The organism is Legionella israelensis, assembly GCF_004571175.1.
In the GTDB taxonomy this organism is placed as follows: Bacteria; Pseudomonadota; Gammaproteobacteria; order Legionellales; family Legionellaceae; genus Legionella_D; species Legionella_D israelensis.
The window spans coordinates 346028-461370 of the sequence record NZ_CP038273.1 but is presented as its reverse complement, the minus strand read 5'-3'; the positions used below and the strand labels follow the sequence as shown (position 1 = coordinate 461370).

Sequence of the window (115343 nt, the reverse complement as noted above, 5' to 3'; positions counted from 1 at the left end):
TGCGAAGGCCCAGTATTTCACGGTAGCCATCACTTCTGATACCCGAGATGGTCAAGGCTGCTCGAGACACGACTCTGTCACCATCACGACACTTGATAAACATCGCATCAACCATGATAAATGGGTAGTTGTCACCATCAAACCGACGCTCGTTGAAGGCTCTGACTCTTGCATCAAGACCAGAACACAGTTGACTGACGGTTGACTTTGAAAAACTAGCACCGCAAAGTTCTTCAGTAATGTTATTAACTTTTCTGGTTGATACGCCATTAACAACCATTTCCATCAGAGCCAATACAAAAGCCTGCTCACTGCGTTGATAGCGCTTAAAAATATCGGTAGAAAAAGAGCCATCACGTGTCTGCGGCACTTGAAGAGTGACTGGTCCCACACGAGTGTATAGTTGTCTTGGACGGTAACCGTTACGATAGCCTATACGTTCACCTGAACGTTCATGCTTGTCTGCTCCCAGACTTTCTGACACCTGTGCCTCCAATACCTGATTCAATACACCTTCAACAAGCTTTGCGAGCCCATCCTGGCTTGATAAAAGTTCTGGAAGCAATTCCTTTCCAACTGTAATATTGTAATCCGTCATCGCTAATCTCCTTCGATAGTTATTGTTTTTCACAACTCAATAGTACCGAATTTTAGCGATGACTCCACTCCTAAAAAGTCAACCTGAATTTACAGCAGTTTACGGACATAACCAGATTCAGCCCATGCCTCAAGTTCTTTTCTCAAATACATAGGACGTTTCCCAAGAGGGGATCTAGGTTTAGGAAATCCTGGAGTTTGCAGGAGCTCATAAAATTTCGTGGCTTTTACACCTAAAAATTTTTGAGCTTGGTTTGGATAAAGCAATATTGGTAATTCACTCATATAAATCTCCTAAAAATAGTGATTTCTTCTTAAAATCATTCTCGTGAGTGATTATGAGTGCGTATGAAATGTATGAGAATGCCTGACGAGACAAAATACCGCCCTCGTCAAGCAGGATAGTATTAATTTTGTTCAGATGGTTAAGTTGATAATTTCAGAAAGGATCTCAATATCAAAGAGACCCATTGTTATTTTATGGTCTGGTATGTTTCTTCTATATATAAAATTCAATAGCCTGACTACTCCCTCGTGTGTTTCACATGGTACAAAATATTCTCGTTTTTCATTTCCATTTTGTATTTGAACTAGCCAGCCATCTTGGTAGGTCGTAATAGAATAATTTGTATTTAACCGTTTTCCTGATACAAAAGGCGTTTCTAGACACACCCTAAGTTCCGCTCTGTAATTTTTATAGTATTTTGATAGTTTATCCTCCCCCAATATTCCCGTGTTTGAGTTATCGTGAATATTTAGCAATATTTTAATAAAAGAAAATAGAGGGCTGGGCTTGCCTATTTTTTTCAGGTTAAGTAACTCTTCACCAATATAAAACATCGTAAATATAGCAAGTTCTTGGATCTTGTCTTTACCAGTTGAGCACGTTCCTCGGCCAAAATATTGTCTTAAAGACAATTCAAGATAATCAATGTATTCTTGGTTGGCTTTGGTTAGAGCATCATAATCAAATGAAATATTTAAATCCAAATTAAGCATATAAGGTATTGCGCATGTTTGTTTTGTTTTATTAATTTGTTCTATAAGTTGTTTTGTTCTATTAATGTTGCTTTCTAACTTTCTCCTTTCTTTCTTAAATTCAGGACTCTCAATCATGTCTACAGCTAGCTTATGTCGTGTCCAAAGAGTAATAATGAGTTGAGCTAGCTTTTCTGGGTTGGATGTTTTTATGTTTTTCTTCTTAATAAATACTATTAGTTCATCCTTGGCTTTGGCAGGGGTTTTACCTAATTTTTGAATAGTTCTGTTATTTAAATCTTCGAGCCATTTATGAGTAAAAGAATTTGATATTTCATCTTCTGAAAGATGGTATTTGATCATAGAATTCATTGGTGTTCTCTGTCTTATTGAACTTTTTCTAATTTGGCTTTGGCATTAATATTTAACCAGCTGCTGTACCAAAGCATTAATTCTTTTCGTTCCTGTTTAAAATCTGCACGTAAATAAACGCCACGAACACCCTGTACCTTATGTGCAAGCTGGGCTTCTATAGCATCTGTTCTAAAATGGCTTTGCTCATGCAATACCGTTGAAGCTAAAGCACGAAAACCGTGTAATGTATGACGATCTTTATAACCAGTATGGTGTAATAATTTGCGTGCACTGGTTTCACTTATTGGTTGTGACTTTTTTGCAGTGGGGGAGTTAAAAAGATAAGGCGTGAAGCCCGTCAATAGTCTTAATTCTTTTAAAAGCTTTATGACGTGTGGAGAAAGGGGAACCCAATGGGCTGCTGCCATTTTCATGCGATCAGCAGGGATATGCCATTCCGCTTGTTGTAAATTAAATTCAGACCATTGAGCCAGCCTTAACTCTGATGGTCTAGTGAATAGGTGAGCGAGCAATTCGATATAAATTTTATTTATTTTTGTTGCATGGCTATTTTTGATAACTTCAAGCATTTCATGGGCTTCATTCGGTCTTATAGCTGGTTGGTTTGTTACCCTGGGTTTAGGTGATAAAGCTTTCTTTAAGCCAATGAAAGGGTAGTTTTCTGTTAAAGACGCACCAACAGCAAACTCGAAAATACTTTGTAATCGATCATGTAAGCGGTGCGCTATTTCATGGTGTCCTTTTAATTCATGAGGCTGAATGATTTGCAGTAGATCATTTTTGGTGATGTCATCAATTGATTTTTCTCCAATAAAGGGATAAACATCACGCGCCAGACTTTTATAATGGCGGTTACGGGTGACTTCTTTCCAACGGTGATTGTTCTTTTGATGCCATTGTTCTGCTATGACTCTAAATGTCATTTTGCTATCGTTCTCAGCTTCATCAGATTGTCTGGGATCAATTCCTTTATCAATTGACTCTCTATATACCAGAACTTGGTTTCGTGCTTCTGCGAGACTTAGAGATGGATAATTACCCAAGGTGATAGTCTGTGGTTTTTTGTTCCATTGAAAGCGAAAGATAAATACTTTTTTGCCGCTTGCTCTGACTTCCAAGCTTAAGCCATCACGATCTTTGTGGCGTTTGGTTTTACCTTGTTCGACTTTAAGCCGCTGAATCTTCAAATCAGTTAACATGACTAATTACCTCAACTAACGGCAACCTTGAGAAGGGTAAAAAACCAAAAAACCTTACCCAAAATCTTACCCAAAGTATGCACGGTTAAATACGAAAATTAACGAGTAGTTGAGAATAATTTGAGAAGAAGAAGTCACTATTTTTTCAATAACAATCAATGTATTACGTACTTTTGCGAACCGTTGAGGATTGTTATAAAATCGCTCAATGGTACCGAGGGTGGGAGTCGAACCCACACGGTGTCACCACCACCGGATTTTGAATCCGGCGCGTCTACCAGTTCCGCCACCCCGGCACAGGCGGACATTATACCAAAGAAATACGAGCTCACAATAACTTATGGTAATTATTTTTTCTTAGATTTCTTTCTGAAACACACTGCATGAAGAATTGTATCCGGCAGCTTAAGTCCTCATATACGGATGTCTATGCTGAAATTCCGTCCCCGTTTTCTCTTCAGGTATTTTCTCTCGGCAGCAATTTTTTGAACGATGTCTATTGAAATAAAAATGATTCTCATTTACATTTTTTATCGTTTTTATTCTCAGGGAGTAGATCTAATGAAAAATATTTTATCAATAATATTATATTGCGTGGTGGCAGATGTTTTTGCTTTAGGATGTAATGTTCATACTTGGCACAATGTTTCTGCAAAGGAGGGAACATGGAAGTTGAATTTACAGGTTATCAGTCAGCAAGGATATTTTGTCGATGAGACTTGTCATGAGATAAAGACAAAAGATATTACTAAAGAGCAACCCCTAAAATATGGCTTCGGTTTTGCAAAAGATGCCGATTTTAACATTGCCTATACGCTGACGGCTGTTAATGAGGATAAAGGTTTTCAATCCAAAGCCTGTGTCTTCGTTATCTCAGCTACAGGACCGGCTCAGCCTGAAATAAAGGTGTTAAATTATCATGGTGCAAATTGTCTCTGGAATCTGGTACCAGGAACAGGGGAAGATTTTATTATTCAGTGATTTTGTTTTTCCATGAACTGTTGATAAGATTAAATCTTATATTGTCTCTGACATTTTGCATCTTTATCTTTTGCTGAAAATATTTATGGTACGGATTGTCGGTCGTCTAAAAAGGAAAAAGAAACATGAGAAGCTTATTTCTATTGCTGCTGTTTGGTTTATGGAGCAGCCTGTCTCTGGCAAAAATTTGCCCTGACCCACAAACAAGCTCATTGCAATGGGGTGAGCCTCCTGCTCCTTGGGTGGAAAATCCCTTTTCTCCAAATCATCCACAAGGAGAAGAAAACACCCGCTTTGTAAGGTCCAATATTCTGGTAGCCGGTGTTATTGGGCGGGGAGTATCCTGCACTTACCAGAATTCTGTGGGGCAATATTCCATTTGGTGGCCGGTAAGGGTAAAAATCCCTTCACAAATGGATAATCACTGGATTAGAACGGCTGCAGGCTATGTTTGCAGTGAGAGTCTTTCTTCTTGTGTGTTTTATGTGGCCGAGGAATAATATCCTTTATAGAAGAAAAAAACTTTTTTTGCGTCCGAAAAGCTGATAAAAATTTCAATACTGCTCCTGACAAGCATAGGGATTCTTTGGTTTTATATGATTTAAAAATCGCTGGTTGCTTGTGCAAAATATAATTGTCTTGCTTTTTAGATCTCATGAGCTAGATGTGATTTTCTGTAATATCAATCATCATCTGCAATGCCTTTTTGGCATTGTCAATTACCCATTGCTGTTCATGAGCGGACAGTCGATGTCTTTTGCCGGTAAACTCATTGACCACATCTCCCGCTTTAACTTCATTGTATGACATGGTTTTCCCCTGACGTAACAAGTCAAGCAATCCGACCAGATGGGGTGGGTCATTTCTTGACATGGTTGCACAACCACAACCCATGCCTTTTTCGTCAGGGGATTTTGGGGCTTCTGCCAGATTAACCACTTCAATGCCAAGAGGTTTACAGTATTGTTTTACGTTTTCCACCATATGGTTTTCAGTGCCGATGGCATAACGTTTACTACCAGCCCGGTCATGGACAACAAAATCCCAGATAAAAGCCGTTGAACCCGAGTGTTGGGCAACACGAATGACCTCATTACGACATTCGGGGTGAACTACGGTTGTGTAACCCTGGGTATGCCAATAATCACACATTTCAGGCTGGTAATGAGTGTGTACGGCACATTCACTGGCAAACAGGATTAAATCGGCCTTATCAAAGGTATTTAGTGTTTTTTTATCCTGAGCATTAAGAGAATAATGTGCACCTTCCGTGCCTCCAGGCCAGTATGCCAGATGTTTAATGCCCATCCAGTAGGCCACATTTTCTCCCATATGTCGGTCAGGTATAAAAAGAATTTTTTTATTTTGCTTTAAAGCCCATTGGAAAATTTTATTCACGTTCGAGCTGGTGCAAACTGCTCCTCCTTGTGCACCTGTCATCGCTTTCACTCGTCCTGAGGTATTCATATAACAAACAGGCAAAATATTTTCTGAGCCATAACGTTCATTTAAATCAAGAAAGGCTGGTTCCACCATGAAATCTTTAGCCAGCATCTCCATGGTGCAACCTGATTTGGGATTGGTAATGTAGACCTTTTGATTGGAATGAGCCAGAATACTGATAGATTCCGCCATAAAATGAACAGCCGATTCAATGATGACTGATTTTTCCGGATGATTGGCTGCCATAAGGGCCAGTTGATAAGAATCGCCAATCTGGCCACCAAATTGTTCAATAAGGCGAACAATATCTCCACCCATGTAATAATGTGCCAGGAGCAGCAATTGATCGCCAAAATGATCTTGAGCTTTTTTGATGTAAGGTTTCATCCAATTTAAAACTGTGGTGAGCTTGCGATCGGGTAAGGCTTGATATTCCTCGGCATAAGGAATGAATTCTTTTTGATACCAATCTAGAGGATAATCACTCTGGCAAATGCTCATGTCATTTCGGATGGGCATTAAGGTTTTTTCAGGTTGATAAGCTGATGATTTTTTAAACATTCTTTTGTCTCTAAATAAACGAATTTAATGGTGAAGTCAGACACGCAATACTTTCCTGAGCTTCGGTATTCTTTTGCGGGAAATCCTCACGATAATGGCCACCCCGAGATTCCCTTCTGGATAAGGCCGCTCTGACAATCAGTTCCGCATTGAGCACAATATTTCTTAATTCGACAAAATCAAGGGTGATTGAATGCTTCCAATAATACTCTTCAATGATTTTCTTACGCTTCATAATTAATTGTAGCAGATCCTCAAGTCCAGCTTCGGTACGGATAATACCGGCATAAGACGTCATTTCACCTCGAAGACCGCGCCAGTGAGCATTAATTTGGCTGGCACGGCGAGCATTAACTTCTCCAGGCGAGTTCCATCCAGGAACATCGCCGCTGACTTTTGAGGGAGATGAGATGTCTTTCAGAGTGCATCGAGCTGCATTATTGGCCATCACCAAAGTCTCCAGGAGAGAATTGCTGGCAAGTCGATTAGCCCCATGCAATCCAGTGAAAGCAACTTCTCCGATGGCATAAAGTCTTTGTAAGTCGGTCCGTCCATCAATATCAGTCAAAATACCGCCGCATTGATAATGTGCAGCAGGAATAACCGGTATCATGTCCTGACTCATGTCAATTCCAATCGATAACAGAGTATTGAAAATATGAGGGAAGCGTTTTTTTAAAAAAGATTTTGGCTTATGTCGAATGTCCAGATAAACATATCCTGTCTGGCTTCGCTCAACCTCATTGAAAATTGAACGAGCAACGATATCACGCGTGGCCAGCTCCAGGTGCTCAGGTGCATAACGCTGCATAAAGCGTTCGCCGCTGTCTGGATTGATAAGCAATGCACCTTCACCACGAACAGCTTCAGAAACGAGAAAATTATTCAGGCTATGATGATGCAGTAAGGTCGGGTGAAATTGATAAAATTCCATATTTCCGACCCTGGCGCCCGCACGATAAGCCATGGCTACACCGTCACCGGTGGCAACCATCGGATTGCTGGTATATCGAAAGGTTTTGCCAGCGCCACCTGTCGCTAAAACAGTACAGCGAGATAGAAAGGTATGAATTTTATTGCCTTTGCAATCCAGTATGTAGGCACCTAAAACCTCGCCTTGATTATCCGTACGGTGGGGGTGGTAGTGAGTAATGAGATTAATAGCAATATGATATTCAAAAAGCTCAATCTGAGGGTATTGGCTGGCTATTTGCTGTAAATTACGGATAACGATCAGCCCAGTCTGATCGCCGCAGTTAAAAATACGCCGATGGGAATGTCCTCCTTCCCTTGCCAGAATATAATCGCCTCCTTTTTGCTGATTAAATTGGATGTGATAACGGCAAAGTTGTTCGATGGCTTCAGGACCTTGTCGGACAATAAACTCTACTGCCGGGCGATAACATAAACCGTCGCCAGCTAATAAGGTGTCAGCGATATGAGACTCTACAGAGTCTTCGGGCGAAAAAACAGCGGCAATTCCACCTTGAGCATAGCGGCTGTTACATTCATTGCTTTCCGCCTTGCTGATAAGAGCTATACGCAGCTTTGGCTGGAAATTTAACAATTGCAAACAATAATAAAGTCCTGCGAGTCCGGTTCCTATGACCAGCACATCAAACTCATAATATTTTCCCTGCTGTGTTGAAGGCATGCTCATAAAAACGCCTTGACCAGAAGAGGGGCCAGACCTGTATAGGTTTCGGGAGTTAAATTTTTAAGACGTGTTTTGGCGTCGTTGGGAATATCAAGATTTTCAATGAACTTTTTAAGATTTTCTTTATCAATGCCTTGCCCGCGAGTTAACGCTTTTAATTGTTCATAAGCATCGGGAATGTTGTAACGGCGCATGATGGTTTGAATGGCCTCGGCAAGTACCTCCCAATTTTCATCCAGATCCTCTTTTAAGGCTTTCTTGTTAACCTGTAATTTATCATTGCCTTTGGCAATGGATTGATAGGCAATCAGTGAATAGGAAAAAGCAGTACCTAAATTACGTAATACTGTTGAGTCGGAAAGATCACGCTGTAAGCGCGATTGAGTCAATTTATTGGCAAAATGCTCAAATAAGGCATTTGCCAGCCCGAGATTGCCTTCAGCATTTTCAAAGTCAATCGGATTGACTTTATGAGGCATGGTGGAGGATCCGACTTCCTCGGCTATGGTCTTTTGTTTGAAATAATTCAGCGATATATAGCTCCAGATGTCTCGCGTGTAATCGAGTAAAATATTATTTATCCGGATCATGATTTGCGAAATTTCTGCAATACCATCATGCGGTTCTATCTGCGTAGTGTAAGGATTGAAGGACAAACCAAGCGAGGTGATGAAATGATGACAGTGATGACGCCAATCCACCTCCGGATAGGCAATAAGATGAGCATTGTAATTGCCGACTGCGCCATTGCACTTTGCTGATATTAAGACTTCGGCTAATTGTTGTTGAGGTCGTTTGAGGCGCGCTACAAAATTAATCAGTTCTTTGCCCAGAGTCGTTGGGGTTGCCGGTTGTCCATGAGTTCGGCTTAACATGGGAATGTTTCCATATTGTTTACCTAATAAGGTAATACTGCCTGCCAACTCCGCCAGGGTGGGTTGAATGACTTGTGCCATCGCTTCTTTAACCATCAATGCATAGGCTAAATTATTAATGTCTTCTGAGGTGCAGGCGAAATGGATAAATCCGCTGACTTTACTCAGTGTCGAAGATTGGGCAAATTTCTCCTTGAGGTAATATTCAACTGCCTTTACGTCGTGATTGGTGCGTTGTTCAAATGTTTTAATCTTTTCAGCTTCTTCTTCGTTAAACTGACTTAATATTTGCTCGAGAAAAGCTTTTGATGGTGTATCGACTTCAGGCACTTCAGAAATCGATACATTGGCCGCCAAAGACTCAAACCAGCGTATTTCCACCATCACCCGGTAGTAAATAAGAGCAAATTCGCTGAAATATTTATTTAAAGAACGGGTTTTTTTTAAGTAACGTCCATCAATGGGGGAGATAGCATTTAATGCAGATAAGGTCATGGCTGTAGTCGTCAGTAAAAAGAAAGTGCTTATGATATTAAAAGTTGGAGAAGATGTGAATTCTTATGGCATAGATAAATCCGACATTTCAAGCCAAAGCAATTTTCAGCAAAGAGGAAAGTGCAGTTTCTTTACATTTTTATTGGGCACATCTGGCACGTGGGTTCGCAATTATTCGATGCAAATATTGGATAACTTTTGTTAAAAGGTAAATATTACATTCACAAAAATGAACAATTTCAGTAGAATGTCGGTTATTTTTAAGGAAATGACCGGGGTAGAAAACAGTGAGCGCGCATACAATTGATTTGGCTAAGCTAGGTATGGGGGACATAGAACAGGTGGGTGGTAAAAACGCCTCGTTAGGTGAGATGATTCATCATCTGACAGAAGCTGGTGTTTGTGTTCCTAGTGGGTTTGCGACAACGGCTGATGCCTATCGGTCCTTTTTATCTTCCAATGGCTTGGATGAAAAAATCTATCAGCTACTCACAACACTTAATATTGAAGATGTCCGTTCTCTGGCGGATACGGGGCGTCAAATTCGGGCAATGATACTTAATACTCCCTTTTCAAAAGAATTTGAGAGTAATATTCGAAAGGCATATGACCAACTTATCAAAACCATTGGGCATGATGATTTCAGCGTAGCTGTTCGTTCTTCTGCAACAGCGGAAGATCTGCCTGATGCCTCTTTTGCCGGACAGCAGGAAACCCTTTTGAATGTGAGGGGAATAGACGCGATATTGTTGGCCATTAAACAAGTGTTTGCTTCTTTGTTTAATGATCGCGCCATTACCTACCGGGCACATCATGGTTTTGCCCATCATGATGTTGCCTTATCTGCCGGTATACAACAAATGGTTCGCAGTGATCTGGCTGTAAGTGGTGTGATGTTTACAATGGATACAGAATCCGGTTTCGATGGAGTGGTTTTCATTAATTCATCCTATGGGTTGGGTGAAATGGTGGTACAGGGTGCTGTTAATCCAGATGAATTTTATGTCTATAAAAAAGCATTAAAAACGGGTAAGTCCTCGGTGATTCGCCGCAATCTTGGCAGTAAAGCTTTAAAAATGGTGTATTGTGAGGACTTGTCACTTGAGCGAACAGTTAAAACGGTAGAGGTCAATGAGAGTGCACAACGATTGTTTTCTCTCAACACTTCAGAAATAGAAGAGTTGGCCAGACAGGCTATCATCATTGAAGAGCATTATGGTCGCCCTATGGATATTGAGTGGGCTAAAGATGGAAAGGATGGCAAATTATATATTTTGCAGGCGCGGCCGGAAACCGTTAAAAGCCGGGACAGCAAGCAGTTTATTGAACGCTATACACTCCAGGAAAAAGCCGATGTTCTGACGGAAGGGCGAAGTATTGGCCAGCGTATTGGTCAAGGACGCGCGCGGATTATCAAGGACATTGATGAAATGCATCGTGTTGAGCCAGGAGATGTTTTGGTTTCTGACATGACTGATCCCGACTGGGAGCCTGTGATGAAACGTGCAGCAGCCATTGTAACCAACCGTGGAGGACGGACCTGTCATGCGGCCATTATTGCCCGTGAGCTGGGCATACCGGCGGTAGTAGGCTGTGGTGATGCAACAAAGACTATTCGTGATGGCGATGATGTAACGGTAAGTTGTGCAGAGGGAGATATTGGTTTTGTTTATGAAGGTCGTCTTGCTTTTGAACGAACCAGTCTTGATGTGGAAAATATGCCTGAGTTACCCATTAAGGTTATGTTGAATGTGGGTAATCCCGAACGGGCTTTTGCCTTTCAAGCCATTCCCAATGCGGGTGTGGGACTTGCTCGACTGGAGTTTTTAATTTCCAATACCATCGGCATCCATCCTAAGGCACTGCTGGAATTTGATCACTTAAAAGACAAGGAGCTGAAAGCCTTTATTGCTGATAAAACCGCTGCTTATGCTTCTCCTGTGGAATATTACATTGAGCGTTTAAAAGAGGGCATTGCCACTATTGCCGCTGCTTTTGATCCCAAACCCGTTATTGTCCGGTTATCTGATTTTAAATCGAATGAGTATGCCAATCTGGCCGGTGGTAAATATTATGAGCCACATGAGGAAAATCCGATGCTGGGATATCGAGGTGCTTCGCGCTATGTTTCTCCCGAGTTTACTGACTGCTTTGCTCTTGAATGTCAGGCTGTTAGACGTGTAAGAGAAGACATGGGATTAAGAAACGTTGAAGTGATGATACCTTTTGTGCGTACCGTGACAGAAGCAGAGCAGGTTATTGAAGTATTAAAACAACAGGGGCTGGAGCGCGGAAAGGAAGATTTACGTATCATTATGATGTGTGAGCTGCCATCAAATGCTTTGCTGGCAGACGCTTTTCTGGATTGTTTTGATGGCTTTTCCATTGGATCAAACGATTTGACCCAGCTGACTTTAGGATTGGATAGAGATTCAGGACTTGTGGCTGCGCAGTTTGACGAGCGTAATGACGCTGTAAAATCACTGCTTCATATGGCTATATCGGCCTGTCAAAAAGCCGGGAAATATATTGGTATTTGTGGCCAGGGCCCTTCTGATCATCAGGATTTTGCTGAATGGTTAATGGCGGAAGGTATTGACAGTGTGTCTTTGAATCCAGATTCTGTGCTTGAAACCTGTATGTTTCTGGCAAAAAAACTATAAGTGAGCAAATGTTTCATTATTTTGAATTTGGCTCTCGTTTGAGCCATTTGTTTCCCTCTTTTATATCGGCGAAGCTTGTTCCTCTACAAAATGACATGAGAGGTACAAATAAGCCGAAAATGCCTCACACCTTGACTTCAGGGTGGTTTTTTATAATTTGTGCTTTTTTGCCGCAAATCGCTCACGCAGCTAATGAAGCAAATCATAATGATCCCATTGCGTCTGTTATCATCAGCATCACATTAATCTTTTTTTTCGCGGTCATTGGAAGACTTATTGCCAGACAATTTAATCAACCCGCTGTTTTAGGTGAATTACTAATGGGGGTTCTCATTGGTAATCTGGGATATTATGCCAATATAGATTTAATAATTATCTTGCGGGAAGGCTCTGCCATTTTTAATATTGTCGGTGATATGTTGCGTGGAGTTCCACTCGATGTTGCAGTTAATTCAACCATTCCTGATGTTCATTATGCTCAGCAGGTCACTTTAGCTCTGGGTGGAGAGAATGGTACAGAAATTCTAAAGGTAGCCTACGTTGCTGATGTGTTTTCTCGTTATGGTGTGATTTTTCTACTATTTATGGTCGGACTTGAAACTTCCGTGGAGGAATTGAAACATACCGGCAAGGAATCTTTTATTGTTGCCGTCATCGGTGTTATTGCCCCCATTATTTTAGGTTATACAATTGCCCGCATTTTGATGCCGGAAAGCTCTTTTAAATCTGATTTGTTCATTGCGGCTACTTTATGTGCTACCAGTATCGGTATAACAGCTCGTGTTTTAAAGGAAATGAAAAAGCTTCAAACCAGAGAAGCAAAAACCATACTGGGTGCTGCCATGATTGATGATATTCTTGGTCTGGTTATTCTTGCCATTGTGAGTTCCATCGTGATAAGTGGCGTGGTAAATGTATTTATGGTCAGCCGTATTATTGTGTTGGCATTGGTCTTTTTCACTCTGGCATTAATGATTGGTCCCTGGGTGCTCAGGAAAGCGGTTAAATTTTTCAGTTTTCTTGAACTTTGGGAAGCCAAGCTGTTTATTTCCTTTATTTTTTTAATGTCCCTGGCCTGGTTGGCGACACTCGTGCAATTGGCAACAATTATCGGTGCCTTTGCAGCAGGGGTTATTCTGCACGATGGTTATTTTCCTTCGCAAAAATATTCAAAAGAAATGTGGAGCATTAAGCATTTGGTAGGCCCGCTGGAATCTATACTTGCCCCATTATTTTTTGTTTTGATCGGTATTCAGGTAAAAATTGAATCTTTTATGGATTGGGACGTGATTCTGTTAGCCAGTGGGTTAATTATCGCAGCCATTGTAGGAAAGTTAGTCAGTGGCTTAGGAGCAAGCCGAAAAAGTGATCGATGGTTAATCGGTATAGGCATGATGCCCCGTGGTGAAGTTGGTCTGGTCTTTGCGTCCATCGGAAGAACTCTTGGTGTCATGTCGGATCAATTGTTCTCAGCCATTATTCTTATGGTTATTACAACAACTATCCTTGCCCCTCCTTTACTTAAGGCTCGATATACTTATAATCACCGGAGACAACATCGATGAAACTCGATGATCGACAGGTTGCTCTTGATGTTAAACGTGCTTTGGAGGAAGACATCGGAAACGGTGATATCACCGCCGCACTAATACCTGAACAGCAAATGACCCATGCTGAAATTATATCACGAGAAGCCATGGTTGTTGCTGGCCGCCCATGGGTGGAGGCCACGTTTAAAAGCCTGGATACTTCAATTCGTCTGGAGTGGCTTGTGCAGGAAGGACAAAAGCTTAATCAGGCAGAAACGCTTTGTCGTTTGCAAGGTAATGCAAGAGCTATATTGACGGCTGAACGCACCGCATTAAATTTTTTACAGACACTCTCTGCAACGGCCAGTCGAACTTATGACTTTGTTCAACAATTAGAAGGAACTACAGCTCAATTGCTGGATACACGTAAAACGCTTCCTGGTTTGCGCTATGCCCAAAAATATGCGGTGGTTTGCGGAGGTGGTAAAAACCATCGATTTGGTTTATACGATGCTTTTCTCATCAAAGAAAATCATATTAAGGCTTGTGGTTCCATAGCTGAAGCCATTCGTTTTGCCAGGCTAACTCGCAAAGAGGTTTTGCTTGAAATTGAAGTTGAAAATCTAAATGAATTGCAAGAAGCTTTACAGGCAAAACCTGATAGAATTTTGCTGGATAATTTCGACGAAGACATGTTAAAAGAAGCCGTTAAAATGAATCAGCCAAAACACTGCGCCTTAGAGGCTTCTGGTGGTATAGATATAACAAATATCCGTTTAATGGCCCAAACTGGAGTTGACTTTATTTCTGTGGGAACAATAACTAAATCGGTAAATGCCATTGATTTAAGTTTAAACTTCAGGGATTCTCTTTAAAAAGGTATATGTTCGCCACAACCTTGGAATCTTTGGGAAAGCCAGATTTTTTATAAGTCGGTTTAGTGCAAATCTTTACGGCTTCAGAAAATTTAATCATTATCGTTCAAAGGCCAGATTATGAAGCGATCCATTGTTTTTACCGGAGGGGGAACGGCCGGCCATGTCACACCTAATTTGTCTTTAATAGAAGTATTTAAAGCTGAAAATTGGCAGGTTCATTATATTGGCTCGGCGAATAGTGTTGAGCAAGCCATGGTCGATATTCCATTTCATTCAGTAAGGAGCGGTAAATTAAGACGATACATGAGCTGGCAGAATGTCATTGATCCTTTTAAAATTTTTTGGGGAATGATTCAGGCTTGGTTTTTGTTGCATCGACTAAAACCGGATGTTGTTTTTTCAAAAGGGGGGTTTGTCGCTGTACCAGTTGTTATTGCGGCTTGGTTAAGCCGTATTCCCGTGGTTGCCCATGAGTCCGATATGAGTCCTGGACTGGCAAACAAATTATGTTTTCCCTTTGTCAAAAAAATCTGTCTCACCTTTCCTGCAGCCGCCGAATATTTTAAAAACGAGAAAAAAACAGTCGTTACTGGAACACCAATTCGCCAGCAGCTTTTTAAAGGTAATCGGGAAGCGGGCTTAAGGCTGTGCCAATTTCATGAAAAAAAACCTTGTCTCTTGGTAATGGGAGGCAGTATGGGAGCGCAATCCATCAACCTGTGCATTAGAAAGGCCCTGCCTGAGCTTACTCAAGAATTTCAGATTATCCATTTATGCGGAAAAGATAAACTGGATGCTTCTCTGAGGCAATTTGCGGGTTATTGTCAATTCGAATATGTTCACCAGGAATTGCCCGATTTGTTGGCTGCCAGTGATGTAGTCATCTCCAGGGCTGGCGCTAATGCATTATACGAGCTCCTTGCATTGAATAAGCCCCACATTCTCATCCCGTTGACCAAAAAGGCAAGTCGTGGTGATCAGATTCAAAATGCGGAATATTTTCAACAGCAACAGATCAGCTATGTCATCAAGGAGGAGTCGTTGACTCCTGAATATTTAATGTTCATGCTGAGTGAATTGATGGCTGATAAAGAAAGGATTATTGATAAGATAAAAGAATTAAAGATAGAGTCAGCAACTACGACCATTGCAGGGATTATTAAGGAGCAAGCACATGTTCAATAGTGAAAAACTGTATGATTTTGTGGATCGACAATGGATGGAAGTCATACTACCCAGTTTGTTTGAATATATAAAAATACCTAATAAATCACCTCATTTTGATACTCAATGGCAAGAACACGGTTATATGGAGCAGGCTGTCCAGCATATCACAGCCTGGTGCCAGCAACATGCCCCAGAAGGAATGAATATTGAGATCATACGTCTTCCCGGACGAACGCCTTTGATTTTTATAGAGATTGAAGGACGGAAAGAAGAGACAGTATTATTGTACGGTCATTTAGACAAACAACCAGAGATGACGGGATGGTATGATGACTTTGGTCCGTGGAAACCCGTATTAAGGGACGGCAAATTATACGGTCGTGGAGGAGCTGATGATGGTTACGCCGCTTATGCTTCGCTGACGGCGATCAAAGCACTCCAGCAGCAAGGTTTGCCCCATGCTCGTTGTGTGTTAATCATTGAAGCCTGTGAAGAAAGCGGCAGTTATGATTTACCTTTTTATATTGATGAGTTAAAGACGCGTATAGGTGAACCCACGTTAGTCATCTGTCTTGATTCTGGCGCAGGAAATTATGAACAACTCTGGATGACAACCTCCTTACGTGGAAATCTGGTAGGAGAGCTTAGCGTATCCACTATATATGAAGGTGTTCACTCAGGAAATGCCAGTGGTATTGTAGCTGACAGCTTTAGAATTGCCCGACAACTTATCAGTCGTATAGAAGATGAAGTTACTGGCGAAATTAAGCTTCCAGAACTTTATTGTGAGATACCGGAAGAAAGACGTCAGCAGGCCAGGCAGGCGGCAGAGATATTGGCGGATGACGTTTATCATTGTTTTCCCTGGCAAAAAGGGGTGCAGCCCATTAGTTTGGATAAAGAACAATTAATATTAAATCGTACCTGGAAACCGGCGCTTACCGTCACTGGAGCAGACGGGTTGCCAGCGATTGTCGATGCGGGAAACGTTTTACGGCCCATAACCTCGTTGAAATTATCAATGAGGCTTCCTCCTTTGGTTTCACCACAACGAGCAGCCATAGCGATGCAAAACGCCTTACTTACTGATCCGCCTTATCAGGCAAAGGTGGATTTTACTCTGGATGAGGGGGCTATGGGATGGCATGCACCTTTATTTGCTGACTGGCTGGTCGAGGCTGTAAATGAAGCTTCAAAAATGTATTATCATAAAGCAGCAGCTTACATGGGAGAAGGGGGAACCATTCCTTTCATGGGGATGTTGGGAGAAAAATTCCCCAATGCTCAATTTGTGATCACGGGTGTTTTGGGGCCTCAATCCAATGCACATGGCCCAAATGAGTTTTTGCATTTAGATATGGTTAAAAAATTAACGGCATGTATTTCCTACGTGCTTTATCAGCAATCTATTCATAAATAAAGAAAAATTTCTCGACTTCACTCGGAAACACTGTCATAATTCTGCCGCTATGTACTGTCATGGTTTGTGGTGTTTGAGACATATCTGACAGAATGTAGGCTGGTTTTTAAACTTGGAAAAGAAACTCCAGCAGACAAGTCCAATCAAAAATAAGGAGAATATATGAAAGCAAAAATTATTGCTGTTTTACTATCGATCAGTTTTTCTTTGATTTGTTCTTTTTCACTATCCTCTCATGCGGCAAGTTCGTCTTTAAAATCGCCATCTGCAGGAAAGCTGCAATCGACAGCAGAAAAAATCAACCTGAATAAGGCAGATTTGCAGAGCTTAATACATTCCTACAAGGGCATCGGTAAAAAACGTGCCGAGGCAATCCTTGCTTATCGTGAGAAGCATGATGGTTTTAAAAGCATTGAAGAACTGGCTAAGGTTAAAGGCTTCAGTAAGAAGTTTGTGCAAACCCATTTAAAACAACGTGAATTCGATATAACTGGTCAAACGACAGCCATGAATGTTTTTTCAATATTCAAGGAAGGTTTCTTTGGCTTAAGTGCATAAGCTGCCAAACCAGCCAAGATATTGACCATAAAATTAAAGACAGAACGATGCCTTGAGTGTTCGATATTTGAAATATTTTTTAATTGGTCAATAACAGATTCAACAATGGCTCTTTTTCTCAACAGGACTTTGTCAAAGGCATCGAGCACTTTTTGCTTCATATTTTTTCTGACTTTGGTCAGTAGTTGCAAGCCTCTTTCAGCAAGTTTCTCGGTCAGATTTTGGGAAATATATCCCTTATCTCCAATCATTTTACCCAACAGATTTTTACTTAAATCGGGCACAACCGTTCGGTCATCTGTTCGGCTTGAGGTTATTTTAAAAGCCATTAGCTCACCTTTATCATTGGCCACCAAATGAAGTTTAAAACCAAAATACCATCCCATAGTTGATTTGGACTTCTCCGCTAACCCCTTAAATGTTTTATTCTGTTGCGCTCTTTTAACGTGGCAGACCTCAATAGGGGTTGAGTCTACGAAATAAATGCCAGTTAGAGTCTTTGATTGATTGTGGCAAAATGCCGTTAATGGCACTATACAAGATGGCATCAGCTCAGTCATTCTGCTATAGCTGACCAGTTTTGGGAAATAGGGACGTAAATCTTTCTGCAAAACATAAGAATAATAGCTTTTGAAGTTTCGATAATTGGATTGGTGGTAGTGTATCACTATCGTCATTATTTCGGACATAGACAGGCTACAGGGTTTCTTCCTGACTTTGCCTGAAATATTTATAAGTTGCTGCTCAAAGATTGGTAAAAACTTTTGACAAAAATCATCGACAATACAGAATAATTCGACTAACTTATCCATTCCAGGCCTCTTGTATCCTATTACTGTTCTTAGAAAAAACAAATAAGATCACAAAAGGTCTGGGTTTTCAATATATTTTCTCTTTGCAGGATAATCCTTAAACAGTTACATCGAATTCACGTTAAAACAGCTTAATGACGTTTTTTGTTTGCAGTAGCTGTGTTTTTTGACAAGCAGAGCTACATGCTTTGCTTGCCTAAATTTACCTATATCCGAATTTTTTCGACCGCCTGCCCATGAATGGCACAAGAGTTCCACAGCTTGTCCAGCAGGTTAATAACTCATGAGTTATTAATATAATTATATAAAGATATCTGCGTTGACTGTCGATTTATCTTTAAATTTAAGATAAAGTATGAGCCAAAAAATGCAATGAGGAAGTAGCGCAGATGTTGAGAAAATTGAGGGGTGTTTTTTCTAACGATTTGTCCATCGATCTTGGTACGGCAAATACATTGATTTATGTTCGTGATAAAGGCATTGTTCTGAATGAGCCATCTGTTGTAGCGTTAAGAAATGAATCAGGACAAAAGCGGGTGGCGGCTGTTGGTCTTGAAGCTAAACGCATGTTAGGACGCACACCTGGTAATATCACCGCCATCAGACCAATGAAAGACGGAGTTATTGCTGATTTCTTTGTTACGGAAAAAATGTTGCAACATTTTATCCATAAAGTCCATGAAAATCGTTTTCTGCGGCCGAGTCCGCGCGTGTTGGTTTGCGTACCTTGTGGATCCACTCAGGTTGAACGCCGTGCTATTCGTGAATCGGCTATGGGTGCTGGTGCACGGGAAGTATTCCTGATTGAAGAACCTATGGCCGCAGCTCTTGGCTCAGGGATGCCTGTGGAGGAAGCCAGCGGCTCTATGGTCGTGGACATTGGAGGAGGAACTACGGAAGTAGCTATTATTTCTTTAAGCGGCATCGTTTATCATCAATCAGTGCGTATTGGTGGTGATAAATTTGATGATGCTATTGTTGCTTATGTGCGCCGTAACTATGGAACACTTATTGGCGAAACCACTGCCGAACGCATCAAACATGAGATCGGCTCTGCTTTCCCCAGCCGTGATTTGTATGAAATTGAAGTTCGAGGTAGAAATCTTGCTGAAGGGGTGCCACGCAGTTTCACATTGACCAGTGCTGAAATCCTTGAAGCTTTACAGGAACCTCTTTCAGGTATTGTGGGGGCTGTAAGGGCTGCACTGGAGCTTGCTCCGCCCGAACTGGCGGCAGATATTGCCGAGCGCGGTATGGTGGTCACAGGCGGTGGTGCATTGTTAAAAAATATGGATACCATGCTGATGGAAGAAACTGGACTTCCGGTATTGGTTGCAGAAGATCCTTTGACCTGTGTCGCACGTGGTGGCGGTAAGGCTTTAGAAACCATGGATATACGCGGCGGTGATTTCCTCTCAACAGAATAAATTAAAAAACAGTTTATTTGCCAGAAGTAAACGCAGCTCCATTGAGTTTGCTTTTTTTCTGGTGTTATCCATTGTTTTAATGTTTACTGATTATCATTACCGCTATTTGCTTCATGTGCGCAGTGTTTTTTCCGTTGTGGTTTCTCCACTGCAGTATGCGGTAGATTATCCTGTACGAATCATTGGTTTGTTGCAATCTCTTGTTAGTTCCAAAAAAGCGTTAATTAATGAGAACATGCAACTGAGACATCAGCAAACCATGCTTGAGGCACAAATGCAGAAGCTTCTGGTCATTAAAGAGGAAAATTCTCAATTAAAGGAACTTTTGCTGACTGCATCAAAAGGAAAAATGCAGGCTATGGCTGCCCAGATTCTTGCAGTCGATACCGGCAGTTCCCGCCAAATACTGGTATTGAATAAGGGTAAAAGAGACAAAGTCTACAATGGTCAACCAGTACTTGACGCCAAAGGTGTCATGGGACAGGTGATTGATGTCGGTTACATGACCAGCACGGTTCTTCTCATCTCTGATTCAAAATGTGCTGTGCCTGTACGTAATAATCGAACAGGAGAACGCGCTATATTAATGGGAACAAATAAGATTGATCAACTCTCATTAATTAACCTGCCAAAAACATCTTCTGTTTTTCCTGGCGATTTACTTGTGACCTCGGGGCTGGGAGGCCGTTATCCTGAAGGTTATCCTGTAGGATTAGTCGATAAAATTAATAACATACCTGGGGAATCTTTTGTGAAGGTAGAGGTAAAACCCATTGCTTTACTCAATAGAAACAGGCTGGTTCTTTTGATCTGGCCTGATAAAGAAGAAGCAAAGCTGGCTCAGCAAATTAATGAACGCCTGTCTCGTAGGGAGATGGCCGGATGAATTCATTAAATATGAGATTAATTATTGCCATTATCATCACATTGATTTTTTCTATTTTTCCCTTGCCGGCAACCATCAGCGGATGTCGCCCGCCTTTTACCTTAATGTTACTTTTATATATTCAATGTTTTTTACCGAATCATTTTAATCTCTTGTTAATATTCATTGTTGGTCTTTGTATGGATGCCTTGATGTCCACAGTCATGGGCGAACATGTTTTTGCTTTATCTTTAACCACCTGGATCTTTAATGGTAAATCAAGACGATTTCATTTTTTTACCATGGGCCAACAGATGCTGTTAATAGGGGCATTTGGTTTTATCTATGAATTTTCTTTATTTTTAGTGAGTTATTTTTCAGGTTTTTATTACAGCTGGATCATGGTTTTGGCAAGTAGTGTGTTTGGAATGTTTTTCTGGCCTTGGATAAAAATTCTTGCCGATGATACCTTATTGCTTATAAAGTTTGCAGAGTAAGTGCTCGGCCCTATTCGGGAAACGTCATAGGGTTTGAGCGAAGCAACTCTCCTTTGCAGAAGAGTTTCGTAATATCTAATAATGAGTTCAATCCAGAGAAATTTTATATTCTGCAGCAAGATCAAGCAAATCATCTGCATGCTCTTCTTCAACCGCAAGGATACCTTCAAGCAAATGGCGAGTGGTTGGATCGGCATTGCCAATTTTATGCACCATCTCTCGATAAATATCAATGGCAATACGTTCTGCAATCAGATTTTCCTTAACCATGCACTCAATATCAGGGCAATCCACATAATCAGAATGAGAGCGCTCAGATAGGCCGTTCGGGGAAAAATCAGGCTCACCACCTAATTGCACAATACGCTGAGCAATCTGATTGGCATGATCAGTTTCCTGGTTGGCATGTTCTAAAAACTCACCAGCAGCCACACTTGCGCCCAAGGCCGCAGCCTGATAATAATGTTTTCTATAACGCAAACTGCAAATAAGTTCTGTAGCCAGCGCACTGTTTAATAAATCATGGACATATTTAAGGTCTAAACCATAATTTTCAGTGACGGGTCCACGTTTTAAATGCTGTCTTGCGTCCTCACGGATTTTTTTGATGTGTTTGATAAAGTCCTTATCTTTCATAACATACCTGCCTTATTTGTCCTTAACTACAGCAAGATGACATGCTCTCCTTTTATAAGCATAGAATAAAAAAACATTTTGAAAATGTTCTATGCGGACATTCATCTTCTTTTATTAAGTTTAACTGTTTTTTCTTGATTATCGGACAATGGGTTTTATTCGCCGGTAATTGCATAAATATTCTATATTTTCATTTTTAATGAATAATTAATTAAATATATTGACAAAATATTCATCGAGCCGTATTATGCATATTTATGCGTATTTGGTGTTAATTTTTGACTTTTTATATGAATAAACGAATAAACATTGCGATTTGTGGTTTTCAGGGTTACGTGGGTAAAACGCTTGTTTCTTTGCTTTTAGGTCATCCTCATTTGAAAATTGTCGCTTTTCTTGCTGGAAAATCTGATGAACAGTTCCAGACACATGTAGAAATTGCAGTCAAACAAATTGTTCCCGTATATTCTTTACCGGAGATGCTTGAGAAGCAAAACGAGGTGGATTTATTGTTACTGGCGACACCTCCTGACGTCTCAATAGCCTTGGTGCAGAAATTGAAAAATACCTCTATGAAGATTATTGATTTAAGTGGTGCTTTTCGTTTGCCACAGCAGGAGATGTTTCTATGGTATGGCTTACAGCATCATATTCCTGAATATCTGAATGGGGCGGCATATGCTTTATCGCCTTGGTCAAATCAAATCATTGGCCAAAAATTATTAGCCAATCCAGGTTGTTATGCAACATGTGCTTTAATGGCACTGATCCCTTTGTTAAAAGAGAACATCATTAAAAAAAATACAATTATTATCGATGCAAAATCAGGAACTTCCGGTGCTGGGAAAAAAGCGAATCTTGATTTAATGTTTTCTGAAATGGCTGATAATTTTTTTCCATATAAAGTCGGAAAACATCAACATAAGCCAGAAATCAACTATATGCTGGAGCAGTATACCGGCAAACCATGCAAAGTTATTTTTACAACGCAAATGCTGCCTTTATTACGCGGTATTTCCATGACCATCTATGCTGATGTCATTTCTGATATCCAGTCTGACGAGGAAAGCATAGCAACAATAACCAAAGTGTACCAGACAGCCTATGCCGGGTATCCCTTAGTCAAATTTGCCGCCATTAACCAGGGAAACGCGGAAAATGACAAATTTCTTTTGTCATTGAAATCGGTTAGCGGTACTCCCAATACTCATATTGCGTACTATGTGGAAGAGGGTAAGCTCTATCTGTTTGCCAGTATTGATAATTTATTAAAAGGCGCAGCGAGTCAGGCTATAGAAAATATCAATCGACTTTATCAATTACCCCCTGAAACAAGCTTGTTGGCAAAGGAGGTTGTATGACAATACCGGGCGCTGGCATCTTTAGAACACGATTGCCAAATGGTTTTCGTGCTGGTGGTATTAATTGCGGAGTGCGTCGTTATCGTCCGGATCTTGGTATTATTGTTTCTGATAAGCCCTGCACTGTGACAGGTGTTTTTACCCAAAATGCCTGTAAGGCCGCGCCAGTAAATTATTGTCAATCATTATTGCCAGCAACTGATATTAAAGCCATTATCACAAATAGCGGCCAGGCTAATGCTGCAACAGGTCTCTCTGGTGTTATGCACAATCAAAAAATGGCTGATGCCGTCGCCGAGACATTATCGTGCAATAGCAAGCAGGTTTTAACAGCATCCACAGGCGTTATTGGCGAGCCTTTAGCCATTATTAAAATTGTTCAGGGCATCCCTGAATTATTAAGATCTCTAACAACGATTGCAGAAAAATTTGCCTTATCTATCTTAACAACGGATTTAGTTCCTAAGACTGTTCATAAAGAACTTATGCTATCAGGCGGTAAAATAACCATTACCGGCATTTGCAAAGGCTCAGGCATGATTCATCCGAACATGGCGACTATGCTCGGTTATCTATTGACCGATGTACAACTGACGGTCAAACAATCAGAGGCCACGCTTAAAAAGGCCTGCGCTAAAAGCTTTAATATGATCAGTGTTGATGGAGAAACCTCCACCAATGATTGTGTTTTTCTGATGTCCAATGGCATGAATGGCATTCAACTTATAAATGAAGAAGATGAGCAACAGTTTTATCAGGCTGTTGAAGAAATTGCTGTCATACTGGCAAAAAGTATTGCCAGAGATGGTGAAGGTGCATCAAAACTGATTGAAGTCAAAGTTAGCGGTTTGGAAGATGAAACATTGGCAAAAAAGATTGCTCGAAATCTCACAACCAGTCCCTTAATTAAAACAGCGATTTACGGTCATTCACCTAATTGGGGACGAATACTTGCCAGGCTGGGCAATGAAGGACTTTCTGCAGAACTTCTTCAGTATTGTGATATCTCAATGCAAGGGGTGAAGCTGTTTTCCCAGGGAGAAATGGTAAGTCATTTAAACCTGCATGAACTGGAAAGTAACATGAAAGAAGACACGATATTTATACACATTGAATGTTCTGTTGGCTCACACTCCGCAACAGCTTGGGGCTGCGATCTGAGCGAAAAATACATCAAAATTAATGCAGAATACTTGTCATGATAGAAAAAAGAGATACAGCGCCTATTATCGAGGTGCTTCATTATGCCAACGACTTTGCCGGTAAAACTTTTTTGCTGAAGCTTGGCGGTTCAATTTTACAAGATGAAATGCTCATCGACTCTGTATGTCAAGATATAAAACGGTTGCATCAGGCAGGTATCCGTTTAGTGATTGTGCATGGTGGCAGTAAAGCGATTAATCAATGCCTCGCTGAGCATAAAATTAAGGCAGATTTCATTGATGGTCTGCGTATTACATCACGCGAAGCAATGCAGCTAATAGAGAAAGTCTTGTGCACACAGGTTAATAAGATTTTAGTTGATAAATTAAAGCAGATAGGTCTTCAGGCAATGGGAATATCGGCCGCTACTATACAACTGTTACCTTGTCGCTATTATAGCAGGCAACATGGCTTCGTTGGTGTGATTCAATCTGTTAATTTGAGTAAGTTTAAGCCATCATCTGATTCAATTTCAGTGATTGCACCTATTGGTGTAGATGCTGCAGACAATTCTCTGAATGTCAATGCTGATTATGCTGCAAGCAAGTTAGCTGTTGCCTTGAACGTCGATAAATTGATCTTTATGACGGATCAAAATGGTATTTATGCCAAAGACGGGAGTGTTTATTCAGAACTAGATAGCAATGAACTGATTAAACTGATAAATGATCAAACCGTAGTAGGTGGGATGTTAATAAAAACAAAAGCTATCCTGTCAGCTTTAAATGAACATTTAAACCATGTTCATATTCTTAATGGCAATATTCCACAGGTGCTGCTGAAAGAAATTTTCACAACACAAGGTGTTGGCACGCTTTGTAAAGCATCCAGTAAATAAAAGAGGGGTTTCTATGGGCAGTGAAATAAAACATCTGATTAAAGGTGATGAGTTCAATCAAGAAGAAATTCATTCACTTTTGACATTGGCAATGGCAATGAAAAAAGATAAAAATTTACATGCAAAAGCACTTGCCGGACAACATATTGCTCTGATTTTTGAAAAACCTTCCCTGCGCACTCGTTTCAGCTTTGGTGCAGCAATAAACCATCTAGGTGCTCACGTCATTGAAAGTGTGTCTCAGACGCGAAAGTCAGAATCACCGAAAGATATGATCAGGGTCATACAGGGGTATTGTTCTGCCATGATGATTCGAACGTTTGATAATTGTGTTCTTGAGGAGATGAAATCCTATGCCAGGATTCCTATTATTAATGGCTTGACGGATTTATTCCATCCTTGCCAATCTCTTGCAGATTTGATGACCTTAAAAGAAGTTTATGGTGGTTTTAAAAATCTTAATATTGCCTATATTGGCGACGGTAATAATGTTTTGCATAGTTTAATGATCATAGCTACCAAAGTAGGTATAAATGTTCATTATTGTTGCCCAAAATCGCACGGTCCGAAAAAAGAGGTTTTGGCCTTAGTGGAAAATAAGCATTTACTTAAGGAATTTACACAGCCTGCTGCAGCAGTTAAAAACTGTCAGGCGGTTTATACCGATGTTTGGACAAGCATGGGATTTGCAACAAGAGATGAAAATATTTTTAAAGACTTTCAAGTGAATGAAGACTTGATGGCTTACGCTTCAGAAAATGCCGTATTCATGCATTGCATGCCAATGGAGCGAGGTAAGGAAGTCAGTGTTGATCTTCCCGATGCACTCTGTTCTGTTATTTTCCAACAGAGTGAAAACAGGATGCATGTACAAAAAGCGTTGTTGTTAACTTTATTGGCTCACGATAGGGTAAACATATGAGCAAATTAGGCTACCAAAAGTTGTAAATGAGAAAAGGGCTTCACACTTCAGCTTTCCATATGGTTTTAATCCTTAAAAACCACGGAGTTTAAGCCCATCGATACTCACCAGGTTGCAGATTGGCTAATGTCCATTGCCCAATACGATGTCTTATCAGGCGGAGGGTTGGGAAGCCAATGGCAGCGGTCATTTTACGAATCTGATGATTTTTTCCTTCAGTAAGAATGATTTCCAGCCAGCTTGTTGGAATAGAAGCTCTGTATCGGATTGGAGGTGTGCGTGGCCAGATCTTTGGTTCTTCAATAATACGACACTGCGCGGGTAAAAATAACAGTTCTTTATAACTCAGCCCTGAGCGTAATGGCTCTAATGCCTGATTATGGAGTTGTCCTTCCACTTGCACCCAGTAATATTTTCGTTTGTGGAACTTAGGGTGGCTTAGCTGATGCTGCAGACGTCCGTCATTGGTTAGGAGTAACAGACCCTCACTGTTTTTATCCAGACGGCCGGCAGGATAAAAGTCTGGCAGATCGATATAGCCTGCCAGCGTTTTATCGCTTTCCATTCCACTAAACTGACTGAGAACGCCGTAAGGTTTGTTAAAAAGCAACAGTTTGTTCATATTTTCCGTATCATATTTGTTTCTGGTTATGTGAAATGATTCCTGGATTTATTTGGGGTATGCTCTTTCACATGCTATATTATGACTTTTCACGAAACGGAGTTGTCAATGTCTTTTGAAAAAATTAATCTGCCTTCGCAGGGCGAAGCCATTAAAGTCTCACCTGATTATTCATTATCGGTTCCTGATCATCCAATTATCCCATATATTGAAGGCGACGGAATAGGCGTTGATGTAACACCGGCAATGCTGGATGTTGTTGATGCTGCAGTAGAAAAAGCCTATAGCGGCAAACGTAAAATTGCCTGGATGGAAATTTATGCAGGAGAAAAAGCCACTGAGGTTTACGGAAAAGATCAATGGTTACCTAAAGAAACACTGGAGGCCATTAAAAAGTATGCAGTATCGATTAAAGGGCCTTTAACAACACCGGTTGGTGGCGGTATTCGTTCTTTGAATGTGGCAATTCGTCAGGAGATGGATCTGTATACTTGTTTGCGCCCAGTGCGTTATTTTATCGGCGTGCCAAGTCCTGTAAAAGAACCATGGAAAGTAGACATGGTTATATTTCGTGAAAACTCGGAAGATATTTATGCCGGTATTGAATGGAAGGCAGATTCCGATGGAGCTAAGAAAATTATCCGTTATTTAACGGAAGAAATGGACGTTAAAAAAATTCGTTTCACTGAGCATTGCGGTATTGGAATTAAACCTGTGTCAAAGGAAGGCACCCAGCGTCTGGTTAAATCTGCAATTCAGTATGCCATTGATAACAATAGAGATTCAGTAACTTTGGTGCATAAAGGAAACATCATGAAGTTTACTGAAGGTGCTTTTAAGGATTGGGGCTATGAAATAGCTAAAGAGGCTTTCGGCGCTAAAGAATATGAGGGTGGGCCATGGCTTGAGCTCAAACACCCCAAGACTGGCGCACAGATTATTATTAAGGATGTTATTGCTGATGCATTTTTACAGCAAATTTTATTAAGACCTGAAGATTACAGTGTAATAGCGACTTTAAACTTGAATGGTGACTATATTTCTGACGCCTTGGCGGCTCAGGTTGGCGGTATAGGCATTGCTCCGGGGGCTAATATAGGTGATGGTATTGCTGTATTTGAAGCAACACATGGAACGGCTCCCAAATATGCAGGACAGGACAAGGTCAATCCTGGTTCTTTGATTCTTTCTGCTGAAATGATGTTGCGCCATCTTGGTTGGACTGAGGCGGCTGATCTTATCCTCACGGGAATGGAAGCAGCTATTAAAGCTAAGACAGTCACCTATGATTTTGAACGTCAATTACAAGGGGCGACATTGGTAAGCTGTTCAGGATTTGCAAAAGAGTTAATCAAACAGATGTAGTCATTAGGAGTATATACTTCGCTAAAAAGTGCAGCACAGCAACTTATAGGAGCACTTTTTAGCAACTATTTCTGGCAAGATGGACTAAAAAATAGCCGTTTCCAGAGCAGGACTGAACACTTACTCAGTCAGGAGTTAGCTGAATGCAAGATGGTCCGGCCTATACTTAAAGGCCGGCTTTTAAATTTAATGTAGATAATTATCCAAGATGCTTGTTTTGAGAAATTTTAACGCGAATTTACTGGCCAAATGCTCGTAGTCAGTCTATAAAATTAGTAAAGGGTATATGAAATGAGTGGGCAGTATTTAGAATATACCGTTGAGCGAAAAACGGCTGAGGCTAAAAGTCAATCTGAGGTCAGGCAGCCTAGAAAATTTAAAGTTGTGTTGCTTAACGATGATTATACACCTATGGATTTTGTTGTAAAAGTATTGAGGCGTTTTTTTTATTTAGACGAAGAAAGAGCGACTCAGATTATGTTGCAGGTTCATATTCAAGGGAAAGGTGTGTGTGGGGTATTTACAAGAGATATTGCTGAAACAAAAGTTGTATTGGTCAATGAATACGCAAGAAATAATGAACATCCGCTGCTTTGTAGCATGGAACCTGAATAATGGTGGTGGCTAGAGGAGTAAAAGACAATGTTAAATAAAGAACTTGAATTCACCTTGAATCTGGCCTTTAAGGAAGCAAAAGAAAAACGTCATGAATTCATGACCGTTGAACATTTGCTTTTGTCTTTACTTGATAATCCAGCTGCAGGTAATGTTTTACAAGCTTGTGATGCGAATATTGAAACTTTGCGTCATGATTTAATTGAATTTATTGATGAAACCACACCTCGAATTCCTGAAGATGAAATTGACCGAGAAACACAGCCTACCTTAGGTTTTCAACGCGTTCTTCAACGAGCTGTTTTTCATGTCCAATCTGCTGGAAAAACGGAAGTGACCGGCGCTAATGTTTTGGCGGCCATTTTCAGCGAGCAGGAAAGTCAAGCAGTTTATTTTTTACGTAGAGAAAACATCACACGCCTTGATGTTATCAATTACATTTCTCATGGAGTTTCCAAATATCAAAATAATGACATGCATGACAGCATGAGTCCTTCCATGGAGGAAGACATGCTGGACTCTGAGGGTAACGAGTCTCCTTTGGAAAGCTATTGCATGAATCTTAATCGCCGTGCCAAACAAGGTAAAATTGATCCTTTAATCGGCAGAAATGAGGAAATTCAACGAACCATTCAGGTTTTATGTCGACGAAGAAAAAATAATCCTCTGCTTGTCGGTGAAGCCGGTGTGGGTAAGACGGCCATAGCAGAAGGATTGGCAAGGCGCATTGTGGATGGTCAGGTTCCTGAGGCAATCGATGGGTGTGTGGTTTATTCTCTTGATCTTGGTGCACTTTTAGCCGGGACGAAATATCGTGGTGATTTTGAGAAACGATTAAAGGCAGTTTTAAGACAGTTAAGCCAGCATGAGGGTGCTGTGTTATTTATTGATGAGATCCATACCATAATAGGAGCAGGGGCTGCTTCTGGTGGAGTCATGGATGCTTCTAACCTGATTAAGCCGCTTTTGGCAAATGGAGAATTAAAATGCATCGGTTCCACTACCTATCAGGAATACCGAGGTATTTTTGAAAAAGACAGAGCGTTGGCTAGGCGCTTTCAGAAAATTGATATTTCTGAACCCACTGTGGATGAAACGTTTGAAATTCTTAAAGGTCTTAAAGGAAAATTGGAAGAACATCATGGGGTTAAATTTACCATCCCTTCCTTAAGGGCGGCCGCAGAATTATCGTCAAAATACATTAATGACCGTTTCTTACCCGATAAGGCAATTGATGTTGTTGATGAGGCGGGAGCTTATCAGAATTTATTGACCGCCAATAAACGAAAGAAAATTATCAGTGTGTCTGAAATTGAATCTGTGGTTGCAAAAATCGCCCGTATACCTATTAAAAAAGTGTCTGCCAGAGATAAAGATACACTACGCAACCTGGATCGTGACTTGAAATTGCTGGTTTATGGTCAGGATGAAGCCATTATTTCATTATCATCTGCCATTAAACTGGCGCGTTCAGGATTGAGAGATCCACAAAAACCTGTAGGTTGCTTTCTGTTTGCCGGGCCAACAGGCGTTGGTAAAACTGAAGTGACTCGGCAGTTGGCTAATGTATTGGGCATTGAATTGCTGCGATTTGATATGTCTGAATACATGGAAAAACATACAGTTTCCCGCCTCATCGGCGCGCCTCCAGGTTATGTGGGCTTTGATCAGGGGGGGCTATTGACTGAAGCTGTGACGAAAACACCCCATGCGGTATTGCTTTTGGATGAAATCGAGAAAGCACATCCAGATGTATTTAATTTACTTTTACAAATTATGGATCATGGAACCTTGACCGATACGAATGGTCGCCAGGCTGATTTTCGCCATGTCATTTTAGTCATGACCTCAAATGCTGGTGCAAGTGAAATCAGCCGAAATTCGATAGGCTTTTCTGTGCAGGATAACAGCGGCGACGGTATGGATGCCATTAAACGTCATTTTAGTCCCGAATTCAGGAATCGTCTCGACGCAATTATTAACTTTGCACCATTGAAACCTGAAACCATTGCCTTGGTGGTTGATAAATTTATCATGGAACTGGATGAACAGCTGAGCAATAAGGGAGTCACGTTTACTGTTGAGAAAGCGGCCAGAGAATGGCTGGCAGAACATGGTTATGATAAAACCATGGGTGCGCGTCCAATGGCTCGGCTTATCCAGGAAAATGTGAAAAAACCTTTAGCGGATGAGCTGCTGTTTGGTAAGTTAGCCAATGGTGGTCATGTGACCTTGAAAGTTAAAGATGGCAAGCTCTTTTTTGAAAGTCATGATCATCGCGAGGGTGTATGCTGACCTTTTTTTCATCACAGGGTTATCTACGAAATTTGTAGATAACCCTGTGATGAGTCCTTAATATCGTATATTTTTAAGCCAATGGAATATTTTCAAATCTCGCAAAATCACATCCATTAGGTATATAATACCTTTTTTATTTTTTATGTTATTCCATGCTTAGTGTCATTGTTATTGCAAAAAATGAACAAGAAAATATACGTAATTGCCTGAGCTCGGTGCATTTTGCGGATGAAATTATTGTGCTTGACTCAGGAAGCACGGATAATACGGTTCAAATAGCGCGGGAATATACCGATAAAGTTTTCGAGACCGATTGGCAAGGTTATGGTGTGCAAAAACAACGTGCTTTGAGTCATGCTACAGGCGATTGGGTATTGAATCTGGATGCTGATGAATATGTTGATGATAAATTAAAAAAAGAAATACAAAAAGCGATTGGGGCAGATGAGGCAGATGGATATCGTATCCCCATCCGCATGAATTTTTATGGAAAGCCACTTCGTTTTTCTTCAAGTCCTAAACGACATATTCGACTTTTTAAACGAAAAAATGCCTGCTATAGCGAGGATATCGTGCACGAAAAAATAGTATTGCCCGCCACAGCCCGCATTAGACAAATTCATGCGCCCATTATGCATCACTCATTTCATGATGTCAGTCATGCATTGTATAAAATCAATCGATATTCTTCATACAGCGCTAAAATTCGAATTGCAAAGAACCAGAATCCCAGCTTAATAAAGACCCTGCTCAGCACTTTATGGATGTTTTGCCGCTGTTATTTTTTACAACGTGGCATTCTTGATGGAAAGCCGGGTTTTTTATTTGCTGTGTTGAATGCTCAAGGCACATTCTATCGTGGTATCAAACAAATTTATAAAGACAGCGATCTGGATAATTTACCCCCAATTGAGAGAGTCTGAAGGAGAAAAACATTGAATATGGCAAGACCTAAGGCGAAGATGGATGCCGTATTATCGGTTTTTATGATGGCATTGATTTTTTTTATTCCTGTTAGTTCCAGTTTAAAAACCGTATTTACTGTTTTGATTTTAACAACGGTATTGTCCTTCAAAAATTATCGTCAAGCTTTTATTTCTCTTTTGAAATCTCCATGGATATGGCCATCGTTAGCCTTGTTTATTTTCATTTTAATTGCCTGCTCCTGGACTCCTGCCAGTTTCTCTCAACAACTGACTGCAATCAATAAATACAGCAAGTTGCTATTGTTTCCCATATTCATTGTAGGCTTTATGAATGCCAGAACTCGCCACTGGAGCATGTGGGCTTTTATTTTGGCAATGTTGCTAACAGGGACAATCGCGCTTCTTCAGAAATATCACTTTGTCAACTTGCACGGTGACGGTTTTATTGATCCGGGGCACGTCTTTCACTCACATATTATGACCGGGTTTTTAATGGCATTTGCCAGTTATTATTGTGCAGCCATGTTTTTTAAATTAGAAAAAAAACAAGTTCGCTGGGTTTATTTAATGCTGGCCCTGTTTTTTTCTTACCAAGTTCTTTTTGTAAACATTGGGAGAAGCGCTTACGTTATTTATTTTGTCCTGATGCTTTTATTATGTGTTCAATGTTTTTCAATGAAACAAGCCATTATCGGAGTGTTGGCCAGCATCAGCTTGTTTGCCTTTATTTATATGGCTAGCCCAGTGATGCGTGGCAGTGTAGAAAAACTGATTCATGATTACCAAAATTACCAGCAAAATAAACTAAACACATCCTTAGGCTTTCGAATTCAGTTTCATCAATATGCCAAGGCTCTTTTTCTTGCCAGTCCTCTACGTGGCCATGGTACGGCGAGTTTTACTTTTTTTTATGATCGTGATAATCCTGTACCTAACTGGTGGAAGAAGCTTTTAGAGCCGCATAGTGAATATCTGTTAATTGCCGCTCAGCAAGGCGTGATCGGCCTGACATTCCTGTTTTTATTTTTTTGCAGTTTATTATGGAATGCCAGAAAGCTTGTCGAAACCAAAATTATTTTATCAGGACTGGTCATTGCTTTTGCTATTGGCTGTTTATCCGATTCTTTATTGTTTTACGGCGGACCAGGGTATTTCCTGATAGCCTTGGGTGCATTGTGTTATGGAGAATTTTTTGAATCCCTTAAAAAGCAAGTTTCAGAAGTAGCCAATACTTGCTATAAAGCGCCAGCACATCCTCACCCACATCACGTTGAAAATAACCCTGTTTAAGAATTTCAGGTGGCGGATAAATCAAGGTATTGTTTTTCAAAGTGGCAGGCAATAATTCCTGGCCTGCGCGGTTCGCAATGGCATGTCCTTCTTTGAGTGCCACTTCTCTTGCAACATTTGCTTTGAGCATAAAATCAATAAATTGATAGGCCTCTTTCAGGTGAGGGGGATTTTTCGGAACCGCGAGACAATCCACCCAGATGACAAATCCATCTTTGGGGAAGATATAATCAATATTTGGATTTTCCTGTTTGGCTTTAAAAGCATCGCCATTCCAGGCAGAGCCACTGATGGCATCCTCATCAATCATAATGGCTTGGATACTGTCGCTGGCGAAAAGTTTTATATTTGGAACCAGTTTTAACAAGTGCTCATAAGCTGCCTTGATATGACTTGGATTCTCATCGTTTGGTTTGAAACCAAGGCTTAAAAGAGCGATGGCGAAAACTTCTCTTGAATCATCAAGCAACATCAATTGGTTTTTCCAGCGAGGTTGCCATAATTGCTGCCATTTAACAGGGGGAGATTTAACCCATTGTCTGTTATAAAAAATCCCGGTAACTCCCCAAATAAAGGGTATGCTGTACTGATTTCCTGGATCGTAATCATTATTCCGAAATTTATCATCAAGGTTCTTAATATGAGGGAGTAAACCTTGATTAAGTTTAGTCAGCATTCCTTGCTTTTTCATTCGTTCTACAAAATAACCTGAGGGCAAAATAACATCGTATATACTTTTTCGACTGGCCTTTAATTTTCCATACATGGTCTCATTAGAGTCATAAGTGGAAAAATTAACTTTTATTCCCGTTTCCTGTTCAAATTGATGAACTACTGATTTAGGTATCTCTCCTCCCCAAACATATACGTTAACCACTCTACTGGCGAATAGTGGCGATATGGAAAGAAAAGACAGTGTAAGGTATAGAAAAGCATGTACAACAGACGCTGATTGTTTCATGAATCTTTTCCTGACAGATAATGAGAAATAATGACCAGCAACATTGATATGGCAAAAGTAAAAGTACAAAGAGCATTCAATTCCGGAGTAACTCCGGTTCGCACCAGAGAGAAAATGGTAAGAGGTAAAATACTGAAATCAGGTCCAGCTACAAAATAGCTAATAATGACATCGTCAAAAGAAAGAGTAAAGCAAAGAAGAAAAGCACTAAGTATAGCTGGCCATAATAAGGGAAGAAGAATTTTTAAAAGAGCTGTGGATTTGCTTGCGCCTAAGTCAAGGGCACTAAAATAAACATTGGCATCCAATGTCTGTATTCGCGTACTGATGGTCAGAATAACAAAAGGAATACAGAAGGTAATATGGGCAATGAGCAGACTTAAGAAGCCAAGACTAATATCAGCGACATTAAAAAAGATGAGCAAGGCTACACCCAACACCAAATCAGGTATAATGATCAGCAAGAGCAGCATGATAAAAAGAGTTCGTTTTGCTGTGTTTTTATATAAAAATATACGGACACAAACCAGTAAACCAAATACAGTGGCTACAAGAGAAGCTGATAGCCCAAGAAAAACAGAATGAAAAAAAGCTTGCCAAAGCCCTGTGTCTTGAATTAACTCTTTATACCACTGCAAAGAAAAACCATGCCATTGAAGGGAAAATCTTGCTTTATTAAACGAATAAATAATGAGTATTAAAATGGGTAAATAAAGCAGTGCATATATCAGTAATAAATAACCTTTGGATAACAGAGATTTCAATGCATCACCTCCGAATTCTGGCGGCGAAAGATAGCAAGAAGTAATAAAAGTATCAAAGTAAGCAGCACACTGGTAGCTGAGCCCTGGGGCCAATCTTCAAGCACAAGAAATTGATCTTGAATCATGTTGCCTAAAAGAACAGATCTTGCTCCACCAAGAACGGCAGGAATATAGAATAATGTCATGGCAGGCAGCAAAACCATCAGACAACCAGAAACAATGCCATTGATGGTATTGGGAAGAAAAATTTTGGAAAATACCGTCCATTTGTTTGCGCCCAAGTCTCTGGCTGCTTCAATCAGCCTGAAATCAAATCGTTCCATATTGGTAATGATGGGCAATACCATAAAGGGAAACAGGTTATATACCAAGCCAATGAGCACAGCAAAGTTTGAATAAAGCAAGGACAATGGGGTATCAATAATATGAAATTTCAATAAAACAGCATTTAATAAGCCTCTGAATTTTAGAATGGCCATAAGTGAATAAGTTCTTATGAGTGAACTGGTCCAGAAAGGAATAATGATCAATAAAATAAGTATGGATTGGTGTTTTGAGCGGATCAATAAATAGCTGAAAGGGTAGGCAAGTAATAAACATAAAAAAGTGGTTATTATTGCCAAGGTAAGTGAACGAAAAAAAACATTGAGAAATAGTGGTGAAATCAATGCCTTATAGTTGTCCAGAGTGAATGGAAGAGATACCAGATATATAGAGTCTTTTGACAAAAAACTGGCAATAAACACGAGTCCAAGGGGTAAAAAACAGAAAAGCCCGAGCCAGATGTATATAATGTAAAGGGAAAAAGGTCTATTTTTCATGAGGTAAAAGAACTTCCCATCCAGGTAACCATTCGATCCACACAGATTCGTTTGCTGTGTATTCCAATTTATCATCATCTTCATCAAAAAATTCAGAGGCGTTGATGATTTTTCCGGAAGGTAATGCCACTTTCAGGTCAACGGTAGAACCTTTGTAAACGATATCTACGATTTTACCCGGAATCATGCCTTGCGTGTCATCGACTTCATTAAGACTCCATACTCGAATGTCTTCCGGTCGAATGATGAGGTTAATGCGCTCATCCGGTACAAAATTACCGGTATTTTTGCAAGTTAATTTCACGGTTTCAATGGTAGTATGAATCAAGCCGCTAGAAAGAGCCTCTACCCCGACTTCAAAAATATTAGCTTCGCCGATAAATTTGGCAACGTACAGATTCTCAGGCGTTTCATAGACTTCACGGGGAGTGCCGATTTGCTCAATATGTCCGTGGTTGAAAATTACGATACGATCAGACATGGACAAGGCTTCTTCCTGATCGTGAGTCACGAAAATAAACGTCATGTTTAATTTTTTTTGTAGCTGTTTTAATTCATACTGCATTGATTTTCTTAACCGGTAATCAAGTGAACTTAAAGGTTCATCAAGAAGAAGTACCTGGGGTTTATTGATAATGGCACGAGCTATGGCTACTCGTTGTTGCTGCCCACCACTTAACTGTCTTACATTTCGCTGGGAAAAATCCTTTAATTGAACTAACTGTAATGCTTCAGCGACTCGCTGTTTGATTGTATTTTCATCAGTACCACGACAGCGAAGGCCAAAAGCCACGTTTTCAAAGACATTTAAATGTGGAAACAGAGCGTATGTCTGAAAAATAGTATGGACATTACGTTTTTGTGGGGGTAATTCATTAATGCACTTCTCATTAATGATAATCTTACCTGATGAAGGCTGTTCAAAGCCCGATATAAGGCGAAGTAAAGTGGTTTTACCACAGCCAGAGGGGCCAAGGAGAGTTAGAAATTCACCATGGTTAACAGTAAAACTGATATTATCCAGAACCGTCAAGGCGCCATAATTTTTATGGATATTTTTTATTTCAATTAATGGTGAATTCATGACGGCTATCCATTTAAATCGTGCATTATCATCAGGACAGTGAGGTTTAATCAAAACCGGCAATTATGAATGTTGTCTTAAATGATGTCTAGTATTTCAACATTTTTTACATGCCTTTTTGAATATTAAATGCCGCTGCAGAATATGAGCTGCAATCAAAACAGAAAAGTTCAATCCTAAATCATTGCTGTCTCGAAGAAATGTGAGATACTTGTTTTACCAGGATGAGGTAGCGATACAAGCTGTCCCAGTGTGCAAAGAACAGGTTTCAGATATGGTTCCGTCGCGACAAATGACTACTCCGGCACCATCATCACTACGTAAAACACCGCCATGCCACAAACAGCAACCCATGATTTTTTGCAAGTCCATAACTGCATGGCGTGTACAGTAACAGGATGAGTAATATCCATTATTGCAAACAAAACGACCTGCAGAGGAATCACAGTAGCGTATGCCGCCCATACCATTGCAACATCCGCTGCAATTTCCACTGGCGAAAGCCGCAAGGGCGGTAATACTCAATACAGTAAACATCAGGAGTTGTTTGATGGATGACATATTTTAATATCCTGTAAAAAGATATATTTTTAGCATAGCATAGAGTTCATGGAATCGTGACAATGATTTTCATCATTTTCTGAAAAAAATCAATGATTAAATAAAATCAGGTTGTTTGACATTATGTAGCTTGTGAAAAAACCTGCCAGTAAACCAAAGAGATGTCCTTCCCAGGAGACGCCTTTTTTGCCTGGGAAAACACCAAGAAAGATGCCGGCAAAATAATAAAGACTAATAAGTCCAAGCATGATGGTTGTCAACGTTCCATGCTGAAAAATATTACTGACTAATAACCCCCAATATCCGGTAATCAGGCCGCTGGCGCCAACGTGCAGTCCTGGTTTGGCAAAACACCAGGTGGCCAGGCCGCTGATAAAAATGATAAGCACTGTGACTACCGAATAATATAAGATGCCATCGATTAATATAAAGTTACTTAAAACGATCAAAGGTATGGAGTTAAAAAAAATATGATTAAAATTCACATGCAGGAAAGGAGAGAAAAAAATACCAGCCAAACCGCGAAGTTTTCGAGGAATAATTCCCAATAACAAAAGACGATTATCGATGAAACGGGTGATAAAAAAAACAGACCATATTACGATTAAAATGATCCCCAGAAACTGAAAATTATGTTTGGTCTGTTCAATAATTAACTGCAGACTTTGGTTAAGCTGTTCAAGCATGATCAGGAATTATGGTCAGTGGGCGCTTTAGTCTTGTGTATCTTCTCAGGTTTATCTGGCATTGCAGTGACAGTGCGAACCGGTACAAACAATAAAGGATCAACCAATGTTTCATTCATTACCATGCTCCAGTGAAGATGGGGTCCTGTGACGCGACCTGTCTGGCCTACTTTGCCAATAATATCCCCTTGTTTTATCTTTTCTCCTTTTTTAACATTGATTTCACTCAGATGGGCATAAAGGGAAAATACGCCTTGACCATGATCGACAATAACCGTATTTCCTGTGAAGAAATAATTGTCGGCATCCACCACTTTTCCCTGGCTCGTCACTTTGACAGGTGTGCCTGCTGGAGCAGCGATATCCAACCCTGAATGGGGCGCGCGAGGCTTTTTGTTGTAAACACGCCTTAAGCCAAACAGGCTGCTTATCGGACCATGTACAGGAGCAATATATTTTTCTTTAAAAGGATTTCCATCCGTCCAGGTGGCAAAAAGTTTCGCCATCTTTTCGTTTTCCTGATCAATTCGTTTTCTATCTTTGGCAAAAGGATCCACTTTACGTTTATTAGATATGGTCAAGTACTGGGTTTTATAAAATTTTTCGCTAACATGGAAAGGCACGGTGGCTTTCAGTGGTTTTTTAATGGTTAACCGTTGAATTTCCTGATGGCTGTCCAATGGTATACCGACAATTAACAGCCATTGGTTTTCATTTGGGCTTGGGGTAACAATGATACGCTTATCATTAAAATAAGCCTCGGGTTTCTGTTTGATATCTATAGGAATGATCGTCAGCCCCCCATTTACAGCATGATTTTCCGGAAGTGACTGGGCAAAAATATAAGCTGTCAGGAAGAAAAAAACAAGACTGGTTTTGAACAGGGTTACCATAAGTCCTTTCATATTAGTCTCCGGTTTTTAATACGTTACAAGTCAGATGTCCTTGTGAAAGTTGTACATCAATAATGTTCCCAGGCACAATCTGCTTGCTTGAAAAAAGTACTTTTTTGTCGTGCAGGGCGATAGCATAACCTCTTTCTAGTGTAGCCAAGGGACTTACGGCATGCAATGTTGACAGATGTACTGACAAGTGCTGTTTTAATTGATTCAGTTTATTTTGCATGCATTGACCAAGCTTTATATTCAAGGCATTCAATCGAGCAAGTGCATGTTTAACAATAAACTTGGGATTTTGATTTTGCAGACGTGATAAATAAAGTTGAAGCTGGTGCTGTCGGTGATGAATACATTTTGAAAACGAATAGCGAAGCCGGCGCTCCAGAAAATCAATCGTTTGCCAATGACCAAAAATCAACCGTCCTGGAGATGCTATTTTTTGTCGTAAATGATTTAATTTCAACTCATGATGCTGCATTTGTTTGCTTATTGTTGAATAAAATTGCTGATGAAATTGATTAAAACATTTCATCAATTGCAGGGTATCCGGTGCAACTGATTCCGCAGCAGCCGTAGGCGTTGCTGCTCTTAAGTCAGAAACAAAATCTGCGATGGTAAAATCGGTCTCATGTCCTACCCCTGAGACAATGGGAATGGAGCAGGACGCTATTTTCCTTGCCAGCAACTCATGGTTAAAAGCCCATAAATCTTCCAGACTGCCACCACCGCGAGCCAGTATAAGCACATCAGAACGCTTATCCTTTTCAGCTCGTACAATGGCATTAATTAATTGTTTATATGCCTGATTTCCCTGAACTTCACTGGGAAAAATCAATATTTTTGCAAAAGGGTAGCGTCGGGTAAGCGTCGTCAATATATCGCGGACGGCAGCCCCTGTTAAAGAGGTGATAACTCCAATGTACTCAGGGAACAGAGGCGGCTTTTTTTTACGTTGGTTTTCAAAGAGTCCTTCAGATGATAATTTTTGCTTTAATTCTTCAAATTGCTGATGAAGTTTTCCTAAACCTGTATCAGTTATACGATCTATGATGAGTTGATAATCTCCACGAGTCTCATACAGACTCAATTTTCCCTTAGCAACGATATGTTGCCCATCCACTATTTTTTTGGCGGGATAATGATGACGATTTTTAAAAAATACGCAACGAAGTTGTGCCTGATCATCTTTAAGTGTAAAGTAAAAATGTCCTGAGGCGGGTTGCATCAAATTGGATATTTCACCCTCAACGTGAATTTCCCCAATATCTCTTTCAAGAAAGTTTCGAACCTGTCGATTCAGTTGGCTTACCGTAAATACTTGGGTTTCGAAGATCATAAAAAATATAGGTTATTAAAAAACATTACATAGATTAACAGATTGAAAAATGAAGGAAAATACTTGATGTTCTTTATGATTTTATAAGATTATACCGGATAATTAAAATAATTAAGCATTGTGAATAGGGATATGATATGAAAAAAAAGTCATTGCTTGTGGCATTGTTGTTGGTTCCTGCCTCTTCTATGGCGGATACACTTTGCGACGCAGTGCAACATGGCCTGATTTCCAATCCCGAAGTTTTATTGAATACGGCCAAGGCATTATCAGCCAGACAAGCTGTAGATAGAGCAAAAGGCGCTTATTGGCCTACCATAGATGCCAATGCCGGATTTGGTAAGGAACAAAGCAGGAATCCAACCACAGAAGCCTTGCAGGGAGGGGGTAAGAGGACATTAAACAGAGTGGAGTCGAGCGTTGAATTAAAACAGAATTTATTTGCAGGCGGCGGCATCGCGTATGAATTAAAACGCAATGAATATTTATATCAGGCTCAGGAGTGGAAAGTTCAGGGTGTTGCCGATGATTTGGCTTTAGATATCGTGCAAAAATACCTGAATGTTCTCTTGCATGAAAAACTATATGGTTATGCCGTTAGAAACCTTAGGGAACATCGTTCCGTTTTTGCTATGATTCGTGAACGTGGTGCCGCTGGAATTTCAAGAGTTGCCGAGGTGGATCAGGCTCAGGCCCGTCTTGCTCTTGCCGAGGCCAATAAAATCAGCGCTGAGGCTGATTTACGGGAAGCTCGTATTACTTACGCTAAAGTGGTAGGTAAATGGCCTTCTGATTTGCGCTGGCCTAAAATCCCCTCATCAAAACATTTACCGAAAACATTGTCTCAATCCATTGAAAAGGGGCTGGATAACCATCCAACATTAAAATCAGCCTACGCGGATGTGAAAGAAGCAAAATCGCAATATGAAGTTGCAAAAGCCTCTTTTTATCCACGTTTTGATTTTGTACTCAGTGCTTCAAAAAATAAAAATCTGGATGGGCTTGTAGGCCGTAATGAGGATAAGATGGCTATGTTTCGTATGACTTATAATCTATTTCGCGGGGGTTCAGATGAAGCCAGGGTGCGCGAAACGGCTTATCAGGTTCAGGAAGCCTATGAAGTTAAAAATCAGTCTATAATTGATTTAAAAGAATCTTTACGACTGTCATGGAATGCTTGGGAAACTTCTGGCCTGCGGATAAGGCCTTTGCGGCAACATGTCAGTTCTTCATATAAAACACGCGCAGCCTATGAGGAACAATTTAAAGTGGGAAAAAGAACGCTGCTTGATTTATTGGACTCTCAAAATGAGTATTACCGCGCACAAATTGAATATGCTCGCGGTCAGAATGAAGAAATATTTTCTCGTTACCGGATATTGAATGGTATGGGAATGTTGCTTTGCTATTTGAAAATGCGCTTACCTTTGAATGTCGTGAATAATGATGTGTTTTCATCCGCACAGACGCATGTTTTATTGAATAAATCAATGAATGAAATTCCTTATCCTGACAATTCAGATCATTCCTTGGTGCTGGCTCATCCAGTCGCATCAATGGATAAAGTTAAATTAACACCGGCAATTGTGAATAAAAATGCAACACTTCCCTTACAGATCAAACCTAAAGTCTGGTATGTATCTACAGGAAATTTCAATGATAAAGCCAGTGCTGATCTTTTAGTTAATCGTCTCAAAAAACAGGGTTTTCCAACATTCACTTGTTTTTACAAAGGATGTCATCTTGTTCTTGTTGGACCGTATGAATATCGTGGCCAGGCTGGTAACAGCATGGAGCGATTGAAGGAAATTGCACATGTTCCAGGAAGACTGGTCACTTTTAAGGGGCCTGTTAAATAAAATCAGAATATTAATAAACGGATGTTTACTTATCGGGTTAATCGGCGGCGGGGTATATGTGCATGCTTCTCCAGCCCTCATTATTAGCCCAGATAAAATTGCACAAATGGAGAAAAAATATAAAGGAGATGTTAAACGACGCTTCCATGCCTGGAGCAATTTGATCAAGTCTCATAAAAAACTGCCCATTGAAAAAAAACTGAGCAGTACCAATAAGTTTTTTAACGTTTTTCAATTTCAATCAGACGCTGTTTATAAAGGGGCTGGTGACTATTGGAAGACACCCGATGAGTTTATTGTTGATGCCAGCGGCGATTGTGAAGATTTTTCCATTGCTAAGTATTTTACTTTACTCGCTATGGGGGTGCCCATGGAAAAGCTGAGAATTACTTATGTTAAATCCCTGCGACTTGACCAGGCGCATATGATTCTGGCTTATTATAAAACTCCTGATGCTGAACCTCTGATATTGGATAATCTGGAACCTCGTATTTTACCGGCTTCACAACGTCCTGATTTGATTCCTGTGTACAGTTTCAATGGTGATGGATTATGGCTTGCAAAGCAAAGAGAGCGCGATAAATATTTAGGGCAAAACCGCTTGAGCAAATGGCAAAGAGTAATAGAACGTATAAAGCAAATGGGTAAAAGACCATGACATTAACGAAAAGACTTGCAATTGGAGTACTGGCCTTTCTATTGGTTATTTTTTTTGGCACATATATCATTACTGTGCATAATGCACGAAATTATTTTATTAAACAATTGGAGAATAATGCTCAGGACACGGCGACCTCTCTGGGTTTGTCAATGTCACAAAGCCTTCGCCAGAAAGATTTACCCACCATGTTAGCAATGGTTGAAGCCATTTTCGATCGTGGATATTTTGAGTTTATAGAGGTTCGGGATAATAAGGGCAATCTATTAATATCCAGAAGATTACCGCAAACAAAGTCGAGTGCTCCTCAATGGTTTATCCATTTAATTGAATGGCCGTCTACAATACAAACGTCACTGGTTATGGATGGCTGGAGGCAGGTTGGCAGAGTTCTCGTATCCAGTGATACTACACTTGCTTATGAAGCGCTGTGGGAAAATGCGGTTAAACTTTTTAACTGGTATGTCGTTTTTGCTGTAATCGCTTTAATACTGGTTTATTTATTTATTCAAACTTTATTGCGGCCTCTGAAACGAGTTTCCAGACAGGCAATGGCTATTTCTGATCATAAATTTCCCATAGAAACTAAAATTCCCAGTGCACCTGAGCTAAAGCAGGTTACCTTGGCGATGAATCAAATGGTTTTAAAAATAAAATCCTTGTTTGAAGAGCAATGGCAAGAAGCTGAAGAGCTTCGTAAGCAAGTTTATCAGGACAGCTTAACAGGATTGAGTAATCGCGCATATTTTATGCAACAACTGCACTCTTTATTGGATAATAAAGATGAGTTCGTGCCTGGGTATCTTTTGATGGTCGTGCTGGAGGGACTGGAAAAATATAATCATCAATACGGTTATCAGAAAGGGGATGAATTGCTATGTTCTGTGGCCAATGCATGTAAAAATTTTTGGCAATTTTCTTCAACGAACACTGTGGCTAGAATTAATGGAACAACATTTGCCATTATTGAACAGGATTCCGATGCTGTTCATATAGAGAAAAAATGCAAGGAATTTGAGCAAATTCTTGGCCAGCTTTTCAGTGATGTTACACATTGTGAATTTCACATGGCTGCAGCTTCTTACTTTGTTCATCAGACGCCTTCCAATTTGTTGAGTTTACTGGACACGGCAGTTAAACATGCAAAAGAGAAAGGAGTATTTTACTGTAAAACGACGTATGAGGACTTTACTTATCCACGCCAGCTGCTAAGTCAGGATATTCTCGACGCGCTTGAACATAAAAAAATATTACTTTATTGGCAACCTGTAACGGATGGAAAAGACATTTTGCATTATGAAATATTTGTGCGATTAATCATGCAGAATTCAGATGAAGTAGGGGCGGGATATTTTATTCCCATTGCTGAACGTTTTGAGATGGCTCATTTGATTGATTTGTATGTTTTAGATGAACTGATCCCGTTTTTAAAGAAAAACATGAAAAATATATCATTAAATTTATCGAAAACCACATTGACAAACAAGATATTTGCCGATAACTATCTAAAAAAATTGGCCAAGATACCTGCCGGATTGCGTAAACACATTAACCTGGAATTTCAGGAATCCTTTATCATTGATTCTTTTACGGATATTAAATGGTTTATGGATGAGGCAAAACGACTGAGTGTAGGTATTGGTATGGATCGTGTAGGTATTCATTTCTCTTCAATGCACTATATCAGTGATCTGCATCTCGATTATGTTAAATTACATGGCAGCCTGATTCAGGATATTAAGGAGGATGAGAGTAAGCAGTTTTTTATTCATTATTTTAACAAGATGGCAAAAACATTAGAGATTGACGTTGTTGTTACCCAGGTGGAACATCAGTCACAATGGGACGCCTTACGCTTGATTCATATATCCTGGGGACAGGGACGATATTTAGGTTCAGTGGAACCGCTTCAAAAATCAACATGAAGCGGGAAGAAAATCAGATGGAATGCTTTCACGGTAACCGGATTTATCAATCAATTTATTGAACGGATAATGGTATATTCCTCATCATCAATTTCAAATGTATCTTCGTTTTTTCGTGTATTTACGGTATTTAACTCTTTTTCCCTGACCAGTTTTTCTAATAATTTTTCGTTAACAGGTTCTGTAATGTCCTTATTTTTCATTTCAGTCTGCTTATTTTAGATGGGGTGTAGTTAAATAATAGTATATTAAGGACATTGATCCAGCTATTCGCCCTTCGGATAAATAAAAATATTTATAGGCCATGACGGCACCGCTTAAAACCAGGCTGGCAGATTTATTGACTCATGAGTTATCGACATGAATGATTTTAAGGCAGCGCAAAATGCCAAGACATGGATTTAGATAGCTCTTCAAGTATGAGCTCTCCTCGAATGCTGTTCCCTTTTCTATTAACCCGTGGACTCAGAGTAACAATACCGGCTTTGCCCGGTACTACAGCCATTGTATAGCCTGAAACCCCACTTTTTGCTGGCATTCCAGTACGTACCATATGCGTGCCGGTTTCATCATACAGGCCACAGGTAGCCATGATGGCTAAAGTGATTTTTATCGTTTCCACTGAAATAATCTGCTCGCCGGTGGCTGGATCCTTACCACCATTGGCAAGCAGAGTAGGTAAATAGAGAACTTGCTCTATACGTGCTTCATAGGAGCAAATTGTAAAATACAAATCCAGTGTTTCCGGAACATCAGCACCAAGATTATGACGACTTTTTAATAAATACGCTAAGGAGCGGTTTCTATCGCCAGTTCGTTTTTCTGAAGCAAATACAAGAGGATTAATACTTAACCGTTGTCCAAATAATTTCTGTACCCAATGCTCAAGCCAGGCAAATTGCTGTTCACCTATTCCCGGAATTCTTGAACAAAGTGTAATTGCACCTGGGTTGAGCATAGGATTGGATGGTTTGGGTCCAAACTGTTCAAGACGTGTTATGGATGCAAAATCATCTCCGGAAGGTTCCACCTTGACCCATTCAAAAACATGGCTTGGCCCGTATTCTTCCAAAAGTCCGATTAGGGGAATCAATTTACCAGTACTTTGCAACGTGATAGCCGGTAAATCCTGATTACAATACGTTAAAATCTTATTGTCATTAAGAGTGTGTACGGAAATTGCGGTCAGCTTTTTATCAATATTGGCTAGTTCAGGAATATAATTGGCCGTATCGCCTTCATTGTTTTTTTCAGCCAAACTTACCAGTTTTTTTAATAAGGTTAATGTGATACTAGTTTGTTCCATATTCTCAATACTTCTAAAAACGAGGCTGTATTATGCTAAATTTGGCAAAGAATAACAAAAATTTTTTATTAGTCCCCTTCACTTATACCATTTTTAAAAAAATTAGCTTTAACAATTGACATTCAAAATAACTTCATTAACAATGGTGCCGTCTAGGTAAGCAATAAAGGAATACACCTAGAATTTATCCGACATACCACATTTGGTGTTGTAATGCCGGATTTGTAGAAAACCTTGCAATATTGGATAGATAAAAATGGATTTTATCATGAGACGATGTTTCGTCTGCCTACTGCTTTTTTTCAACCATGCTTACGCGGCGAAAATGCCCGTCATCTATTTCTTTAATTTCAGCGTACCCCCAGTCGCAAATGTTTACCCTAAAGAGAGTGTTAAATTACCCTTGGTGATGTCTCATGCTTATCTTAAAAAAAATAAATGGTGGATTCTGCCAGCTAATACTCGACTTGAGGCCGTCAATGGCATTTGTCCGGCGATTCCAGGAGACGGATTATCGTATGCTGATGGTGTTTGTTATTTAAACCTGGTAGTCAGTGGACAAGTGGCTGGACAAGTTATCAGTGGTACGGTTACATTCCGGCAGCAAGGAAAAGATCATGGTACAAGCTGGAATGATTTTATAAATAGCCCTTATTTTACTGTTAATGTATTACCTCATCCTCTGTCCATGGTTTCTCCCGGTAAGGCTATGGCGGTAGCTGGTAGACCTTTTCATTTCAGCTTTATAAAATACATTCGTTTTTTTGATGAAAACATGCAAAGTGGTGCAACACCGATAGGCATTGTGTCACCGCAGAAAAAAAACGGTCTGCATTTTGATCCGGCAAGTTATTCCATTGTTGGGATACCAGAGCAAATCGGCACATCGACTTTTCAAATTGCTGTCAAAAATCAGCATGGTATGTCAGCAGCAGTTGAATTAATCGTAGAAGTTGGGGTCAATTTACAAGACAAGCCAAAGTTCAAGCCGAATTTTCAATTGGCATCAGCAAATCCTGGCCAACCCTACACCCTTTCTTTAATGAATCTGGTGAAAAAGGAAAGCCTGGTAACAGGGGATCAGCTTCATTTCCGTATCAAGCCTTATAAGAACAATAGCCCATATTTTTCAATCAATAATCAAAACGATAAATGGCTTGTTGGGCATGTTCCAGCCAATGAAGCTGGCCGCACTTTACAAACCACCATCATCGCTCATTCCAACACAGGCGGAGATTCCGAACCTCTGACCTTAAAAATACCTGTGGCTTTCGATCCAGCCTTCACTCCCTCTATTCGCGCTGTGTCGCTGACCACGAATAGTCATCAGCATTTTTATGCAGATTTGATTTCGTCGATAAATGATCCGTCACGGGATGGCAGTTTGCAACTGATCCTGAAAAAAATCAAACCCGACGCGCCATGGCTTAAGCGCTCAATGCAATCACCAACCGCACTGGAAGGACTTGTGCCTTCAGAAGCAACGGGCATGCATTATAAATTGTATTTACAGGCTGTCACCATAACAGGCGGGTCCTCTGAAACGACTGAAGGCGTCTTAAACGTCAACATTAATCCGGACTTAACCCCTCGTTTCAAGATGGAGAAGCCGATTTTACCTGTTTTGCTGCCAGATACAGCCTATAGATATTGCTTTCATGAAAATCGAGATATTTATCCAGAATTCGAAGATTATCCTTATTCCATTGAGTTGGCGAAAGATCATGATAATCCGCCCTGGTTGAAAATAGAAAAGAATTGCATTGAGGTTAACAACGTTCCTTCCGATTTGGAATTTTATCCGGATGTTTGGCTTAGGATCAGGAATACTCCTGGAGGGATCTCAAAGGCTTACTATGTTGAATTACCCATTGCGGGATTAACGAAAAAACCAGACTTTTAAAAGATAGAAAGATGAGGTTGGAATAGGAAGTAGAAATAAAAAATGAGACGAAGACAATGACGCAAATATTTACAGGAGAAGGGCTGGGAGTTTACGGTTCCTCCATGAACAAATTAGGTAAATGGGGTTCAAGAGGAGTTTCCGGTTTAGGACAAGGCCATCATTCACTTTATGTGAATGCAGCTAACGGCAACCTAATTTTACGGGAAAAGGATGGATTTATAGCCAGCTCTGGCCTGGGTTATGATTTCAAAGTCACCTATAATTCCCGTGCTGAAGGTAAATATTTATGGACGATGAGCAGTCAGAGTAAGATTATTCTGAAAGGAAGCCGGAATACAGAGGGCTCCGTGATAGAGCGCCTGGATGAGGATGGTCATGTCAGTCACTTCATCTTTGACAAAACCAAAGGTTTTTATCGCGAAGCTCAGGGAGGACTGGCCTTTATTATGGCTGACGCCCAAGGTTTTTACTATCGCGAAGGATCAGCTAAGGCCCAGTTTCATTATGATCAAAATGGCCTTTTATCTCGTATTTCTGACAAGGATGGTCATCATTGGGATTTTCAGTATCGAAATAACGATTTGTTTTCAGTGACTGACAGCCATGGCCGACAAAAAATAGAATGGCAATTCGAAAACGGTCATTTAAAAGAAATGACGGCTGTCAGTGATGGCAAGAGGGTTCATCATATTCGTTTTTCTTATGATGATTCAGGTCGACTCAGGCGAGAAGAAATGGATTTAGGTGTTGGTAAGATCTTCTGGACAGCGTTTGACTATGAAGAGGAGTCATCTCGAATCAGCGATATACATCAATCCGACGGCGTCAGTCTTCATATTGAATATGATGCAATGGGTCGTGTTAAATCATTGAAAGATGGGGAGAGCCGAGTAACCCAGTTTACCTATGAAACCGGGCGAACCATTGTTAATAATGAGTTGGGTGAGCGCTGGATATATAAATATGATGAAAGGTCCCGTTTGACAGGTATAGAAGGGCCTGAAGGAAAAAAAATAGTTTTTCGCTATCAAGGTAAATATCTTTCTGAAATCATCGAAGGAAATCAACAATGGAGATATGAATACAATGAGGCAGGCGATTGTATTCTGATGAAGGCTCCTGATGGTATGGTCACTTACAGAACATTTGATGCCGAACATCATCTGCTGTCTGAAAAGCGGCTTGGACAAGGCGAGCCGCTGTCTTCAGCTATCACGACTTATTATCTTTATGATGAAAGAGGGCATTTGCGTTTTAAAATTACCCCGGATGGGGTGGTGACAGAATACCGTTATGATAATGAAGGGCAACTTGTCAGTGAGAGAATCTACTTAAAAGAGCGTTATTCAATTAAGGAAAGACCGGATCATGCCACCATGAATGTCTGGCTTAAAAAGCAGGATTTCAGCCAGACATCCCTGACCGAATATACTTATGACTGGCGCGGTCAACTGCAGGCAAAATACGTCTATCGCCAATGTAATGCTCAAGGTATTGGGAGAGATGCCTTTATTACAGGTTATCGCTACGATGCTGCTGGCCGCTTGGTGGAATCTGTGACAGGTGAAAACAAACTCAGTACACAATATTTTTATGACGATTTGGGTCGACTGGTGGATACAATCGACAGCGCTGGTGTTCATCATCGAGTAGAATATGATGATGAACACCAGCGAATGATTACAAGAGATGCTCATGGATTAAAGAGGGTTCAAATATTTGATAAAAGTGGCCTTTTGTTATGGACGCAAACGATTGGTCAAGATCAAAAAGATTATGGTACAACCCGTTATTATTACGATAAGGCGGGTCATTTAATCGCTAAAGAGCGACCCGATAAAAAATTTCTGTACTGGTTTTATGATAAGGAAGGTCGCTTATTGGCTGAAATCGATGCTGAAGGACAGGTGAGCGAGTTTCATTATGATTCATATGATCATCTGATACAGCGTTTTCATTATGCCAACAAGGTAAACATTTCTTCATTTTTATCAAACCCGCCTTCATACGAGCAGGCTAGACCTGAAGCGAGTCAACAAGATCGTATCTGTCAATGGATTTACAATGAGCAGGGCCAATTGATTTATGAAGTAAACGCCGATGGTGCCATCATCGAGTACCGGTATAATCACCAAGGGCAACGGTATGAAAAACGGGCTTATTATCAACCCATTTCTTCCTTTGACCCTCAACAGTATCTCCGTGCCTCTGACATCAAGCCGATTGAAGACAAGAGACATGACAGGCAATATCGTTATTACTATGATGATGCAGGGCGTCTCACAGCAGAAGTCGATGCGGAGGGACAAGCCACAGAATACAGCTACGATGCGATGGGGCACTGTTGGCAAGCATGCCGTTATTTCAATAAAGTTACATCTTATAGTGAAATCTGGTCGCTTGTTAAGCCCAAAAGCAACATTAAAGACATCATTACACGACATTTTTACGACAAAGCTGGCTTTTTAACCGCTGATCTGGATGCAATGGGCTATCTTACAGAGTATCGTTATAATGACCGTGGTTTGCTTGAGGAAAAAATTGCTTATGCCCGCAAGGCTCAAGTGGAAAATTATTCCGCTCATATGGCTATTGAGCAACTAAGGCCAGAAATTCACGATAATGATCATCATATTCATTATCAATATAATGAGCGCGGACTGGTAAAAAAGGAGAAAACAACAGGAGGTTTGGCTACCAGCTATATTTACGATGATGCTGGCGCATTAATCACAAAAACCATTTCTGATGAGCGTAACCATCAATCTCACCAGACCCGATACCGTTATGACGACAAGGGGCGGTTAATTCAGAGTCTGGATGAAAAGGGATCGGCATTGCTGATGATCTCAAATCAATTAACAGAAGCTGAAATAGAAGCCATCTGGACAAAACATAGCACCCGCTTTGTTTATGATTCTGAGGACAATCTGATAGAAAAAGTGGATGCTCTAGGTCAAACCACTCGCTATTTTTACGATAATAACGGTCAGCTCAGAGCAAGTCTTGATGCTGATGGACGAGTAAGCGTACAGAAATACAATGCTTTTGGTGAGCTTTGTTGGCAAAGGATATATTCAAACCGACTTCCTTCGATGGCAGCGATTAAAGATTTTAAAACCTTGAACGTTCACCTGGATACCTTGGCTAATGAGAGTTTGGACAATATCCATGAATACGAATATAACTTAAAAGGACAGGTTATTCTTTCCCGTCAAGGTCGTTCCGTACAAAAAACCATGCTTTATGATGCCTTTGGTGATCTGAAGGAAACAAGACAACGTATAGATGATGCCCATGAGGCGGTGTTTCAATATGCATATGATCGCCGAGGTTTAAATACATTTAAAATAGAGGATCCAGATGGTGTTGCTCGAACCATTCAAATGAATTATGACGTTTTTGGCCGACTTGAACATTTTGTGGATTCTCGCGGCGCTTTGACCACCTACAGTTGGGATAAACTGGATCAACAAATCTCTAAAACAGATGCATTGCATAAACAAAATCGTTGGAAATATGATGCCTTTGGACGAGTCATTCAGCATGTCGATGCCTCACGTCAAGTAACCCAATATACTTATGAGGATAATAAAGCGGTACTGATCGTTTGTGATCGTTTACAGAACATTACTCAACGTATCATTATGGATGCTTTTGAACATCGTATATCAGTCACTGATGCCTTAGGGCATGAGACCGCTTATCATTACGATGAGCTTGGCAATCTTATAGAAGTAAAAGGGGTAAAAGGCATCCAAAAACGTTATGAATATGATGATCTTGGACGTCTGATTTGGCAGCAGGAAGCTGATAAGACCATAACTACCTGGACTTATGATGCTCAGAATCACGTATTAACCCGAACCATTGATCCCGAGCACTTATCATTGACCACTTCGTATCAATATGATGGTGTTGGTCGTTTGGTGGAAGAGAATATCGCTGATCAGAGAAAAACCATTTTTCGCTATGATGATGCAAACCGGTTGATCCAAAGCACGCTGGATCCGGAAGGACTCGCACTCACCACGCTTTATGTTTACGACGATAGGGGGCTGTTAATACGGGAAATCGTTAAAAACCCCAAGGGGCATGATAAAGTTACCGCCTGGACATATGATGCATTGGGAAGACAACGGACAAAAACACTAGCCCCGAACCATTTGGCGCTTACGAGTAAGTATGAGTGGGACAAAGAAGGTCATTTGATTGCGGAAACTGATGAAAGAGGATATACCAGACATCTTATCTACGATGCAAACGGCCAATGTCGTTTTAATATTGATGCACGCGGCGTGGTTACTGAACATCGATATACTTCTTTAGGCCAGGAATGGCAGACAATTGTTTATGCCCGTCCTGTTTTACAACGCGGAAATTATACCGAAGACGCCATCAAGGCCGCTATCCAACCGAATAGCGCCAAGGATAGATATACCACACGATATTTTGATGAAGAAGGTCGAGTAAGGCTGAGATGCGATGCCCGTGGGGCTATTACATTATTCAGGCATGATGCAGCAGGAAATGTTTTGAGCAAAACCTCATATGCAACATTGTGTGATCCTCGAGCATTAACGGCAAATGCCGAGCCTGCAATAAAAATAAGCAAAAACGACCGAACCGTACGATACACCTACGATGCTTTAAATCGATTGATTCATACTATAGAACCTGACGGAAGAACAATCGAACATCGTTATTGTCCTACCGGCGAACTTGAAGCAAAGATTCAATACAACAATTTACTAACCGATATAAATAATCATAATACGCTTAATGAAGACTGGGTTCATTCCCATTTGAAGCCTGATGCAAAAGATATAGTGATCCAGTATCAATACGATAATGCCGGCAGAATGGTGGCTACGGTTAATGGGGTGGGTGAGGTCAGTACTTATCAATACGACGCTCTGAATCATGTCACCTCCAGTACACGACATGCCCTGAGACTGGATCGCAAAATCATGCAAAAAAACGATTGGGCAAATCGGGTCCAAAAAGATGCGCAGGATCGGACCGTTCGTATGATGTATGATGCTGCCGGTCAGGAACGTTTTCGCATCAGTGCAGAAGGTTATGTCACTGAGCACGTCTATGATCCTACAGGGAATGTCATCAAAGAGATCAAATATGCCAAAGCCTTATCGGCTAATACCGTTGATGATATCAGTCTTTATCATGCCTTAAAACAAGATCCTTCTTATGACAGAAAAACCGCTTTTACCTGGGATGAGGTGGGACGTCTGACGGACAGCGAGGAAAATAACCAGCATAAAACTCACTATGAATACGATAAAAAGGGGAACGTTATCCTGAAAAAAGATGCGATGAATCGTATCTGGGAATATGCTTATGATGAAAATGGCCAGATGGTTAAAAGCATCAGTCCGATAAAAACCATAACGGTCTGGAAAAACGGGCAATGCATGCAGGAACATCGCTCCGTTATCAGTACAAGGGAATATGACGCCTTTGGCAATTGCATTACAAGCATTGAGGATAAGGGAGGGATGAATCGCCAACGACAATATGAATACGATGAAGAAAATCATCTGATAGCCATCAAATATCCAAATGTTGCAGTGAATGATCCTAAGTCGCCTCTGGATGGCAAACGTCATGATATTTACAAAACTTTATCTGAAACATGGAGTTATAATGCGTTTGGTGAAATGGTCGTCAGTAAAGATAAAAAAGGCAACAGCAAGCATTTTGTGTATGATTTTAACGGACAGCTTGTTTTCAGTGTAGATGCCACATCTGCTTTAACTCAATATCAATACGATACATTAGGTCGACTAAAGATAAAAACAAGCTATGCACAACGTTTGCCATTAAGTCATTTGCAAGAACCGCTCAGCTTCGATGAGATTAAACAACGGATAAAGACAAGCACCAATGATCGTCATCAATGGTTTGACTATGACGCAGTCAGTCGGGTCATTGAGCTTAAAGCCGACAAGTCTCATGTTTATAACTCAAAAACACACCAATACAGCTTGCTGTGTCCTGTAACGCACACGACTTACAATGCCTTTGGTGAAGTGATACAAACCCGTGTGAAGCGTAATGAAAATGAATGGCTCATTACTCATCATTATTATGATCATGAAGGTCAAAAGACGGCTACCATTGATGCAGAAGGCTATCTTACAAGCTGGAATTATAATGCTTTTGCTGAAGTAGACAGAGAATATCAATACTCCTGTCGCGCATCCTCGTTTAATGAGCGTGATTTCACGAAACCTAAAAAAGACCTACAGGACCGTGAGGTAGTGTCTACCTATGACCGTTCAGGACGGATGACTGCCAAGATCTTAAAACACGTCAACTGGCAACGCTTTGATGAAAAGAAGCATTGTTATGAACCGCTCAGTGGCGATCTGACAACCTCCTACACATATGATGCTCTGGGTCATATGACTTCAAAGACGGATGCTAAGGGGCAGACAGCGTATTGCTATTACAATAGTGAGGGGCAATTGATAGCAAAAGCAGGTCCGAAAACAGCAAAAGGTCGCAGCGCAATCACTTATGCTTACGATGCTTTGGGTCAATTGGTTTCAATGAGGCGCCATACCAAAGGCGCATCTGTCGTCGATGAATCCCATTTTATATTATCCGGAGCTTCTGCTCAGGACAGTACCCAAAGCTATATATACGATAACGAAGGCCATTTGCTTCATGAGATAGACGGCGAAGGCCATGAAGTTAGCTTTAGTTACGATGAAAACGGTAATATTGTGCGCCGCTATCAAATTCGTCATCAGATCGATGGACGTCTTTTACTGGATGAAAAAACCTATCGTTATGATGCAGAAAATCGTTTATTACAAACAGCGACTCTGAAGCAGCAGGGAGGTTATCGTACTGAAGATATCAGCTATAACGCTTTTGGTGAAATCACTGCAAAAGGTATGGATGGTCAGATGACACTGTTTGCAGAATATGACCAGCAGGGACGAGTGTGGCGAAGCAACCAGCCTGGCTATTGGCAGATTTATGTATACAGCCTGGATAACTGTCTGACTCAAATCGTGACATCCTCTAACCATGTCACAACTGAGCATGGTAACAATGGCATTGATTTAAGTCATGTGAATTATGCTGAACTTGCCCAATATGATGATGGTCAGGATTATTTTAATCTGCAAAGACAGGATAATATTTATGACAATTTAGGGCATCTTTTGAGCCAGGTGAAATACAGCACCACAGTCGATAAAAAAAATCATGATAAAAAGTGCCTTGAAAAAAACAGTCAGAATTATACCGTGGATCGATGGGGCAACATGTTGTCGCATAGCAACAGCTTAGGTCAGATCACTTATTATCGTTATAATGCTTTTGACCAAATCACTCATCAAAAACTGCCAGAGGTTAGTGTGATGGATGCGCATGGTCAACGTCGACGTCTTTCGCCTGAGCATCATTATGCCTATGATGAACTTGGCCAGGCCGTTGCTGTAATTGATGCGAAAGGCTATCTTGTTGCAAAAATATACGATGCAGAAGGACATGTTGTTCGCGAGGTAGATGCCCTCGGTCATCATAAAGACAGTGAATATAATTTGCTCGGCCAATTGCAACAGCGCCGCAATGAACTCGGCGGCATTATCAGCTATACCTACGATCGCAATGATCGTCTGCTGTCGGTTTTGGGTAATGCCTCAAAGACCTGGTATCAATATGATGAAGCAGGCAAGTTGATTGAGCAGCATAATCTGGCACAGGACAGCATAAAATATTTTTATGACAGTCGGGATAATTTGGTACGTCGTATTGATGAACGGGGTTTTACTGCCTCCTATGAATATGATGATGCGGGTCACAAAACCGTCGAGATCGATGCCATGGGGCATCGTCAAAGCTGGAAATACGATGACAAAGGGCGACTTGTCCAGCATACGGATTTAGGCCAGCATAGCACTACTTACCGCTATAACACCAATGGTCTTCTGATTGAGGAAATAGGCAGTCATGGCAAGCATCATAAATATTACTATCGAGGCAACGGCCTTCTTGAGAAGTTTGCTGATGAGGGAACCACGGAAACCATCGATTATGACTACGATCAGGAAGGTCGTGTCATTCATAAAAAGTCGAGCAAAAGTGGAGATTACAAGCATGGCTGGCTCATGGAAAACGATCATTATGAATACGATGAACTAGGTCGTCTAGTCAAGATACGTCGATATCGCCCAAATGATACAGATAATCGCATGCCTCCAAAAAATCAGGAGATGCTGGCTGTCGATTATGACTATGATGAAGTCAGCAACATCCGCCATACCAAAGTAAAGGCTTGTTATGATGGTTATCAAACCCAGCAGTCGGAGGATTATTTTGATTATGATGCCAATCATCGCATGCGCATTAATAAAGGGGTTTTGCAGGACGGTCAGATCACCATCCATCAGAGCAAAGGCAGCCTTTTAGGCCGTGATGCTGCAGGAAACATTAATGAAGCAACAAGTTATGAGAACGGTTCCGAGGTTCATTGGCTCTATCATTATAATGCCTCATCTCAACTTCAATCCACCCATCGTAAAGCAGGAGGGAAAACTGAAAAACTGAGTGCCAGAGGTTATGATGGCGATGGACACTTATTGACGGAAGTCCGTTTTGATAGTAATGAACAGATCGCGCAGACCACGATATATGGCTGGAATAAAGGTGAGCTTGAGCTGCAGCGCGTTATGGACGCCTATAATCGGACTCAATCTGAGATTAATTTTTATTACAATACCCTTGGACAAGTCGATACACAAACCTATCGGGGTTATGATGTAAAAGGAAACACGCATACCACAATAACTCACCATTACGAATACGCTGCCTTATGGGATGAAGCCCAGCTTTCCAAAGATTCGGTGATTTTTATGGCCAATGGCCAGGTTACTACGGGAAGCAGTATAAGGCACTATGATAAAAATGGTCTTCTCAGCGATGCCATTGATAACAATTATGATAATCAGGGGAAAAATCACAGTACTCATTACTGGATGAGCTCAATGGATGGCCTGCGTGCCTGCGAGAACAATAAGGGGGTGACGAATTATTTAACCCTGAATGGTAAGACCGTGGGGGATGTGCATATTGATGATTTTAAAAGACAGAATTTATCAGTATATGGCGGTTTTAATCCTGGCGGCACTGTATTGAAAGCAAGTGATTTTATTGATCAGACAAAAGTCAGTGATACTCCGCCGGAAACACCTCAAGACAGCTTAGGCAGTTATACAGTCAAAGCCGGGGATCGTTTGGATCAGATTGCCTTGGCTGTCTATGGTGATAGCAGTCTTTGGTATTTATTAGCTGATGCCAACGGAATTAGTGGAAAGCAGGATGAACTTCAAATCGGGCGTCGTTTAATCATACCGGCGGTAAACAGCGGCCAGCATCAAACGGCTGAAACACATCAAGTGATGAAAGCTGATGCTTATGGCGATACCAGTGCAACAGCCCCATTGCCTTTACCTAAGCCCCTCAAAAATCATCATCAGTTTTTAAGTCGAATTATGGCGACAGTGGTTGGTATAGTCGCTTCTGTCCTGACGGCAGGTGTCTTGGGAGCGCTAGCAGGTCATGCGGCATTGGCAAGCTTGAGTTCACTCTTATCCACAGGAAGCGGTTTGTTGTCCGGGGGGTGGATTGGCCATGCAGGTTTATCTCTGATTCCAACAGCAGGTATCGGCTTTGCCGCCGGTTTTGTTGGCAACATTGCAAGCCAGGGAATACAAAATGCCTTTGGCCTGCAACATGGATTAAACCTGAAAAGTGCACTCATTAGCGGTTTGTCCTCAGCGGCCGGTATCGGGATAGCACGAGGCGTGAATAGTTTATCGTCGGTTGCCAAGTTAGGTGAAACATTAAAAAATGCCTCTTCTACATGTTTTAATCTCAATACGGCTGCAGCCATGATAGAACAGGATGCTGTATCTCAGGGCATTCACCTAAGCTTTGAGAAACACCGTCATTTTGATTTCACTGAACTTGCTGCCAGTGGACTCATTGGCGGACTATCTCATAGTGAAATGGCAGAATCCGCGCAATCCAAAGTCAGTCAAACGCTGGGCGAGCATGCCGGCGGGGCATTGAATCATACACTGAGAAGTCTTACACGAAACAGCTTGCAAAGCTCATTATCCGGTCATTTTGATGTCGCCGGTGTTCTTGCTGAAAGCTTAGGGGACGGCATTGGTAATACCTTTGTCGAGGAAGGGGGCAAGACCGACCAGGATGCTCGACTAAAAGCAGATATGGAGCAAAAAGCAGCCATACAAAATGCCAGAGCCCGCCAACTGGAGCAACAGGAGTTGGAAGAAGGCTTCGCTTTAACCGATGAAGACAAAAAGCTCATCCAAAGCAGTTATCAACTCATTGACCGCTTGACTTTTCAGGACAACACCGAGGACAAAAACACCGTGTATGCTTTTATCTCCTTTGATGGCACCTGGAATGATAAGGAGAAAATGCGGGATAAAACCAATCCTGCCTTGCTTTATACAATTTTTGACGATAAAAGAGGAGAGAAATTTTACATAAAAGGTGTAGGTACTGATTCAACTACCGAGATTATAGGAGGAGCTACAGGTCTTGGTGCAACAGAGCGTGTTTATGAAGCTTATAATAAATTGGTTGAGTTTATTAATAGAGCGATGCATAAAAAACCTAATGCCAAAATCAAGCTGATTTTGACCAGTTTCAGCCGGGGCTCAACGGAAGCGCGCGAGTTTGCCAATTATCTGGAGGAAAAAGGCATGCCGGATACTTCTTCGCTCTCTTACGGAAAATATACCCGCTATTTTGCAACGCCAAAAGTAAAAGCCATGGTGTTATTTGACACTGTGGCTTCAATTGGTTTGCCAGGTGCTCACTTTGGTTTTCGTTTACACATTCCCAAGGGAGTGGAGCATGTATTGCACATCACCGCAAAGGATGAGCAGCGCTTAGCTTTCCCCTTAACCAGTGTGCGCGATAAAAATCGCCCCCACGATCAGAGATTGACGGAAATTGTACTTCCTGGTGCTCACTCTGATGTTGGTGGAGGGTATCATAATCCTTACTCCAGAATTGCTCTTGATATGAGTTATCGTTACCTGAAAAAACTGGACATACCCTTAAAACCGAATCTTTATCCGGCTCCTTCTTTAAGTGATCCTGTATTAAGGACTCACGATTCACGTTATATCATTGATAAAGCGAGACAAAGCATTACTCATAATTATACGAGGGTCATTGAGTATGTTCACAACCAGTATTAAGTGTGCAAAAAGCATGATCGCATATTTGTTGTTGTTTTTATTTCTATTATGCAAGCAGTTATATGCGCATAAAATTGTGTATGCAATGGAGATTGAAAATGGATGTAAAAAAGCTCTCTATAATATTCATCTTAAATATGGAGAAATTGATTATGGAAGTGAAGAGTACAGTGTATATTCGGGAGCTTATTATTCTATGTCCATGGAAATTCCTGAAATGGCGTATATATCCTGGAAAGATTCCCAAAGAAAACCGCACAAGGTACAAATTCCTATTACTTCTTTATTGACGAAAAGGGACATGAGAATTCGTAATTTTGAGGTACAGTTTAGTCTTTGTGATGACAAACTGACAGTATATTATCGCAAGCCCACTACCCAGCGGTTTTTTAAAGAAAAAAAAGAAATCTGGCCTGAGCAAAAATATATAGGCATTACTCCGGAGTAGTTTTATTCGGCTCTGGTAGAATATGACGATGATTAATTTATTGAAAGAAGGAATACTGAAAATGATAAATATCCTCTGTTTATGGAGGAAAAGGACATGTACAATGAAGTTATTTTTTCTTCGCTGAGCCCATTTAATCAGAAAAACATGTTAAATCGAATTCATCATATTGCTATTATCTGTTCAGATTATGAAAAATCAAAACATTTTTATACTCATGTTTTGGGTCTGGAAGTGGTTAAAGAGACATATAGAGAGGAGCGTCAATCTTATAAATTGGATCTTTCACTACATGGAGAATATATCATAGAACTTTTTTCTTTTCCAAACCCGCCAGAAAGAATTTCCAGGCCGGAAGCTAGAGGTTTGAGGCATCTGGCATTTGAAGTGGATGATTTGCAAAAATCAGTGAATGATTTAAAAAACAAAAAGATTGAAGCTGAACCTATACGTCTCGACAAAGCGACCCAGAAATATTTTACTTTTATTTTCGATCCTGATCATCTACCTATTGAATTATATGAAAAATAACTTGTTCATCCCAATCTTGTTTGTTGATGGAACAGCATATTTTAGTTCAGGTTTTCTCTAAAAAAGTCTCTGTATATGACAAGAAAAATCTCTCATCTACAGAGAAAAAAGCTCGGTCCATATATGAGCAGTAATGTTTTCTTGCAGGCTGGATCAATATCGCTTTTTTTTCGAGTTGGATAATCATTACCTGCATGACGCTATGCAGAATGCGCAAGAAGTGTGTAAGTGGAATGATTTCACTGATCCAGCGTATGGCATCGGGAATGTCTCAATAGGGAAAAAGAAAACAACAATTTTGGAGCTTTCTCAGCAATGCGTGCTTTCAGATCGGCCAGGTTATTATGATTAAAATATTCAAAACGTCCACGCGATAAAGCTAATCCGTCTTCAATGTATGAATTTTTCGTACGGAATAGATGATCATTAATCATTGAAGAATGGCTGAATTAGCAAGATAGTCTGAGTTGAACAGAATGATCTTTTATTGCCAGTGATATGTACAATTTTTCTTCGATATCAAAGGGTCATCTTTTTATTAGATTGGCATTATAAAATCACTATGATAAAATTTGATCCATTTTGTTGGGTAAACAAAATTCCAGTTCTTTACTTACAGAAAAAATTTCTTGAGATGATTATGAATTTTTACATTAACGAAAAAACCAAAGTGATTCGAAAATTTCCCGGCGGTAAATATTATAAAAACACTTTATCTGCTTCCGGAGTAAAAGAATTGGAGAAAAATTTGCCGGAAGGCTCATCTCTTGCACTTACTTACATTAAGGATGGGCGGTTTATTCAATTATCCGAATCCAATACCTCTCGGTATCAATCGGCTCAGAGAGGCGGCACTTGTTGGTACAGTGCTTTCAAGCATACCTTTTATGGCCCATTTTTTAGCGGTCCGCAACGGGATATTGAAAAAATCATCTCTGATTATCATAAAGAATGTACTGGCTTAACCTTGATTAAGGCAGAAGAAGACGCATTTGTTGATTGGTTTAATGAGCAAATGGATGATGAAAATGAATCACGCGACAGACTTCTAGCCAGTTTTTTATTAAAAAATTCCTCTACATTGAGGGAGGCACCACGAAAACTTCTGCAAGATTTTATTGACAGTAACGAAGTTGATTTAACGTATTTTGCGATGAATCGGCAAGGCAGGGCTCTTATGGATGCGATAAAAACGGTCAGTCGCAGACTTCATTTTAATGTTGAAAGTGCGGTTTGGGAGGCAGTTAAGCGCAACGGAATTCCCTCTACATTAGACCTTTCCAGCGATGAATTGTCATCGTATTATGATCGCGCCATTATCAAACACATATGGTCATATGATTACACAGATTCTTCCTGGCATCCTGTAAAAGGATTGCAGGCTTTAATCGAAGAGATCCGGCAGGCTTCGCTACTTGCGGAAATTGATTATAACCTGGTGAAAGTGGGTACGGGTCAACCTGCACTTCATTTCACCGAGAATGGGGAAGATGGCTATTCTATTTTCAATGTGATGAAAACAGAAGAGGAAGAGGCTGGGGAAGAAACGCATGTGATTAAAATCATTGGCGCAGAAAGGATGCAGGAGGATGGGTACGTTTATTTTATTGATCCTAATGACGCCAGCGCGCCGCACGAGCCTAGAGTCATTCATAAAATATCTTATTCACTTTTTTGTCATGTGCTTCTGGATGAGCATGGATTGAGTGTGAATAAATCGATGGCTGCTGAGTTATTTCCTACGGTTCTTTACCGTGCCAAAAAGGAAGATACTGATGTAGTGATGCCCGCATCACCACGTCGCTCTAAGCGGCTACTTAGCCCAAAAATTGATTCGAAGCAAGCACCCTTGGCAGACAATGAAGATCAAAAAGCGCATGAGATTAAAAATAAAAAACAAAAATTCGAAGAATTTCAATCTTACAAACCCTCATTGTAATATTCATTCATGCGAAAAATGAAATCATGATAATGCTAGTTTTCCCTGTTTCGGTTTTTTATTTTCATAGCATACATAGCTTTATCTGCTTTTTTTAATAGTTCTTCCGTGGAAGTCGCATCGCTAGGATAGGAGGCGGCACCTAAGCTGAGATGACATGTAAGTCTATTTTTTTCAATATGAAAAGGCTGATTAAATTCTTGTAAAATGCGTTTGGCAAGTACATCTGGGACATTATCGTTTTTATTATGTACAATTACAGCAATAAATTCATCGCCTCCCATTCGGGCAATGAAATCGTTATTACGAAGACATCGCTGTAAGCGTTTACTGCATTCTAGAAGTACTTGATCGCCTGCATGATGACCGTAAGTATCATTAATTGCCTTAAAACGATCGAGATCCATAAAAAAAAGGGTCACTGAATGTGTTTGACTATTAACTGAGCCAAGCAAATTTTCCAAGTAAGCATTAAAATATGTTCGATTGGGTAAGTTAGTTAAGTTATCGTGTCTTGCTAAATAGTGAAATTTTTTCTGATCCGCTTGCAAGAGAAAATTCTGCTCCACCAATTCAGTAGAAAATTGTAAGTTTTCGTATAATAGGCTGTAGAGCAGGGTGGTTTCCAGCAAAAGAATGGCGAGGATATTGACCAAAAAAATTTCAGTTAAATACTTGGGCGGCACTTCGTATATAGTTATGGGTTCGAACAAGATAAAAAAGAAAATAGATATCAATGAAAGGCAAGTATAAACAAATAACCCCCTGATGCCGAGAATTGCTCCACCTGTCATGGGAATGACAAGATACCAGGCTAAGTAAGAATTCGATAATCCGCCTACCCAATAATATGTCAAACTGATAATCAAAAAAGTAATTAAGATGAGCACATGTCCGCTTAAGCGGGTATTTTTCATTTTTTTTAATAAAATCAGATTAAAACACGCAGAAATTATTCCCATGATCAATAAAATAACAATCAACCAAAATTGAAGAAAAAGCGTATTCACCGTTAAAATCATAGCCATCAGAACAAGTTGAATGGATATAATTTGAATTAGACGATACCGCCTTTTTGAGGTCATTCGCGAGGTTGATTTTTTATTTGTAACTTCATAAAAAGCGCGTAGATGCTTTGTAAAAAAGTTCATGGTTTCTTTTTTTAGCACAATATATGTATGATTATAGCTAAAGGGGTTTCATATTGAAGCAAATGGAAGGTTAAGTCTTTAATCAATATGAAAATTAAGGAGATATCACTATATAGAAAATGCCCATTTGTTAGAATAGAAAAACAACCCCATTAATATTTGATTTAATTTAAATCAGAATCATTATATAATAATCATTTTGATTATAACGTTTCATAATGAAAGAGAAGAGTGAAATATTTACTAATAAACACAAAAAGCAATCCCCAGCTTCTTCAATGGCAAAATTTTTTAAAACCAAGGGTCTTAATAAAACGCATGTTATCATATTTTATGCTTACAGTGATGAATATCCACATCAAGTCAAACACGAGTTGTCTGCCGGTGTAGAGGCAGGTGTTATACTGAGTAAGATATTTCATCAACAAGAAATTTTTATCTATGCTCCTGACAAAGAAAAAGCATGCTTAGTGGCTCAAGAGTATAAAAAACATCCGTGTGAAAAGCCACTTATTAATCTTTGTGATAATGAAAACAATATTGTCTATTTTTTATCCAAGATTCAAGAAGGTGATTCTTTACTAATAAATGGACAGGGTGATCCAGAGGCTGAATTGATTGCAGGTCGAGATGCTGAATCTCTGATTGAAATTCTATTAGAAGATTTGGAACTGAGTGATAAAGGATTAAAAAATCTGGATGTGGATTCATGTAGAATGGGACTTTCATTTAATTACCGACAAAAATTAATTGCAGGATTGTCGACTGCCTTTAACTGTATTATAACGTATACCATGCTCTGTTCATGGGGGATGTCAGAAACCAACCAGCCATATCGACAATGGATAAAGTTGAATGATAATAATAGAGCCGAGGATGCTGATGATTTTTATAGCACAGACGATCTGGAGACATACGGTATTCGCATTAAGGAATCAACGGCCTCAATAAATCCATTGTTGGCAGAACAACAAGGTTAAAGTTTTTTTCATCAATGAATTGTATTTTCATATCAAGTATAATTCAGGAATCATTTAACGGAATATCTGAATCCTTATGTCTAAACAATTCGAACAACTTTTGAAAGATCATCATATACCTATGATGCTTTATGGCACAGCCTGGAAGGAAGAAAAAACGGCTGAACTTACCGAGCTTGCTTTAAAAGCAGGTTTTATTGGCATTGATACGGCAAATCAACGGAAACATTATTTTGAACAAGCGGTCGGCGAAGGCATTCAATCTTATTTACAGCAAAGTCAGAAGAAACGAGCTGAACTGTTTATCCAGACAAAATTCACCTATGAAAGAGGGCAGGACCATCGTTTGCCTTATAATCCGAAAGATTCTTTGAGTCATCAGGTTGGGCAATCATTTTCTAGTTCGCTGACTCACTTACAAACAGATTATCTGGACAGTTTTATTTTACATGGCCCCTATTACAATAAAGGCATCAGTGAACAGGATCTGGAAACCTGGAAGGCTATGGAGGTGCTGGTCAATAGAGGAGAGGTTCGTTTTTTAGGTGTTTCCAATATCAGTCTGCAACAGTTAGAAATATTATATGAAAAAGCACAAATCAAACCAAAATTTGTACAAAATCGTTGTTTTGCCATACAAGCCTGGGATAAAGAAATACGCAGATTTTGTGAGAATAAAGGACTCATTTACCAGGGTTTTTCCTTGCTCACTGCGAATCAGCAATATTTGTTTAACAGCCGCTTGATGAAAATATTACAGAAAAAATATAACAAAACCATCCCGCAAATTGTTTTTCGCTTCGCACAAAATGCAGGCATTTTGTCTTTAACAGGGACAACGGATAAGGTGCATATGCGTCAAGATTTAGCCATCGATGACTTTTCATTGACTGAAAAAGAGTTATTAGAAGTAGAACATATTGCCATGAGTGAACAATAAATTTCGAAATTGACCTTTTCTGCACAAATTTTATATACGTCTAATGCTATTCTGCCATACTATTTTTATTGGAGGTATATAAAAATGAGTTACTTAACGCAGAATAAACTCATTGAAGCTGTGAGATATATTTATGATCATATCGATCAGCCCTTCACTTTGAAAGACGTTGCTGAGCATATTCACCTGTCTTTGTCGACTTTGAAGCGAGTGTTTGCTGAAGCAACTGGTCAGACCCCAGGAGAATTTATTCGTAAGTTGCGAATGGAATTGGCATTTTGTTCGCTAAAAAGTAAAAATAATTCTGTTCTTGAAGTGGCTTTAAGCAGTGGTTTTGATTCCCAGTCTTCATTTTCCAGGTGTTTTAAACAAATATTTGGTTACATGCCTAAAGTGGCAAGAAAAAAACTGAATATTATCAGTGAATTGAACTGTGTAACACTTGATGAGCCAGATATTGTGGACTTAAAGACTATTCATCTCCAATGTGTCACTGAACAGGGACTATATTTTGAATCAGCACCTAAAGCATGGAAGAGACTTGAACAAAAACTGTTGGCAAATAAAGCAAATAATGTTTGTTCTGGACTGTTTATTGGTATTGGACATGATAACCCGCATGAAGGGAAGGTTCCTGTAGATAAAGTGCGATTTACCGCAGGCATTACCTTGGTTTCAAATAATCTTGGCCTTAATGAATATATCATTCAGCAAGGAAAGTATGCTCGATTTCGTTACTATGGAAAGGCCAATAATTTAGGCCTTGCTTATCATTATATTTATGGACAATGGTCAGAACAGCCCGGAAATAAAATTGATCAAAACAGACCGGCATTTAATCTCTTCAATCATTTGCCAGATGCAATAAAAGATCATCACATACTTATCCATGTGCCATGCTAGGTTCTGCGCACTTATCTTTTACCGGCTGCAAATTCGGTTGATTATCTTAAATTTCAGCTTGAGTTCATTAAATAAATCCAGAAATAGATCCAGCTATTCGCGTCACTCAAGCTGAAATTTGAGCTAAACCATCCAATTTTCGCTACGACAAAAGATAAGTGCACAGAACTTAGGGCTTGGTCCATATTAAATTGGGGCTGGTATCCTATCTTTTTGCTCAAAGTGCTCGAATTAGCGCTGTTAGTCCAGCGCATTTTGAGCAAAAAATCGTTTAAATCTGAACGTAATTTAAGCGCTAACCCCCAATTTAATATTGACGAGGCTCTGGTTCATTTTTTGGATTTTGGATTTGGCCATGAAATGGTTATATAATTACTATATGTATTTTATTTTTTTAATATCATGTACTTAATCGTTCTGTTTCTACTCATGTATTGTGGGCTTGTATATGGCGCTACAGATCTAGGAGATATGGCCTCTTTTATCCGGGGTTCCTTTGTTGCGCTAGCGAGGCTGTTGACGGCTGTGTCTTATATAGCTGGTCTGGCTTTCATCATAGCTGCAATAGCAAAATTTAAACAACACAAAGACAACCCAACTCAAATTCCCATAGGAACACCTCTTGCACTTTCTGTCATTGCTCTTGCACTTGTCTTTTTCCCAACGATTTTAGGCATCGTGGGAGAGACTGTGTTTGGTGAACATGCTTCAACTGCCGGACCCAAAGGAGTGGTTTATTGCTCGCAACGAGCTGCTGTTACCGAGAATTCATGTTTTTAACAAGATTACATTTTGGCTTTTGAGGTATGGTTTTACAAAATCATTCTTAATGGTTGATGGAGCAAGCCGAATAATAGTTAGTATCCGGCTTGAAATAAGATAGAGATGGTAGGGCAATCACATATTTAAGGTTTTGCTATTTTCTTCATCTAATTGCTCTACAGGAGGCTGAGGACGTTTTTTGTTAAACATAGTACCTTGATAGGCAAACACTTCACCTTGATAGTTGAATGTACTTTCTCTGGTTTCAGCCTTCTTCAGCTTCTCTTTATCAAAAGTTTCAACCGCCCTATAGGTTTCAAGTTGAGCAGGCTTAGTCGAGCCTGCTTCAACATGGCGTAATCCCCCTACCAGATTTTCAGAGATCTTAGGAAGAACTTCATTTTTATAGGTATTAATTGATCGGGCTGTAGAGTGAGCATCCTTAATCAGCTTAAGGGCTTCCTCATCAAGAGAATTTTCTTCGCTTACTCCCATTGCTACGTCAATATCCTTATATAATTCACTTCGTGAAGGATCCGTCAAATTTGAGGCAAATGGAATTTTTTTAAGGACAGCAGCTGTGTAACCTTCTGTATAATACTCTTTTGTTTCGATTTCTTTTTTAATATCAAGATAGGTGCGAAGAACAATGGCAGACTGATATTGTTCCAGTTCTTCCTGATTATTGAATAATGCTGGTTTTAAATCTTCAGCCTGAAGCAAAGCTTCCTCGACTCTTGCCAATTGAGCTTGCCGATGTTCTGGCAAATCATTCACGTCATCAGTATTATGTTTTTTCATTAACTTTGCAGTAAGCTCGAAGTATTTTCCCTGTAAGGTTTCAAGTTTGAGAAAGGTGAATCCAGGCATGTTTATCTCCTATTTATCCCTAATTATTAGTGTTTGTGCAACAGTCTACTAAGAAGCCTTCTCATAGCGGTCTGCTAGTTTAAAGGAAAATTTGATATCAATTATTTAGATTATTATGGATATTCACTTTTACAGACATCATGGAACCCCACATTGACTTCTATCAGAGGAGCATTATCAAATAAAAAGCCATTATCCTAACATTTAAAAATCTGTTTTCACTTTAAACTTGAATTTTTTAACAAAATCCATCCCTATAGTCAACACACTTCAAAAATGAACAAGGTATGTTTTAAATCAAAAAGTTAAATTGTTTATCATAAAAATTCAGAATTAGTGATCAATTGACATTATGGATAGCTCTGGAGAATGGGTTAATTTTTTGTTTTGAATTAAACAAATTATAAAACCATTCAAACATATTTAGATAGCATGTTGGTAGCTTTTCTATCAAAGCATTCTTGGTTTCATTTATATTATGCACATCGAAATATTCAGGCATTTTTTGGTATTCTAAAGGAAGAGCAAGCTTATGTTCGTTATTATTCATTTTGCTCACAACAAAAGCTGAGCACCTGTGTGCTCTTAAAAGAGCTGTTATTATAGATTAGTATGCTTCTTAAGTCCCAAATGTTACCAGGAATAATTGTCCCAAGCGTTCAGCAGATTCTTCCTCAAGATAAAGGTTTCCTTGATGCACCTGGATCAACTATGTCTTAACCGTTTTTTTAAATTTAATTACTCATGTTACGCACAATTGACTTTAACGAGCCATATTTTTTAACTCCTGCATGGCAATTTGGTTAGCCCTGAGTATTAATTTGTACTTGATGGCAAAGTGATTCAATTTTGTCTTTATTTTCATCATTTCCAGTTTGCAGTATGCAATGATTGCGGCAAAGATATGATTGGATTGTGTTTTAACCGTGCGGGTTGGAGATTTGTTCAGGCTTGCATTTTGTTTAATTGACTTGTGATACTCTTCAATCCGCCACCGTTTCTGGTACACTTCATAAAGACGTTCGGCACTGCTGGTCATGTCATTAGAAACGAGATAGAGAACCCCTGTAGAACCATTTTCGTTTTTGAAAATTTTCTTCAAAAGCCTCACTGGGAAGTCTAATCCCTTGAGATAGACTGTGTGGGCTATGTCCTCTTCAAGCTCTAATTCTCTGACTTTTGTGTACCGTCCGTTGTTGGCGTCGTTTTTGGATAAAGCTAAGGTTCGATTAGATTTAATCCCAATAATAAACGATTTTTGAAGGTCATTATGGATGTAAGCCATATTGGCCTTCGAGCCAAACCAATTGTCCGCAAGTACAAAGTCAAACAACACATGATTACTAACCGCTTGTGCGATAAGCTTGCGAAAAAGTTCATTTTTAGTCGTGGATGACTTTCTGCGAGCTTGCCTTGTTTCAATGTCACAAAAAGCAACGTCTTTTTTGATAACTTCATAACCAACAGGAACACTGAAGTCACCATACCGAACCATGCAGGTCAGGATATTAATCCCTTTGACCACATCACCTTTAGCATGGGAATAATGCCAACAATTAATTTCATTCTCATCGGTATAAGACTTCTCCTCAATCGAGTCATCCAATAAAAGAACACCGTCTGATGCTTCACTCTCCCTGACTGACTTCTTGACATAATTCCAGAGCGCTTTGGAACCAAAATCTTGTAGTCGTAAAAATCGTGTCACCTTGTCGTGCGCAAATTCACCATCCAACATCTCCGATAAACCTGTAGCTGTGGCATATTTATTCTGGCAAATTAAATAGTCAGTATAAATATCAAGCATATCCATTAAATCTTCCTCCCTAAAAATCAGGGATGAAATTTTAATTAAATTTCAGGGAGCAGCAAGGTTTAGTGCGTAACATGAGTTAATTAATCTATCATCATGCACAAAATAATCCCGAATTAAAATCTCTTATTCTGGCATTTGCAATAACAATGATTTTTCGCATTAAAGCAGTTAAAGCTACCATCTTTTTCTTTCCGGAAGAAATTAACTGATTGTAGAAAGATTTTAAGCTAGAATTTGAATTTCTTGCAGCCATGGCAGCTAAGAATAATATGGGCTTAATTCCACATCTGCCATAACCAATACACCGATAACCGCTAAACTGCCCGCTATCATTTGCCTTTGGTGCAAGGCCAGCAAGCGAAGCAATTTTACGTCGCGTTAAGGAACCTAATTCTGGTAATAAGACAAGAAGCTCATTAGCAATGATATCCCCTATGCCGGGAATAGTTTTTAGAATAGCTTTTTTTTCTCTTAACACAGAGTCAGCCTCTATCAAGGTATTTATTTCATCTGTAATGGTCTTGATTTGATTATTAAGCACCTCGAGCATTGCATTACAGCTCGCTTTGATGATGTCCGCGCGAGGAGCTTTTAATCTATTCTTTTCTGCAACAAGCATTTGTTTTAAATCATTACGACGCTGCACCAACTCAAATAAGGCAAGGGCTTTTGTTGATTGAGGAGTAAATAGTTCTAGTCGTTGTGCTCGCTCATACCCATATAAAGCCAATGAGAGGGCATCCAGTTTATCCGTCTTTGCCTCATTGCCATAAGATTGAATAAATCGTTTGACCTTACGTGTATTAGCTCGATGTACTGCAAACCCTGACTCACACAAAGTGAGCAATAATTGCATCTCATAACCACCTGTCGTTTCTAATACAGTTAAAGCATATTTTAATTTACTCTTGAAATCGTTTATAAACGCTTTAATACCTGTCGGATTATTTTCATATTCGTATATCTTTTTTGAGCCATACATCGCTACAACAAAAGAAATTTTTCCAATATCGATACCAATATAATTACTGTATAATGACATGCGCGCCTCGAAATTTTATTGTTTAGGATTGTAAGCGGACGTTCTTTAATCAGAGTCCTTTCAACTATTCAAACGTTTCGAGAGCAGGGCTAGAGTACCTTGATCCAGACGGTTGTTAAAACCTATTCCGCGACGGTCGCTCACGCCCGTGCCCTTTATTTTTACAATAAGGGGCTACTCTCTTAATGGCCATTATATAATTTTTTGTAACTTACAATTACCGTTTCAATTGGTAAATCAAGGATATCTGCTAAATGCTCAATATTAGCTTTACTAGACCGTAATAGAACGTCAATCCATAGTTTTTGTTTACATTTATTTTGAATAAAATTAAATCGAAGAGCGTTGTTAAATTCTATAATACATCCCATGTTAAAACTCCGTGTAAATATTATGACAACATGGTGGAGTATAAAATATTCGGCAAGATATCCCATCCCCAAATTTGGGTATTTTAAGATAATAGCCCTAAACGAAATGTTTTTGTTACCGCTTCGGTAATATTTACGCAGCTCATTTTAGTTCGGATAGATTTGGCATGAGTATTCACTGTTTCGCTTGATAGATGAAGGTATTCGGATATTTTTTTAATCGTCATTCCTTTGGAAATTAAGCTTAAGCATTGTAATTCTGTTGGAGTGAGTTGTGTCAGTGGTTTATTAACTGCTTTACGTGTGATGACACTTTTTCTAAATTCACTATCATTGAATATAGCTAACCATTTTTGATTGGGTGTGGCTGTCATTATTTCTGGAAGCATTGCATCAAAAAAAAGGCATATAAACTGTTCAAAATTATCGCGTACTTGATAGTAGAGTTTTTGGGGAGCTTCTACTTTTTCAGAATGGTACGCCTCGATAATAAAATCACATTCTTCACATTGCCTCACCATAGCAAAAGTGGTGCTTAGACTATAACGTGATTCCAGTACTTGAATAATAGGAATTTGCATCGCATCATATTTTATATCTTGCTGGATAAAAAATTCTTTCCCATTATAAATAGTACGATCATGATCAACGTCTCCACGATACAAACCTTCGGTTCGATAAGGGATCGCCCATAGGTAAAGATTGGAAATATAATATCGTTGACCACCATGAAAAAACATTGAAATAGAAAAATTAGGAATTTCTTTTGGACAATTAAGCTTTTCAATTAGGTAGTCGATTTTTGCACGGAATCGAATAGAATCTGACAGTTCATTGTAATCATTTAAGTTTACACAAATAGTTCCATCTTCATTGACGCTATGCATTGATACATCCCTAAAATCGATATTACTTACAACCAATCGGTCAATATTTGGTTAATTTTATCTGGTTGTTCTAACATGGCCATATGGCCACATTCTTCAATATAAATTAATTCCGAACGCTTGATGTTTTTCTCCATATGCTCCGATCGTTCAATAGGCATAACCTTATCTTCTTTGCTCGCAATCAATAATGTTGGGCATTCAATTGATGATAATAATGATGAATGATCTGGTTTATTGAGAATAGCATTCAATTGATTTTTATAATTCTCAACTCCCACTTCCTGAGCCATTTCTTGTGCCAAGGGTAATAGAACGTTGTGCTTTTCTTTATCATAAATTGAGTTTTTAAAGATAAGCTTGATTAAGAAATCAAACTTGCCTTTGTTCATTAAATCGAGAGAACGCTCGCGTTCTAATTGTCCCTTTTCTGACACTAATTTTGCGGCAGAATTAATTAGAATGAGTTTCTCTATTTTATTTGGGATATGGTGATATAATTCGAGGGTGATATACCCCCCATAGAAAAGCCAATTAAAGTAAATTTTTTAGGGGCGATTGAAATAAAGCGATGAGCCATCTCCACAATAGAATCGCTATTGAGCACATCAACATAATGAAGTTGCTTGCTTCCCTGAAAAAATATCTCTTGCTGATACCAAAGCTTTGGGGTTGCCAATGCTCCGGGAATGAGTACTATATCCTTATTCATAGTTTATGATCACATTATTTACAACCGTTATGTAAGACATCCTATGGTGGCAATAATTTAAGCAAATTTAGATAGCATATTGATAGGGGATAAAATGGCGCGCCCGGAAGGATTCGAACCTCCGACCTCCTGGTTCGTAGCCAGATACTCTATCCAACTGAGCTACGGGCGCGTGTTTTGTGGCGGAGAGAGAGGGATTCGAACCCTCGATGGGGTTTCCCCCATACTCCCTTAGCAGGGGAGCGCCTTCGACCACTCGGCCATCTCTCCGTCCAATGGTTGCGAAGTATATCAGGAATTCATCTATCGTCAACTCTATTGTATTTTTTAATGCTTTCCCATATGTTCAATTACAAAAAAATAGCCTATGTTTAAAAAATAGCCTATGTTTAAACTTATCCAGCTGCTAAAAATACTGTGCTGCTTGAGATGAGTATTAAAATCTTTGTTCTATTGGGCTTGCCTTAAAATGTTACAGTTATAAATATAACTAATTTTTTGCACGAAAATCAAACGTGTAATGCAACAAATTTAATAAAACTTCGAACCCGGGTTAATAAAAATTTCCAAAAAATTCGTATAGCTGCTATCTTAATTGCAATCTTTTTTTTAAGGTTTATCAATTGCTTGATAATAGATCAGGAGGATTAATGAAAAAACAGTCAAACATAAAGGGAAGAGATGTGTATGTTGTGGATGGTAATCGAACTCCCTTTCTTAAAGCAAAAGGTATTGGACCATTTACTGGTTCTGATTTGGCTGTCGCAGCAGGCACGCCTTTATTGAATAGACAACCTTTTGAACCAGGTGAAATCGATGAAGTGATCATTGGTTCGGCAATGCCGGGGCCTGATGAGGCTAATATTGCCAGGGTTATTGCTTTGCGATTGGGTTGCGGTGAAAAAGTTCCAGCTTTCACTGTCATGCGAAATTGTGCCTCTGGTATGCAAGCATTAGATAATGCGGCAATACAAATTGCCAACGGGCGAAGTGATTTAATTCTGGCAGGCGGTACAGATGCAATGAGCCATGCCCCCCTATTATTTAACGAAAAAATGGCTTCATGGCTTGCTCAGTGGTACTCAGCAAAAAGTTTGGGCCAACGATTGAATTTGGTCACTAAGTTTCGTCCATCTTATCTGGCTCCTGTACTGGCTTTACTTCGAGGGCTGACTGACCCAATTGTCGGGCTTAATATGGGACAGACGGCTGAAAAAGTGGCGTATCGTTTTAATATTTCCCGAGATGACATGGATGAATTCGCCTACAGGAGCCATCATAGGCTGGCTAAGGCTTACCAAGAGAACAGAATGAGTGAAGTGGTGCCCATGATTGACCATAAAGGCAATCTTTATCAGCAGGATGATGGTATACGTCCTGATACAACGATTGAAAAACTTGCAAAGCTTAAGCCATTTTTCGATAAAAAATACGGTAAGGTTACTGCTGGTAATAGTTCTCAGATAACCGATGGTGCCAGCCTTCTCTTATTAGCCAGCGCAGATGCGGTGAAAAAATATGGTTTGAAAGTAATAGGCAGGATTGTTGACTCTCAGTGGGCAGCTCTTGATCCGGCACAAATGGGATTAGGTCCGGTTCATGCGGCAACGCCTATTTTGCAGCGGCATAATCTAAACGCCAATGACCTGGATTGCTGGGAGATAAATGAAGCATTTGCTGCTCAGGTATTAGGTTGTATGGCTGCTTGGAATGATGCAAGTTACTGCAGAGAGCAATTGGGATTGAATGAAGCATTTGGTGCACCTTCTATAGAGAAATTAAATCGGGAAGGAGGTGCCATTGCAGCAGGGCATCCTATTGGCGCAAGTGGTGCACGTATCGTTTTACACGTATTAAAATCTTTGGAAGAAAAAAATGAATCTCATGGTATGGCGGCCATTTGTATTGGTGGTGGTCAAGGGGGCGCCATGTATCTGGAACGATTGACAGAGGTGAAAGGACAATGAGCAAAGTAAAACACTGGGTAACAGAAAAGGATGAGAAGAACATTATCTGGTTGGGATTTGATCGCAAAGATTCCACTGTCAATACAATCAACGAACAAGCTCTCGATGAATTAAACAGTGTCTTGCAGGATATCTCTGAAGACAAAAATGCATCTGGGTTGGTGATTCATTCACTTAAAAAGAAAGGCTTTATTGCCGGTGCAGATGTTCATGCTTTCAGTAAATTTAAAGATGAATCTGAAGCAGTGGATTTCTTGCGTAAAGGTCAGGCTGTTTTTGCGAAGATTGAATCTTTACCCATTCCTACGGTTGCCATGATCGATGGGTTTTGTATGGGTGGTGGTTATGAATTGGCTTTGGCTTGTGATTATCGTATTGCCACCAATGAAAAAGACACCAGGATTGGTCTTCCGGAAGTGATGCTTGGCATACATCCTGGTTGGGGTGGGACAGTGCGACTGCCACGGTTAATCGGCGGCTATGATGCTTTATCAAAAATCATATTATCAGGAAGTGCTGTTTCTTCTAAAAAAGCCAAAAAACTGGGGATGATAGATGATGCTGTTCCTGTGCGGCAATTAAAACGAGCTGCTGTTTATTACATTGAAAATAAACCAGGCAAACACAAGCCAGGATTTATTCAATCCATCACAAATTATGCCTGGGTTCGTAAGCTTATCGCTCCATTAATGAGAAGAGAAGTCGCGAAAAAAGTGAAGAAGGCGCATTATCCGGCACCTTATGCTGTCATTGATTTATGGGAAAAAGAAGGCACATATGGAGAGCGTGCTTATTTAAAGGAAGTGGACTCGATTGAACATTTGGTTAAAGAGGGGAATACCTCTAAAAATCTGATACGTGCATTTCTTTTGCGGGAGCGAATGAAAGGTTTTGCAAAGAACACTTCATTTAAAGCCAGTCGTGTTCATGTAATTGGCGCTGGAGTGATGGGGGGAGATATAGCGGCCTGGTGCGCTTTACGAGGTATAATGGTGACCTTGGAAGACAAAAGCTATGAACAAATTGCTCCTGCTATAGGACGTGCCTACAAGTTGTTTAAAAAGAAACTGCGAGAAGATCGCCTTATTCAGGCCGCAATGGACAGATTAAAACCAGACCCGGAAGGCTATGGCGTTTCTAGCGCGGACGTTATTATCGAAGCGGTCTATGAGAACCTGGAGGTTAAACAGCAAATTTTTAAACGTGTAGAAAAAAATGCGAAAAAAGAGGCTATATTAGCCACTAACACTTCAAGTATTCCTTTAGAAGAGATTGCTGAAGTCATGAAAGAACCCGGCCGTCTTGTGGGTATTCACTTCTTTAATCCAGTTGCCAAAATGGAGTTGGTAGAAGTTGTCAGCAGCGCTAAAACCAATAAAAAAGTCGGCGATGAGGCTTGCTCTTTTGTCGGTCAAATTAATAAATTGCCATTACCTGTTAAATCAAGTCCCGGCTTCTTAATTAATCGCGTATTAATGCCCTATTTAATGGAATGTGTGCAGTTGCTGGAAGAAGGTTATAAGGCATCTACCATTGACAAGGCAGCCACTGATTTTGGTATGTTTATGGGGCCTGTGGAATTGGCAGATACCGTCGGCATGGATGTCTGCCTTGCTGTCGCGGAAAACCTGACTCGTCATTTTGGAGGTAAGGTGCCACAAAAACTTCGTGACATGGTGAAAGAAGGTAAATTGGGCCGCAAATCCGGCGAAGGATTTTACAAATACAAGAACGGTAAACCAATCAAAGAGACTCCTGCAACAACAGGCGATACCGATATCGCTCACCGCCTTATTCTTCGGATGGTCAATGAAGCCAATGCCTGTCTAAGAGAAGATGTAGTTGCCGACAGTGATTTACTGGATGGAGGTATGATATTTGGCACCGGTTTTGCTCCGTTTAGAGGTGGTCCAATGAAGTATGCAGAGGATTTCGGCCACGATAAACTGAAAGATTTATTAAATAAGCTGGAATCACAATACGGCGACCGTTTTAAGACAAAAGAGGTTTCTAAATAACGTGAGTTCGACATCAAGGCATTTATGCCTTGATGTCGCTAAACGAACGTTATCCCGTAAAAAAGCGAAGCTTTTATACGGGATCCAGTCCAATATCTTGTTCGACACCAAGGTATAAATGCCTTGGTGTCGCTAAACGAATTTTTCCTAAAAATCGCAGCCGGAACTCTACGGAAAGTTTCAAGCAATATTGAATCTATGGTGATCGCCAATCAATTTGAGCACGAAAGTTTGATTCTCATTCGCTTAATATCAGTGTTTTTTACATTTAGCCAATAAATAGTGGCTGAAAATAACCAATATAACGCTTGCTAGAATATCGATGGGATAATGCCACCCCAATAACACACAAGAAGCAATGAGGAAGGTATTTAGTATCAGTAGAATCGAAAAAGCTATTTTCCATGGACGAATTAAATATAGACATAACCACGCCCATATAGCGTGAAAGGAGGGAAAGGCAATGAGACCGCCTTCCATTGTTGTGGGTGGTATGTATTGATGAATTTGATTGAATTTTAATCCCGTAGCAATTTGTTCTTCTGTAAAAAAAGGACTGGAAAGGATACTGGCTGGGGCGGTTGTCGGAAAAAAATAGTAGATTGGGAATCCTAGTAACACGGTAACTAGTAATAAAAAATAATATTCTCTCAGTAATTGAAAACCTCTTGCCATGATAACCATGAGGGGCAGAACACTCATTTGATAAGGTAATGTTGCATAACTTAATTCCAACATGAATCTGAAATAAGGGTATGAATAAGTCCAGGCAACGATTTTCGGCATTGATATGCGGAAATAATTTTCTATTAAGACAAGTTTTTCATCTATAGGTTTAAATGGTGTAAATTGTACAGCATTGCTGGCAAAGGCAATGATGGCAAACACCATGAATAGATAAAGTACTTCTTTTATGGCAACTGCAGTATGACTTGTTTTCCCCCATAATATCACGAGTCCTGCATACATCAGTAAAAGAGTAATAAAAACATAACCTGTGTTTCCAGGAAAATAATTGTTTCCCGGATATTGGGTTACCGTAAAATTAATGAGATAAGCGATGAGAGATAAAGTAAAGACGGATAATGAAACAATATAAATACATTTTGCATTAACCTGAGTCATAAAAAATCAATCGGTTTCTTCAGCCAATTCTTTTTGTTTTATTGCATGGAAAATTTCTTCACGATGGACATTGACTGAACGAGGTGCATCAACACCAAACTTGATGTTTCCGTGTTCCTGGGTTTTAAACGCCACAAGTTTAACTATTTTACCTGAAATGTTAATGATTAATGGTTCTTCAAAAGAAACGGTGGTGATATCCATTATAAAAAACCTCTTTATTTTTTTAATAAATTAACACGATGCTCAATTTTTAAAATCTCTGCAGTTTGGCTGCAGGGATCAATTGATGTACACTTTGAGGATACTGTAGCCATTTGCAATTTAAGAAAGAGTCAAACATCAGGTTAAATTATTTTTTCTATCTGTAAGTTAACTTTAATAACAGTAACTTAAATCGACATGCTTTGTCACTAGAAATTGGATAAGTTTTTGTATTAAAAAAAACTGGTTCGGAGTTTAAAAAAGAAAAAAGATTTTGAAAATAACAAGATGTTTAAGTCATAATCAATCGCTCCACGATAAAAACCTGCATTATCAGGCTTGCTTTACAAGATAATATTTGTTAGTGATATCAAAGACATTTTATGCCTTTGATATCAATGAATTACATATTAATATAATTAGGACCGCCGCCGCCTTCCGGTGCTACCCAGACAATATTTTGCTCAGGATCCTTGATATCGCAGGTTTTGCAATGAATACAGTTTTGCGCGTTAATTTGCAGCGTTGGTCCTGTATCCGTTTCAATGATCTCATAAACTGCGGCAGGACAATAACGGATTTCAGGAGAAGCATATCTTTTATAGTTGCTCTCGATGGCGAGTTGAGGGTCTCTGAGTTTTAAGTGGCATGGTTGATTTTCTTCATGAAACGTATTGCTTAAATATACGGAGGATAATCGGTCAAAAGTGAGAATGCCATCCGGCTTGGGGTAGTTTATTTTTTTTGCCTTATCCGCAGGAAGTAATGTTTTGTGATCGGCATGATTTTTCAAAGTCCAGGGTGAGTGACCGTTCGTTATATAAGTTTCAAACGCAGCATTAAGAAGCCCCGGGATTAACCCATGTTTAAATCCGGGTCTAATGTTACGTACCTTATAAAGCTCAGCGCCAAGCCAGGATTGCTTCACTTTTTTTGAATAGGCAGTCAATTCCTTTTGTTCATCCATTGTTTCATCAAGTGCTTCAAAGCAGGCTTCAGCAGCAAGCATTCCGGATTTCATTGCTGTATGGATACCTTTAATTTTGGGAACATTGAGAAAACCGGCGCCATCACCAATTAACATTCCACCAGGAAAGGTCAATTTAGGCAAGGATTGCCAACCTCCTTCGTTTAATGCCCTGGCACCATAACTGATCCTTTCACCTTCCGTTAACAGTTCTTTAACTGCTGGATGAGTCTTAAAACGTTGAAATTCAGCAAAGGGATTTAACCAGGGATTTTTATAGTCAAGCCCTATTACAAATCCTAACGCAACGCGTTGTTTTGAAAAATGGTAGATAAAAGAGCCTCCGTAAGTCTGGTTATCCAATGGCCAGCCAATGGTATGGATCACTTGCCCCGGGACATGTTTGTTTTCTTTAATTTGCCATATTTCTTTTAATCCTATGCCGTAAGTCTGGGGATTTGCGTTTTCTCTCAGATTAAAACGATTCATCAGGTTCAGACTCAACTGTCCTCGACATCCTTCGGCAAAAAGCGTTTGTTTTGCCAGTAAATGCATACCCGGTTGGTAATTGGCAGTTTTATTTCCATTCTTATCAATTCCCATGTCTCCTGTGGCGACACCTATGACTTCACCTTGAGCATTGTATAGCACTTCTGTAGCTGGAAACCCAGGATAAATCTCACAACCCAAAGCCTCAGCCTGGCTTGCTAAAAACTGACAGAGCTCCCCCAGACTGATGATAAAATTATTATGATTGTTCATCGGTTTAGGAGTTGGGAGTTTATAAAAAGATTTGGCAGTGAAGTAAAGAAATTTATCTTGACTTACTGGAGTATCCAGAGGAGCTTCTTGCCAGGTCTCAGGCAATAGCTCTTTCAGGCTTCTGGGTTCAAGAACAGCACCGGACAAGATGTGGGCTCCTATCTGGGCTCCTTTTTCAAGAATACAGATATTGATGTTCTTTTCACAGGCCATGGCAAGTTGTTTTAACTTTATAGCTGCTGATAAGCCAGAAGGTCCTGCTCCAACAATGATAACATCAAATTCCATCGTTTCGTGTTCCACAGTAACTCCTTTTTCTTTAAAACGAAAATGATCTCCTTATTGTCTGTTAAGATCAAGTTATCTTATGGCAAATAAACCATTTATGCATACCCGGACTTAAGGAAACCCCTTACGACAGGAAAAGTTGTCTACAATAAATTTCAGGTTTTTCTTTAGTACTGATAAATTAATGAGATGGCCATATGAAAAGGCAAAGGAATATGTTTGAAAAAGGAATATATGCAGGTGGATATGAATTACACTTTTTTGTTGATTCAGATTTTGAACCTTTAACAAAAGAGAATTCGGCTCATCATGCGAAAATAATTTCACGAAATGCGTTACGAATATTAATGATGGGGTGGCGCGATGATTGGAGGCAACTTTCATCCTGGCGATTATTCCATGCTGTTTTCATTTCTCGTGACCGGGAATTTTTAATAGGCATGCGCCAGGCATTTCAGGAAGGTTTTGATTATCTCTATCAGCAATTAAAGCAAGCTCGTTTAAATAGACAACAATATAGGCAGGTACAATTGTATTTAAGCAATTGTTTAAGTTTGCTTCCTTATTCAGATATTACTCCTTATGAATCTTTCCACATTCCGCAATGGGTGAATGGTTCTTGGCAAAAAATTGAATATAAAGTTGTACCCATTGAATTAACACCGAGATATGGCTGGAAAACCATCGCTATACAAGAGCAGGATCGGGTTTTCGCTTATGGGCTTGAACCTATTTTCAACACACAAGCGGAATCTCATTTGATTTTCATGGGGACAACATATCCAGCAGGCCAGGGCTTCTGGACTCAGATTAATACCGATATGCAAGCCTTTCATACTGCTGGATTTTCTTTATATCAAAGCGGTAGAAAACGTATTTTTAACTGGTTACAAAAACAAAAGGAGAAAATACATGTTTGTGGCATAAGCTTAGGCGGTGCTCTTGCCTTACAATTGGCGATAGATAAAGGAGAATATATATCGAGGGTGGATGCATTGAATCCACCAGGTTTGTATCCTTATGGTGCTCCCGCGTATGATCATTGGGATTTGATGGATTCCAAGCCCTTGGTCATTGTCCAGCAGCAGGCTGATGATCCTGTTTCCCGTTTTGGCATCTGGAAAAAAGATTGGTTGTTCATTAAAGTTATTCCCCCAAAAGATAAAAAAGGCCCTAATGGATTTGTCGATCATCCTTTGAATTATGCCGGTTTTGCAGAGACGGAATTTAAATTATACGATGTTGAAGAGGAGAATATAAAAAATAAGCACCGTAATTTATGGCTTTATTCTTTAGGACGCGCTGCTGTTTATTATGGCTTGATGATTCCGTTTCGATATGTTCTGCGTCCGGCGGCATATTATGCCTATTCCCATAAAAAAATGACTTCTGTTTTGAGCGGTATTTTATTATTAGGAGGTGGGTTATCAATGCTCTGTCTGTTCACTGGAGGCCCTCTAGCCTTTGCATTTGCTTTAAGCCTTACCTTGATTTTTTTCTCAGCCACCTTATCTTTCAGTTGTGTTAACACAAAAAAGAATAATCAAAACAGCTTCTTAGCGAAAATTCATGATCCAAAATTATCTCGCATTAAAGAAAGGGATTTATATAGTCATACCGTAGAAGAGCAGTTTAGCTATCAGGATTTACATTCATATTATTACGTGATGCGTTGTTTATTAAAAAACAAGCCTTTTATTCCTGAAGAAGAAGTTTTTTCTTCGCAATTTAAAGGGAGTAGTAAAAAGAAAATATTAGAGAAATCACAAAAACCAGAATATGCGGCTAAAAGCATTGTCCTACAGATGACAAAAGCTAAGTATCATTATATGAAATCTACTTTGAGGTTTATTACAAAATTTGGTATCAATCTTCACGATGAGGCGAAAGACGAACTTAAGAAAGACTATTGTGCTTATCAGGCGGGTAAACATTAAGTTTTATTGACTCATGTTACGCTGCTTCGTCTTTTTTGCCTCTTTGGACGCATTTTTGCAATTTCAAATGCTCATTTACTTCATGTAAACTGCGCTTTAAAATTCCAAAATGCGTCCAAATCTTCTAAAAAATACTGTGCTGCGTAACATGAGTTATTTATTGGATGATTTAAAAAGTTCCCTCAGTCTTTTCAGTAAACAAAAATAATTACTTCATGCTACGCTTAATATACGGTACTTATATTCTATTCCTACAATTAAAGTACAGGGATAAAGTACAAGGATTTATTATGTATGCCAGAGTCTGTTTGTTTATATTTCTTATTTTTATGTTATTGGCGTTACCGGCTAATGCAATGAGATGTTCCCAGAAACTGGTTTATGAAGGTGATACTTATTATGATGTAGAAAATAAATGTGGTGAACCTTTGGATAAGCTGGTAATTGAAGAAACAGTGCCGCTTTATAATCCTGCCGGTTATCTGATTGGTGCGACAAGCAAAAAAAGAGAAATATGGATATATCAACGTTCTTCCTTGGAATTTCGCTATGAAGTGATTTTTGAAAACGGTCGAGTTAAGGAAATAACGGCAAAACGAGCGCCTTGAATCATCTTGGAGAATAGATAATGATCAGGAGAATCAGGAGAGGAGAGAAACAATGAGATATTTGGCCATAATAGGGTTATGTTTAGCGGCTGTATGTGTTCAGGCTGAAAATAGCATGACGTTAAACGTTGATCGGCAAAAAAAATTCTTTATCGTGAGCTTGGCTTCCAATCCAACCACAGGTTATCAGTGGACAGTTAAAAATTATGACAAATCACTCCTTAATTTGGAAAGAACATATTATGAGCGAGAAAAAACCAATTTAATGGGGGCGGGTGGGCATACTCAGTTCAAATTTGTTTTACGTAAAGGTAAGGAATACCCCGATAAAACAACCATGCTTTTTCAATATGCCAGACCGTGGGAAAAAGAAAATGAAGGGACTTTGAAAGAAGTCAATGTCTATTTCAATCAGTCTGGAATGCCAGATACAGAAACAAAAACACAAGATTGAAACTGGTTGGACTCATTCCTGTATGCGTTTAAAAGGTAAATAACGTGGTTTCCAGTAAAGATCCTGAATGAGTTTTTCCAAATTCTTGTCCTGGTTACATTGAGCCAAACCTTCATTAATTGCACAACGCGCTACGGCCACAGCAATATGTTGGGCCACAGCTTGTGCATCGTCCAGAGAAGGAAGAAGAGGAAGAAAACTGTCCTTTTTGCTCGGTGCAAATTCACTTAATGCTTGCGAAGCGGCCCAAATCATGGTTTTACTTAGACGGCTTGCCCGTACGGCTAATACACCTAATCCAATTCCAGGAAAGACCAGGGCATTGTTGCATTGGGCGACTTGCACCATTCGATTCTGATATTCCACTGGGGAAAATGCTGTACCTGTGGCAATCAACGCTTTCCCTTGGCTCCAGGATAAAATGTCGGCAGGTTTCGCTTCGCATTTTTCATCGGGGTTGGATAAAGGAAATATAATCGGGCGCTCGCAAGTGGCTGTCATGGTTTCTATGATGTCCTGGGAGAAAGCACCCGTTTGAGCAGAGCAACCAATTAATATTGTCGGTTTAACCTGTCTAACGGTATCCGTCAGAGAAGGGGCACTTTTTTCATGGATAGGCCAGTCTGCAATATCTTTTATTTTTCGTGCAAAAGATCGTTGTGATTCCGTTAAATCAGAATCATTTTCCAATAACAAACCCTGACGATCTATTAACCAGAAACGTTGATAGGCTTCTTCAGCAGTCAAACCTCTTTGCATCATGGCGTCAATGATCTGTTCACTGATGCCTGTACCTGCGGAACCTGCACCAAAGACAACAATTCGGTGATTTTCTATATTAATACCCGTAATATCACAAGCTGCAAGCAGGGCGGATAAGGTGACGGCCCCTGTGCCTTGAATGTCATCATTAAATGTGCAGATTTCATCTTTAAACTGATCCAGAATTCGTCTGGCATTACCACGGCCGAAATCTTCCCAGTGAAGGAAGGCATTTGGAAATTGTTTATGAACCTCATCGACAAAACTATGAATAAAGGCATCGTATTGATCGCTGCTGATTCGAGGATGTCTGCAGCCGAGATAAAGGGGGTCATTAAGTAATTCTTGATTATTTGTACCCACGTCGAGAAATACGGGTAAAGTGCGTGTCGGATCAATACCTCCACAAAGGCTATAAACCATCAGTTTCGCCACTGGTATATCCATGCCTCCAATACCTTGATCGCCTATCCCTAAAACGCCTTCACCATCCGTTACGACAATAAGATCTATTTCTGGATTGGAGCGGTTGCTGAGGATTTCAGCAATCTGATTTTTATCTGTATGGGCAATATATAACCCGCGAGGTTGACGATATTCATGGCTGAATCGTTTGACAGCAGTACCTACAATAGGAGTATAAATCGTTGGCAGCATTTCGCTTAGATGACGGCTTAAAAGTTTATAAAAAAGAATCTGATTTTTGTCATGAAGATTATTTAAGTAAATATTTTGCTGTAATCGAGTGGTATAGCTTGAATACTGAAGATAAGCGCGCTTAACTTGTTGATCCAGAGTTTCAACATGATGAGGTAATTTGCCAAGTAAGCCAAACTCTTTTCGTTCTTCATTGGTGAAAGCTGTACCCTTATTTAATTGGGGTGTTGTTAATAATGGCTTTCCGGCAAGAGAAGTTTCAATGAAACGTTCCCCAGTTTTTTCATCGCATTTAACCTCGAATCTGAGCATGATTTTTTAAAGACCTGTTCGGATGTGTATAACTTATATTTTATTGTTTTTTAAGAATTTGCTCAAATAAAAAAACAGGTGATTGTATCAGTGAATTGTTGTGAAAATAGCTATCAACATGGCTTTAACGTTTAACAGGTGGTAATATCCAAAACTTATTGTAGTCAGCATGAGGTAAACAGATGAAAAGGCACTTGATAATATCATTATTAGCATTAATAATGACGGCCTGTGCAGTTAAAGATAAACAATATTATCAAGCTCATCCTGAAGAGTTGCAAAAAGCCTTAATGGGCTGTCCAAATCAATCCCCCAGATATGTTAGTTGCTCCCAATTGAAAAGCATCGCGCTTACATTTAATGAACTGGCCTCCCAATTACAGGCCAATCCACAAAAATTTGGAAATAAAATATTAGAGTTACAACAGCAAATTGCTCAAAAAAAGGAGCAGTTAAAAAATAATCCTGAAAATAAACAGGAGATACAGGATGCATTGCAGAAAAAACAGCAGGAGCTGGCTGATCGATTGATTATGGTTAAATTGTTTGAATCTCCTGAGAGGTAATGATGCGAATATTGGTCAGCAATGATGATGGTGTATTAGCTCCTGGAATTCGTGCTCTGGCTAATGAGTTATCCACTGTTGCTGATATAGATGTTATTGCACCGGATAGAAATCGAAGCGGCGCTAGCAATTCTTTGACTTTGACTCGCCCTTTGCGTGTGCGACAGATGGATAATGGCCATTATAGTGTGGAAGGGACACCGACAGACTGTGTGCATTTGGGATTAACAGGTTTTTTTGATTCCGTTGCTGATATGGTGATATCAGGGATTAATGATGGTGCCAACCTGGGAGATGATATTTTATATTCCGGCACAGTGGCCGCTGCTATGGAAGGTCGTTATCTAGGCTTGCCCGCGATAGCAATCTCTGTCGTGGGCAATAATATTCAACACTATGATACTGCCGGCAGAGTTGCGCGCCAGTTGGTTGAAAAACTGAGTGAAAATAAACTGCCCTCACAAACCATTCTTAATGTGAATGTTCCTGATTTACCTTATGAAAAACTCAAAGGACTACAGGTTACACGACTCGGTACTCGCCATAGTGCTGAGCCTGTGATCAAGGAATATGATCCGAGAGGTCGGCCCATTTACTGGATTGGTCCCCCCGGATTGGAAGCGGATGCCGGGCCCGGAACTGATTTTTATGCCATTAGTCAGAATTTTGTGTCTATTACTCCCCTGCATCTGGATATGACTTATTACAAGATTTTTGATCAGCTTTCGATATGGTTAAATGGAATGAATCATTTATCATGAAATTTTTTTCGACACTTTATCAAAAAACCATTGCATGGTCACAACATAGGCACGCGCCTTATTATCTAGCGGCAGTTTCTTTTGCCGAGTCTTCTTTTTTCCCCATTCCCCCCGATGTTATGCTGTTATCCATGGGACTGGCAAAGCCTGAAAAAGCCTGGCAATATGCTTTAATAACGACACTTTTTTCAGTGATTGGTGGAATTCTTGGTTATTGTATCGGTTGGTTCAGTATAAAATTTATTTATACTTATCTCGTGTATTTTCATTACGAAGACAGTTACCAACAGGTCGTTAGCTGGTTTCAATATTATGGTGTCTGGATGATTTTTCTGGCCGGTTTTTCACCCATACCGTACAAATTATTTACTATAGCCGCAGGCGCGTTACAAATGGCCTTTTTTCCTTTTCTGCTGGCATCGATTATAGGACGAGGACTTCGTTTTTATCTGGTATCCACCATTATGTATCTTTACGGTGCAAAACTTCATAATGGCCTCGGTAAATATATCGATGTTATAGGATGGTCATCGGTTATTGTTTTTGTTATTGTTTTTTTAATCATGAAATGGTTATATTGAGATAATGCATGATGCTCATCAAAAGCAGGACATGGCTATCCTTGTTTTTGCTTCCATTACTGGGAGCTTGTAGCGAACGAGACGTACCGGCTCCTATTGAAGAGTTGAAATGGCAGCCTTACTCTATTCATGAAAAAACATATACAGTTAAAAAAGGTGATACTTTGTATGCCATTGCATTCAAATATGATAAGGATTATCATGATCTGGCTGATGTCAATCAATTAAAACATCCATACTCATTATACGTCGGACAAAAGCTGAAACTACAGTTTTCAGCAGCTAGTAAGTATCCCAAAAAACTAAAAAAACCAGAAAAAAAGAAAAAAAGCATATTCAGGTCGAAATCAAAGGTATTAGCAAGTTCTCATTCAAGGACATCTTTCTGGATGTGGCCGGTACGAGGACAAATCGCTGCTTCGTTTATTCCGCAGCAAGGGAAAAAAGGTATAAATATTGCCGGGAAAGCGGGGGATAAAATCCGAGCCTCTGCAGACGGTATTGTTGCTTATGCAGGGAATGGTCTTTCAGGCTATGGAAATTTAATTATTGTAAAACATAACGGTGAGTTCCTCACTGCCTATGGCAACAATGCAAAAAATTTGGTCCGTGAAGGACAGCATGTTAAGTCTGGTCAGATTATTGCCGATATGGGTATTATTGACAGACGGTACAGGGGTTTGCATTTTGAAATCAGAAAAAGAGGAAAGCCGGTTAATCCTTTGAATTTTTTAGAGAAAAAAGGATGAGATACCTTTTATTGCTCTTGCAACAATAAGGGTATTACGTTATTACTATTTAGGAATCAACTCAACGGGTGGGAAGATGCAAACAGATGATAAGTCAGCAAAAGATAAATTAAACAAGAATGAGGCTTGGGATGAAGCGGATGATAATTTGTTGACTGATGATAACAATAACAATGATAATGATGATGAGGATAGTGAGCTTGACGATTTGCCTGATTTTACCGATGAGGATTTATTTCCTACTTATCAAAAAGGTAAAAGAATGGCAAAAGCTATGGATGCAACCCAATTGTATTTAAGTGAAATTGGATTTTCTCCGCTTTTGACAGCTGAGGAAGAAGTACATTATGCTCGTCTTGCTTTGAAAGGGAATACAGCGGCCAGAAAAAAAATGATTGAGTCCAACTTGAGGCTTGTCGTTAAAATAGCTCGCCGTTACTTAAACCGTGGTCTACCATTGCTTGATCTGATAGAAGAAGGAAATTTGGGGCTTATGAAGTCAGTGGAGAAATTTGATCCGGACAGGGGCTTCCGATTTTCTACCTATGCCACTTGGTGGATAAGACAGACCATTGAGCGTGCCATTATGAATCAGACAAGAACCATCCGATTGCCAATTCATGTGGTTAAGGAGTTAAATGTTTATTTACGTGCAGCAAGGCAATTAACGCAAAAACTGGATCATGAACCTACCGCTGAAGAAATTGCTGATATGGTGGATAAGCCTCTTGAAGATGTTGAGAAATTGCTTGGTCTTAATGAAAAGGTCACATCTGTGGATACACCCATTGGTTATGATGAAAATAAATCAATATTGGATACTATAGCCGATGAAAACAGCTTAAATCCCGCGGAATTACTGACAGATGAGAACCTTCGTCAACACATTGAGTCTTTTCTGGATAAATTAACTGAAAATCAACAGCAAGTCATCGCAAGGCGTTTTGGTTTGCGGGGGTTTGAGAAGGCCACTTTGGAAGATGTAGGCAAGGAAATCGGCCTGACACGCGAACGGGTTCGACAAATTCAGGTTGAAGCTCTTAAAACATTAAGAGGTTTATTAGAAAAAGTAGGATTAACGCAGGAAGATTTATTTTAAAGCATTTAGAAGTTTAGTTAGGAAATGACATGCTTCTGCGAAAGACCGACAGGTTAAAAATAATTAAAATGCTTATGTAGAGCATGTTGGGTCATAAGAACGTCTGTATATCCCTGAGCTTCACATGCCTATATATTCAATTGGTTCTCATCCTCTTGTTTTAAGTCGATTTTATTTTGCTCAGCGGCAAATTCTAACAATTGATCTTTAGATATATAAAGAGTATATGGTTCCCTGTCAGAATAATAGCTTTCAATAACAAGCGCAAATGTATTATTCTCTTCAAAAGGTTTGTTCGAATTGGCAGGAGTGATTCTTTTCACAAAATGATAGGTATCATCCAATTCACCGTCATCAAATCCAAATATTTCACCTATCTGAGCAACCTCGAGATTGCTTAGATATTTTATTGCTAATTCTTTTTTAGCTGTAAGCTTTGATTCTGGTGACTGTATATGTTCTAATTTTTCTTTATAACTTGTGTAAACCCCCCATATTTAGTGGCATCCTAAATTAGAGTTCATTGGCTGATTTTTTGCCAGATATTCCCACGGCGTTAAATCATTTAGTGAATCATGGGGTCTTTCGTCGTTGTACTCTTTTATCCAGTTTTCTGTCAGCTCCCTGACTTCTTGTAAATTTTTAAACGCGTACATATCCAATATCTCCGTGCGGTAAGTTCTATTGAATCGCTCAATAAATGAATTTTGCGTTGGTTTACCTGGCTTAATAAATTCTAAAGCCACGTGATGCTTTTCAGCCCAGTCTGCTAATGTGCTTGAGATAAATTCAGGACCATTATCCATGCGTAATTTAGCAGGCAAACCTCGCCATGCAACAACACGTTCTAATACGCGAACCACTCGCTGAGCAGGCAGGCTCAAATCGATTTCGATAGCCAACACTTCACGGTTAAAATCATCTACTATGTTAAATGTTCTGAAGCGTCGGCCACACATCAACGCATCACACATAAAATCCATAGACCAACACTGATTAATGGATGCTGGCACACTCAGTGGTTCGGGTGAGCGATTAGGAAGCCGTTTTTTGCCTTTACGACGCATATTGAGCTTCAGTTCACAATACACCCGATAAACACGTTTATGATTCCACCTATGACCCTGGCGGCGTAAGACTTTAAGCAATTTACTAAAGCCATACGCCGGATAGCGTTCGGATGATTCCTGCAATGCCACAATAACGCCTTCATCAGATTGGCTATCCGGCTTATATCGATAAACTGAGTCGCTGATACCCACAACCTTACACGCCCGGCGTAAACTCACAGTATGAGCATTCACTGCATAATCAACCAGCTCCCGTCTCACAGATGGCTTCACAGCTTTTTTTCGACAATATCCTTCAGGATTTTGTGATCAAGACTTAGCTCAGCATACATCTGCTTTAGACGACGGTTCTCTTCTTCAAGATCTTTCAGACGTTTTATATCGGATGCCTCCATACCACCATATTTTGCTTTCCAGTTGTAATAGGTTGCGTCTGAAATGCCATATTCACGACAAATTTCTTTTACCAGCCGACCTGCTTCGACTTCTTTTAGAATTTTGACAATTTGTGTTTCTGTATACCGCGATTTTTTCATTTTTGTTCTCCTCAAACATAGTTTAACTTGGAGAACTCTAATCAGAAATACACCTATTTTAGGGGAGGCTTACACTTGAAGTAATTGAACAGGTATTTTCGGAGGGTTTTTCAAGGAGTGAGGAAGCATTTGATCGTGGGTCTAATTCAAAAATTGCATCACCTTTAAATATCCGTCGTCCATTCATTATTATATATTCACTGTCGAGTTCAATACTTCCTTCGTTGGGTTTCTGCGAAGTTTTCCATTGGGGTGGGTCAAAAATATAAACGCTTCTTGCATTAAGTAACTCTGAAACACCTGGCGTATTTTCAAAGCTATTTACATGTGCATTTCCCATAAATGCACACCATTTTTTGCCGGGGGGTAATGAATGAATTTCGCGTTGCATGATGTTTGCTGCTGTATAATTCATATACCCGATTCGGGTACTGTCCATCTGCTCACTATTCATACCTATTTTTTGGCTTTTATAAACAGGACTTACATCAATTCCAACGATTCTAATACCTGCTTCACGAGCAGCCTGTAATACAGCTATATAATCATTTTTTTTCCATAGGTCTGGGATAGCTTCCGAAGAGTGGTCAAATAAATGTACCAGTCCATGCCGATTCATCGCTTGAAGTTGCGTCATTAATTCATTAGATATTTCGCCTGTTTCAAAAAAATGATCCAGATCTTTTTGATGAGTATCATAAAATAAATGCTCCATGAATAAAATTTCATATCCATTTTCTTTCATTTTTTTCATGTTTTCTATTAAAAATTTTTTGGGGCTGATATGGGTGTGTGACTCACCTACAATAAAAGGTTCTTTCAATAGATCAGAAGTTTTTTCTAATGATTCTTTTGGTGTTACAGAAGGAGCTTCGGCGAGAAATTTCTCACGTTTTTTTGAGAATTCCTCAATGTTCAATTGGATTTCTGTTCTTGCCTTTCCTCCTAATTTATAAGAGAATTTAGTGACAGGAACAATGTCCTCACAAAATTGTTTACGCAGTTCATCAGATGCTTCTTTTTCGGACAACATATGAAAATCATTATTTGAATACTTTTATCTAATAATAGTACAAATTGATTTTTTCTTTGTATTTCTGCCAAAAAACAACTCATTAAGAATAAATTTTAGCGCGCATTCAGAAATATTGGCTAATGTCAACCTTGTTCTTCTCTAAAATGTGCTTTTAAATTCTGCCAACAGGCCAGATAATTTTTTTGTCGCTGTGGATGATGTATCGCTTGTTCTGTAACAATCCAAGGCAGCTTGGTTTCAAACATGATAGCCAGTGTATTTTCATATTTTACCGGAATCAGTTTCTGCATGGATGCTTTCTCAAAGGTATGCCGATCTGGACCGTGAGGGGTCATGCAATTGTGCAGACTGATGCCGCCGGGGCTAAAACCTTCTTGTTTGGCATCATATTCTCCATAGATTAATCCCATGAATTCGCTCATAATATTGCGATGATAATAGGGAGGACGGAAAGTATGCTCTGCTACCATCCATCTGGAAGGAAAAATAACAAAATCTAAATTAGCTACCCCTGGAACTGCACTTTCAGAAGTGAGGACCGTGAATATGGAAGGATCAACATGATCATAGCTGACTGTGTTGATGGTGTTGAATAAATTTAAATCGTAACAATAAGGAGCGTAATTACCATGCCAGGCAACCACATTGAGCGGTGAATGATTCGTTTTTGCCTGCCACCAATGTTGTTGATATTTACAAATTAATGTTATTTCTCCTTCAATATTTTCATAAGCTGCTTTTGGGTACATAAAATGACGCGGGTGGGCAAGGCCATTTGCACCAATAGGGCCTAATTGCGGCAGGGTTAAAGGAGAAGAAAGATTTTCACAAAGATAGCCGGCAGCCTCCGGTGAATTAAGCTCTGCTTTGAATTTAACGCCTCTTGGAATCACTGCAATCATACCTGGACCTATCTTCAGTTCGCCAAATTCAGTTCTTAATTTTAGCTCACCAAGATAAGGAACAATCAGCATTTCTCCATCATGATTGCTGCAGTAACGGTTGTCCATGGAAAGATCACAGTGATAAGTATAGGCATTGCAAAGCTCATGTCCAGCTACATGAAACAGTCCGTCAATGAAATCACAAGGCTCAGTTTGTGTTGATAAAGGTGACCAGCGCAGCGGATTAGGCGATTGAGCTTTATTAAGGGGATGGGTTATTTTTTTTGGATATGGTTGATATTCTTCATAAACAACAGAAGGTAGAATACGATAAAGCCAGCTACGTAAATTGTTATGTCGAGGGCGGGTAAACGCTGTGCCACTTAGTTGCTCTGCATAAAGACCATATTCACACTGCTGAGGAGAATTTTGATTTTTTGGTAATGCTCCGCTTAATGCTTCGGTTTCATGATGATTGCCAAATCCGCATAGGTACATGGTTTTATCTCCCTTACATAAGTATCGATAGGATAGACTGAATTGGTTTATGATGTCGAGGTTAAAGCGCATTTCTTGTGTAAAATTATTCTGTTTAGCAAAAATAGGCGCAGTACGGAATGTCGGCATTGCGTTCTTATTTTATAAAAAGATATGAGTGGATTCATTCTTTTTCATCGTCTGTCGTTGTATAATTCCGGTTTCAGGTAAGGAATTTTTCTTTCTATAATTAATCTAACATCATGTGATATTCAACTCTGCAGATCTTATCCGGACATTGTCAGTAACATCCATTTCATAGTGTGTCGATAATTCCATGGCAAGCAGGATCAAGTTCGGGAATGGGGATTCAAAAAGTTGAACATTGCGTTTAACATCAAAATTATGAGGTAGATGCTTGGCTTTATATGAATGCTTCATATGCTGAACTGTAAAGCTTAACATCAATCGATGAATAAATTGAGGTATGTATGGCAGGACATAGTAAATGGGCTAACATTAAATTTCGTAAAGGTGCACAAGATGCTAAACGGGGTAAAATCTTTACCAAACTTATTCGTGAAATCACTGTTGCTGCACGCATGGGAGGAGGTGATGAAGCAACGAACCCCAGATTAAGAGACGCTATCACCAAGGCACTGAAAGCCAATATGAAACGAGATACGATTGATAACGCTATCAAAAGAGGCGCTGGTGGCCTTGAAGGCGAAAATATGATGGAAATGCGTTATGAAGGTTATGGGCCGGGAGGGGTTGCAATTTTGGTAGATTGTTTATCTGATAATAAGAATCGGACGGTGTCTGAAGTAAGGCATGCTTTCAGTAAATTTGGTGGTAATCTTGGAACCGATGGTTCTGTAGCTTATCTTTTTAACAAAAAAGGTGAGATACTGCTGGAAAAAGGTCCTACTGAGGAAGATGTAATGGAGATTGCATTGGATGCTGGAGCAGAAGACATTTCTGCAGAAGAGAATGGGCAAGTTGAAATCACTACATCTGCTGATAAATATCATGAAGTGTTGCAAGCTTTGCAAAAAACAGGAATTGTTGTTGAACAATCACAATTAAGCATGCAAGCAGACACAAGAGTAACATTGGACACTGAAACTGCTCAAAGTTTAATGAAATTGATTGATATTCTTGAGGATTTAGACGATGTTCAGGAAGTGCATTCTAATGCTGAGATCCCTGACGAATTATGGGAATCAATGGAGTAATGACTGTTATTCTAGGGATAGATCCAGGATCACGAATTACCGGCTATGGTTTAATTGAGGAAAAAAACCGTCATCTTTATTATGTCGATAGTGGTTGCATAAGGACTACTGATGGTTCGCTAAGTGGTCGTTTATTACGTATTTATGACAGCATTTGCCAGCTTATGGAAAATTATCAACCTGACGAAGTGGCTATAGAACAGGTTTTTGTTCATCAAAATCCGGATTCTGCTTTGAAATTAGGTCATGCTCGCGGTGCAGCATTGGTCGCTGCGGCATCTCATCGGATAAAAATTGCTGAGTACTCAGCGCGGGAAGTGAAACAATCCGTGGTGGGGTATGGTGCAGCTCAGAAAGAGCAGGTGAGTCATATGGTCGTTCAGCTACTGTCATTATCAAACCGGCCTCAGAATGATGCAGCCGATGCCTTGGCTATCGCTATTTGCCATAGTCATATGCGTAATGGATTACCTTTGGTGATGAGTCAACGAAAACCCAGAAGGAGAAGATCTCAATGATCGGATGGTTAAGCGGTCAAATTGTAGATAAACAGCATCCAGGTAAACTGGTTATTGACGTCAATGGTGTGGGGTACGATGTCGAGACCTCTTTAACTACGTTTTTTAATGTTGTATCTCAGGATAAGAGAGTAGGATTACATATTCATACCGTGGTCAGAGAAGATGCATTATTATTATATGGCTTTGTGGATAAAACGGAACGCACCTTATTTCGCTCATTAATCAAAGTTAATGGAATAGGGCCAAAACTGGCCATTGCTGTATTATCGAGTATCACAGTTGAAGAGTTTATTCAATGCATTCACGAGGGAGATGCAAAGCGATTAGTAAAGCTTCCTGGAATTGGTAAGAAAACAGCAGAGCGATTGGTGGTTGAGATGCGGGATTCTATAGACAAATCGTTTGAACTAAATCCGAATCAAACAGAAAAAGCACAGTCTGCTTCATTCAGTGAACGTGATGAAGCTATCCGTGCTCTGGAGTCTTTAGGCTATAAGTATAGTGAGGCTAAAAAAGTTATTTATCAGATCGATAATGGTCTTCAAACCTGTGAGCAGCTTATTCGCAATGCTTTGAAAAAGTTGGCTTCTCATCGTCCCTAACGCTTTGAGTTTTGCTGCAAGCCTCAGTCTTCTTTGGCGGCCTAAAAAAAATCACACAAAGACTGGCCCATCTGGGCAAATGATACTTATCTTGCCTGGCATCATGAGCAGGAGCTGTCTTGTGGTCGCTGCTACAAGTCTTCGTTGTTTGAATGTGCTGAGAAGAGAAAAGTGGATGGGGAATAGCAGCATGGCCGGGGAAACACACATCATCCTTGATGGCATTAGGATCGGCAACGTTCATGTGCGAGTGATCCAATAAATTGACAAGTTGATCATCGACATTATTACACGTCATTTTAATACCATAATATAGTTCTTTTTTAGTACTAGGATATAAATCTTTTATGATTTTACCTTTATATACAGTATGCGGTTTAAAGCCAAATTTGGTATAAAAATTTATCGCTTTTTCATTATTGTGTTCAACCTGCAAGTCCATTGTGTTTATATTCAATTCAGTAGCAGATTTAAAACAGTAAGTTAACAGCCGACTGCCAATATGTTGCCTTTGGTAGGTTTCATCAATATAAAGTTTATCAAGAAAACAACGGTCTTTTTCTTGATCTACCAATAATTTACTATAACCAACGATCTTATCATTAAACGTAGCTATAAAAATGTATGCATTTTTTTCTTGTAATTGCTTTTTGAGTTTTTCCTTGTCAAATAATTTATCCAATACTGTAGGATCTTCCTCATATTGCTTTGGGTAAGTTTTTTGCCAGTTCTCACGCATAAAAGGAATTAAAACAGAGAGATCGCTTTCAGTTGCTGATCGAATATTTACTATATTTGCCATAGGTAAGATTTCATCGTTAGGTTGAGTATGTAGTGTCATATAAATTGCGCCTTAAAAATAAAAATAGCTTTCTATTATTAGACGAAAAGGTTTATTATAAACCTAAAAGTATAAAAAATAGAAGAAAAAATTAGAAATAAAGATGATTGTTGGAGTAGATAGGTAAATAGACCCTTACAATTAAACCTGTACCTTTTTCCGGCGAATCAAGTTCAACCCTACCGCCGTGTAACTCACAAATTTGTTGGACAATGGCTAATCCTAAACCACTTCCAGAACTTCGTGTACCTAATACGCGGAAAAAACGTTCAAATACCCTTGTTCGTAATTCTTCAGGGATTCCTGGGCCAGTGTCACTTACTTCGATGATCATATCTTTTTCTTTTTGTAATAAACGGACCATAACTTGTCCGTTTTCTTTGGAATAGCGTATTGCATTATCTACCAGATTTCTTATGAGAATACTTAATGCGGTTTGATTAGCAGGAATTTCGGGTATTTGCTCATCAGCTTCAAAAGCAAGTTCAATATGTTTTTCTACGGCACTGGGAGCTAACATGGCAATGACTTCCCGAATAAGTTTTGCAAGGTTAACTTTTTCCAGATCATTCATATTAACGGCTTCGGGCACTAATTTGTTCATGGTCAATAGTTGTTGAACAATATGAGTGCTACGGTTGACACTGGCGATAAGCTTATGCAGAGCCTGGTTTTTTTCATTTATATCATTGGTATTTAGCGCGACTTGAGCCTGTGCTTTTAATGCAGCTAAGGGAGTACGCAATTCATGGGCAGCGTCCGCAGCAAAACGTTTTTCCCTTTCAAAGCCTTGTTTGAGACGAAAAAATAATTTATTAAGTTCGTCGATAACTGGTTTAATTTCTTCAGGAACCTCCTCCAGATCCACAGGCTCAAGGTGGCTTGGCGCTCTGTTGGCAACTTCTTCTGCCACTTTGTCCAGGCTATCAAGACCTCGACCGATAATGATCCATATTAATAATCCTGATAAGGGAAATGTGAGCAACATGATATACAAATCATCTTGAGCAATGCGATGACCTAATTCATTGCGGGTACCATAACGTTCAGCCAGCACTGTTCGAGTACCGGCTTTTTCGTTATATGTCGTAAAAACACGCCATTTTTGACCAGAAATATATTTATCGCTGAAACCGTCATTTTCATCAAATAACGGTACTTTAGGTGCTGTAGCAGAATGTAATAACAGCTGGCCACCGTCTGTCCATACCTGAAAATTAAATTTATCAAGGAAATTGGAGCTGTGTCGGTCCTGAATATATTTTTTTTGATAATAAGTATCAATTTTTTCCGGCACTTTTTCTAAGGCACTCTGGATTCGATTCAAAGGTCTTTCATGCAAATCATCTCCAAGCAGTGCCTGATAAGAAAGGGCTGATATAGCCATTAATGTATCTAGATGCTCCTGAATATCTTTTTGATCAAGATAGTAGTTCCCTATGGCGGTTAAAGTGGTAGTAACGGTTATGGCTAATAATAAATTGATGAGTAGAAATTTTCTTATAGAGGACTTCACGTTAATGGCGCACCTTCACTTTTTTCGATCATATAGCCTACACCGCGAATGGTACGAATAAAATTGGCATTTAATTTTTTACGTAAATTATGGATATGAACTTCAAGGGCATTACTGTCCACATCCTCGTCCCAGCCGTAAATACTTTGCATTAATTGTTCTCTTGAGAGAACCTGACCACTGTTTTCAAGCAGTTTTTGTAAAAGAGCAAATTCCCGACGGGGTACATTAACCAATTCATTATCCACCATAACGGAATGAGCTGCTGGATCTAGTGTAATATTTCTGTAATGAATCAACGCATCGGCACGTCCTTGAGAACGACGGACCAATGCACGGATTCTTGCACTTAATTCATTTAAATCAAAAGGTTTTATCAGATAATCATCAGCGCCACTGTCTAATCCTTTGACTCGATCTTCAACTGATTCTCGAGCAGTGAGAATAATAACAGGTGTTGAATTACCTTCTTGTCGAATGTGTTGCAACAAATTAAGCCCTGATAGTTTCGGCAAACCTAAATCCAGTATTATTAATTCAAAAGTTTCTGTTTTCAGTGCTGCTCGAGCTGCTTCTCCGTCTTTTAACCAGTCAACGACATAACCAAACTGGGTTAATCCGGTTTTAACCGCATCACCTAGAAGTTCATCATCTTCTACCAATAACAATCGCATTAGTTTCTCTCCTGGCTCGCCTGACGTTTTTCGAGACTTTTATCATCTATATGTTTTGTGAGATAAATAGCCTGAATAAAAACAAAAATTAATGTAAATCCAATGCCACCAAATAATTTAAAATTAACCCATACATTGGTGTCATAGAAATAAGCCACATAAAGATTGGCAATGCCCATCAGCAGAAAAAATAACGCCCATGCCAGATTAATACGTTTCCATATTTTATTGGGCATACTGATGTTATTTTCCATCATTCTCTGAATAACGGGTTTTTTTCCAATAAAGGTAGTAAGGAAGAAAATAAGGGCTGTTAACCAGTAGATCCCTGTGGGTTTCCATTTAATGAACCAGGGATTTTGTAAAAATAAGGTCGCCCCCCCCAATACAAGAATAATAAGAAAGCTGATTAATTGAAATTTATCATAACACTGATATTTTAAGCGATAAATGACAACCTGCAGCAATGAAGCACTCATTGCTATTGCCGTGGCATAATAAATACCAAACCATTTAAAGCCAAGAAAAAAAAGAACAATGGGAAAAAAATCAAAGAGAAATTTCATAATATTAATTGTTTAAGAATATTAAATATATTATAACACATCAATTTTATAACAAAGACAAGTACCTATGTCGATTGTTAGTGATTTACTCATGAGTGATTTGTATGAACAAATTTAGTCCAACTATAACATAAATCATCTTTTAATCACGAAATTTTTGTTGCCCATTTTACCCTAGCCTAATTTGATTTTTTGACGAGGTCGAAGGTATTTTTCACGGATCCCTGGATTTAAATGCAATAGAGTTTTAACAGAAGTGTTATATCTTTTTGCAATGACACTGAGTGTGTCACCGGATTTTATGGTGTAATGCCCTGATGACTTTATATGTTTCCATATGATGAGCTGTGTTCCTTTGGCAAGATTATTGGTGGAAGGTAAATGGTTCCAGAATCGGATTTGTGCGGCAGTCACACCGTATTTTTTCTCCAAGCTGGAGAAACTGTCCTTCAATTGAACAATATGTATGACTCGACGAAAACTCTCATTTGCAGAAGGGTCCACTTGTTGGATTTTTTCTGAATTTTTTGTAAGAAGTGCTGCTGAATAAGTGTTGCCGGGAATTAAAAGGAATTGATTTAATTTTAACCGATTGCTTTTTAATGAATTAATTTTTTTTATTAAATTGACCGTTGTGTGATAATGTTCAGCAATATCACTTAATGTTTCTCCTTTTTTGACTTGATGCCTTTGCCAGCTGACACGTTTTTCTTTCGGTATATTTTCCAGATTGCTGGTGAAATTATCTACTTTATCTTTGGGAATCAGAAGGTGATGGGGCTGATAGGGCGCTGTTGCCCACCGGTTATGGCCTGCGTTCAGTTTGATGAGCTCTTCATAGTTTAGCTCGGCCATTTTTGCTGCGCGGGTAAGATCAATCTGGCTGCCCACGTCCACTTTTATGAAATAGGGCTCATAAGGTATTTTAGGAAGTGTAATATTATAACGCTGGGGATTTTTAATGACCTCAGCAATAGCCAGAAGACGTGGGATATAAGCTTTTGTTTCCCTGGGAACATTGAGAGTCCAGAATTTTGCACCGGAACTTCGACGGGTTGCTTTTAGAGCTTTGGCTACCGTACCTTCACCTGAGTCATAAGCCGCAAGGGCAAGTAACCAGTTCCCCTTAAAAAACTTATGGAGATATTGCAGATAATTAAGTGCTGCATCGGTGGATAAATCAATACTTCTTCTTCCGTCAAACCACCAATCCTGCTTTAGTCCTAAATCACTTCCAGTGCCCGGCATTAGTTGCCAAAGCCCTGCTGCTCCGGCAGTGGAATAGGCAAAAGGATCATAGGCGCTTTCAATCATGGGCAATAATGCCAGTTCTCCAGGTAGTCTTCGTTTTTTAATCTCAGTTAAAATATGATAGATGTAAGGTTCTGACTGCTTTGCCAGTTTCTGAATATATTCAGGATGAGCACTCAGCCAGCGAATTTGCTTCTGAACAGCTGGCTGATAGGGTTCATGGTTGAGAGCAAATTGGTTTCGTAAAACCTGCCAAACATCTAAATAAGAGCTGTGGGCTTGTGAAATAAGAGATATATAAATAAAAATTAACAAAAAAGATTTTACGATCAATAAGTTAACTTTCAATGTGCGGGCCTTGCAATGTATAAGGGCAAACGATAGTACTAAAAAAAAAATCATTTTTAAACCCTTGTGGATTTAAAATAAACCAACTTGTATTAAATTAATTTTATTAGTTTGTTTTTAGAACTTGTCTTTTTGATGACGCAAAAAACTGAAAACAGCCAGAGCATCGTTAGGATCAACCTTATTTATTTCGGCATACTTTTGAATTTCCGATTGATTTACTCTGAAAAAGGGATTGATTTTTTTTTCAAGAGCGATAGTTGAAGGCAAGGTGCAGGAAACATTTTCATGTCGTATCTTTTTTAAGTAATCTTCGGCTGTTTTATTGCTTGGTTCTATGGTTAAAGCAAACATCAAATTTGTTGTTGTATATTCATGAGCGCAATAAACCGCCGTGGTATCCGGTAAATTTTTATAAAGCAATAATGATTGGTACAATTCATCTATGGTGCCGTCAAATACTCGTCCGCATCCTGCTGAGAACAGTGTGTCACCACAGAATAACCACTGTTTTTCGACTTCATAATAACTAATATGTGTGGAGGTGTGGCCTGGCGTATCCATTATTTGAAAGGCATTGGATCCTATTTCAATAGGCTGTTCTCCGTTTACAGGGACATTAACTGAGTTTACTCTTACATCATTTGGACCGTATATTTTGATAGATGGATAAAACTGTATTAAATCATCAACACCCCCAACATGATCATAGTGATGATGAGTCAATAGAATAGCTCTGAGAGAAAAGCCAGTCTTTTGCGCATAATCAATGACAGGCTTGGCTTCTCCAGGATCAACACAATCAAACAAACCTGAAGCTTCATCCAGCAAAATCCAGATGTAATTATCTTTGAAAGCCTGGAGAGGAAAAACGGTCATTTAAATTCCTTTTCTATCGCTTTTTTTAGCATATATAACGTGAATTCGATGTAACTGTTTAAGGATTATCCTGCAAAGAGAAAATATATTGAAAACCCAGACCTTTTGTGATCTTATTTGTTTTTTCTAAGAACAGTAATAGGATACAAGAGGCCTGGAATGGATAAGTTAGTCGAATTATTCTGTATTGTCGATGATTTTTGTCAAAAGTTTTTACCAATCTTTGAGCAGCAACTTATAAATATTTCAGGCAAAGTCAGGAAGAAACCCTGTAGCCTGTCTATGTCCGAAATAATGACGATAGTGATACACTACCACCAATCCAATTATCGAAACTTCAAAAGCTATTATTCTTATGTTTTGCAGAAAGATTTACGTCCCTATTTCCCAAAACTGGTCAGCTATAGCAGAATGACTGAGCTGATGCCATCTTGTATAGTGCCATTAACGGCATTTTGCCACAATCAATCAAAGACTCTAACTGGCATTTATTTCGTAGACTCAACCCCTATTGAGGTCTGCCACGTTAAAAGAGCGCAACAGAATAAAACATTTAAGGGGTTAGCGGAGAAGTCCAAATCAACTATGGGATGGTATTTTGGTTTTAAACTTCATTTGGTGGCCAATGATAAAGGTGAGCTAATGGCTTTTAAAATAACCTCAAGCCGAACAGATGACCGAACGGTTGTGCCCGATTTAAGTAAAAATCTGTTGGGTAAAATGATTGGAGATAAGGGATATATTTCCCAAAATCTGACCGAGAAACTTGCTGAAAGAGGCTTGCAACTACTGACCAAAGTCAGAAAAAATATGAAGCAAAAAGTGCTCGATGCCTTTGACAAAGTCCTGTTGAGAAAAAGAGCCATTGTTGAATCTGTTATTGACCAATTAAAAAATATTTCAAATATCGAACACTCAAGGCATCGTTCTGTCTTTAATTTTATGGTCAATATCTTGGCTGGTTTGGCAGCTTATGCACTTAAGCCAAAGAAACCTTCCTTGAATATTGAAAAAACATTCGTGGCTGTCGTTTGACCAGTTATATCGAATTCACGTATATATACTATATTTTTGGGTACCTGATTTTAACGTTCGACCTCATCCCAATCAAATTCGTCATCAAGTTCATCCAAGTCATCAAATTCATCTTTTAAATCTTCTTTTAATTTTTTTCGTTCTAATCTATCTTCAATCATTTTTCGAAGACGTCTTTTTTGGTTTAATTCTTCGGCATCGCTTTCATCTTTTTCGTAACTGTATTCTGAAAATGATTGGCTATCATCGTAGTCGTGCTGTAAGCCCATAATCATCTCCTTTTTTTATCTGTATCAATAGTATAGTGCAATAATCAATGAGGGGACGGGATTAAGACAATAAATACCAATAAGCAAAGACTCAGAGGTTAATGATATCAATCCAAAGGTAGATCCTGCCCCCGAATTTGAGAATCAATCCATTATTTTACGGTGCGAAGATAGGCGCTATAAGTATTTTCCAATAAGCTGACGATGGTCATGGGGCCTACCCCACCAGGAACGGGGGTAATCCAGGCTACCTTTTCAGCGGCTTTTTCGTAATGAATATCTCCGCGAATGGTACCATTAGGCAATCGATGAATACCCACATCTACAATCACTTGTTTTTCTGATAACCATTGCACATCAACAACATCCTGCTTGCCCGCAGCGATAATCAGTAAATCAGCGGATTCAACATGCTTTCTTAGTCCTGTGGTGAATTTATGGCAAATGGTTACCGTAGCTCCGGCCAATAATAATTCAAGACACATAGGACGCCCCACAATATTAGATGCTCCAATGATGACGGCGTGTTTCCGTTTAATAGATATGTTGTAATGTTTCAGTAAATGCATAATTCCAAGAGGTGTGCATGGCCTTAACAATGGAATGCGTTGAGCCAGCCTGCCTATATTGTATGGATGAAAGCCATCAACGTCTTTTTCCGGAAATATTCGCTCAAGAATTGTGGTTGTTTTAATATGTTTAGGTAAGGGTAACTGAACAAGAATTCCGTTTATCAGCGGTGATTCATTTAAATGATCAATCAGTTCAAGTAATTCCTTTTCGCTGGTTGTTTCAGGTAAATTATAGTCTTTGGATTGAATTCCCACATCTTCACAGGCTTTGCGCTTATTGCTGACATATATTGTTGAGGCTGGATCATTACCTAATAATATGACAGCCAATTGAGGAGAAGGATTCCTCTTGCTTGTTTTTTGCAAAATCGATTCTCTTAATTTCTGGCGACGTTGTGTCGCAAGTGCTTTTCCATCCAGAACAGATGCTGACATATTATGTTTATTTTAATGACGGGAGGATAATTATGGAGCAGGTTGGGCTTTGATGCAATTTAAATGTTAAAAAATATAAGTGATTGATTATATTTTATTCTTTATAGTTGGTTTATTGCTTAAGAGCTGTTGTATTTATTGAACATGCTATAAATTAATGATAATTTTTTATAGTCTGTTGGCATATTTTCTACTATTTTGGCTCAGGATGATTAAATGTCAACATGTGTCATGTCTATCACAAATTGCAGGAGCGCTGATTGAAAATAACTATTTTACCAGTCGCATTATTTACATTAGTCCATCCTGTTGGTTTGTCTGCCCTCGGTTTGGGAGATATGATCGTTCATTCATACCTTAATCAACCTTTCGAAGGTGAAATCTCCCTACAGGATCTTAGCGATACAAATTTATCTGATATTAAAGCAACTTCAGCATCTCAGGATGATTACGAGCGAGTCGGAATTGAGCAAACTTATACGGTTGCACTGTTGAATTTTAAAGTGAGTAAGAATAATAAAGGAAAACCTGTTATTAAAATCAGTTCCTCTGAAAGAATCACCGACCCCTATTTCCAACTTTTAATTGATGTGGCATGGTCAGAAGGGCAACTTTATCGCGAGTATACCGTATTACTTGATCCTCCAGGATATCAGATAGGTCATACGTCTTTTCAGGCCGGGAAGACCGTTTCTTATAAAAAATCCGATGCAAGATTTAATGAGCAAACAGGAGTTGTTGATAAGCGTGTTATTAGTCAGGTTGTCCACAGCTATTCGCCTGATGAAAAACGGGAAAAATCCACTTACGGTCCAGTTAAAGGAAAGGATGAAAATATTTGGCAAATTGCTCAGCGTTTTGATGCCTCGCAGGTTAATTTGCAACAGGTGGTGCTGGCTATTGTGGGAATGAACCCCGAAGCTTTTACAGATGGCAATTTGAATGGACTTAAATCTGGTACCCTCTTGACCATTCCCTCAACCGCCACAATGAGCAAAGTACCAGCCTCATTGGCGAGACAGGAAGTCCAGGCACATGATGAAGCCTGGAAAAATAAATCAGATATCAAACATGTTTTGCTACCGCCATATACCACAGGCGAAGTGGCTCCTACAAGGACGGTGGAAAATACTACATCTCAATCGGTTGATTCCAATAATATTCCCTCCTCGCATATTCAGGATGTCCCCAAATTTTCTGAGTCGAATTCTAAATCCGAGGGATTATTTTCTACAGTGATGTCTGCGACTTCGATGTTTGTACCTGAAGAACATACGACAACAGAAACTGCATCTGGCAAGGAAGATACTTTAAGAAAATCTGAGATTGCAGTTGCCGCTACAGCGGTGGAATCAGTAAGAGAAGCCAACACTGTTCTTAAAGAGCAGTTGCAGGAACTGCAGAGCCAGAACAAACAGTTGCAAAAACAGATAAATCAACGCGAAAAAGAAATCGCTGCGCTTCGTCAGCGAATAAATATTCTGATGAAACAACGTGAAGCGGTATCTTCTCAAGCCAGCAGTAACAAAACGGAATCAAGCGATACTTGGTTTTTATGGCCTCTATGGCTCCTGTTTGTCGTTATAGCTGGAGGAGCGGTACTTATTTTATGGTATTTCAGATACCGGGAACCCAGGAATCAGCCTGATAGGGGGGGTAATTTATCCGATGACAGGATTAAAAAAGAGCTTTCTGTAGATGTAGAAATAAAAGAAATGCCTATAGATGAAAAGACAGGCAAGGCAGCTATTAAAACTTCCGATTCTGTTATTTTAACAGATGTTAAAAGTTCAGAAAAAGAAAAACAATCTTTGGAAGAAGCGCAAACCTCTGTTGAAAAGCAAATAATTTCACCTGAACCTGAACCTGAACCTGAACCTGAACCTGAACCTGAACCTGAACCTGAACCTGAACCTGAACCTGAACCTGAACCTGAACCCGAACCCGAACCCGAACCCGAACCCGAACCCGAACCTGAACCTGAACCTGAACCTGAACCTGAACCTGAACCTGAACCTGAGCCCGAACCTGAGCCCGAACCTGAGCCTGAACCTGAGCCCGAACCTGAGCCCGAACCTGAGCCTGAACCTGAGCCTGAACCTGAGCCTGAGTCAGAAAAAGCTGCTTCTCCTGAAAATAATCTGCAAAGCATCGATTTCAGTGAGGAAGAAAACAACCCTCAGAAAAGACCGGTCACGGAAAATACAGATGAAAATTATCGAAGACCTTTAAGCGTATTAATTAATGAAGAAAAAAAAGAAGACATGCTCCCTGCCAAAGAGCAGGACCAAAAAGCTGATTTGCCAGAATATACTGAGGCAGAGATGAAAACAGATACCAATCAAAAGGAGGAAATGGATAAAAAGAAAAAAAATGAAGAAAGTGATTTTGTCTTGGAGTTTGAACCGGGTTTACATAAACTTTTAAAAGAAAAACAAACTGATAAAGCACCTGAGACTGATGAAAAAGATGAGTCTGCTTTGGATTTTGATTTAAGTTCATCAGAGAAAGAAAGTATTACCCGGAATGAAGAATCCCAAAGAACAACTGAAACTCCGGGTGATTCATCCTCAGTCAAGCTGGCAGACGATGATGAAGATCATCAGTCCTCAGAAATAGAAGTTTTGTCTGATCCTTTAAAAAGCAAAGAAGCGCTGGATACTCTGCTCGCTTTGGCAAACACTTATATCAGTATGGGCGATATCGAGTCCGCCAGACAATCATTGGAAGAAGTTGTTGAACATGGTAGTGATAAACAGCAGACTGAGGCTAAACGATTATTAAAGGATTTAGGTCAATAATGCATGTTACGCAGCGCCGCGTAACATGAGTCAATAAAGTGTATATTCCACATCGAATCGCCGGTGAAAGTCGGTATTTTATGTCTAAAAATAATTGCCTCCAAAACCACCCTATGTTCTCATTGGCAGGAAGTGGATAGAATATTAATTACCTCCGCTTTAAATCTTAGATAAACCTTTTTTAATTTGTGAAATCACGGTTATAATGCTCAATCATGCTAAATCGGGTCGTCAATGTGTTAAAATTAGTTAAAACGTTATTCATATCCGCCTTGTTTTTCTTACAGTCCTTTCAAATGAATCATCAGGAACAGGAAGATCAGGCGGCTAAAGAGCGTAATCGCAGTAATGCAGCAGCTTATAATACACAATTGGGCTTAAGTTATTTAAAACAAGGGGATCGCCCCCGCGCAAAGCGTAAGTTATTTGCAGCTTTAAAGCAGGAACCGAATTCTGCAGCCGTTAACACAGCCATTGCATATTATTTTGAGGAAACCGGGGAAATCGACGAAGCTAAATCTTACTATTTAAAGGCTTTGTCGTTAGCTCCTGGAAGTGGAGCACAGCTCAATAACTATGGTACTTTTTTATGCCGACAGGGAAAATATGTCGAATCTATAAATTATTTTTTAAAAGCCGTTAAAGATCAGCAATATGTTCATACGGCAGGCGCTTATGAAAACGCAGGGTTATGTGCTGCAGAAATTCCTGATTATGATAAGTCCATTCTTTATTTTACTAAAGCACTTGAACAGGATCCTGAGCGTAAGCAATCTTTTTATGAACTCGTAAAAATCGAAAAAAAACTGGGAAATGAAAAAAAGGTACTTGATTTAATTGAGAAATATTCCCGATTTTCCGCTGATCCGGCAGTTCTGGTTTTAGCAGAGAAAATAGCGCATAAGTTGGGGGATGCAAGATTGCAGGAAAAATATGCAAAAAAACTGGAATTAATACAACAAAGGCAGCGTTATAGACAATATTCAGATAATAGTGGAGTAAAGAATGAATACAACAGCCACAACGGATGAATCTAACGAAATATTTCAGCAATATCCAGGCGCTCATTTAGCGGAAGCCCGTCAGCAAAAAGGATATAGTCAGGAATATGTTGCAGGAAAATTACATCTTCGTGTTCGTATCATTGAGTTACTGGAGTTGGATGATTATGAGCAAATGCCGGAGCCGGTTTTTGTGAAAGGCTATTTACGTGCCTATGCAAAATTATTAGAGATTGATCCTGAGCCAATCCTTGAGATCTATAATAGCCATCACGTAACTGAAAAAAAACTGGACAAAGCTTTATGGCAAAGCAAGCGAGAAACCAATAAAGCAGAACATGCAATACGCTGGTTTACGCTCTTTTTTGCTGTTGGTGTGGTGGTGGCCATTGGGTTGTGGTGGCAAAAAAATAGAGATTCTCAGGTTTATCCTACACATTTATCAAAAGCGGATATAGATGAAAGCATGAACAAATCGGATACTCGGGTGACTGACCTGACGAAAATGCAGTCCATATTGTCTTCTGACAGACAATTAGCACCTGTGGAGAAGAAGAGTGGTTGATAAAATTCAAGCGATTCGTGGCATGAATGATGTTTTGCCCGACAAAACATTTATATGGAGATATGTAGAAGAAACCTTTGTTAATTGCTTAAAACAATACGGTTATAAAGAAATTCGTTTTCCAGTGGTGGAAAGCACGCAACTTTTCAAGCGCACCATTGGTGAAGTAACCGATATCGTTGAAAAGGAAATGTATACTTTTACGGATTTAAACGGTGACAGCTTAACTCTGCGACCTGAAGGAACAGCAGGATGTGTGCGTGCCTGCCTTGAACATGGTTTATTGTATAATCAGCAGCAAAAACTATGGTATATAGGACCGATGTTCCGCCACGAAAAGCCACAAAAGGGACGCTACCGTCAATTTATGCAGTTCGGTGTAGAAGCCTTTGGGATGTCAGGTATTACTATAGAGTTGGAGCTTATAGCCATTAGTCTTCGACTTTGGAAGTTACTTGGCATTGATCAATCGCTTAGTCTGCAAATCAACACCTTGGGTGAACTATCAGAACGCCAGGCTTATAAGGAAATTCTGGTTCGTTATTTTAGAGAGAATATCAATTCCCTGGATGAAGATAGCAAACGAAGGCTTGATAAAAATCCTTTGCGAATATTGGATAGTAAAAATCCAGATATGCAGGGATTGATCAGAAATGCACCTAAACTTATAGATGCATTGGGGAAAGATAGCCGTGCGCATTTTGAAAAATTATGTCACGGTTTGGAATCACTTGGCATCAGCTATATTGTGAATCCGGTTCTGGTTCGCGGTTTGGATTATTATGGACATACAGTTTTTGAGTGGGTTACCGATAAGCTCGGTAGTCAGGCCACCATTTGTGCCGGAGGGCGTTATGATGCTCTTGTTGAGCACCTGGGAGGTCCGCCAACTCCGGCAGTAGGCTTTGCTTTAGGCGAAGAACGTTTACTATTGCTCATGGAAACTCTCACCATACAACCTAAGGACACTACAGGACTCTCTATTTATATCATTAGTGAAGGAGATGAGGGTCTTCGACAAGCACTAACTATTGCAGAATCCATACGCGATAAGAATCCCCACTATGAAGTCATAACAAATACGACAGGGGGAAGTTTTAAAAGCCAATTTAAAAAAGCCGATAAAAGTGGTGCCCGGCTAGCTTTTATCCTGGGTCCTGATGAGGTTAATCAAAAGAAGGTGAGCATTAAAGATTTACGAATGGATTCAGAGCAGATCATGGTTAATCAAGCGGATATTAATCAATATTTAAAAAATAATTATGACTCAGTTGGCTCAGAGTAGGTTATGGACAGCCGGATTATAGTGACAGAACCTAGGCTGTACAACGCTCAATCAAGCGGCGAACTTCAGAAAGCCATAAAAGATAGCACGATTTATGACCTTCAGGAAAAACTCAGGAGAGAATAATGTCAGTTTATATGACTGAAGAAGAACAAATAGAAGCAATAAAAAAATGGTGGAAACGTTATAGTACTCTTATTACTGTAATGATTTCAGTGATTCTTTTAGCGATAGCTGGTTATCGTTATTGGAGTTGGCATCAGCAGAAAGTTCTATTGCAGGCATCAAACACCTATGAACAAATGATGCTGGCCTTTTCTCATCAAAATGATAAAGCTGTAAAATCTTTTGCAAACCAGTTAATTAAAAATTATAAAAACACCGTCTATGCGGATGTGGCTCATTTAACCCTGGCTAAGCTATTGATCAAAAACAATAAATTGAATTTAGCGAAAGATGAATTATACAAGGTGGTTGAAAACAGCAAGATTAATGCTTTGAAGCAGCTTGCCAGGTTGCGGCAAGCTCGAATTCTTTTACAACAAAAGTCTTATGATAAGGCGCTTGCCGAATTAAAAATCATTGACGATTCTGCTTATTTGGCCATTATCAATGAGTTAAAAGGAGACCTGTTTGCTGCTACCGGTAAATATCAGAAAGCCATTGAATCGTACCGCCTTGCAATGGATGAAAGCAAAGATAGTGGAACAAGCAATCTGTTTCTGGAAATGAAAACCAATGAAGTGGCTTCTATGACTCAAAGCTTTAATGAAAAAAATGAGCGGATGCAAGTGGGTTGATTACTGCTTTTTAGCTAGACAAAATTGAAGTTAAAACTAGATGTGGGTAAAAAAATGAAAAAAATTTTAATACTGTTGGTGCTATGTCATTTTATTCAAGCATGTACCAAGGTGGAAGATTATGTGCTTGGGAAGGACAATACCCCTAAACCCTCTCCTCTGGCCGAAATTACACCTAAAATTGATTTGGTCCGGAAATGGTCCGCTCCAGTAGGCCAATCACACAAGAACAGCGCTTATTTGAAATTAAAACCGGTGATCAAGGGTCAAACCATCTACACTACTGATATCAATGGTCAAGTGCAGGCGATGAATAAATCCAGCGCACAAATTCAGTGGAGTACAAAGTTAAAGAATAAAATTATAAGCGGCCCAACCGTAGCTGAAAAGGTGGTTGCGGTCACCACAGATGCTTCTACTCTGGTTTTACTTGATTCTTCGAATGGCAAGGAATTATGGGAAAAAAAAGTTTCTGGTGAAATTTTAGCTAAACCGTTAATCAACAGGGATAAGATTATTGTTAAAACCATTGATGGTAATTTATATGCATTTAATCTTTTAAATGGTCAAATAATTTGGGAGGTTAATCATGGTGCTCCCAATTTGATTTTAAAAGCGGGCTCATCTCCTGTGCTTATGGAAGATAAAGTCTTAGTCGGTTATTCAGATGGAAAAATAGATGTCGTTGATCTTCAAACTGGCCGTCTGTTGTGGCAAAGAAATATTGTCTATCCAAGCGGGGCTAGTGATGTTGAGCGCCTTGTGGATATTGATGCTGATCCGATTGTAAGAGGTGATACCGTTTATCTGGCTACCTATCAAGGTTATGTTGGCGGGCTGTCTTTAAAAGATGGTCAATTTATCTGGAGTAAACCTTCTTCCGTATATAAAAATATTATTTTAAATAAAAATACATTGTACCTGACTGATAGCGATGACGTGATTTGGGCTATCAATGCAGACAATGGCTTGGTAAAGTGGAAGCAAACAGACTTAAAAGCAAGAGGGTTAACCGAGCCTGCTGTAATGGGTCACCGATTGATTGTAGGTGACAAAACCGGTTTGTTACATGTTTTGTCCACAAGTACGGGGGAATTTTTGGCAAGAACCCAACTTTCTGGCCCGATTACGATATCTCCTGTGATAGACGATAAAAAGCTATATGTACAAACAGCCAATGGATTGCTGAATCAATTATTGGTGAGTTAATCATGATCCCAGTAATTGCTCTTGTAGGACGTCCTAACGTCGGCAAATCCACATTATTTAATCGCTTAACTAAAACACAGGATGCCCTTGTGGCCGATTTCCCGGGGTTAACCCGGGATCGACAATATGGACAGGCGGTTTTTGAAGGCAAATCCTTTATTGTGGTTGATACCGGCGGTGTAGGTGTTGATGATCTCGCTGTCGATGCATTGATGTCAAAACAATCGTCAATAGCGGTGCAGGAAGCAGATATCATTTTTTTTATGGTTGATGCTCGCGCAGGGTGTACCGGCGTTGATCAAGACATTGCTCGATTGCTTAGAAAATCAAATAAAACGGTTTTTCTAGTTGTGAACAAATCGGATGGGTTAGATGAAGAAGTGGCTTGCGCAGATTTTCAATCCTTAGGTTTTGCACATGTTTTTCCTGTTTCTGCAGCCCATGGGCGTGGTTTCCACAACCTACTATCCACAGTGATGAGCAATTTTAATGACATTGAGCCATTTTCGGAAATAGATAATGTCATTAAAGTAGCCTTTGTCGGACGTCCTAATGTCGGTAAATCGACTTTAATTAACCGCATACTGGGCGAGGATCGTGTCGTGGTTTATGATATGCCGGGAACTACACGCGATAGTATTATGATTCCTTTTAGCAGGGATGAAAAAAACTATGTATTGATTGATACGGCCGGCGTGCGTCGTCGAGCTCGCATTGAAGAGAAAGTTGAAAAATTTTCAGTTATAAAGACCATACAATCGGTAAAGGAATCACATGTTTGTTTAATGCTTCTGGATGCAAAAGAAGGTTTAACGGATCAGGATCTGCATTTATTAGGCATTATCATTGAATCCGGGAAAGCCTTGGTTATTACAGTTAACAAATGGGATGGGCTGGATGAGGAGCACAAACAAAATATAAAAGATGAGCTGGATAGAAAATTGCATTTTGCTCGTTTTGCGAAACTCCGATTTATTTCTGCGCTGCATGGGAGTGGTGTTGGGCTTTTGTTCAAAGACATTGAGCAGGCCTATGCTTCGGCAACACAATCGTTTTCTACGCCTATGTTAACTCGTTTGCTGCAGGATCTTGTTAGTCAACATGCTCCGCCCATGGTAAAAGGGCGCCGTATAAAATTACGGTATGCTCACTCTGGCGGGCAAAATCCGCCTATTATTGTGATTCACGGTAATCAACTTGAATCTTTGCCAGATAGCTATATACGTTATTTGAAAAATGCATTTATTCAGCATTTACAGTTAACAGGAACTCCTTTAAGGCTTGAATTTAAAGGCGGGATTAATCCTTATAAAAATAAAAAAAATAAATTAACTCCTCGCCAGATACACAAAAAGAAACGTTTAATTCGTAAGATAAAAAAATAAACTTAAAATATCACATGTTTGTTTGGTGTTCAGCCTTACAACCAGAAAAAAATAAGAGCAGGAGTGGCTGTCAAAATCACAATGATTTCCACAGGAAAACCGAGGAAAAGATAGTCAAAAAATTTGTATTTCCCCGGTCCTAAAATTAAGGTATTGTTTTGATGACTGATGGGTGTCAAAAAGGAGCAGGAAGCGCCAACAGCAACAGCCATTAAAAATGCATCAACGTTCATGTGCATGCTGTAAGCAATATTTGTGGCAATGGGGGACATGACGACTGCTGTTGCAGCGTTGTTCATCATATCTGATAAGCTCATGGTGATGATAAGTAATAATACCAGAATGAGCGCCGGATAGTCGGTTCCTGCCAGAGCCAGAATTCCTTGCCCAATTAAATCGGCAGCCCCTGTGCTTTTTAAAGCATCACCTAATGGAATAAGTGCCCCTAGCAGAATGATAATTGACCAGTCGATGCTTTGATATACACGCCGCATAGGCATGATATTAAACATAACCATTAGCACTACTACGGCGGCAAAACAAACGCTGACAGAAACCATCTGTGTCGTGGTAAAGATAATTCCCCCTAAAAAAAGCAGTAAGGGAAGAATAGTATTACGCCTGAAGCCCACATTTATAGTTCTCTCGGCTAAAGGCACAAGTCCCAAATGAACAATATTTTCCTGGAGTGAATCCGTTAGTCCTTGAACCAACACAACATCGCCGGCGTTCAGATTAACGTGGTTTAACCTGTTTTTAATATTTCTGCCTGAACGAGCCACTGCAAGTAAGTTGATCTGATAAGTTGAGCGAACTCTTAATTGCTGCCAAGAGCGACCTTCAATCCTGGAGCCTGGTGTAACCACGGCCTCCATGATGCTGATGTCTTCACCACGCAGGCTTTCAGGCGAAATAATATCACCATGGACTAAATCCAATTCGCCTTTGAGAAGCAAAGAATTTAAGTCTTCATGCGAGGCCTCCACAATTAAAATATCGCCTGCTTGAAGTTCTTCATCGGCGGCAATCACCAGACGTTTTCTTTTTTTACGGATGAGCCCTAAAATGGAAAAATCACCCTCAATAAGATTTTCCAGTTGATATCTTTTCATGCCCGAAACAGGAGAATTTCTAGGTATTTTTATTTCGCTGATATAATCATGAATCTGATACAGATCTTCGCTTTGCTTTTCGGATTTGCGACGGGCAGGGATATGTCTCCAGCCTATAAAAACAATATAAATCAGGCAAACGAAACAAACAGAAAGCCCTACCGGTAGAAAATCAAACATTTCAAAGGAAGAACCTGTGATATTGAATTTATAAGAAGAAACAAGCAGATTCGGTGGTGTGCCGATTTTAGTTGTCATGCCTCCTAAAACAGTGGCAAACGATAAGGGCATTAAAATTTTAGAAGGAGACAATTTAGCATTGATAGCAGATTGTACCGCCAAGGGCATTAACAAGGCTAACGCTCCTACATTATTCATAAAGGCGGATAAAAAAGCACCTGTAAAGCAAAGCAAACCAATGTGGAGAATTGGTTTTTTCAGAATAGGCATAATAATTCTGAGAAAAAATTCAATCAGACCTGTTTGGCTGATGGCAGCTGTAATGGCCATCACAGCTGCAACGGTAATGACCGCTGGGTTGCTAAAGCCACTGAATGCCTGATCTGAGGGTATAATGCCTAAAAATACAAGGGAAAGCAGACTCATTAGAGCTACTGTATCATATCGGTAATAACCCCATACAAACATTACAAGCGTCAGGATTAACACAATAAACAGCAAATAAGCATCATACATATTGATTGCCTTGATGAATAACTCATGTTAAGTAGCTTTGTCTTCTAAAAAATACTGTGCCGCGTAACATGAGTGAATAACTATATTCTTAACGTTATGACATCACAAGGCGCATGATGAACGGTAGCGCTTGCTGTGCTGCCAAGAAATGTAGAAAAATTATCGTTGGTGTGACTGCCAATAATAATTAAGTTACAGTTCAGCTCCTTAACTTTTCTGAATATATGTTCAACTACTGAGCCTATTTCCACTATTTGCTGCTCTTTAGGTATACTGAGTGCTTCTCCAAGCAACTCAATAACTGTCAGGGCATCATCTTTTGCTGGATGCGCTAATTCAGTAAATCCCAGACCTTGTGCCAGCTGCACGCTGGCAGGTAATTCTATGACATGCAGCAGATATAGTTTTGCCTTGAAATAATCAGCAATGGCTTTTGCTTTTTCACTGACATGGAAATGCTCTTCACTGAGATCGGTAGCATGCAGGATATTATTGTACATTGATCCTCACTTAATCATCCTGATAGTAACTCATGAGATAGTAAGTTCAAGTTTAGTAGAAAGATATTCATAATATCAATGGTTTTAAAAAGTATTGAAGCCATTTCTGTAAATTTTCCGGAGCAGATCCCCAGTTGTACTGGAATATAATCAGGATTCCCTTATATGCAAGGGGCAGGTTGGCAGGAATTGGGATATTTTTTCGCCGTTTGGCAGCCTTAAATCCGGGGCGATGTTTAAAAGAGGTTTAAGAACAAAATCTCTTTTTAAGAGGTGTGGATGTGGAATGGTAAGCTTTGCAGATTTCATGGTTAAATGTCCGTAAAGTAAAATATCAATATCCAATGTTCTTGGTCCCCAACGTTTCTTACGAACTCGCCCGAACTGTTTTTCAATGTTTTGGCATTGTTTTAACAATAACCGGGGAGTTAATCTTGTATTAATCTCGAGCACCATATTCCAGTAGTCGGGCTGAGATCGCATCCCCCACGGTATGCTACGATATATTGGGCTGCAATGAAGAAAATAACAGCCAGGCAATCTGGATATACTTTTTACAGCCAATCTGAGAAGCCGTTCAGGAGAGCCAAGGTTACTACCCAATCCAAGATAACTAATTGGCATGATTTTGCGGTGGTTTTGGTTTGCGTCGTTTTTTACGTGGTTTAGGTAAATCTTCTTTAGATGTCTCTTCAATCATTTGCATTTGTTTTTCGGAGTCGACATCCTGAAAGAGTGTCCACCAGTTTGCCAGTTCCATGGACTCATCTCCTGACAATGCTCTTAAAGCCATGAAATCATAAGCGGCTCTAAAGCGAGGATGCTGAATTAGGTTTAATGGACGTTTACCGAACCTTTTATTAAACCGAAATTGCAATAGCCATATTTCACGGATGACCTGGCTGAAACGTTTTGGAATAAAAACAGTCTGATTTTGCTCAATAATGATTTGTGACATGGCTTTTTCAAGAGCAGGCA

At 39.6% G+C, this 115343-nt stretch carries 102 protein-coding genes and 3 tRNA genes (2 of these 105 running past the window's edge); 53 read left to right on the top strand and 52 right to left on the bottom strand.

Going from position 1 to position 115343, the window contains the following annotated elements; all coding sequences use genetic code 11:
• From E4T55_RS01995 to E4T55_RS01975, 5 genes are all read right to left on the bottom strand, one after another.
• Nucleotides 1-598, bottom strand: the beginning of a protein-coding gene (locus E4T55_RS01995; RefSeq protein ID WP_115325208.1) for an IS256 family transposase. The gene continues 626 nt to the left of window position 1, outside the view; 598 of the gene's 1224 nt are visible here — the first part of the coding sequence; its start codon is at nt 596-598; its stop codon lies off the left edge, out of view.
• Between the two features lie 89 nt (nt 599-687).
• The gene (locus E4T55_RS01990) at nt 688-882 is read right to left on the bottom strand and encodes a helix-turn-helix transcriptional regulator (protein ID WP_058501666.1); all 195 of its coding nucleotides are present in this window, start codon (nt 880-882) and stop codon (nt 688-690) included.
• 132 nt (nt 883-1014) lie between these two features.
• Entirely contained in the window at nt 1015-1938 is a 924-nt protein-coding gene (locus E4T55_RS01985; RefSeq protein WP_058501667.1) for a hypothetical protein, read from the bottom strand.
• 23 nt (nt 1939-1961) lie between these two features.
• A complete protein-coding gene (locus E4T55_RS01980) occupies nt 1962-3149 on the bottom strand; it encodes a tyrosine-type recombinase/integrase (RefSeq protein WP_058501668.1) in 1188 nt (395 codons plus the stop codon).
• Nucleotides 3150-3358: 209 nt separating this feature from the next.
• Nucleotides 3359-3445 (bottom strand) — tRNA-Leu (locus tag E4T55_RS01975).
• Between the two features lie 265 nt (nt 3446-3710).
• On the opposite strand from E4T55_RS01975, the gene E4T55_RS01970 reads away from it, so the two are divergent.
• Both E4T55_RS01970 and E4T55_RS01965 read left to right on the top strand, forming a co-directional pair.
• Complete coding sequence (locus E4T55_RS01970; protein ID WP_058501677.1) at nt 3711-4130, top strand: hypothetical protein; 420 nt, start codon at nt 3711-3713, stop codon at nt 4128-4130.
• 125 nt (nt 4131-4255) lie between these two features.
• Entirely contained in the window at nt 4256-4630 is a 375-nt protein-coding gene (locus tag E4T55_RS01965) for a DUF3757 domain-containing protein (protein ID WP_058501669.1), read from the top strand.
• A gap of 160 nt (nt 4631-4790) precedes the next feature.
• Here E4T55_RS01965 and nadA read toward each other — a convergent pair whose 3' ends face one another.
• The 3 genes from nadA to purB are packed head-to-tail and all read right to left on the bottom strand — an operon-like array spanning nt 4791 to nt 9161.
• A complete protein-coding gene (nadA, locus tag E4T55_RS01960; protein ID WP_058501670.1) occupies nt 4791-6134 on the bottom strand; it encodes a quinolinate synthase NadA in 1344 nt (447 codons plus the stop codon).
• A gap of 10 nt (nt 6135-6144) precedes the next feature.
• On the bottom strand, nt 6145-7794 hold the full coding sequence (gene nadB / locus E4T55_RS01955) for an L-aspartate oxidase (protein WP_058501671.1): 1650 nt from the start codon (nt 7792-7794) through the stop codon (nt 6145-6147).
• Nucleotides 7791-9161, bottom strand: a complete 1371-nt coding sequence (gene purB / locus E4T55_RS01950) for an adenylosuccinate lyase (RefSeq protein WP_058501672.1) — start codon at nt 9159-9161, stop codon at nt 7791-7793. The genes nadB and purB overlap by 4 nt, the downstream gene beginning before the upstream one ends.
• Before the next feature lie 323 nt (nt 9162-9484).
• On the opposite strand from purB, the gene ppsA reads away from it, so the two are divergent.
• From ppsA to E4T55_RS01920, 6 genes are all read left to right on the top strand, one after another.
• Complete coding sequence (gene ppsA, locus E4T55_RS01945; protein WP_058501678.1) at nt 9485-11824, top strand: phosphoenolpyruvate synthase; 2340 nt, start codon at nt 9485-9487, stop codon at nt 11822-11824.
• Nucleotides 11825-11943: 119 nt separating this feature from the next.
• Nucleotides 11944-13389 (top strand): cation:proton antiporter, encoded by a 1446-nt coding sequence (locus E4T55_RS01940; RefSeq protein WP_058501679.1) that lies wholly within the window; start codon nt 11944-11946, stop codon nt 13387-13389.
• Nucleotides 13386-14228: a carboxylating nicotinate-nucleotide diphosphorylase gene (gene nadC, locus E4T55_RS01935; protein ID WP_058501674.1), complete on the top strand. Its 843-nt coding sequence runs from the start codon at nt 13386-13388 to the stop codon at nt 14226-14228. The genes E4T55_RS01940 and nadC overlap by 4 nt, the downstream gene beginning before the upstream one ends.
• 120 nt (nt 14229-14348) lie before the next feature.
• Nucleotides 14349-15416, top strand: a complete 1068-nt coding sequence (locus E4T55_RS01930) for an undecaprenyldiphospho-muramoylpentapeptide beta-N-acetylglucosaminyltransferase (RefSeq protein WP_058501675.1) — start codon at nt 14349-14351, stop codon at nt 15414-15416.
• Nucleotides 15406-16818: a M20 family metallopeptidase gene (locus tag E4T55_RS01925; protein WP_058501676.1), complete on the top strand. Its 1413-nt coding sequence runs from the start codon at nt 15406-15408 to the stop codon at nt 16816-16818. Before E4T55_RS01930 ends, E4T55_RS01925 begins: the two co-directional genes overlap by 11 nt.
• 162 nt (nt 16819-16980) lie before the next feature.
• The gene (locus E4T55_RS01920) at nt 16981-17376 is read left to right on the top strand and encodes a ComEA family DNA-binding protein (RefSeq protein ID WP_065235988.1); all 396 of its coding nucleotides are present in this window, start codon (nt 16981-16983) and stop codon (nt 17374-17376) included.
• Here the strand turns inward: E4T55_RS01920 and E4T55_RS01915 are convergent.
• Nucleotides 17313-18188: an IS982 family transposase gene (locus tag E4T55_RS01915; RefSeq protein ID WP_115325251.1), complete on the bottom strand. Its 876-nt coding sequence runs from the start codon at nt 18186-18188 to the stop codon at nt 17313-17315. The genes E4T55_RS01920 and E4T55_RS01915 overlap by 64 nt on opposite strands.
• A 389-nt stretch (nt 18189-18577) precedes the next feature.
• Here E4T55_RS01915 and E4T55_RS01910 point away from each other — a divergent pair, with 389 nt between their 5' ends.
• From E4T55_RS01910 to mreD, 3 genes are read left to right on the top strand one after another with little or no spacing between them, the layout of a single operon-like run.
• Complete coding sequence (locus E4T55_RS01910) at nt 18578-19615, top strand: rod shape-determining protein (RefSeq protein WP_058500410.1); 1038 nt, start codon at nt 18578-18580, stop codon at nt 19613-19615.
• A complete protein-coding gene (gene mreC / locus E4T55_RS01905; RefSeq protein WP_058500411.1) occupies nt 19593-20501 on the top strand; it encodes a rod shape-determining protein MreC in 909 nt (302 codons plus the stop codon). The genes E4T55_RS01910 and mreC overlap by 23 nt, the downstream gene beginning before the upstream one ends.
• The gene (gene mreD, locus E4T55_RS01900) at nt 20498-20977 is read left to right on the top strand and encodes a rod shape-determining protein MreD (RefSeq protein WP_058500412.1); all 480 of its coding nucleotides are present in this window, start codon (nt 20498-20500) and stop codon (nt 20975-20977) included. The genes mreC and mreD overlap by 4 nt, the downstream gene beginning before the upstream one ends.
• A gap of 87 nt (nt 20978-21064) precedes the next feature.
• Here mreD and E4T55_RS01895 read toward each other — a convergent pair whose 3' ends face one another.
• Nucleotides 21065-21613: a ferritin-like domain-containing protein gene (locus E4T55_RS01895; RefSeq protein WP_058500413.1), complete on the bottom strand. Its 549-nt coding sequence runs from the start codon at nt 21611-21613 to the stop codon at nt 21065-21067.
• 290 nt (nt 21614-21903) lie between these two features.
• Between E4T55_RS01895 and argC the strand changes: the two genes are divergently transcribed.
• Genes argC through argF form a run of 4 tightly spaced genes read left to right on the top strand, consistent with a single transcriptional unit; the run spans nt 21904 to nt 25937 of the window.
• A complete protein-coding gene (argC, locus tag E4T55_RS01890) occupies nt 21904-22974 on the top strand; it encodes an N-acetyl-gamma-glutamyl-phosphate reductase (protein WP_058500414.1) in 1071 nt (356 codons plus the stop codon).
• Nucleotides 22971-24176 carry a bifunctional glutamate N-acetyltransferase/amino-acid acetyltransferase ArgJ gene (gene argJ, locus E4T55_RS01885; RefSeq protein ID WP_058500415.1) on the top strand — a complete coding sequence of 402 codons (1206 nt, stop codon included), beginning with the start codon at nt 22971-22973 and terminating at the stop codon, nt 24174-24176. Before argC ends, argJ begins: the two co-directional genes overlap by 4 nt.
• A complete protein-coding gene (gene argB, locus E4T55_RS01880; protein WP_058500416.1) occupies nt 24173-25015 on the top strand; it encodes an acetylglutamate kinase in 843 nt (280 codons plus the stop codon). The genes argJ and argB overlap by 4 nt, the downstream gene beginning before the upstream one ends.
• Nucleotides 25016-25028: 13 nt before the next feature.
• Nucleotides 25029-25937 carry an ornithine carbamoyltransferase gene (gene argF, locus E4T55_RS01875; RefSeq protein WP_058500417.1) on the top strand — a complete coding sequence of 303 codons (909 nt, stop codon included), beginning with the start codon at nt 25029-25031 and terminating at the stop codon, nt 25935-25937.
• 88 nt (nt 25938-26025) lie between these two features.
• Here argF and E4T55_RS01870 read toward each other — a convergent pair whose 3' ends face one another.
• Complete coding sequence (locus tag E4T55_RS01870) at nt 26026-26559, bottom strand: pseudouridine synthase (protein ID WP_058500418.1); 534 nt, start codon at nt 26557-26559, stop codon at nt 26026-26028.
• An 81-nt stretch (nt 26560-26640) separates the two neighbouring features.
• On the opposite strand from E4T55_RS01870, the gene icd reads away from it, so the two are divergent.
• From icd to E4T55_RS01845, 5 genes are all read left to right on the top strand, one after another.
• Entirely contained in the window at nt 26641-27924 is a 1284-nt protein-coding gene (gene icd / locus E4T55_RS01865) for an NADP-dependent isocitrate dehydrogenase (RefSeq protein ID WP_223168270.1), read from the top strand.
• A gap of 291 nt (nt 27925-28215) precedes the next feature.
• Nucleotides 28216-28539 carry an ATP-dependent Clp protease adapter ClpS gene (gene clpS, locus E4T55_RS01860; RefSeq protein WP_058500420.1) on the top strand — a complete coding sequence of 108 codons (324 nt, stop codon included), beginning with the start codon at nt 28216-28218 and terminating at the stop codon, nt 28537-28539.
• Between the two features lie 27 nt (nt 28540-28566).
• Complete coding sequence (gene clpA / locus E4T55_RS01855; protein WP_058500421.1) at nt 28567-30834, top strand: ATP-dependent Clp protease ATP-binding subunit ClpA; 2268 nt, start codon at nt 28567-28569, stop codon at nt 30832-30834.
• A 155-nt stretch (nt 30835-30989) separates the two neighbouring features.
• A complete protein-coding gene (locus E4T55_RS01850) occupies nt 30990-31760 on the top strand; it encodes a glycosyltransferase family 2 protein (protein ID WP_058500422.1) in 771 nt (256 codons plus the stop codon).
• Nucleotides 31761-31778: 18 nt separating this feature from the next.
• Entirely contained in the window at nt 31779-33053 is a 1275-nt protein-coding gene (locus E4T55_RS01845; RefSeq protein ID WP_065235958.1) for an O-antigen ligase family protein, read from the top strand.
• On the opposite strand, the gene E4T55_RS01840 is transcribed toward E4T55_RS01845, so the two are convergent.
• The 8 genes from E4T55_RS01840 to xseA all read right to left on the bottom strand — a co-directional run bounded on the left by E4T55_RS01840 (nt 32965) and on the right by xseA (nt 40165).
• Nucleotides 32965-34014 carry an ABC transporter substrate-binding protein gene (locus E4T55_RS01840; protein ID WP_058500424.1) on the bottom strand — a complete coding sequence of 350 codons (1050 nt, stop codon included), beginning with the start codon at nt 34012-34014 and terminating at the stop codon, nt 32965-32967. The two genes, E4T55_RS01845 and E4T55_RS01840, sit on opposite strands and share 89 nt — an antisense overlap.
• Complete coding sequence (locus E4T55_RS01835; RefSeq protein ID WP_058500425.1) at nt 34011-34778, bottom strand: ABC transporter permease subunit; 768 nt, start codon at nt 34776-34778, stop codon at nt 34011-34013. Before E4T55_RS01835 ends, E4T55_RS01840 begins: the two co-directional genes overlap by 4 nt.
• Nucleotides 34775-35599 carry an ABC transporter permease gene (locus E4T55_RS01830; protein ID WP_058500426.1) on the bottom strand — a complete coding sequence of 275 codons (825 nt, stop codon included), beginning with the start codon at nt 35597-35599 and terminating at the stop codon, nt 34775-34777. Before E4T55_RS01830 ends, E4T55_RS01835 begins: the two co-directional genes overlap by 4 nt.
• Nucleotides 35589-36683 (bottom strand): spermidine/putrescine ABC transporter ATP-binding protein PotA, encoded by a 1095-nt coding sequence (gene potA, locus E4T55_RS01825; protein ID WP_058500427.1) that lies wholly within the window; start codon nt 36681-36683, stop codon nt 35589-35591. The genes E4T55_RS01830 and potA overlap by 11 nt, the downstream gene beginning before the upstream one ends.
• Nucleotides 36684-36899: 216 nt before the next feature.
• Nucleotides 36900-37244 (bottom strand): neurogenic locus notch, encoded by a 345-nt coding sequence (locus tag E4T55_RS01820; RefSeq protein ID WP_082636450.1) that lies wholly within the window; start codon nt 37242-37244, stop codon nt 36900-36902.
• An 89-nt stretch (nt 37245-37333) separates the two neighbouring features.
• Complete coding sequence (locus E4T55_RS01815) at nt 37334-37930, bottom strand: rhomboid family intramembrane serine protease (RefSeq protein WP_058500429.1); 597 nt, start codon at nt 37928-37930, stop codon at nt 37334-37336.
• A gap of 2 nt (nt 37931-37932) precedes the next feature.
• Nucleotides 37933-38835 (bottom strand): peptidoglycan DD-metalloendopeptidase family protein, encoded by a 903-nt coding sequence (locus E4T55_RS01810; RefSeq protein WP_058500430.1) that lies wholly within the window; start codon nt 38833-38835, stop codon nt 37933-37935.
• A 1-nt stretch (nt 38836) separates the two neighbouring features.
• Nucleotides 38837-40165, bottom strand: a complete 1329-nt coding sequence (gene xseA, locus E4T55_RS01805; RefSeq protein ID WP_058500431.1) for an exodeoxyribonuclease VII large subunit — start codon at nt 40163-40165, stop codon at nt 38837-38839.
• A 137-nt stretch (nt 40166-40302) separates the two neighbouring features.
• Here xseA and E4T55_RS01800 point away from each other — a divergent pair, with 137 nt between their 5' ends.
• From E4T55_RS01800 to E4T55_RS01790, 3 genes are read left to right on the top strand one after another with little or no spacing between them, the layout of a single operon-like run.
• Nucleotides 40303-42024: a TolC family outer membrane protein gene (locus E4T55_RS01800; RefSeq protein ID WP_058500432.1), complete on the top strand. Its 1722-nt coding sequence runs from the start codon at nt 40303-40305 to the stop codon at nt 42022-42024.
• Entirely contained in the window at nt 41981-42682 is a 702-nt protein-coding gene (locus tag E4T55_RS01795; RefSeq protein ID WP_082636451.1) for a transglutaminase-like cysteine peptidase, read from the top strand. The genes E4T55_RS01800 and E4T55_RS01795 overlap by 44 nt, the downstream gene beginning before the upstream one ends.
• Nucleotides 42679-44607, top strand: coding sequence for a bifunctional diguanylate cyclase/phosphodiesterase (locus tag E4T55_RS01790; protein WP_058500433.1), 1929 nt, complete (start codon nt 42679-42681; stop codon nt 44605-44607). The genes E4T55_RS01795 and E4T55_RS01790 overlap by 4 nt, the downstream gene beginning before the upstream one ends.
• 50 nt (nt 44608-44657) lie before the next feature.
• On the opposite strand, the gene E4T55_RS15155 is transcribed toward E4T55_RS01790, so the two are convergent.
• Both E4T55_RS15155 and glsA read right to left on the bottom strand, forming a co-directional pair.
• Entirely contained in the window at nt 44658-44810 is a 153-nt protein-coding gene (locus tag E4T55_RS15155) for a hypothetical protein (protein WP_156411788.1), read from the bottom strand.
• A 167-nt stretch (nt 44811-44977) separates the two neighbouring features.
• A complete protein-coding gene (gene glsA, locus E4T55_RS01785) occupies nt 44978-45913 on the bottom strand; it encodes a glutaminase A (RefSeq protein ID WP_058500434.1) in 936 nt (311 codons plus the stop codon).
• Nucleotides 45914-46181: 268 nt separating this feature from the next.
• Here glsA and E4T55_RS01780 point away from each other — a divergent pair, with 268 nt between their 5' ends.
• From E4T55_RS01780 to gloA2, 4 genes are all read left to right on the top strand, one after another.
• A complete protein-coding gene (locus E4T55_RS01780) occupies nt 46182-47816 on the top strand; it encodes a hypothetical protein (protein ID WP_131780730.1) in 1635 nt (544 codons plus the stop codon).
• A gap of 56 nt (nt 47817-47872) precedes the next feature.
• Complete coding sequence (locus tag E4T55_RS01775; protein ID WP_058500436.1) at nt 47873-59092, top strand: phospholipase effector Tle1 domain-containing protein; 11220 nt, start codon at nt 47873-47875, stop codon at nt 59090-59092.
• Nucleotides 59093-59105: 13 nt separating this feature from the next.
• Complete coding sequence (locus E4T55_RS01770; RefSeq protein WP_131780731.1) at nt 59106-59540, top strand: hypothetical protein; 435 nt, start codon at nt 59106-59108, stop codon at nt 59538-59540.
• Between the two features lie 96 nt (nt 59541-59636).
• The gene (gene gloA2, locus E4T55_RS01765) at nt 59637-60071 is read left to right on the top strand and encodes an SMU1112c/YaeR family gloxylase I-like metalloprotein (protein WP_202967179.1); all 435 of its coding nucleotides are present in this window, start codon (nt 59637-59639) and stop codon (nt 60069-60071) included.
• A 239-nt stretch (nt 60072-60310) separates the two neighbouring features.
• On the opposite strand, the gene E4T55_RS01760 is transcribed toward gloA2, so the two are convergent.
• Nucleotides 60311-60505: a hypothetical protein gene (locus tag E4T55_RS01760; protein ID WP_135121906.1), complete on the bottom strand. Its 195-nt coding sequence runs from the start codon at nt 60503-60505 to the stop codon at nt 60311-60313.
• 206 nt (nt 60506-60711) lie between these two features.
• On the opposite strand from E4T55_RS01760, the gene E4T55_RS01755 reads away from it, so the two are divergent.
• On the top strand, nt 60712-62010 hold the full coding sequence (locus E4T55_RS01755; protein WP_131780732.1) for a hypothetical protein: 1299 nt from the start codon (nt 60712-60714) through the stop codon (nt 62008-62010).
• Between the two features lie 35 nt (nt 62011-62045).
• Here E4T55_RS01755 and E4T55_RS01750 read toward each other — a convergent pair whose 3' ends face one another.
• Nucleotides 62046-63161, bottom strand: a complete 1116-nt coding sequence (locus E4T55_RS01750; protein WP_223168269.1) for a GGDEF domain-containing protein — start codon at nt 63159-63161, stop codon at nt 62046-62048.
• Between the two features lie 218 nt (nt 63162-63379).
• Between E4T55_RS01750 and E4T55_RS01745 the strand changes: the two genes are divergently transcribed.
• From E4T55_RS01745 to E4T55_RS01730, 4 genes are all read left to right on the top strand, one after another.
• Entirely contained in the window at nt 63380-64141 is a 762-nt protein-coding gene (locus E4T55_RS01745) for a hypothetical protein (RefSeq protein WP_058500440.1), read from the top strand.
• 76 nt (nt 64142-64217) lie between these two features.
• A complete protein-coding gene (locus tag E4T55_RS01740) occupies nt 64218-65081 on the top strand; it encodes an aldo/keto reductase family protein (protein ID WP_058500441.1) in 864 nt (287 codons plus the stop codon).
• An 84-nt stretch (nt 65082-65165) separates the two neighbouring features.
• Nucleotides 65166-65984 (top strand): AraC family transcriptional regulator, encoded by an 819-nt coding sequence (locus E4T55_RS01735; protein ID WP_058500442.1) that lies wholly within the window; start codon nt 65166-65168, stop codon nt 65982-65984.
• Between the two features lie 402 nt (nt 65985-66386).
• Nucleotides 66387-66764, top strand: coding sequence for a hypothetical protein (locus tag E4T55_RS01730; RefSeq protein WP_058500443.1), 378 nt, complete (start codon nt 66387-66389; stop codon nt 66762-66764).
• 117 nt (nt 66765-66881) lie between these two features.
• Here E4T55_RS01730 and E4T55_RS01725 read toward each other — a convergent pair whose 3' ends face one another.
• The 9 genes from E4T55_RS01725 to E4T55_RS01685 form a co-directional block, all read right to left on the bottom strand.
• Nucleotides 66882-67616 carry a hypothetical protein gene (locus E4T55_RS01725; RefSeq protein ID WP_058500444.1) on the bottom strand — a complete coding sequence of 245 codons (735 nt, stop codon included), beginning with the start codon at nt 67614-67616 and terminating at the stop codon, nt 66882-66884.
• Between the two features lie 340 nt (nt 67617-67956).
• On the bottom strand, nt 67957-68166 hold the full coding sequence (locus E4T55_RS01720; protein ID WP_058500445.1) for a hypothetical protein: 210 nt from the start codon (nt 68164-68166) through the stop codon (nt 67957-67959).
• Nucleotides 68167-68379: 213 nt separating this feature from the next.
• A complete protein-coding gene (locus E4T55_RS01715; protein WP_115325221.1) occupies nt 68380-69429 on the bottom strand; it encodes an IS701 family transposase in 1050 nt (349 codons plus the stop codon).
• A gap of 94 nt (nt 69430-69523) precedes the next feature.
• Entirely contained in the window at nt 69524-70474 is a 951-nt protein-coding gene (locus E4T55_RS01710) for an IS110 family RNA-guided transposase (RefSeq protein ID WP_115325220.1), read from the bottom strand.
• 454 nt (nt 70475-70928) lie between these two features.
• Nucleotides 70929-71732 carry a helix-turn-helix domain-containing protein gene (locus E4T55_RS01700; RefSeq protein ID WP_058502403.1) on the bottom strand — a complete coding sequence of 268 codons (804 nt, stop codon included), beginning with the start codon at nt 71730-71732 and terminating at the stop codon, nt 70929-70931.
• A 26-nt stretch (nt 71733-71758) separates the two neighbouring features.
• Entirely contained in the window at nt 71759-72196 is a 438-nt protein-coding gene (locus E4T55_RS15385; protein ID WP_238583437.1) for an alpha/beta fold hydrolase, read from the bottom strand.
• An 8-nt stretch (nt 72197-72204) separates the two neighbouring features.
• The gene (locus E4T55_RS15380; RefSeq protein ID WP_223168317.1) at nt 72205-72444 is read right to left on the bottom strand and encodes a lipase family protein; all 240 of its coding nucleotides are present in this window, start codon (nt 72442-72444) and stop codon (nt 72205-72207) included.
• Between the two features lie 95 nt (nt 72445-72539).
• Nucleotides 72540-72616: transfer RNA gene (locus tag E4T55_RS01690), tRNA-Arg, on the bottom strand.
• An 8-nt stretch (nt 72617-72624) separates the two neighbouring features.
• Nucleotides 72625-72714, bottom strand: a tRNA-Ser gene (locus E4T55_RS01685).
• A gap of 380 nt (nt 72715-73094) precedes the next feature.
• Between E4T55_RS01685 and E4T55_RS01680 the strand changes: the two genes are divergently transcribed.
• Nucleotides 73095-74411 carry an acetyl-CoA C-acetyltransferase gene (locus E4T55_RS01680; protein ID WP_058502402.1) on the top strand — a complete coding sequence of 439 codons (1317 nt, stop codon included), beginning with the start codon at nt 73095-73097 and terminating at the stop codon, nt 74409-74411.
• Complete coding sequence (locus E4T55_RS01675) at nt 74408-76429, top strand: 3-hydroxyacyl-CoA dehydrogenase NAD-binding domain-containing protein (RefSeq protein WP_058502401.1); 2022 nt, start codon at nt 74408-74410, stop codon at nt 76427-76429. The genes E4T55_RS01680 and E4T55_RS01675 overlap by 4 nt, the downstream gene beginning before the upstream one ends.
• Before the next feature lie 252 nt (nt 76430-76681).
• Here E4T55_RS01675 and E4T55_RS01670 read toward each other — a convergent pair whose 3' ends face one another.
• From E4T55_RS01670 to E4T55_RS01660, 3 genes are all read right to left on the bottom strand, one after another.
• Nucleotides 76682-77554 (bottom strand): phosphatase PAP2 family protein, encoded by an 873-nt coding sequence (locus tag E4T55_RS01670; protein ID WP_058502400.1) that lies wholly within the window; start codon nt 77552-77554, stop codon nt 76682-76684.
• A 6-nt stretch (nt 77555-77560) separates the two neighbouring features.
• Nucleotides 77561-77758, bottom strand: coding sequence for a carbon storage regulator (locus tag E4T55_RS01665; RefSeq protein ID WP_058502399.1), 198 nt, complete (start codon nt 77756-77758; stop codon nt 77561-77563).
• A 403-nt stretch (nt 77759-78161) separates the two neighbouring features.
• Nucleotides 78162-79790, bottom strand: coding sequence for an electron transfer flavoprotein-ubiquinone oxidoreductase (locus tag E4T55_RS01660; protein ID WP_058502398.1), 1629 nt, complete (start codon nt 79788-79790; stop codon nt 78162-78164).
• Between the two features lie 200 nt (nt 79791-79990).
• Between E4T55_RS01660 and E4T55_RS01655 the strand changes: the two genes are divergently transcribed.
• The 3 genes from E4T55_RS01655 (at nt 79991) to E4T55_RS01645 (ending at nt 82774) form a co-directional block, all read left to right on the top strand.
• Nucleotides 79991-81712 carry a hypothetical protein gene (locus E4T55_RS01655; protein WP_065236007.1) on the top strand — a complete coding sequence of 574 codons (1722 nt, stop codon included), beginning with the start codon at nt 79991-79993 and terminating at the stop codon, nt 81710-81712.
• A gap of 290 nt (nt 81713-82002) precedes the next feature.
• Nucleotides 82003-82320, top strand: coding sequence for a DUF2845 domain-containing protein (locus E4T55_RS01650; protein ID WP_058502396.1), 318 nt, complete (start codon nt 82003-82005; stop codon nt 82318-82320).
• 52 nt (nt 82321-82372) lie between these two features.
• Complete coding sequence (locus E4T55_RS01645) at nt 82373-82774, top strand: protease inhibitor I42 family protein (protein ID WP_058502395.1); 402 nt, start codon at nt 82373-82375, stop codon at nt 82772-82774.
• 12 nt (nt 82775-82786) lie between these two features.
• On the opposite strand, the gene E4T55_RS01640 is transcribed toward E4T55_RS01645, so the two are convergent.
• Complete coding sequence (locus E4T55_RS01640; RefSeq protein WP_058502394.1) at nt 82787-84505, bottom strand: NAD-dependent malic enzyme; 1719 nt, start codon at nt 84503-84505, stop codon at nt 82787-82789.
• 182 nt (nt 84506-84687) lie between these two features.
• Here E4T55_RS01640 and E4T55_RS01635 point away from each other — a divergent pair, with 182 nt between their 5' ends.
• From E4T55_RS01635 to rpoS, 5 genes are all read left to right on the top strand, one after another.
• The gene (locus E4T55_RS01635) at nt 84688-85071 is read left to right on the top strand and encodes a hypothetical protein (protein ID WP_058502393.1); all 384 of its coding nucleotides are present in this window, start codon (nt 84688-84690) and stop codon (nt 85069-85071) included.
• Between the two features lie 2 nt (nt 85072-85073).
• Entirely contained in the window at nt 85074-85832 is a 759-nt protein-coding gene (gene surE / locus E4T55_RS01630; protein ID WP_058502413.1) for a 5'/3'-nucleotidase SurE, read from the top strand.
• Nucleotides 85829-86413: a YqaA family protein gene (locus E4T55_RS01625; protein WP_058502392.1), complete on the top strand. Its 585-nt coding sequence runs from the start codon at nt 85829-85831 to the stop codon at nt 86411-86413. Before surE ends, E4T55_RS01625 begins: the two co-directional genes overlap by 4 nt.
• Nucleotides 86414-86421: 8 nt before the next feature.
• Nucleotides 86422-87162 carry a peptidoglycan DD-metalloendopeptidase family protein gene (locus E4T55_RS01620; RefSeq protein WP_058502391.1) on the top strand — a complete coding sequence of 247 codons (741 nt, stop codon included), beginning with the start codon at nt 86422-86424 and terminating at the stop codon, nt 87160-87162.
• 76 nt (nt 87163-87238) lie between these two features.
• The gene (rpoS, locus tag E4T55_RS01615) at nt 87239-88261 is read left to right on the top strand and encodes an RNA polymerase sigma factor RpoS (RefSeq protein WP_058502390.1); all 1023 of its coding nucleotides are present in this window, start codon (nt 87239-87241) and stop codon (nt 88259-88261) included.
• 128 nt (nt 88262-88389) lie between these two features.
• Here the strand turns inward: rpoS and E4T55_RS01610 are convergent, their stop codons facing one another.
• The 4 genes from E4T55_RS01610 to hmgA all read right to left on the bottom strand — a co-directional run bounded on the left by E4T55_RS01610 (nt 88390) and on the right by hmgA (nt 92285).
• The gene (locus E4T55_RS01610) at nt 88390-88605 is read right to left on the bottom strand and encodes a hypothetical protein (protein ID WP_058502389.1); all 216 of its coding nucleotides are present in this window, start codon (nt 88603-88605) and stop codon (nt 88390-88392) included.
• 153 nt (nt 88606-88758) lie between these two features.
• Nucleotides 88759-89867 (bottom strand): IS3 family transposase gene (locus E4T55_RS01605; RefSeq protein WP_238583443.1). Its coding sequence is split into 2 segments (ribosomal slippage): nt 88759-89615 and nt 89615-89867, totalling 1110 coding nucleotides; the frame shifts between segments, so codons are not numbered across the junction.
• Nucleotides 89868-89925: 58 nt separating this feature from the next.
• The gene (locus E4T55_RS01600; protein WP_058502375.1) at nt 89926-90900 is read right to left on the bottom strand and encodes a membrane-targeted effector domain-containing toxin; all 975 of its coding nucleotides are present in this window, start codon (nt 90898-90900) and stop codon (nt 89926-89928) included.
• A 125-nt stretch (nt 90901-91025) separates the two neighbouring features.
• Nucleotides 91026-92285 (bottom strand): homogentisate 1,2-dioxygenase, encoded by a 1260-nt coding sequence (gene hmgA, locus E4T55_RS01595; RefSeq protein ID WP_058502374.1) that lies wholly within the window; start codon nt 92283-92285, stop codon nt 91026-91028.
• Between the two features lie 470 nt (nt 92286-92755).
• Here hmgA and E4T55_RS01590 point away from each other — a divergent pair, with 470 nt between their 5' ends.
• Genes E4T55_RS01590 through ruvA form a run of 3 tightly spaced genes read left to right on the top strand, consistent with a single transcriptional unit; the run spans nt 92756 to nt 94625 of the window.
• Nucleotides 92756-93502 (top strand): YebC/PmpR family DNA-binding transcriptional regulator, encoded by a 747-nt coding sequence (locus E4T55_RS01590; RefSeq protein WP_058502373.1) that lies wholly within the window; start codon nt 92756-92758, stop codon nt 93500-93502.
• Nucleotides 93502-94020: a crossover junction endodeoxyribonuclease RuvC gene (gene ruvC / locus E4T55_RS01585; protein WP_058502410.1), complete on the top strand. Its 519-nt coding sequence runs from the start codon at nt 93502-93504 to the stop codon at nt 94018-94020. The genes E4T55_RS01590 and ruvC overlap by 1 nt, the downstream gene beginning before the upstream one ends.
• Complete coding sequence (gene ruvA / locus E4T55_RS01580) at nt 94017-94625, top strand: Holliday junction branch migration protein RuvA (RefSeq protein WP_058502372.1); 609 nt, start codon at nt 94017-94019, stop codon at nt 94623-94625. The genes ruvC and ruvA overlap by 4 nt, the downstream gene beginning before the upstream one ends.
• Here ruvA and E4T55_RS01575 read toward each other — a convergent pair.
• The 6 genes from E4T55_RS01575 to gloB all read right to left on the bottom strand — a co-directional run bounded on the left by E4T55_RS01575 (nt 94582) and on the right by gloB (nt 100700).
• On the bottom strand, nt 94582-95466 hold the full coding sequence (locus E4T55_RS01575) for a GNAT family N-acetyltransferase (protein ID WP_058502371.1): 885 nt from the start codon (nt 95464-95466) through the stop codon (nt 94582-94584). The genes ruvA and E4T55_RS01575 overlap by 44 nt on opposite strands.
• A gap of 91 nt (nt 95467-95557) precedes the next feature.
• Nucleotides 95558-96982, bottom strand: a complete 1425-nt coding sequence (locus E4T55_RS01570) for an ATP-binding protein (protein ID WP_058502370.1) — start codon at nt 96980-96982, stop codon at nt 95558-95560.
• Nucleotides 96979-97656 carry a response regulator gene (locus tag E4T55_RS01565; RefSeq protein WP_058502369.1) on the bottom strand — a complete coding sequence of 226 codons (678 nt, stop codon included), beginning with the start codon at nt 97654-97656 and terminating at the stop codon, nt 96979-96981. Before E4T55_RS01565 ends, E4T55_RS01570 begins: the two co-directional genes overlap by 4 nt.
• Nucleotides 97656-98222 carry a septation protein A gene (locus E4T55_RS01560; RefSeq protein ID WP_058502368.1) on the bottom strand — a complete coding sequence of 189 codons (567 nt, stop codon included), beginning with the start codon at nt 98220-98222 and terminating at the stop codon, nt 97656-97658. The genes E4T55_RS01565 and E4T55_RS01560 overlap by 1 nt, the downstream gene beginning before the upstream one ends.
• Before the next feature lie 174 nt (nt 98223-98396).
• Nucleotides 98397-99821 carry a lytic transglycosylase gene (locus tag E4T55_RS01555; RefSeq protein ID WP_172460986.1) on the bottom strand — a complete coding sequence of 475 codons (1425 nt, stop codon included), beginning with the start codon at nt 99819-99821 and terminating at the stop codon, nt 98397-98399.
• A 117-nt stretch (nt 99822-99938) separates the two neighbouring features.
• Nucleotides 99939-100700, bottom strand: a complete 762-nt coding sequence (gloB, locus tag E4T55_RS01550) for a hydroxyacylglutathione hydrolase (RefSeq protein WP_058502366.1) — start codon at nt 100698-100700, stop codon at nt 99939-99941.
• A gap of 159 nt (nt 100701-100859) precedes the next feature.
• Between gloB and E4T55_RS01545 the strand changes: the two genes are divergently transcribed.
• Nucleotides 100860-101735, top strand: a complete 876-nt coding sequence (locus E4T55_RS01545; protein WP_115325218.1) for an IS982 family transposase — start codon at nt 100860-100862, stop codon at nt 101733-101735.
• A gap of 50 nt (nt 101736-101785) precedes the next feature.
• Here E4T55_RS01545 and E4T55_RS01540 read toward each other — a convergent pair whose 3' ends face one another.
• Nucleotides 101786-102004, bottom strand: coding sequence for a PA3496 family putative envelope integrity protein (locus E4T55_RS01540; RefSeq protein ID WP_058502258.1), 219 nt, complete (start codon nt 102002-102004; stop codon nt 101786-101788).
• Nucleotides 102005-102156: 152 nt separating this feature from the next.
• Nucleotides 102157-103011: a bifunctional methylenetetrahydrofolate dehydrogenase/methenyltetrahydrofolate cyclohydrolase FolD gene (gene folD, locus E4T55_RS01535; protein ID WP_058502259.1), complete on the bottom strand. Its 855-nt coding sequence runs from the start codon at nt 103009-103011 to the stop codon at nt 102157-102159.
• A gap of 260 nt (nt 103012-103271) precedes the next feature.
• On the opposite strand from folD, the gene E4T55_RS01530 reads away from it, so the two are divergent.
• From E4T55_RS01530 to der, 7 genes are all read left to right on the top strand, one after another.
• The gene (locus tag E4T55_RS01530) at nt 103272-105812 is read left to right on the top strand and encodes a motility hub landmark protein FimV (protein ID WP_115325250.1); all 2541 of its coding nucleotides are present in this window, start codon (nt 103272-103274) and stop codon (nt 105810-105812) included.
• 215 nt (nt 105813-106027) lie between these two features.
• Entirely contained in the window at nt 106028-106843 is an 816-nt protein-coding gene (gene pilW, locus E4T55_RS01525) for a type IV pilus biogenesis/stability protein PilW (protein ID WP_058502260.1), read from the top strand.
• On the top strand, nt 106818-107378 hold the full coding sequence (locus E4T55_RS01520; protein ID WP_058502261.1) for a helix-turn-helix domain-containing protein: 561 nt from the start codon (nt 106818-106820) through the stop codon (nt 107376-107378). Before pilW ends, E4T55_RS01520 begins: the two co-directional genes overlap by 26 nt.
• Before the next feature lie 22 nt (nt 107379-107400).
• Complete coding sequence (gene hisS / locus E4T55_RS01515) at nt 107401-108663, top strand: histidine--tRNA ligase (RefSeq protein WP_218564006.1); 1263 nt, start codon at nt 107401-107403, stop codon at nt 108661-108663.
• Between the two features lie 125 nt (nt 108664-108788).
• Nucleotides 108789-109463, top strand: coding sequence for a YfgM family protein (locus tag E4T55_RS01510; RefSeq protein WP_058502263.1), 675 nt, complete (start codon nt 108789-108791; stop codon nt 109461-109463).
• Nucleotides 109464-109517: 54 nt separating this feature from the next.
• On the top strand, nt 109518-110672 hold the full coding sequence (gene bamB, locus E4T55_RS01505; protein WP_058502264.1) for an outer membrane protein assembly factor BamB: 1155 nt from the start codon (nt 109518-109520) through the stop codon (nt 110670-110672).
• Nucleotides 110673-110674: 2 nt separating this feature from the next.
• Nucleotides 110675-112057 (top strand): ribosome biogenesis GTPase Der, encoded by a 1383-nt coding sequence (der, locus tag E4T55_RS01500; protein WP_058502265.1) that lies wholly within the window; start codon nt 110675-110677, stop codon nt 112055-112057.
• Nucleotides 112058-112092: 35 nt separating this feature from the next.
• Here der and E4T55_RS01495 read toward each other — a convergent pair whose 3' ends face one another.
• From E4T55_RS01495 to pcnB, 4 genes are all read right to left on the bottom strand, one after another.
• On the bottom strand, nt 112093-113865 hold the full coding sequence (locus tag E4T55_RS01495; RefSeq protein ID WP_058502266.1) for an SLC13 family permease: 1773 nt from the start codon (nt 113863-113865) through the stop codon (nt 112093-112095).
• Between the two features lie 80 nt (nt 113866-113945).
• Complete coding sequence (locus E4T55_RS01490; RefSeq protein WP_058502267.1) at nt 113946-114365, bottom strand: universal stress protein; 420 nt, start codon at nt 114363-114365, stop codon at nt 113946-113948.
• A 150-nt stretch (nt 114366-114515) separates the two neighbouring features.
• Nucleotides 114516-114989, bottom strand: a complete 474-nt coding sequence (gene folK, locus E4T55_RS01485; RefSeq protein ID WP_058502268.1) for a 2-amino-4-hydroxy-6-hydroxymethyldihydropteridine diphosphokinase — start codon at nt 114987-114989, stop codon at nt 114516-114518.
• Nucleotides 114979-115343, bottom strand: partial view of a polynucleotide adenylyltransferase PcnB gene (gene pcnB, locus E4T55_RS01480; protein WP_058502269.1) — the end only. Its footprint extends 955 nt past the window's final position; 365 of the gene's 1320 nt are visible here — the last part of the coding sequence; its start codon lies beyond the right edge, outside the window; its stop codon occupies nt 114979-114981. The genes folK and pcnB overlap by 11 nt, the downstream gene beginning before the upstream one ends.

Coding starts and splice junctions, on each gene's coding strand:
- E4T55_RS01990 (WP_058501666.1), bottom strand. CDS start 882: ATGAGTGAATTACCAATATTGCTTTATCCAAACCAAGCTCAAAAATTT.
- E4T55_RS01985 (WP_058501667.1), bottom strand. CDS start 1,938: ATGATCAAATACCATCTTTCAGAAGATGAAATATCAAATTCTTTTACT.
- E4T55_RS01980 (WP_058501668.1), bottom strand. CDS start 3,149: ATGTTAACTGATTTGAAGATTCAGCGGCTTAAAGTCGAACAAGGTAAA.
- E4T55_RS01970 (WP_058501677.1), top strand. CDS start 3,711: ATGAAAAATATTTTATCAATAATATTATATTGCGTGGTGGCAGATGTT.
- E4T55_RS01965 (WP_058501669.1), top strand. CDS start 4,256: ATGAGAAGCTTATTTCTATTGCTGCTGTTTGGTTTATGGAGCAGCCTG.
- nadA (WP_058501670.1), bottom strand. CDS start 6,134: ATGTTTAAAAAATCATCAGCTTATCAACCTGAAAAAACCTTAATGCCC.
- nadB (WP_058501671.1), bottom strand. CDS start 7,794: ATGAGCATGCCTTCAACACAGCAGGGAAAATATTATGAGTTTGATGTG.
- purB (WP_058501672.1), bottom strand. CDS start 9,161: ATGACCTTATCTGCATTAAATGCTATCTCCCCCATTGATGGACGTTAC.
- ppsA (WP_058501678.1), top strand. CDS start 9,485: ATGGGGGACATAGAACAGGTGGGTGGTAAAAACGCCTCGTTAGGTGAG.
- E4T55_RS01940 (WP_058501679.1), top strand. CDS start 11,944: ATGCCTCACACCTTGACTTCAGGGTGGTTTTTTATAATTTGTGCTTTT.
- nadC (WP_058501674.1), top strand. CDS start 13,386: ATGAAACTCGATGATCGACAGGTTGCTCTTGATGTTAAACGTGCTTTG.
- E4T55_RS01930 (WP_058501675.1), top strand. CDS start 14,349: ATGAAGCGATCCATTGTTTTTACCGGAGGGGGAACGGCCGGCCATGTC.
- E4T55_RS01925 (WP_058501676.1), top strand. CDS start 15,406: ATGTTCAATAGTGAAAAACTGTATGATTTTGTGGATCGACAATGGATG.
- E4T55_RS01920 (WP_065235988.1), top strand. CDS start 16,981: ATGAAAGCAAAAATTATTGCTGTTTTACTATCGATCAGTTTTTCTTTG.
- E4T55_RS01915 (WP_115325251.1), bottom strand. CDS start 18,188: ATGGATAAGTTAGTCGAATTATTCTGTATTGTCGATGATTTTTGTCAA.
- E4T55_RS01910 (WP_058500410.1), top strand. CDS start 18,578: ATGTTGAGAAAATTGAGGGGTGTTTTTTCTAACGATTTGTCCATCGAT.
- mreD (WP_058500412.1), top strand. CDS start 20,498: ATGAATTCATTAAATATGAGATTAATTATTGCCATTATCATCACATTG.
- E4T55_RS01895 (WP_058500413.1), bottom strand. CDS start 21,613: ATGAAAGATAAGGACTTTATCAAACACATCAAAAAAATCCGTGAGGAC.
- argC (WP_058500414.1), top strand. CDS start 21,904: ATGAATAAACGAATAAACATTGCGATTTGTGGTTTTCAGGGTTACGTG.
- argJ (WP_058500415.1), top strand. CDS start 22,971: ATGACAATACCGGGCGCTGGCATCTTTAGAACACGATTGCCAAATGGT.
- argB (WP_058500416.1), top strand. CDS start 24,173: ATGATAGAAAAAAGAGATACAGCGCCTATTATCGAGGTGCTTCATTAT.
- argF (WP_058500417.1), top strand. CDS start 25,029: ATGGGCAGTGAAATAAAACATCTGATTAAAGGTGATGAGTTCAATCAA.
- E4T55_RS01870 (WP_058500418.1), bottom strand. CDS start 26,559: ATGAACAAACTGTTGCTTTTTAACAAACCTTACGGCGTTCTCAGTCAG.
- icd (WP_223168270.1), top strand. CDS start 26,641: ATGACTTTTCACGAAACGGAGTTGTCAATGTCTTTTGAAAAAATTAAT.
- clpS (WP_058500420.1), top strand. CDS start 28,216: ATGAGTGGGCAGTATTTAGAATATACCGTTGAGCGAAAAACGGCTGAG.
- clpA (WP_058500421.1), top strand. CDS start 28,567: ATGTTAAATAAAGAACTTGAATTCACCTTGAATCTGGCCTTTAAGGAA.
- E4T55_RS01850 (WP_058500422.1), top strand. CDS start 30,990: ATGCTTAGTGTCATTGTTATTGCAAAAAATGAACAAGAAAATATACGT.
- E4T55_RS01845 (WP_065235958.1), top strand. CDS start 31,779: ATGGCAAGACCTAAGGCGAAGATGGATGCCGTATTATCGGTTTTTATG.
- E4T55_RS01840 (WP_058500424.1), bottom strand. CDS start 34,014: ATGAAACAATCAGCGTCTGTTGTACATGCTTTTCTATACCTTACACTG.
- E4T55_RS01830 (WP_058500426.1), bottom strand. CDS start 35,599: ATGAAAAATAGACCTTTTTCCCTTTACATTATATACATCTGGCTCGGG.
- potA (WP_058500427.1), bottom strand. CDS start 36,683: ATGAATTCACCATTAATTGAAATAAAAAATATCCATAAAAATTATGGC.
- E4T55_RS01820 (WP_082636450.1), bottom strand. CDS start 37,244: ATGTCATCCATCAAACAACTCCTGATGTTTACTGTATTGAGTATTACC.
- E4T55_RS01815 (WP_058500429.1), bottom strand. CDS start 37,930: ATGCTTGAACAGCTTAACCAAAGTCTGCAGTTAATTATTGAACAGACC.
- E4T55_RS01810 (WP_058500430.1), bottom strand. CDS start 38,835: ATGAAAGGACTTATGGTAACCCTGTTCAAAACCAGTCTTGTTTTTTTC.
- xseA (WP_058500431.1), bottom strand. CDS start 40,165: ATGATCTTCGAAACCCAAGTATTTACGGTAAGCCAACTGAATCGACAG.
- E4T55_RS01800 (WP_058500432.1), top strand. CDS start 40,303: ATGAAAAAAAAGTCATTGCTTGTGGCATTGTTGTTGGTTCCTGCCTCT.
- E4T55_RS01795 (WP_082636451.1), top strand. CDS start 41,981: ATGTTCCAGGAAGACTGGTCACTTTTAAGGGGCCTGTTAAATAAAATC.
- E4T55_RS01790 (WP_058500433.1), top strand. CDS start 42,679: ATGACATTAACGAAAAGACTTGCAATTGGAGTACTGGCCTTTCTATTG.
- E4T55_RS15155 (WP_156411788.1), bottom strand. CDS start 44,810: ATGAAAAATAAGGACATTACAGAACCTGTTAACGAAAAATTATTAGAA.
- glsA (WP_058500434.1), bottom strand. CDS start 45,913: ATGGAACAAACTAGTATCACATTAACCTTATTAAAAAAACTGGTAAGT.
- E4T55_RS01780 (WP_131780730.1), top strand. CDS start 46,182: ATGAGACGATGTTTCGTCTGCCTACTGCTTTTTTTCAACCATGCTTAC.
- E4T55_RS01775 (WP_058500436.1), top strand. CDS start 47,873: ATGACGCAAATATTTACAGGAGAAGGGCTGGGAGTTTACGGTTCCTCC.
- E4T55_RS01770 (WP_131780731.1), top strand. CDS start 59,106: ATGATCGCATATTTGTTGTTGTTTTTATTTCTATTATGCAAGCAGTTA.
- gloA2 (WP_202967179.1), top strand. CDS start 59,637: ATGTACAATGAAGTTATTTTTTCTTCGCTGAGCCCATTTAATCAGAAA.
- E4T55_RS01760 (WP_135121906.1), bottom strand. CDS start 60,505: ATGATTAATGATCATCTATTCCGTACGAAAAATTCATACATTGAAGAC.
- E4T55_RS01755 (WP_131780732.1), top strand. CDS start 60,712: ATGAATTTTTACATTAACGAAAAAACCAAAGTGATTCGAAAATTTCCC.
- E4T55_RS01750 (WP_223168269.1), bottom strand. CDS start 63,161: ATGAACTTTTTTACAAAGCATCTACGCGCTTTTTATGAAGTTACAAAT.
- E4T55_RS01745 (WP_058500440.1), top strand. CDS start 63,380: ATGAAAGAGAAGAGTGAAATATTTACTAATAAACACAAAAAGCAATCC.
- E4T55_RS01740 (WP_058500441.1), top strand. CDS start 64,218: ATGTCTAAACAATTCGAACAACTTTTGAAAGATCATCATATACCTATG.
- E4T55_RS01735 (WP_058500442.1), top strand. CDS start 65,166: ATGAGTTACTTAACGCAGAATAAACTCATTGAAGCTGTGAGATATATT.
- E4T55_RS01730 (WP_058500443.1), top strand. CDS start 66,387: ATGTACTTAATCGTTCTGTTTCTACTCATGTATTGTGGGCTTGTATAT.
- E4T55_RS01725 (WP_058500444.1), bottom strand. CDS start 67,616: ATGCCTGGATTCACCTTTCTCAAACTTGAAACCTTACAGGGAAAATAC.
- E4T55_RS01720 (WP_058500445.1), bottom strand. CDS start 68,166: ATGAATAATAACGAACATAAGCTTGCTCTTCCTTTAGAATACCAAAAA.
- E4T55_RS01715 (WP_115325221.1), bottom strand. CDS start 69,429: ATGGATATGCTTGATATTTATACTGACTATTTAATTTGCCAGAATAAA.
- E4T55_RS01710 (WP_115325220.1), bottom strand. CDS start 70,474: ATGTCATTATACAGTAATTATATTGGTATCGATATTGGAAAAATTTCT.
- E4T55_RS01700 (WP_058502403.1), bottom strand. CDS start 71,732: ATGCATAGCGTCAATGAAGATGGAACTATTTGTGTAAACTTAAATGAT.
- E4T55_RS15380 (WP_223168317.1), bottom strand. CDS start 72,444: ATGAATAAGGATATAGTACTCATTCCCGGAGCATTGGCAACCCCAAAG.
- E4T55_RS01680 (WP_058502402.1), top strand. CDS start 73,095: ATGAAAAAACAGTCAAACATAAAGGGAAGAGATGTGTATGTTGTGGAT.
- E4T55_RS01675 (WP_058502401.1), top strand. CDS start 74,408: ATGAGCAAAGTAAAACACTGGGTAACAGAAAAGGATGAGAAGAACATT.
- E4T55_RS01670 (WP_058502400.1), bottom strand. CDS start 77,554: ATGACTCAGGTTAATGCAAAATGTATTTATATTGTTTCATTATCCGTC.
- E4T55_RS01665 (WP_058502399.1), bottom strand. CDS start 77,758: ATGGATATCACCACCGTTTCTTTTGAAGAACCATTAATCATTAACATT.
- E4T55_RS01655 (WP_065236007.1), top strand. CDS start 79,991: ATGTTTGAAAAAGGAATATATGCAGGTGGATATGAATTACACTTTTTT.
- E4T55_RS01650 (WP_058502396.1), top strand. CDS start 82,003: ATGTATGCCAGAGTCTGTTTGTTTATATTTCTTATTTTTATGTTATTG.
- E4T55_RS01645 (WP_058502395.1), top strand. CDS start 82,373: ATGAGATATTTGGCCATAATAGGGTTATGTTTAGCGGCTGTATGTGTT.
- E4T55_RS01640 (WP_058502394.1), bottom strand. CDS start 84,505: ATGCTCAGATTCGAGGTTAAATGCGATGAAAAAACTGGGGAACGTTTC.
- E4T55_RS01635 (WP_058502393.1), top strand. CDS start 84,688: ATGAAAAGGCACTTGATAATATCATTATTAGCATTAATAATGACGGCC.
- surE (WP_058502413.1), top strand. CDS start 85,074: ATGCGAATATTGGTCAGCAATGATGATGGTGTATTAGCTCCTGGAATT.
- E4T55_RS01625 (WP_058502392.1), top strand. CDS start 85,829: ATGAAATTTTTTTCGACACTTTATCAAAAAACCATTGCATGGTCACAA.
- E4T55_RS01620 (WP_058502391.1), top strand. CDS start 86,422: ATGATGCTCATCAAAAGCAGGACATGGCTATCCTTGTTTTTGCTTCCA.
- rpoS (WP_058502390.1), top strand. CDS start 87,239: ATGCAAACAGATGATAAGTCAGCAAAAGATAAATTAAACAAGAATGAG.
- E4T55_RS01600 (WP_058502375.1), bottom strand. CDS start 90,900: ATGTTGTCCGAAAAAGAAGCATCTGATGAACTGCGTAAACAATTTTGT.
- hmgA (WP_058502374.1), bottom strand. CDS start 92,285: ATGTACCTATGCGGATTTGGCAATCATCATGAAACCGAAGCATTAAGC.
- E4T55_RS01590 (WP_058502373.1), top strand. CDS start 92,756: ATGGCAGGACATAGTAAATGGGCTAACATTAAATTTCGTAAAGGTGCA.
- ruvC (WP_058502410.1), top strand. CDS start 93,502: ATGACTGTTATTCTAGGGATAGATCCAGGATCACGAATTACCGGCTAT.
- ruvA (WP_058502372.1), top strand. CDS start 94,017: ATGATCGGATGGTTAAGCGGTCAAATTGTAGATAAACAGCATCCAGGT.
- E4T55_RS01575 (WP_058502371.1), bottom strand. CDS start 95,466: ATGACACTACATACTCAACCTAACGATGAAATCTTACCTATGGCAAAT.
- E4T55_RS01565 (WP_058502369.1), bottom strand. CDS start 97,656: ATGCGATTGTTATTGGTAGAAGATGATGAACTTCTAGGTGATGCGGTT.
- E4T55_RS01560 (WP_058502368.1), bottom strand. CDS start 98,222: ATGAAATTTCTCTTTGATTTTTTTCCCATTGTTCTTTTTTTTCTTGGC.
- gloB (WP_058502366.1), bottom strand. CDS start 100,700: ATGACCGTTTTTCCTCTCCAGGCTTTCAAAGATAATTACATCTGGATT.
- E4T55_RS01545 (WP_115325218.1), top strand. CDS start 100,860: ATGGATAAGTTAGTCGAATTATTCTGTATTGTCGATGATTTTTGTCAA.
- E4T55_RS01540 (WP_058502258.1), bottom strand. CDS start 102,004: ATGGGCTTACAGCACGACTACGATGATAGCCAATCATTTTCAGAATAC.
- folD (WP_058502259.1), bottom strand. CDS start 103,011: ATGTCAGCATCTGTTCTGGATGGAAAAGCACTTGCGACACAACGTCGC.
- pilW (WP_058502260.1), top strand. CDS start 106,028: ATGCTAAATCGGGTCGTCAATGTGTTAAAATTAGTTAAAACGTTATTC.
- E4T55_RS01520 (WP_058502261.1), top strand. CDS start 106,818: ATGAATACAACAGCCACAACGGATGAATCTAACGAAATATTTCAGCAA.
- hisS (WP_218564006.1), top strand. CDS start 107,401: ATGAATGATGTTTTGCCCGACAAAACATTTATATGGAGATATGTAGAA.
- E4T55_RS01510 (WP_058502263.1), top strand. CDS start 108,789: ATGTCAGTTTATATGACTGAAGAAGAACAAATAGAAGCAATAAAAAAA.
- bamB (WP_058502264.1), top strand. CDS start 109,518: ATGAAAAAAATTTTAATACTGTTGGTGCTATGTCATTTTATTCAAGCA.
- der (WP_058502265.1), top strand. CDS start 110,675: ATGATCCCAGTAATTGCTCTTGTAGGACGTCCTAACGTCGGCAAATCC.
- E4T55_RS01495 (WP_058502266.1), bottom strand. CDS start 113,865: ATGTATGATGCTTATTTGCTGTTTATTGTGTTAATCCTGACGCTTGTA.
- E4T55_RS01490 (WP_058502267.1), bottom strand. CDS start 114,365: ATGTACAATAATATCCTGCATGCTACCGATCTCAGTGAAGAGCATTTC.
- folK (WP_058502268.1), bottom strand. CDS start 114,989: ATGCCAATTAGTTATCTTGGATTGGGTAGTAACCTTGGCTCTCCTGAA.